General features: G+C 65.7%; 105 protein-coding genes, 3 tRNA genes and 1 pseudogene (1 of these 109 cut by a window edge). 42 read left to right on the top strand and 67 right to left on the bottom strand.

Features of this window, described 5'->3' with window-relative positions:
• On the top strand, window positions 1-738 hold the 3' portion of the coding sequence (locus WCL10_RS15065) for a GGDEF domain-containing protein (RefSeq protein ID WP_336896479.1). It extends 438 nt beyond the left edge of the window; the window shows 738 of its 1176 coding nt (coding positions 439-1176); its start codon lies beyond the left edge, outside the window; its stop codon occupies window positions 736-738.
• On the opposite strand, the gene WCL10_RS15060 is transcribed toward WCL10_RS15065, so the two are convergent.
• The 8 genes from WCL10_RS15060 to WCL10_RS15025 form a co-directional block, all read right to left on the bottom strand.
• The gene (locus WCL10_RS15060; RefSeq protein ID WP_336896492.1) at window positions 695-1438 is read right to left on the bottom strand and encodes a DUF3142 domain-containing protein; all 744 of its coding nucleotides are present in this window, start codon (window positions 1436-1438) and stop codon (window positions 695-697) included. The two genes, WCL10_RS15065 and WCL10_RS15060, sit on opposite strands and share 44 nt — an antisense overlap.
• Window positions 1435-3561, bottom strand: a complete 2127-nt coding sequence (locus WCL10_RS15055; RefSeq protein WP_336896478.1) for a hypothetical protein — start codon at window positions 3559-3561, stop codon at window positions 1435-1437. Before WCL10_RS15055 ends, WCL10_RS15060 begins: the two co-directional genes overlap by 4 nt.
• 83 nt (window positions 3562-3644) lie before the next feature.
• Entirely contained in the window at window positions 3645-4211 is a 567-nt protein-coding gene (locus WCL10_RS15050) for a hypothetical protein (protein WP_336896477.1), read from the bottom strand.
• Window positions 4212-4280: 69 nt separating this feature from the next.
• Window positions 4281-6581: a polyribonucleotide nucleotidyltransferase gene (gene pnp / locus WCL10_RS15045; protein ID WP_336896476.1), complete on the bottom strand. Its 2301-nt coding sequence runs from the start codon at window positions 6579-6581 to the stop codon at window positions 4281-4283.
• Window positions 6582-6751: 170 nt separating this feature from the next.
• Window positions 6752-7021, bottom strand: a complete 270-nt coding sequence (gene rpsO / locus WCL10_RS15040; protein WP_336896475.1) for a 30S ribosomal protein S15 — start codon at window positions 7019-7021, stop codon at window positions 6752-6754.
• A gap of 5 nt (window positions 7022-7026) precedes the next feature.
• Window positions 7027-7953 carry a tRNA pseudouridine(55) synthase TruB gene (gene truB / locus WCL10_RS15035; protein WP_336896474.1) on the bottom strand — a complete coding sequence of 309 codons (927 nt, stop codon included), beginning with the start codon at window positions 7951-7953 and terminating at the stop codon, window positions 7027-7029.
• 10 nt (window positions 7954-7963) lie between these two features.
• A complete protein-coding gene (locus tag WCL10_RS15030) occupies window positions 7964-8665 on the bottom strand; it encodes a site-2 protease family protein (RefSeq protein WP_336896473.1) in 702 nt (233 codons plus the stop codon).
• On the bottom strand, window positions 8662-9213 hold the full coding sequence (locus WCL10_RS15025; RefSeq protein ID WP_336896472.1) for a GNAT family protein: 552 nt from the start codon (window positions 9211-9213) through the stop codon (window positions 8662-8664). The genes WCL10_RS15030 and WCL10_RS15025 overlap by 4 nt, the downstream gene beginning before the upstream one ends.
• Before the next feature lie 189 nt (window positions 9214-9402).
• Here WCL10_RS15025 and WCL10_RS15020 point away from each other — a divergent pair, with 189 nt between their 5' ends.
• Window positions 9403-9987, top strand: coding sequence for a YceI family protein (locus WCL10_RS15020; protein WP_336896471.1), 585 nt, complete (start codon window positions 9403-9405; stop codon window positions 9985-9987).
• Here the strand turns inward: WCL10_RS15020 and WCL10_RS15015 are convergent.
• From WCL10_RS15015 to rimP, 7 genes are all read right to left on the bottom strand, one after another.
• Window positions 9984-10856 carry an alpha/beta hydrolase gene (locus WCL10_RS15015; RefSeq protein WP_336896491.1) on the bottom strand — a complete coding sequence of 291 codons (873 nt, stop codon included), beginning with the start codon at window positions 10854-10856 and terminating at the stop codon, window positions 9984-9986. The two genes, WCL10_RS15020 and WCL10_RS15015, sit on opposite strands and share 4 nt — an antisense overlap.
• A 13-nt stretch (window positions 10857-10869) precedes the next feature.
• Complete coding sequence (gene rbfA, locus WCL10_RS15010) at window positions 10870-11268, bottom strand: 30S ribosome-binding factor RbfA (RefSeq protein ID WP_336896470.1); 399 nt, start codon at window positions 11266-11268, stop codon at window positions 10870-10872.
• A gap of 13 nt (window positions 11269-11281) precedes the next feature.
• Entirely contained in the window at window positions 11282-11818 is a 537-nt protein-coding gene (locus WCL10_RS15005) for a DUF1697 domain-containing protein (protein ID WP_336896469.1), read from the bottom strand.
• A gap of 392 nt (window positions 11819-12210) precedes the next feature.
• The gene (gene infB / locus WCL10_RS15000; protein WP_336896490.1) at window positions 12211-14808 is read right to left on the bottom strand and encodes a translation initiation factor IF-2; all 2598 of its coding nucleotides are present in this window, start codon (window positions 14806-14808) and stop codon (window positions 12211-12213) included.
• A gap of 5 nt (window positions 14809-14813) precedes the next feature.
• Complete coding sequence (locus WCL10_RS14995) at window positions 14814-15554, bottom strand: DUF448 domain-containing protein (protein ID WP_336896468.1); 741 nt, start codon at window positions 15552-15554, stop codon at window positions 14814-14816.
• On the bottom strand, window positions 15535-17169 hold the full coding sequence (gene nusA / locus WCL10_RS14990) for a transcription termination factor NusA (RefSeq protein WP_336896467.1): 1635 nt from the start codon (window positions 17167-17169) through the stop codon (window positions 15535-15537). Before nusA ends, WCL10_RS14995 begins: the two co-directional genes overlap by 20 nt.
• A gap of 3 nt (window positions 17170-17172) precedes the next feature.
• The gene (gene rimP, locus WCL10_RS14985; RefSeq protein WP_336896466.1) at window positions 17173-17733 is read right to left on the bottom strand and encodes a ribosome maturation protein RimP; all 561 of its coding nucleotides are present in this window, start codon (window positions 17731-17733) and stop codon (window positions 17173-17175) included.
• Between the two features lie 333 nt (window positions 17734-18066).
• Between rimP and WCL10_RS14980 the strand changes: the two genes are divergently transcribed.
• Window positions 18067-18210 carry a hypothetical protein gene (locus tag WCL10_RS14980; RefSeq protein ID WP_336896465.1) on the top strand — a complete coding sequence of 48 codons (144 nt, stop codon included), beginning with the start codon at window positions 18067-18069 and terminating at the stop codon, window positions 18208-18210.
• Complete coding sequence (locus tag WCL10_RS14975; protein WP_336896464.1) at window positions 18207-18428, top strand: PspC domain-containing protein; 222 nt, start codon at window positions 18207-18209, stop codon at window positions 18426-18428. Before WCL10_RS14980 ends, WCL10_RS14975 begins: the two co-directional genes overlap by 4 nt.
• A 147-nt stretch (window positions 18429-18575) precedes the next feature.
• Here WCL10_RS14975 and WCL10_RS14970 read toward each other — a convergent pair whose 3' ends face one another.
• Together WCL10_RS14970 and WCL10_RS14965 are read right to left on the bottom strand one after the other, a co-directional pair.
• Window positions 18576-18974: a DUF1761 domain-containing protein gene (locus tag WCL10_RS14970; RefSeq protein WP_336896463.1), complete on the bottom strand. Its 399-nt coding sequence runs from the start codon at window positions 18972-18974 to the stop codon at window positions 18576-18578.
• Entirely contained in the window at window positions 18974-19762 is a 789-nt protein-coding gene (locus WCL10_RS14965; RefSeq protein ID WP_336896462.1) for a queuosine precursor transporter, read from the bottom strand. The genes WCL10_RS14970 and WCL10_RS14965 overlap by 1 nt, the downstream gene beginning before the upstream one ends.
• A gap of 60 nt (window positions 19763-19822) precedes the next feature.
• On the opposite strand from WCL10_RS14965, the gene WCL10_RS14960 reads away from it, so the two are divergent.
• Window positions 19823-19899: transfer RNA gene (locus WCL10_RS14960), tRNA-Arg, on the top strand.
• Window positions 19900-19929: 30 nt separating this feature from the next.
• On the opposite strand, the gene WCL10_RS14955 is transcribed toward WCL10_RS14960, so the two are convergent.
• The 4 genes from WCL10_RS14955 to grxC all read right to left on the bottom strand — a co-directional run bounded on the left by WCL10_RS14955 (window position 19930) and on the right by grxC (window position 21663).
• Window positions 19930-20006, bottom strand: a tRNA-Arg gene (locus WCL10_RS14955).
• A 51-nt stretch (window positions 20007-20057) separates the two neighbouring features.
• Window positions 20058-20555: a DUF1178 family protein gene (locus WCL10_RS14950; RefSeq protein WP_336896461.1), complete on the bottom strand. Its 498-nt coding sequence runs from the start codon at window positions 20553-20555 to the stop codon at window positions 20058-20060.
• Window positions 20552-21388: a carbon-nitrogen hydrolase family protein gene (locus tag WCL10_RS14945; RefSeq protein ID WP_336896460.1), complete on the bottom strand. Its 837-nt coding sequence runs from the start codon at window positions 21386-21388 to the stop codon at window positions 20552-20554. Before WCL10_RS14945 ends, WCL10_RS14950 begins: the two co-directional genes overlap by 4 nt.
• Window positions 21385-21663 carry a glutaredoxin 3 gene (grxC, locus tag WCL10_RS14940; protein WP_336896459.1) on the bottom strand — a complete coding sequence of 93 codons (279 nt, stop codon included), beginning with the start codon at window positions 21661-21663 and terminating at the stop codon, window positions 21385-21387. The genes WCL10_RS14945 and grxC overlap by 4 nt, the downstream gene beginning before the upstream one ends.
• A gap of 144 nt (window positions 21664-21807) precedes the next feature.
• On the opposite strand from grxC, the gene WCL10_RS14935 reads away from it, so the two are divergent.
• Entirely contained in the window at window positions 21808-22272 is a 465-nt protein-coding gene (locus WCL10_RS14935; RefSeq protein WP_336896458.1) for an Hsp20 family protein, read from the top strand.
• 59 nt (window positions 22273-22331) lie between these two features.
• Here the strand turns inward: WCL10_RS14935 and WCL10_RS14930 are convergent, their stop codons facing one another.
• The 5 genes from WCL10_RS14930 to tpiA all read right to left on the bottom strand — a co-directional run bounded on the left by WCL10_RS14930 (window position 22332) and on the right by tpiA (window position 27568).
• The gene (locus tag WCL10_RS14930; RefSeq protein WP_336896457.1) at window positions 22332-23654 is read right to left on the bottom strand and encodes an alpha-amylase family glycosyl hydrolase; all 1323 of its coding nucleotides are present in this window, start codon (window positions 23652-23654) and stop codon (window positions 22332-22334) included.
• Between the two features lie 52 nt (window positions 23655-23706).
• Window positions 23707-24390 (bottom strand): Crp/Fnr family transcriptional regulator, encoded by a 684-nt coding sequence (locus tag WCL10_RS14925; RefSeq protein WP_336896456.1) that lies wholly within the window; start codon window positions 24388-24390, stop codon window positions 23707-23709.
• Window positions 24391-24420: 30 nt separating this feature from the next.
• The gene (locus WCL10_RS14920) at window positions 24421-26064 is read right to left on the bottom strand and encodes a CTP synthase (protein ID WP_336896455.1); all 1644 of its coding nucleotides are present in this window, start codon (window positions 26062-26064) and stop codon (window positions 24421-24423) included.
• 157 nt (window positions 26065-26221) lie between these two features.
• Window positions 26222-26683, bottom strand: a complete 462-nt coding sequence (gene secG, locus WCL10_RS14915; RefSeq protein WP_336896454.1) for a preprotein translocase subunit SecG — start codon at window positions 26681-26683, stop codon at window positions 26222-26224.
• Between the two features lie 120 nt (window positions 26684-26803).
• Entirely contained in the window at window positions 26804-27568 is a 765-nt protein-coding gene (gene tpiA, locus WCL10_RS14910; RefSeq protein WP_336896453.1) for a triose-phosphate isomerase, read from the bottom strand.
• A gap of 223 nt (window positions 27569-27791) precedes the next feature.
• Here tpiA and WCL10_RS14905 point away from each other — a divergent pair, with 223 nt between their 5' ends.
• From WCL10_RS14905 to lexA, 11 genes are all read left to right on the top strand, one after another.
• Window positions 27792-29735 carry a SurA N-terminal domain-containing protein gene (locus WCL10_RS14905; RefSeq protein WP_336896452.1) on the top strand — a complete coding sequence of 648 codons (1944 nt, stop codon included), beginning with the start codon at window positions 27792-27794 and terminating at the stop codon, window positions 29733-29735.
• A 104-nt stretch (window positions 29736-29839) separates the two neighbouring features.
• The gene (locus WCL10_RS14900) at window positions 29840-31291 is read left to right on the top strand and encodes a chorismate-binding protein (protein WP_336896489.1); all 1452 of its coding nucleotides are present in this window, start codon (window positions 29840-29842) and stop codon (window positions 31289-31291) included.
• Window positions 31288-31821 carry a YcxB family protein gene (locus tag WCL10_RS14895; protein WP_336896451.1) on the top strand — a complete coding sequence of 178 codons (534 nt, stop codon included), beginning with the start codon at window positions 31288-31290 and terminating at the stop codon, window positions 31819-31821. The genes WCL10_RS14900 and WCL10_RS14895 overlap by 4 nt, the downstream gene beginning before the upstream one ends.
• 9 nt (window positions 31822-31830) lie before the next feature.
• Window positions 31831-32427, top strand: a complete 597-nt coding sequence (locus WCL10_RS14890; RefSeq protein ID WP_336896450.1) for an aminodeoxychorismate/anthranilate synthase component II — start codon at window positions 31831-31833, stop codon at window positions 32425-32427.
• The gene (trpD, locus tag WCL10_RS14885; RefSeq protein WP_336896449.1) at window positions 32424-33419 is read left to right on the top strand and encodes an anthranilate phosphoribosyltransferase; all 996 of its coding nucleotides are present in this window, start codon (window positions 32424-32426) and stop codon (window positions 33417-33419) included. The genes WCL10_RS14890 and trpD overlap by 4 nt, the downstream gene beginning before the upstream one ends.
• Before the next feature lie 192 nt (window positions 33420-33611).
• A complete protein-coding gene (gene trpC, locus WCL10_RS14880) occupies window positions 33612-34400 on the top strand; it encodes an indole-3-glycerol phosphate synthase TrpC (protein WP_336896448.1) in 789 nt (262 codons plus the stop codon).
• Window positions 34393-34776, top strand: a complete 384-nt coding sequence (locus tag WCL10_RS14875) for a reverse transcriptase-like protein (RefSeq protein ID WP_336896447.1) — start codon at window positions 34393-34395, stop codon at window positions 34774-34776. Before trpC ends, WCL10_RS14875 begins: the two co-directional genes overlap by 8 nt.
• The gene (locus tag WCL10_RS14870; protein ID WP_336896446.1) at window positions 34773-35465 is read left to right on the top strand and encodes an aspartate/glutamate racemase family protein; all 693 of its coding nucleotides are present in this window, start codon (window positions 34773-34775) and stop codon (window positions 35463-35465) included. Before WCL10_RS14875 ends, WCL10_RS14870 begins: the two co-directional genes overlap by 4 nt.
• 174 nt (window positions 35466-35639) lie before the next feature.
• A complete protein-coding gene (moaC, locus tag WCL10_RS14865) occupies window positions 35640-36110 on the top strand; it encodes a cyclic pyranopterin monophosphate synthase MoaC (protein WP_336896445.1) in 471 nt (156 codons plus the stop codon).
• Window positions 36107-37321, top strand: coding sequence for a molybdopterin molybdotransferase MoeA (locus WCL10_RS14860; protein WP_336896444.1), 1215 nt, complete (start codon window positions 36107-36109; stop codon window positions 37319-37321). Before moaC ends, WCL10_RS14860 begins: the two co-directional genes overlap by 4 nt.
• A 78-nt stretch (window positions 37322-37399) precedes the next feature.
• Window positions 37400-38092 (top strand): transcriptional repressor LexA, encoded by a 693-nt coding sequence (gene lexA / locus WCL10_RS14855; RefSeq protein ID WP_336896443.1) that lies wholly within the window; start codon window positions 37400-37402, stop codon window positions 38090-38092.
• On the opposite strand, the gene WCL10_RS14850 is transcribed toward lexA, so the two are convergent.
• The gene (locus tag WCL10_RS14850; protein ID WP_336896442.1) at window positions 38086-40320 is read right to left on the bottom strand and encodes a ComEC/Rec2 family competence protein; all 2235 of its coding nucleotides are present in this window, start codon (window positions 40318-40320) and stop codon (window positions 38086-38088) included. The two genes, lexA and WCL10_RS14850, sit on opposite strands and share 7 nt — an antisense overlap.
• A gap of 29 nt (window positions 40321-40349) precedes the next feature.
• On the opposite strand from WCL10_RS14850, the gene gltX reads away from it, so the two are divergent.
• The 3 genes from gltX (at window position 40350) to WCL10_RS14835 (ending at window position 43413) form a co-directional block, all read left to right on the top strand.
• Window positions 40350-41822, top strand: a complete 1473-nt coding sequence (gene gltX, locus WCL10_RS14845) for a glutamate--tRNA ligase (protein WP_336896441.1) — start codon at window positions 40350-40352, stop codon at window positions 41820-41822.
• A gap of 100 nt (window positions 41823-41922) precedes the next feature.
• Window positions 41923-43188, top strand: coding sequence for a citrate synthase (locus tag WCL10_RS14840; RefSeq protein ID WP_336896488.1), 1266 nt, complete (start codon window positions 41923-41925; stop codon window positions 43186-43188).
• A gap of 33 nt (window positions 43189-43221) precedes the next feature.
• Window positions 43222-43413: a hypothetical protein gene (locus WCL10_RS14835; protein ID WP_336896440.1), complete on the top strand. Its 192-nt coding sequence runs from the start codon at window positions 43222-43224 to the stop codon at window positions 43411-43413.
• A gap of 3 nt (window positions 43414-43416) precedes the next feature.
• Here the strand turns inward: WCL10_RS14835 and WCL10_RS14830 are convergent, their stop codons facing one another.
• The 4 genes from WCL10_RS14830 to WCL10_RS14815 all read right to left on the bottom strand — a co-directional run bounded on the left by WCL10_RS14830 (window position 43417) and on the right by WCL10_RS14815 (window position 47520).
• Window positions 43417-44838, bottom strand: coding sequence for a HAMP domain-containing sensor histidine kinase (locus WCL10_RS14830; RefSeq protein WP_336896439.1), 1422 nt, complete (start codon window positions 44836-44838; stop codon window positions 43417-43419).
• Window positions 44835-45797 (bottom strand): hypothetical protein, encoded by a 963-nt coding sequence (locus WCL10_RS14825; RefSeq protein ID WP_336896438.1) that lies wholly within the window; start codon window positions 45795-45797, stop codon window positions 44835-44837. The genes WCL10_RS14830 and WCL10_RS14825 overlap by 4 nt, the downstream gene beginning before the upstream one ends.
• Before the next feature lie 108 nt (window positions 45798-45905).
• Complete coding sequence (locus WCL10_RS14820; RefSeq protein WP_336896437.1) at window positions 45906-47126, bottom strand: hypothetical protein; 1221 nt, start codon at window positions 47124-47126, stop codon at window positions 45906-45908.
• Window positions 47127-47214: 88 nt separating this feature from the next.
• The gene (locus WCL10_RS14815) at window positions 47215-47520 is read right to left on the bottom strand and encodes an Hpt domain-containing protein (RefSeq protein ID WP_336896436.1); all 306 of its coding nucleotides are present in this window, start codon (window positions 47518-47520) and stop codon (window positions 47215-47217) included.
• 71 nt (window positions 47521-47591) lie between these two features.
• Between WCL10_RS14815 and WCL10_RS14810 the strand changes: the two genes are divergently transcribed.
• Both WCL10_RS14810 and WCL10_RS14805 read left to right on the top strand, forming a co-directional pair.
• The gene (locus WCL10_RS14810) at window positions 47592-50399 is read left to right on the top strand and encodes a hypothetical protein (RefSeq protein WP_336896435.1); all 2808 of its coding nucleotides are present in this window, start codon (window positions 47592-47594) and stop codon (window positions 50397-50399) included.
• A gap of 73 nt (window positions 50400-50472) precedes the next feature.
• Window positions 50473-51129 carry a DUF4240 domain-containing protein gene (locus tag WCL10_RS14805; RefSeq protein WP_336896434.1) on the top strand — a complete coding sequence of 219 codons (657 nt, stop codon included), beginning with the start codon at window positions 50473-50475 and terminating at the stop codon, window positions 51127-51129.
• A 19-nt stretch (window positions 51130-51148) separates the two neighbouring features.
• On the opposite strand, the gene WCL10_RS14800 is transcribed toward WCL10_RS14805, so the two are convergent.
• The 5 genes from WCL10_RS14800 to WCL10_RS14780 all read right to left on the bottom strand — a co-directional run bounded on the left by WCL10_RS14800 (window position 51149) and on the right by WCL10_RS14780 (window position 59341).
• Entirely contained in the window at window positions 51149-51640 is a 492-nt protein-coding gene (locus tag WCL10_RS14800) for a GNAT family N-acetyltransferase (protein ID WP_336896433.1), read from the bottom strand.
• Between the two features lie 50 nt (window positions 51641-51690).
• Window positions 51691-55464, bottom strand: a complete 3774-nt coding sequence (locus WCL10_RS14795; protein WP_336896432.1) for an error-prone DNA polymerase — start codon at window positions 55462-55464, stop codon at window positions 51691-51693.
• Complete coding sequence (locus WCL10_RS14790) at window positions 55465-57036, bottom strand: DUF6504 family protein (protein ID WP_336896431.1); 1572 nt, start codon at window positions 57034-57036, stop codon at window positions 55465-55467.
• Window positions 56948-57700 carry a hypothetical protein gene (locus WCL10_RS14785; RefSeq protein ID WP_336896430.1) on the bottom strand — a complete coding sequence of 251 codons (753 nt, stop codon included), beginning with the start codon at window positions 57698-57700 and terminating at the stop codon, window positions 56948-56950. Before WCL10_RS14785 ends, WCL10_RS14790 begins: the two co-directional genes overlap by 89 nt.
• A gap of 120 nt (window positions 57701-57820) precedes the next feature.
• Window positions 57821-59341 (bottom strand): amino acid permease, encoded by a 1521-nt coding sequence (locus WCL10_RS14780; protein ID WP_336896429.1) that lies wholly within the window; start codon window positions 59339-59341, stop codon window positions 57821-57823.
• A gap of 238 nt (window positions 59342-59579) precedes the next feature.
• Between WCL10_RS14780 and panB the strand changes: the two genes are divergently transcribed.
• Window positions 59580-60449, top strand: a complete 870-nt coding sequence (panB, locus tag WCL10_RS14775; RefSeq protein ID WP_336896428.1) for a 3-methyl-2-oxobutanoate hydroxymethyltransferase — start codon at window positions 59580-59582, stop codon at window positions 60447-60449.
• A 46-nt stretch (window positions 60450-60495) separates the two neighbouring features.
• Window positions 60496-61563, top strand: coding sequence for a DUF475 domain-containing protein (locus tag WCL10_RS14770; RefSeq protein ID WP_336896427.1), 1068 nt, complete (start codon window positions 60496-60498; stop codon window positions 61561-61563).
• Window positions 61564-61749: 186 nt separating this feature from the next.
• Here the strand turns inward: WCL10_RS14770 and WCL10_RS14765 are convergent, their stop codons facing one another.
• The 5 genes from WCL10_RS14765 to WCL10_RS14745 form a co-directional block, all read right to left on the bottom strand.
• Window positions 61750-62817, bottom strand: coding sequence for a CaiB/BaiF CoA-transferase family protein (locus WCL10_RS14765; RefSeq protein WP_336896426.1), 1068 nt, complete (start codon window positions 62815-62817; stop codon window positions 61750-61752).
• 71 nt (window positions 62818-62888) lie between these two features.
• Window positions 62889-64496: a tetratricopeptide repeat protein gene (locus WCL10_RS14760; RefSeq protein ID WP_336896425.1), complete on the bottom strand. Its 1608-nt coding sequence runs from the start codon at window positions 64494-64496 to the stop codon at window positions 62889-62891.
• Window positions 64462-65826 carry a PEP-CTERM-box response regulator transcription factor gene (gene prsR / locus WCL10_RS14755; protein ID WP_336896424.1) on the bottom strand — a complete coding sequence of 455 codons (1365 nt, stop codon included), beginning with the start codon at window positions 65824-65826 and terminating at the stop codon, window positions 64462-64464. The genes WCL10_RS14760 and prsR overlap by 35 nt, the downstream gene beginning before the upstream one ends.
• A 23-nt stretch (window positions 65827-65849) precedes the next feature.
• On the bottom strand, window positions 65850-68021 hold the full coding sequence (gene prsK / locus WCL10_RS14750; RefSeq protein ID WP_336896423.1) for an XrtA/PEP-CTERM system histidine kinase PrsK: 2172 nt from the start codon (window positions 68019-68021) through the stop codon (window positions 65850-65852).
• Window positions 68022-68030: 9 nt separating this feature from the next.
• A complete protein-coding gene (locus WCL10_RS14745) occupies window positions 68031-69416 on the bottom strand; it encodes a TIGR03013 family XrtA/PEP-CTERM system glycosyltransferase (RefSeq protein WP_336896422.1) in 1386 nt (461 codons plus the stop codon).
• Window positions 69417-69653: 237 nt separating this feature from the next.
• Here WCL10_RS14745 and WCL10_RS14740 point away from each other — a divergent pair, with 237 nt between their 5' ends.
• Window positions 69654-71978: a patatin-like protein gene (locus tag WCL10_RS14740; protein ID WP_336896487.1), complete on the top strand. Its 2325-nt coding sequence runs from the start codon at window positions 69654-69656 to the stop codon at window positions 71976-71978.
• A 158-nt stretch (window positions 71979-72136) separates the two neighbouring features.
• Here WCL10_RS14740 and dnaJ read toward each other — a convergent pair whose 3' ends face one another.
• Entirely contained in the window at window positions 72137-73264 is a 1128-nt protein-coding gene (gene dnaJ / locus WCL10_RS14735) for a molecular chaperone DnaJ (protein ID WP_336896486.1), read from the bottom strand.
• Between the two features lie 74 nt (window positions 73265-73338).
• The gene (gene dnaK, locus WCL10_RS14730; protein ID WP_336896421.1) at window positions 73339-75246 is read right to left on the bottom strand and encodes a molecular chaperone DnaK; all 1908 of its coding nucleotides are present in this window, start codon (window positions 75244-75246) and stop codon (window positions 73339-73341) included.
• Between the two features lie 171 nt (window positions 75247-75417).
• Between dnaK and WCL10_RS14725 the strand changes: the two genes are divergently transcribed.
• From WCL10_RS14725 to WCL10_RS14715, 3 genes are all read left to right on the top strand, one after another.
• Window positions 75418-75963, top strand: coding sequence for a copper chaperone PCu(A)C (locus WCL10_RS14725; protein WP_336896420.1), 546 nt, complete (start codon window positions 75418-75420; stop codon window positions 75961-75963).
• Window positions 75960-76466 carry a vgr related protein gene (locus WCL10_RS14720; protein ID WP_336896419.1) on the top strand — a complete coding sequence of 169 codons (507 nt, stop codon included), beginning with the start codon at window positions 75960-75962 and terminating at the stop codon, window positions 76464-76466. Before WCL10_RS14725 ends, WCL10_RS14720 begins: the two co-directional genes overlap by 4 nt.
• An 80-nt stretch (window positions 76467-76546) precedes the next feature.
• The gene (locus WCL10_RS14715) at window positions 76547-77224 is read left to right on the top strand and encodes an isochorismatase family cysteine hydrolase (RefSeq protein ID WP_336896418.1); all 678 of its coding nucleotides are present in this window, start codon (window positions 76547-76549) and stop codon (window positions 77222-77224) included.
• Window positions 77225-77378: 154 nt separating this feature from the next.
• On the opposite strand, the gene WCL10_RS14710 is transcribed toward WCL10_RS14715, so the two are convergent.
• Both WCL10_RS14710 and hrcA read right to left on the bottom strand, forming a co-directional pair.
• Window positions 77379-77942 carry a nucleotide exchange factor GrpE gene (locus tag WCL10_RS14710; protein ID WP_336896417.1) on the bottom strand — a complete coding sequence of 188 codons (564 nt, stop codon included), beginning with the start codon at window positions 77940-77942 and terminating at the stop codon, window positions 77379-77381.
• The gene (gene hrcA / locus WCL10_RS14705; RefSeq protein WP_336896416.1) at window positions 77939-79003 is read right to left on the bottom strand and encodes a heat-inducible transcriptional repressor HrcA; all 1065 of its coding nucleotides are present in this window, start codon (window positions 79001-79003) and stop codon (window positions 77939-77941) included. Before hrcA ends, WCL10_RS14710 begins: the two co-directional genes overlap by 4 nt.
• 126 nt (window positions 79004-79129) lie before the next feature.
• Between hrcA and rph the strand changes: the two genes are divergently transcribed.
• Both rph and rdgB read left to right on the top strand, forming a co-directional pair.
• On the top strand, window positions 79130-79846 hold the full coding sequence (rph, locus tag WCL10_RS14700) for a ribonuclease PH (RefSeq protein WP_336896415.1): 717 nt from the start codon (window positions 79130-79132) through the stop codon (window positions 79844-79846).
• 124 nt (window positions 79847-79970) lie between these two features.
• Entirely contained in the window at window positions 79971-80600 is a 630-nt protein-coding gene (gene rdgB / locus WCL10_RS14695) for an RdgB/HAM1 family non-canonical purine NTP pyrophosphatase (protein WP_336896414.1), read from the top strand.
• Here rdgB and WCL10_RS14690 read toward each other — a convergent pair.
• Window positions 80545-81192 (bottom strand): CAP domain-containing protein, encoded by a 648-nt coding sequence (locus WCL10_RS14690; protein ID WP_336896413.1) that lies wholly within the window; start codon window positions 81190-81192, stop codon window positions 80545-80547. The two genes, rdgB and WCL10_RS14690, sit on opposite strands and share 56 nt — an antisense overlap.
• 48 nt (window positions 81193-81240) lie before the next feature.
• On the opposite strand from WCL10_RS14690, the gene hemW reads away from it, so the two are divergent.
• Window positions 81241-82392, top strand: a complete 1152-nt coding sequence (gene hemW, locus WCL10_RS14685; protein ID WP_336896412.1) for a radical SAM family heme chaperone HemW — start codon at window positions 81241-81243, stop codon at window positions 82390-82392.
• Complete coding sequence (locus WCL10_RS14680) at window positions 82389-83282, top strand: tyrosine recombinase XerC (protein ID WP_336896411.1); 894 nt, start codon at window positions 82389-82391, stop codon at window positions 83280-83282. Before hemW ends, WCL10_RS14680 begins: the two co-directional genes overlap by 4 nt.
• 7 nt (window positions 83283-83289) lie before the next feature.
• On the opposite strand, the gene WCL10_RS14675 is transcribed toward WCL10_RS14680, so the two are convergent.
• The 3 genes from WCL10_RS14675 to WCL10_RS14665 form a co-directional block, all read right to left on the bottom strand.
• Window positions 83290-84612, bottom strand: a complete 1323-nt coding sequence (locus WCL10_RS14675; protein ID WP_336896485.1) for a HAMP domain-containing sensor histidine kinase — start codon at window positions 84610-84612, stop codon at window positions 83290-83292.
• Window positions 84613-84725: 113 nt separating this feature from the next.
• Window positions 84726-85403 carry a response regulator transcription factor gene (locus WCL10_RS14670; RefSeq protein WP_336896410.1) on the bottom strand — a complete coding sequence of 226 codons (678 nt, stop codon included), beginning with the start codon at window positions 85401-85403 and terminating at the stop codon, window positions 84726-84728.
• A gap of 282 nt (window positions 85404-85685) precedes the next feature.
• Window positions 85686-86000 carry a PepSY domain-containing protein gene (locus WCL10_RS14665; protein WP_336896409.1) on the bottom strand — a complete coding sequence of 105 codons (315 nt, stop codon included), beginning with the start codon at window positions 85998-86000 and terminating at the stop codon, window positions 85686-85688.
• Window positions 86001-86162: 162 nt separating this feature from the next.
• Here WCL10_RS14665 and WCL10_RS14660 point away from each other — a divergent pair, with 162 nt between their 5' ends.
• On the top strand, window positions 86163-87956 hold the full coding sequence (locus WCL10_RS14660) for an ABC-F family ATP-binding cassette domain-containing protein (protein WP_336896408.1): 1794 nt from the start codon (window positions 86163-86165) through the stop codon (window positions 87954-87956).
• A gap of 47 nt (window positions 87957-88003) precedes the next feature.
• Here WCL10_RS14660 and WCL10_RS14655 read toward each other — a convergent pair whose 3' ends face one another.
• The 3 genes from WCL10_RS14655 to WCL10_RS14645 all read right to left on the bottom strand — a co-directional run bounded on the left by WCL10_RS14655 (window position 88004) and on the right by WCL10_RS14645 (window position 90895).
• Window positions 88004-88321: a hypothetical protein gene (locus tag WCL10_RS14655; RefSeq protein WP_336896407.1), complete on the bottom strand. Its 318-nt coding sequence runs from the start codon at window positions 88319-88321 to the stop codon at window positions 88004-88006.
• A 166-nt stretch (window positions 88322-88487) separates the two neighbouring features.
• Window positions 88488-90314, bottom strand: a complete 1827-nt coding sequence (locus WCL10_RS14650; protein WP_336896406.1) for a DUF885 family protein — start codon at window positions 90312-90314, stop codon at window positions 88488-88490.
• Between the two features lie 92 nt (window positions 90315-90406).
• Complete coding sequence (locus WCL10_RS14645) at window positions 90407-90895, bottom strand: DUF6456 domain-containing protein (RefSeq protein ID WP_336896405.1); 489 nt, start codon at window positions 90893-90895, stop codon at window positions 90407-90409.
• 116 nt (window positions 90896-91011) lie between these two features.
• Here WCL10_RS14645 and WCL10_RS14640 point away from each other — a divergent pair, with 116 nt between their 5' ends.
• Window positions 91012-91581, top strand: coding sequence for a helix-turn-helix transcriptional regulator (locus WCL10_RS14640; RefSeq protein WP_336896404.1), 570 nt, complete (start codon window positions 91012-91014; stop codon window positions 91579-91581).
• A gap of 17 nt (window positions 91582-91598) precedes the next feature.
• Entirely contained in the window at window positions 91599-92801 is a 1203-nt protein-coding gene (locus WCL10_RS14635) for a glycosyltransferase (protein ID WP_336896403.1), read from the top strand.
• Window positions 92802-92882: 81 nt separating this feature from the next.
• Here WCL10_RS14635 and secF read toward each other — a convergent pair whose 3' ends face one another.
• From secF to yajC, 3 genes are all read right to left on the bottom strand, one after another.
• On the bottom strand, window positions 92883-93860 hold the full coding sequence (gene secF, locus WCL10_RS14630) for a protein translocase subunit SecF (protein ID WP_336896402.1): 978 nt from the start codon (window positions 93858-93860) through the stop codon (window positions 92883-92885).
• Window positions 93861-93873: 13 nt separating this feature from the next.
• A complete protein-coding gene (secD, locus tag WCL10_RS14625; RefSeq protein WP_336896401.1) occupies window positions 93874-95481 on the bottom strand; it encodes a protein translocase subunit SecD in 1608 nt (535 codons plus the stop codon).
• A gap of 81 nt (window positions 95482-95562) precedes the next feature.
• Window positions 95563-95907, bottom strand: coding sequence for a preprotein translocase subunit YajC (gene yajC / locus WCL10_RS14620; protein WP_336896400.1), 345 nt, complete (start codon window positions 95905-95907; stop codon window positions 95563-95565).
• Between the two features lie 242 nt (window positions 95908-96149).
• Here yajC and WCL10_RS14615 point away from each other — a divergent pair.
• Window positions 96150-96226 (top strand) — tRNA-Pro (locus WCL10_RS14615).
• A gap of 431 nt (window positions 96227-96657) precedes the next feature.
• Here WCL10_RS14615 and WCL10_RS14610 read toward each other — a convergent pair.
• The 3 genes from WCL10_RS14610 to WCL10_RS14600 form a co-directional block, all read right to left on the bottom strand.
• Window positions 96658-96849: an AlpA family phage regulatory protein gene (locus WCL10_RS14610; protein WP_336896399.1), complete on the bottom strand. Its 192-nt coding sequence runs from the start codon at window positions 96847-96849 to the stop codon at window positions 96658-96660.
• Window positions 96850-97012: 163 nt separating this feature from the next.
• Entirely contained in the window at window positions 97013-97186 is a 174-nt protein-coding gene (locus tag WCL10_RS14605; RefSeq protein ID WP_336896484.1) for an AlpA family transcriptional regulator, read from the bottom strand.
• A gap of 118 nt (window positions 97187-97304) precedes the next feature.
• The gene (locus tag WCL10_RS14600) at window positions 97305-97763 is read right to left on the bottom strand and encodes a helix-turn-helix transcriptional regulator (protein ID WP_336896398.1); all 459 of its coding nucleotides are present in this window, start codon (window positions 97761-97763) and stop codon (window positions 97305-97307) included.
• A 342-nt stretch (window positions 97764-98105) separates the two neighbouring features.
• Between WCL10_RS14600 and WCL10_RS14595 the strand changes: the two genes are divergently transcribed.
• Genes WCL10_RS14595 through WCL10_RS14575 form a run of 5 tightly spaced genes read left to right on the top strand, consistent with a single transcriptional unit; the run spans window position 98106 to window position 100556 of the window.
• Window positions 98106-98438 (top strand): TrbC/VirB2 family protein, encoded by a 333-nt coding sequence (locus WCL10_RS14595; protein ID WP_336896397.1) that lies wholly within the window; start codon window positions 98106-98108, stop codon window positions 98436-98438.
• A 36-nt stretch (window positions 98439-98474) separates the two neighbouring features.
• A complete protein-coding gene (gene traL, locus WCL10_RS14590) occupies window positions 98475-98762 on the top strand; it encodes a type IV conjugative transfer system protein TraL (protein WP_336896396.1) in 288 nt (95 codons plus the stop codon).
• A 12-nt stretch (window positions 98763-98774) separates the two neighbouring features.
• Window positions 98775-99368 (top strand): type IV conjugative transfer system protein TraE, encoded by a 594-nt coding sequence (locus tag WCL10_RS14585; RefSeq protein ID WP_336896395.1) that lies wholly within the window; start codon window positions 98775-98777, stop codon window positions 99366-99368.
• Window positions 99368-100123, top strand: a complete 756-nt coding sequence (locus tag WCL10_RS14580) for a type-F conjugative transfer system secretin TraK (protein WP_336896394.1) — start codon at window positions 99368-99370, stop codon at window positions 100121-100123. Before WCL10_RS14585 ends, WCL10_RS14580 begins: the two co-directional genes overlap by 1 nt.
• Window positions 100116-100556, top strand: coding sequence for a hypothetical protein (locus WCL10_RS14575; RefSeq protein WP_336896393.1), 441 nt, complete (start codon window positions 100116-100118; stop codon window positions 100554-100556). The genes WCL10_RS14580 and WCL10_RS14575 overlap by 8 nt, the downstream gene beginning before the upstream one ends.
• Window positions 100557-100586: 30 nt before the next feature.
• On the opposite strand, the gene WCL10_RS14570 is transcribed toward WCL10_RS14575, so the two are convergent.
• The 8 genes from WCL10_RS14570 to WCL10_RS14535 form a co-directional block, all read right to left on the bottom strand.
• A protein-coding gene (locus WCL10_RS14570) for an IS3 family transposase (protein ID WP_336896392.1) occupies window positions 100587-101950 on the bottom strand; the annotation gives its coding sequence in 2 pieces (ribosomal slippage) (window positions 100587-101602 and window positions 101602-101950; 1365 coding nt in all).
• A gap of 52 nt (window positions 101951-102002) precedes the next feature.
• Window positions 102003-103496 (bottom strand): class I adenylate-forming enzyme family protein, encoded by a 1494-nt coding sequence (locus WCL10_RS14565; RefSeq protein ID WP_336896391.1) that lies wholly within the window; start codon window positions 103494-103496, stop codon window positions 102003-102005.
• Window positions 103493-104473 (bottom strand): alpha/beta hydrolase, encoded by a 981-nt coding sequence (locus WCL10_RS14560; RefSeq protein ID WP_336896390.1) that lies wholly within the window; start codon window positions 104471-104473, stop codon window positions 103493-103495. The genes WCL10_RS14565 and WCL10_RS14560 overlap by 4 nt, the downstream gene beginning before the upstream one ends.
• On the bottom strand, window positions 104470-105399 hold the full coding sequence (locus WCL10_RS14555; protein ID WP_336896389.1) for an alpha/beta hydrolase: 930 nt from the start codon (window positions 105397-105399) through the stop codon (window positions 104470-104472). Before WCL10_RS14555 ends, WCL10_RS14560 begins: the two co-directional genes overlap by 4 nt.
• 4 nt (window positions 105400-105403) lie before the next feature.
• Window positions 105404-106492: a M14 family metallopeptidase gene (locus tag WCL10_RS14550; protein WP_336896388.1), complete on the bottom strand. Its 1089-nt coding sequence runs from the start codon at window positions 106490-106492 to the stop codon at window positions 105404-105406.
• On the bottom strand, window positions 106489-107385 hold the full coding sequence (locus tag WCL10_RS14545; protein WP_336896387.1) for an alpha/beta hydrolase-fold protein: 897 nt from the start codon (window positions 107383-107385) through the stop codon (window positions 106489-106491). The genes WCL10_RS14550 and WCL10_RS14545 overlap by 4 nt, the downstream gene beginning before the upstream one ends.
• The gene (locus tag WCL10_RS14540) at window positions 107382-108863 is read right to left on the bottom strand and encodes an MFS transporter (RefSeq protein ID WP_336896386.1); all 1482 of its coding nucleotides are present in this window, start codon (window positions 108861-108863) and stop codon (window positions 107382-107384) included. Before WCL10_RS14540 ends, WCL10_RS14545 begins: the two co-directional genes overlap by 4 nt.
• Window position 108864: 1 nt before the next feature.
• Window positions 108865-111033 (bottom strand): TonB-dependent receptor, encoded by a 2169-nt coding sequence (locus WCL10_RS14535; RefSeq protein WP_336896385.1) that lies wholly within the window; start codon window positions 111031-111033, stop codon window positions 108865-108867.
• Window positions 111034-111149: 116 nt separating this feature from the next.
• Here WCL10_RS14535 and WCL10_RS14530 point away from each other — a divergent pair, with 116 nt between their 5' ends.
• The gene (locus tag WCL10_RS14530) at window positions 111150-112652 is read left to right on the top strand and encodes a TetR/AcrR family transcriptional regulator (protein WP_336896384.1); all 1503 of its coding nucleotides are present in this window, start codon (window positions 111150-111152) and stop codon (window positions 112650-112652) included.
• A gap of 64 nt (window positions 112653-112716) precedes the next feature.
• Here the strand turns inward: WCL10_RS14530 and WCL10_RS14525 are convergent.
• A pseudogene (locus WCL10_RS14525) lies at window positions 112717-112958 on the bottom strand (IS3 family transposase); the annotation flags it as partial.
• Window positions 112959-113266: the final 308 nt, after the last annotated feature.

Genomic DNA, 113266 nt, shown 5'->3' with positions numbered 1-113266 from the left:
GCGCGCTCGGCGACCAACGCCTACAGCAGCGCCTTGCAGCGCCATGTCGATGACCTTGAGGGCGTTGGCCGCGCGGGCGTGGTCATCACCGAGCTTGCCGCGCTGACCCGTGCGATGATGGAACGCACCATGACCATCGAGACCGAGCTAGCCTGCAGCGAGCGCCGCGCCGAGGCGCTGCAGACCTCGCTCGATGAAACGCGGCGACTGGCCGATATGGATCACTTGACCGGGCTGCCCAACCGCCGCGCCTTCGACCATATGCTCGAGCGCGAAGTCCGCGAGGCCCAGGCCGCGAACGAATCGCTGTGCGTCGCTTTCGTCGATATCGACCACTTCAAGCGGGTGAACGATACCCACGGCCACCCGGCGGGCGACCGCGTGCTCAAGTTTGTCGGCGAGACGCTGAACCGCATCGCCGATGCGCGATGCTTTGTCGCGCGGCACGGCGGCGAGGAATTTGCGGTGATCTGGCGCAACCACACAGTCGACATGGCCTGGAAGAAGCTAGACTCGGCACGTGCGGAGATTGCCGAGCGGCGCCTCGTCAACCGGGCCAACGATACGCCGTTCGGGCGGATCACCTTCTCGGGCGGGATCGCCGATGTCTTTGCCTATCCCGACCGCAGCGCCGCGCTCAAGGCCGCGGACGAGGCGCTCTACATAGCTAAGCAATCGGGCCGAAACCGCATTCTCAGGGCCGGCGAGACGCCCGATCCCCAGGCGCAGGCGGCTTGAGCAGGAACACGACGTAGCCGGCAAAGCGCGCATCGCGCGCGAGCGCGGGTGGCGGCGTCCATTCCCCCCTTTCGACAAGCGCAATCTTGTGGGTCATTGGCAGGCGGTCGATATGGCGGAACCACTGGGTATAGCCGGGGATCGTATGACGCCCCTGATAAGTCTGGATCACCACCTCGTCGACCAGCCCGCCGAGCCGCGCCAACTCTGCCGGATCGCCGTTGGCACTCCAGTCGAGCAGGCCGGTGATCGATAGCCGCGTGCCCCGGGGCAGTTCGTGGCGTACCTGTTCGAGGAACGCACGGTAGCGGTCCAGCCCCGGCGTCGCGGCATCGAAATCGATCTGCAGCCCCTCCAGCCGGTTGCCCGCCGCGCGCCACCGGGCAAGCATCGCGCGCACGGCAGCCCACGTCGCGCCGTCCCAGTCGAGCCGCTCGGTCCGCACAGTGAGCCATAGTGCGGCGCGCGGTACATGCGGCACGCCCGCGCGCATGCCAACGAGCCGCACCGGCCCGCCATGCCGGATCTCGCCGCCGAGAATATAAAGCACCTTGGCACTTGCCACCGCAGGTGGCGGCGGCACTCCTGCCCAGAGGAAGAACTCGTCGTAATGCGCCGGATCGACAAGCGGCACCGGTGCATCGCGCCGACAGCCTGCGAGCGCCAATGCAGCAAGCAGCGCCGCCGCCGCTGCCCTCACCAATAGTACTTCAGCTTCTGCGCCCAGGGGCTCTTCGGAAAGTCGCGCTTGAGCCGGTCATGCCAGGCCTTGCGCTGCGTGAGCGGCACATCGGCTCCGCCGCAGCTGTTGTAGCCCGAGGGGCCGTAGCACATGACCGCGCGGTAAAGGGCATAGGCGCGGTCATCGGCTACGCTGCGCGGGTCGGCAATGATCGCAGCGTAGATGGTGCCGCGCGGCAGGGGCGTGCCGGGAAAGGCGTTGGCCACGCCGCCCAGTTGCGGACGCGGCGGCGCCTTGTCGAGCTCGGTATATTGGTCAAAGCCGCCCAGCCGCCAGAACTCGCCCAGGCACATGCGCGCATGGATATCGCGCGGGTTCGCCGCGAGCGCAGCAGCTGTGGCGGAAAGCGCGGGGCAGGCAAAACCCGCCTGCGCGGTGCGGCCCTTGGTGAAGAGCCCGAGCGCGATCGGCTCGCCGTTCGCAAACGTCATCAGCCCTTCCACCGGCGCATCGCCGCGTACCAGCCCGAGATTGCTCCCGAAGCCGGCATAATCGCCCCGGCTCAGCTGCTTGTAGAGCAGCGTGAACAGCGCGGCATCACGCTCGTGCTGGGGCCGCGCGGCATCGAGCGCGGCGCTGCGCAGCAGCGCGGGGCCAGCCGAATGCGCGATCAGGATCTCGCGTATCATGCGGTCGGTGATCGGCGAGCCGGGCGCGAAGACATCGGCCAGCTTGCCATGGCGCTCCCAGTTCATCGCAAGGCCCAGCTCGACCGTCGGGCGCTGCCACAAGTCCTTCGCGCCGCCGAGCAGTTCGAGCCAGAAGCCCGCTTCGTTGGGGTCGCCCTTGGCCGCCAGCGCCTGCCCGCGCAGCACCTGACGGCTGAAGGCGAGTGGGGTGAAGGAGGGTTGACGCGCATCGTCAGGAATGAGTTGGAGGACCCGCGCGTAGTCCTTGGCCACGTAGAACGCGTGGTTGGCGAGGACGAAGGCATAGAGCTGCGGTGCACGCGCGAACCGCGCCTGCTGGCCGGCGAGCGTCGCGGCGTCGATCGTGGTGTCCCCCTGTCCCAGATCGTAGGGATCGCCCGGATCGGACACGCGCATGCGCATGAGATCGGCCGCCGCCAGCATCATGAGGCCCCCGCCCAAGGGATCGGGATTGTCGCTCGTGGAGAGGAACTTGCCATCGACTTCGTTGATGATGTCGATCAGGGGAGCGCCCTCGCGCGGTGCACTTGCCAGCTCGCTTTCATAGCGTTCGCCAAGGCGCGCAAAATCAGCGCTGAGCCACATCGCCCGCCGCTCCAGGCCGCGCGCCGATGCGGCATAGCGCCCGGCGGGATAGGTCTTGAGGTAGTCGGCAAGCGCTGCGCTGGCGCGCAGGGCGGCAGATTTGTCGACCCCCTTCAGACCATTGAAAGAGCCATATTCGTCAACACTATGCGCCAGCGCCGCGCCAAGCTCGGCCCGTGCAATCATGTAGCGCGCGGTTTCGGCAACCCATGGGTCGGGCGCGCCGACGAGCGCGGTATAGCCACCCGCAGCCTCGCCGTAGCGCTCGCCGTAGAAATCATCAGACGCGGCAAGATACCCGAGGAAGGCCTTGGCCGGCGCACTCGTCACCGTCACTGACGGGAGGACCTTGGGCAGCGCGGTATCGGAGCAGCGCGCGACGAGCTTTTCCCGCGCCTGCGTGAGAGTACCGCGCTCCGCTTCGGAAAGTGCGCGGTTGGCCCCCAGCGCGGCCACAAAACCGGGCGAGGCCGACCCGTAGATGTCGCATGTCCCTACCGGCGGCACATAAGTTGCCGGATCGATCTGGGGCACCCAGTGGCGCGTGATCATTCCCCAGTCGAGAAAACTGTGCCCGAAGTTGTCCTCGTCATATTCAAGCTTGAGGTAATCGCCCCCACCCTGCACCGGCCCGATAAGCCCCAGCCCTGCCGAATCGCGCAGCAGCGCCAGCAGATTGACCCGGCTGTCGTTGCCGGGCGTGATCACCACGCGGTTGTTGCAGGCCTGCGCGCCGCCAAACAGCGACCACACCGGCTCGCAGCCCACATCGGCGCAGGCCAGCGCCGCGCCCGATGAGGCTAGCAGCCCCGCCATGATCACGCCTTTTGTACGCTTCAGCCGCATGTCCCGCTTCTCCCGCCCCGGTTCAATGCATCATGCGATGTCTTGCCACTTGGCGGCAAGAGCGATCGTCTCGGGCAATCGGATCATGTCCCCTGCTTCGGGTGCGCGGCGGCGAAATCGGCGAGCACTTTCTGTGCATCAACGATCCGCAATTCGGCGCCCTTCAGGTCGTCCGGAAGCGCATCGGACCTGACTATGCGGATGGTGAGCTGCGCTTCAAGGCCGTAAGGCACATCATGGCCAGCGAAAGGGCCGTTCAGCATACGGTTGAACCGCTCGATCTTTCGCTGCATTTCGATGATGAAGTGACCAGATCCCTTCGTACGGGTGAACGCAGCGGCGCTCGCGTTGGCCTGCTCTTCAACCGCAGCGACCGTGCCGTGATCACTGGCAAAGCGTATGGTCCAGCGATCGGGCAGATTTATCTGCCTGCTTGAATACCCGTTGTCGGAGAGGAAAAAGCCATCGCCGGCCTTGTGGATATTGGGTTGGTTATCCGGCGTTTCGGGACGAGGCAAAGCTGCCAGCAATTCGCCGAACGTGAGTTTGGCTCTATTGGCAAGGTAGACATCCACATCCTTGTGCTGCCGGTCGATAAAGGCCTGCCGCTGCGCTGCCTCGCGCCAGATGCCGCGCTGCAATTGCGCCAAGCCCGAAACAGCAAAGGGCGGCGGATCGCTCCGCCGCCCTCTCTGTGTCTGCCTTGCCGGCTGACGCGATCAGTCGTCCGACTTGAGGAAAGCCGGCATGTGATCACCGCCGCCCTCGCCGCCTTCACGGCGCGGACCGCGATCACGGCCGCCGCCGCCATCACGGCGGGGGCCACGATCACCGCGCGGGCCGCCCGGGCCGCGACGGTCACCGCCGCGATCGCCGCGATCGCCACGCGGCTCGCGCGGTTCGCGCGGCGGACGGGTGTCTTCGAGCTCGGCACCGGTTTCCTGATCGACGACGCGCATGGACAGGCGAACCTTGCCGCGCGGATCGATCTCGAGCACCTTGACCTTCACGGCCTGGCCTTCCTTGACCACATCGGTGGGCTTCTCGACCCGCTCGTTGCGCATCTCGGAGACGTGGACGAGACCGTCCTTGCCGCCCATGAAGTTCACGAACGCGCCGAAATCGACGATGTTCACGACCTTGCCATCGTAGATCTTGCCGACTTCGGCTTCTTCCACGATGCCGAGGATCCACTTCTTCGCAGCCTCGATCTGGTTGATGTCGGACGAGCTGATCTTGATCAGGCCCTCGTCGTCAATGTCGACCTTGGCGCCGGTTTCGGCGACGATCTCGCGGATCACCTTGCCGCCGGTGCCGATCACTTCGCGGATCTTCGACTTGTCGATCTGGATCGACTCGATGCGCGGAGCGTGGGCCGAAAGCTCGGTACGAGCCGAACCCAGGGCCTTGGTCATCTCGTTCAGGATGTGCGCACGGCCTTCCGAAGCCTGCGACAGCGCCTTGGCCATGATCTCGCGCGTGATGCCCGCGATCTTGATGTCCATCTGCATCGTGGTGATGCCAGCGCTCGTGCCGGCCACCTTGAAGTCCATGTCGCCGAGGTGATCCTCGTCGCCAAGGATGTCGGACAGGACGGCGAACTCGTCACCTTCCAGGATCAGGCCCATCGCGATGCCCGAAACCGGACGTTCGATCGGAACGCCGGCGTCCATCATCGAAAGGCAGCCGCCGCAGACGGTCGCCATCGAGGACGAGCCGTTGGACTCGGTGATGTCCGAAAGAACGCGGATCGTGTAGGGGAACGCATCCTTGGTCGGCAGCACGGGGTTGAGCGCGCGCCACGCGAGCTTGCCGTGACCCACTTCGCGGCGGCCGGGAGCACCGAAACGGCCAACTTCGCCAACCGAGTACGGCGGGAAGTTGTAGTGCAGCATGAAGCGCTGGTACGACAGGCCGTCGAGACCGTCGATCATCTGCTCGGCGTCCTTGGTGCCCAGCGTGGTGGTGCAGATCGCCTGCGTTTCACCGCGCGTGAAGAGCGAGGAACCGTGCGTGCGCGGCAGGAAGCCGACGATCGATTCGATCGGGCGGACCTGCGTCGTGGTACGCCCGTCGATACGCGTGCCGTCCTTGAGGATGGCGCCGCGCACGATATCGGCCTCGACCTTCTTCATGGTCTTCATCGCGACCATCTGGGTCTGCGGACCTTCGGCGGCAAAGGCTTCCTTGGCCTTGGCCCGCGCTTCGTTCAGCGCGTTCGAACGGGCCGACTTGTCGGTGAGCTTGTAGGCGGCAGCAACGTCCGCGCCGACGATGTCCTTGAGCTTCTTCTTGATATCAGCCGTGTTGTCGGTGAGATCGATTTCCCAAGGCTCCTTGGCGGCCTTCTCGGCGAGATCGATGATCGCGTTCACGACCTTGCGGATCTCGTCATGCGCGAAGACCACGGCGCCGAGCATTTCGTCCTCGGTCAGTTCCTTGGCTTCCGATTCCACCATCATCACCGCGCCGCCGGTGGCAGCGACGACGAGATCGAGGCGGCCTTCGGCAACCTGCGCCATCGACGGGTTGAGCTGGTATTCGCCGTCCTTGAAGCCGACGCGCGCCGCGCCGATCGGGCCCATGAAGGGCACGCCCGAGATGGTGAGCGCAGCCGAGGCCGCGATCATCGCGACGATATCGGGCTCGGTCTCGCCGTCATAGCTCAGCACCTGGGCAATGACGTTGATCTCGTTGTAGAAGCCTTCGGGGAACAGCGGGCGCACCGGGCGATCGATCAGGCGGGAAACCAGCGTTTCCTTTTCCGTCGCGCCGCGCTCGCGCTTGAAGAAGCCGCCCGGGATACGCCCGGCGGACGAGAACTTTTCCTGATAGTGCACGGTCAGCGGGAAGAAGTCCTGGCCTTCCTTGACCTTCTTGGCGGCAGTCACCGCGCAGAGCACAACGGTTTCGCCATAGGTGGCGAGGACCGCGCCGTCAGCCTGACGGGCAATGCGGCCGGTTTCCAGAGTGAGGGTCTTGCCGCCCCACTCCAGCGATACTGTCTTGACGTCGAACATGTGTCTTCCTTCAGCCCGCCGCCCTATTGCGCGCGGGGTTTGCTGCCGGGTGTGCCGTCCCGGTCCGGTGCGGGGCGCTTCTCTGGCCCCAGGGGATGCGCCCGCCAGCCGGATTGCCGGACGGACGCCACATGCAAAAAGCGGCCCGTGTGGGGCCGCTTTCCGCTTGGTTACTTGCGCAGACCGAGCTTCTGGATGAGGGCATTGTAGCGCTCAACATCCTTCTTCTTCAGATAGTCGAGCAGCGAGCGCCGCTTGTTGACCATCATCAGCAGCCCGCGGCGCGAATGGTTGTCCTTGTGGTGAGCCTTGAAGTGCTCGGTCAGGGTCTGGATGCGGCTGGTGAGGATCGCGACCTGAACTTCGGGCGAGCCCGTGTCATTCGTGCCGCGCGCATTGCCTGCAATGACTTCCTGCTTCTTTTCAGCGCTAATCGACATTGTACTTACTCCGCGACATCGGGAAGGTTGAACCCCCGCGCGACGGTCAGGACGGAGCCTGAAAGCTCTACCAACGCGACCGGCGTTCCGCCGCTGCGCACCCAGTAAAGCCCGTCGGTATGGGGCAGCCCGTCAAGAACGCGGCCCTGACGGACCGCTCTTGTCTGCTCGGGCGAAAGGTCAAGAGCCGGGATGTCGACCAGCCCTGCCTCCAGCGGCAAGAGTACATGTTCAAGGGGTGCGCCCTTACCCACATCGTTCAGTTTGTCCAGCGAAATCGCTTGAGGCAAGCCGAACGGACCCGCGCGCAGGCGGCGCAGTATGGTCACGTGGCCAACGGTGCCGAGGGCATGTGCGATATCGCGCGCAAGGCTGCGGATATAGGTGCCCTTGGAAACCCTGACACGCAAAGTGGCGTACTGTTCGCTCGCGTCCCATTCCCCCGCGAAACCCTCTGCCACGTATTCCCAGCCATGGATGGTGACCGTGCGGGTCGGCATATCGACCTGCTCGCCCGCGCGCGCACGATCATAAGCCCGCTGCCCGTCGATCATCAGCGCCGAATAGGCAGGCGGCACCTGCTCGATCACACCGGTGAAGTGGTCCTCGATCACTTTTTCCAGCGCGCCGAAACCGGGCTGGCAGTTGCTTGTGGCGATGACCCTGCCTTCAAGATCAAGCGTGTCGGTCTCCCGACCGAACTGCAAGGTGAACTCGTACTCCTTTGAAGCATCGAGCATCCGCCCGGCAAGCTTGGTTGCCTCGCCCACCGCAATCGGGAGCACGCCCGTCGCCAGCGGATCAAGCGTGCCGCCATGACCTACGCGCGGCTTGCCAAGGCCCGCTTCGCGCAAGTTGCGCTTCACCGCCGCCACCGCCTGGGTCGAGCCCAGCCCCAGCGGTTTGTCGAGAATGATCCAGCCGCTGGTCATGCCTTGGGCGTCAATCGAGTTCGGGCCCCGCAGCAAACGCCACGATATGCTCGAACAGCCCCAGCATCCATTCCATCGGCGGACCGACAAGCCGGTCCACGATATGCAGACCCGGCACCAGCCAAGGCAGCACGATGAACACCGCCATGAACAGCGGAATGCCGATGGGCTCAATCCGGTCAAGCAGCCGCACCCCCGCCGCCGGGGCCAGCCCCCGCACGATGCGCGAGCCATCGAACGGCGGCAGCGGCAGGAGGTTGAACGTGCCGAGAAACACGTTGATCGCGATGAAGTTCTGGAGATTGTCCGCCACGAATAGGGTCGTCGGCCCCGGCGTCCCCTGCGGATCGACCACCCGCAGCAGCAGCCCGAACGCCACCGCCGCCAGCGCCGCCAGCAAAAAGTTGGTCGCCGGACCTGCCGCCGCGACAAACGCCATGTCGCGCTTGGGATGGCGCAGCCGCGCATAGCTTACCGGCACCGGCTTGGCCCAGCCGAACACCGGCAGGCCCATCAGCTTGAGCGCGGCGGGCAGGATCAGCGTGCCCATCGGATCAACATGCTTCAACGGATTGAGGCTCAGGCGCCCACGCTCATAAGCAGTCGGATCGCCCAGCAGGCGCGCCGCCCAGCCGTGGGCAATCTCGTGCAGAACGATGGCAAAAACCATCGGCACGACCAAGGTGGCCGCCAGATAAAGTGTGCTGTTCATGGCTGCGCGGCCTGCCAGTCTTCCTTCAGCAAGCCGTAGATCACCGTATCGCGGACGCGCCCCGTCCAGGTCTTGCGCTCGCGGCGCATGATGCCCTCCTCCTGCGCGCCCAGCTTGCGCACGGCGGCACGGCTGCGGGTGTTGATCACATCGACCTTGAATACCACCCGCTCGATTCCACAGGCGAAGGCGTGATCGATCATCAACCGCTTCAAGCGCCGGTTGAAGCCGGTGCTGCGCAAGCTGGGCAGGATGAAGCTGTTGCCGATCTCGACAGACCAGCCCGGATCGCCGAATGCGATCCACGCGGTCATTCCTACTATCCGGCCTTCAAGCAGCACGGCATAGACCCGCCGCCCCGGCCCGCCGGCCAGCAGGCTGTCAAACTGCGGATCGAAGTGGTCGCCGATGTAGCAGAATGGGTAGACCTCCCATATCTCGCTATCCTGGGCACAAGCGGCCCGCAGCCCCTCGCGGTGCGCCTCGGCCAGTGGCTCCAGGCTGAGATCGTCCGCTGCAAGCGGAACATAGAGCGCCGCATCGCTCATTGCGCGGCGGCCCTGGAGGGGTGGCGGAAAGGGAGGCTTGCCATACCCCTCGTCACATAGGCATTGCTCGGCGAAAGCCAAGCACCGGCAGGCAGCGCCGCCCGCAAAAATGCGGCGAATGCATTGGGCCCCCCATCCGTTGTATCATCGTCACGGTCTGTTCACACCGACAGCGCAACAAGGATTCCCATGGCCCGCCTGCTTTCCCGCCTGCTGATCACGCTCGCCGCAGTGCTGACCATGCTCCAACCAGCGCAAGGCGCGGCGGGCGATCTGCGCTATGTGATCGACCGCAGCGCCAGCCACGTCGATGCCAAGGTCGCCTTCTTGGGCATTGCCTCCAAGACCGCGAAGTTCCCGGACATGTCGGGCACGTTCAATCTTTCCTTCGCCAATCTCGAAGCGCTCGACATGGTGGTCGATATCGACGCGCGGACCCTCACCACCGGGGATTCGCAGACCAAGACGCTGAAAGGCAGGCAGTTCTTCGATGTGGCCCGCCACCCCACGGTGCGCTTTGTAGGGCGGCATCTGAAGATGATCGGCGATCGCACCGCGACCGTGGAGGGCGACATCACCGCCCGCGGCGTGACGCGGCCGATCAAGCTTGCCGTGACGTTTTCAGTCCCGCCCTTCTCCACCGGCGGCACGCAGCCGATTTCCATTGTCGGCACCGGCGTGATCGACCGGCGCCAATTCGGCATGACGGCGTTCCCGTGGATCATCGGCGCGATGGTCAACGTGACGATCCGCGCGCGGATGGTGCCGGGTTAAGGCAGCCTCGCCAGCCAGTCGACCAGATTTGACGCGAGGGCGATGCGGCGGTCTGAGAAGCTATGGTCAGTATCCCACAGACCGCCTGAGGCATGGATGTTACCCGCCTGCACAGCAGCATTCAGGATATCGAGGTTATCGGACCCGAGAGCCGATGCAGCCCCGTAAATCGCCAGAGGCCTCGGCCCGTAGGCGAGCACCCGCGCCTTGAGATCGAACCGGGCAGCATTTTCCCGCACTTCTTTAGCCAGACCATCCACGGTCGCTCCCGCCAGCGGCGGAATGTCATCCACGTGGGCCTTGCTCCATTCGGCTAGCCCCGCCGCCGTTGCAGTCTTCGCACCGTATTTTCCGATGTACCAGGCATCGATCAGAAACAGGCCGATCACCGCCGGATCGTCAGCGGCGGCATCACTGGCCATGAAACCGCCCATCGAATGGCCGGCAACTGCGATTCGATGGGAATCGATGCCGAACTTCGCTGCGTTGGCGGGGTTGCGCAGCCACGCCAGCGCAGTGTGCGCATCCTGCGCGGCATGGGTGAAGCTGAAATCGCCTGTGCTGCCCCAGCTGCCCCGGTAATGCAGCGTAAGGACGTGCCATCCGGCGCGCCGCGCCGCCTGTGCGAGGTCGAGGTTCTGTTCGTTGCCCGGAAAGCCGTGGAACAACAGTAGTGCAGGGTGCGGCCCTGGACCGCCCGCAAGCCAAAGCAGGGCGTTCATCGCACCATTGCCGTCTGGCGAAGGAAAGACGAAGGCCACCGGTCGCGGCGGGTGGGCGGCATCGCGCGGCGGGTCCATTATCGCGGCGTTCTGCGCCATTGCCGGAGCCGACAGCAACATCAGTAGCCAGAGCATGGCCTGCTTCATCCACGTCAAGGCTTCAATCCTCCGTATTCAGATCACGCTGAACCTTGGGGTCAGCCAGCAGCGCGTCGATATGGCTCGCCACATCGAAGCTTTCGTCCGCCAGGAACTTGATCTTCGCCGCGTACTTGAGGCGCAGGCGCTGGGCCACTTCCTTCTGGAAGAACGCGGTATTGGTGCGAAGTGCCTTCAGCACCGCCTCCTCGTTCGCGCCAAGCAGCGGCTTGATATAGGCTGTGGCGTGGCGCAGATCGGGCGACATGCGCACCTCCGTCACCGAGACCGAATGCGCCGTGAGCACCTCGTCGTGCACTTCCTGCCGCATCAGCAACTCGGAAAGGATGTGGCGGACCTGCTCGCCCACCCTTAGCAGGCGGACCGATCGGGTCTCAGGGGATGCGGGCTGCTTTGCCATGGGTCTTCGTCCTTTACCGCATCTTCGTCAGAATGCGCGCGAGCGAACGCACATTGCGCGCCGTGCCGCGCCTCCCGAGCCGGCGCTCAAGGAAGGCCCCCGTCAGCCGACTGCCCGCGACACCCCCGACAAAGTCAATATAGAGCGCGCGGGGGCCGGACGCGAGCCTTTCGGGGCCGCGCCCGGCCTGGTCCTCGACCAGGACCCTGAACTGCGCCGGATCGACTTCGCCATCAAGGAACACGGTATGCACCTCGCCGTCCGCGCCGTGCCCGGTGAAGGGATTGTCCTCGATCGCGCTGCGGATCTCCTCGGCGCTCCTCACGGCGACAATGCTGCGCATATCGAACTTGGCGCGCACGAGGTGTTCGAGCTTTTCCTCAAGGCCCCGCGTCGGCCGTTCGTCATGATCGAACAGCACATTGCCGCTAGCCACCACGGTCTCGACGTTCGTGAAACCCTCGCTCTCGAAAGCCGCACGCAGCTCCGCCATCGTCAGGCGATTGCCGCCTACATTGATCGAGCCAAGCAATGCTACGTAGCGGGGCATCTTGATTTTTTCACAATCCCGTGCCATTGACCCGGCATCACGACGGTAGAAGTTCCACTTCACCATCCCGGAGCCCGGACGTTGCAGCGTCCGGGTTCTTTTCGTTTTGGGGGCCGGCGTTGCAGCGCCAACCCCCTCACCGGTTTACTTCCGGCCGAGCTCTATAAGCTTGACCATCAGACCGACGATGCCGACCACGAGGGTGGCAACGCCGATCACCAGAATCACGACAGTATTCAATTCCACACAAATCACCGTCCCTTCTGTCACCGGTAGCGACCTCGGAAGAGATATGATCAATGGAATCGAATACCGTCAGTCCTTTGCGCCGGGCCAAATGAAAAGCGGAACTGCCACCACAATGGCAGTCGGCCCCCGGCAGCACCTGCAGATCACAGCGTCCGTACGCGCTCCTCGACCTCAAAGACTTCAAGCTGGTCGCCCGGCTTCACATCGTTCGTATCGGCCAGAACCACACCGCACTCGAGGCCCGCACGCACTTCGGGCACGTCGTCCTTGAAGCGGCGCAGCGAGTGGATGACGGTCTGCGAAATGATGACGTCCTGACGCGTAAGGCGCGCGTTGATGCCCTTGCGGATGAAGCCCTCGACCACGAGCAGACCCGCGGCCTTGTCGCGCTTGCCGGCGGGGAACACTTCCTTGACCTCGGCGCGGCCGACCACGGTCTCGATCCGCTCCGGCCCGAGCTGGCCGGCCATTTCTAGGCGGATGTCGTCGGTCAGCTGATAGATCACGTCGAAGTACTTCATCCGCACCTTGAAGCGTTCGACCAGTTCGCGCGCCTTGGCATTCGGGCGCACGTTGAAGCCGATGATCGGCGCGCCGCTCGCTTGCGCGAGGTTGACGTCGCTCTCGGTGATCGCGCCAACGCCCGAAGCGAGGATGCGCACCTTGATCTCGTCGGTCGAAATGCGGTTGAGCGCGTTGACGATCGCTTCGGTCGACCCTTGCACGTCGGCCTTGATCACAACCGGATACTCGATGACGGTCTGCTTGGCCGCCAGCGCGGAGAACATGTTCTCGAGGCTGGTCGGCGCCTGCGCGGTGCGCTTGGCAGTGGCGCGTTCCTGGCGGTAGGCGGCTACCTCGCGGGCGCGGGCCTCGTTCTCCACCACGGTCAACGTGTCACCGGCCATCGGCACGCCGCCGAGGCCGAGCACTTCGACCGGCAGCGAAGGCGGCGCTTCCTTGATCTGGCGGCCCTTGTCATCGAGCATCGCGCGCACGCGGCCCGACTGGGTGCCAACGACCAGAATGTCGCCGACCTTGAGTGTGCCGCGGTTGACCAGCACGGTCGCCAGCGGACCCTTGCCCTTGTCGAGCTTGGCCTCGATCACGGTCGCTTCGGCCGCGCGGTCCGGATTTGCGCGCAATTCGAGCAGTTCGGCCTGGAGCAGGATCTTCTCGATGAGATCGTCCATGCCCATCCCGGTCTTGGCCGAAACCTCGACATCCTGCACATCACCCGACATTTCCTCGACCACGATTTCGTGCTCGAGCAGACGTTCGCGGATCTTCTGCGGGTTCGCCTCGTGCTTGTCGGCCTTGGTGATCGCCACGATCATCGGCACGCCGGCGGCCTTGGTGTGATTGATCGCCTCGATCGTCTGCGGCATGATCCCGTCGTCCGCCGCCACGACCAGAATGACGATGTCGGTAACATTGGCACCGCGCATGCGCATTTCGGTGAAGGCCTCGTGGCCGGGCGTATCAAGGAAGGTGATGTGATCACCGGCCTTGGTCTTGATCTGATAGGCGCCGATATGCTGCGTGATGCCGCCTGCTTCGCCGCGCACCACGTCGGTGCCGCGCAGCGCGTCGAGCAGGCTGGTCTTGCCGTGGTCGACATGGCCCATGATCGTGACCACCGGCGGGCGCGGCTGCAGCGTCTCGTCGATATCGACGTCGGCAGCGGAGTCAATGTCGACATCCGAATCCGACACACGCTTGATATTGTGGCCGAATTCGGTGACGAGCAGCTCGGCGGTATCCTGATCGATGGTCTGGTTGATGGTGACCATCATGCCCATCTTGAACAGCGCCTTCACCAGGTCCGCAGCCTTTTCAGCCATGCGGTTGGCAAGGTCCTGAACCGTGATGCCTTCGGGCACCACAACATCGCGGACCTGCTTCTCGCGCGGCTGCGACTGGCCGGCAAAGTGCGCGCGGCGCTCTTTCTCGCGCGCCCGCTTGAGCGCGGCGAGGCTGCGCGCGCGGGCGCCCTCGTCCTCGTTAAGGGCGCGGCTGACGGTGAGCTTGCCCGCCTGTCGGCGGTCGCCCGCACCCTTGTCGCGCGGGGCGTGCGCGGGCTTCTTGGCCTGCGGCTCGGGGCGCTTGGGCGCCACAACGGGCGTGAAACGGCGCGGCGCGGTCGACTGCGCGGGTTCGGCCGCAGCCTCGCTCTCAGGCTCGACGGCGGTCGGCGCAGCGGGCACTTCGGGCGTCTCGAGCGTTTCAGGCACAGCGGGAGCAGCAGGAATTTCGGCAACAGGGGCCGCAGCCTCGACCGGAGCAGCAACAGGCTCGGCAGACGCTTCCACCTCGCCTGCCCGGCGCGCTTCGAGAGCGCGGCGCGCTTCCTCGGCGGCGCGCTGGCGCTCTTCCTGCTCGCGGCGGTTCGCGGCTTCAAGCGCCAACTGGCGGGCTTCTTCGGCTTCGCGAAGCAGACGGGTCTGCATCTCCTGCCGCGTCTCGCGCGAGGCGGCGGGCGGCGGCGGGGGCGGAGCGGGCGCGCGGACCGGCTGAGGTGCAGGCGCGGGAGCGGGAGCGGCAACCGGGGCTTCAGCAGCCGCAGCCGCGGCCGCAGCCGCCTCGCCCGGGGTGCGCGGCATCAGTTTGCGCCGCTTGACCTCGACGACAACCTTGTTGGTGCGCCCGTGGCTGAAGGTCTGCTTGACCTCGCCTGCCTCGACCGAAGTCTTCAGGCCAAGCGGCCTGCGGCCCAGCGTCGGCTTCTTGTCATCGCTCATCGAACTCATGTACCCTTCGTATCAATAACTTGGGGCGCAGCTGAAGCAGCGCCCACCTCGTCCCGCTCAGGCCCGAGAAAATGCAGGAGGCGCCGCAGCGGCACCGCGACCCGTTCAGTCGCGGCGGCATCGGTCAGCGCCAGATGAACCACATTGTCGCGGCCCAATGCCACAGACAGCGCCGCCCGGTCCAGCGGCAAGATCATGCCCTTGCGGCCGGAACCTTCGGCCTCTTCGCCCACGCGCCAGGCCTGTGCCAGCTTGTTCGGGCCGTCGCTGCCTGCATCGCTGGCATGGCCGAGCCACGTGACCGCTCCGGCGCGTGCACCCTGTGCGATCTTCTCGGTGCCAAGCAGCATGTTCCCGGCCTTGAGCTCCATGCCGAGGCGATCAGTCAGCGCCCGGGTCAGCGCGGCGCGGGTGCGCGCGGCAAGGTCCGCCGGAATGGCCAGCGTCGCGCCCTTGAACGCCCGCGCCAGAGCGCCGCGCAGCTTGCCATTGGCGACCGCGGTTTCCAGCGCTGCCTCGGTCACGCCGATCCAGGCCCCACGCCCAGGCGCGCGCGCCAGAGCATCGGGCAGCACGTCGCCGGTGGGCGAAACGGCCAGGCGCACCAACTCACCGCGCGCGTCAAGCCGCCCGGTCAGCACGCATTTGCGCTCCGGCTGGGCGCCCTTTTCAGGCTTTCCCGCCGGCTCGCCGCCAGTTCTGTCGAAGCTCAGCGCCTCATTGTGAGGATTCCGCATGGGCGGCCTCCTCGGTGTCGGGTTCGTCTTCGAACCAGTGCGCGCGGGCGGCCATGATGATCTCGTTGCCCTGCTCTTCCGAGAGGCCATATTCGCCAAGCACGCCGCCCTTGTCCTCGGTGCGCTCGGAGCGCTCGCGGCGGGTGTCGTTATTGTTGCTCCGGCGGCGCTGTTCGCCCCCGCGCTTCTTGGCGATGAGTTCGTCGGTGGCAAGATCGGCCAGATCGTCGAGCGTCTTGATGCCCGCCTTGCCGAGCGTGACGAGCATCGCTTCGGTCAGGTGCGGAAGCTCTGCCAGTGCGTCCTCGACGCCGAGACCGCGGCGCTCCTCGCGCTGTGCTTCCTCGCGGCGCTCCAGCGCCTCGAGAGCGCGGCTTTGCAGTTCCTGGCCCAGTTCCTCGTCGAAACCTTCGATCGCGGCGAGTTCGGCGATATCGATATAGGCGACTTCCTCCAACTCGCTGAAGCCTTCGGCCACCAGCAACTGCGAGAGCGTCTCGTCCACATCGAGCTCTTCCTCGAACATCTTCGAGCGCTCGGCGAATTCCTTCTGGCGCTTCTCCGAAGCTTCCGCCTCGGTCATGATGTCGATCGCCGAACCCGTCAGCGACGAAGCCAGACGCACGTTCTGACCACGGCGGCCAATGGCGAGCGAAAGCTGGTCATCGGGCACGACGACCTCGATGCGGCTCTCTTCCTCGTCAATCACCACACGGCTCACAGTCGCGGGCTGCAGCGCGTTCACCACGAAGGTCGCGGTGTCCTCGCTCCAGGGGATGATGTCGATCTTCTCGCCCTGCAGTTCCTGCACGACGGCCTGCACGCGGCTGCCCTTCATGCCGACGCATGCGCCGACCGGATCGATGCTGGAATCGCGGCTGATCACGCCGATCTTCGCGCGCGAACCCGGATCGCGGGCAGCGGCCTTGATCTCGATGATGCCGTCGTAGATTTCGGGCACTTCCTGCGCGAACAGCTTCTTCATGAATTCAGGGTGCGCGCGGCTCAGGAAAATCTGCGGGCCACGGTTCTGGCGCTCGACCTTCATGATCCACGCCCGCACGCGCTCGCCCACTCGCGGCACTTCGCGCGGGATCTGCTGGTCGCGGCGGATCACGCCCTCGGCGCGGCCAAGGTTGACGATCACATGGCCGAACTCGACCGACTTGATCACGCCGGTGATCACTTCGCCGGCGCGGTCCTTGAATTCTTCATACTGGCGGTCACGCTCGGCATCGCGGACCTTCTGGAAGATCACCTGCTTGGCCGACTGCGCATCGATACGGCCCAGATCGACCGGCGGCAGCGGATCGACGAGGAAGTCACCGACCTTCGCGCCCGGCTGGAGCTTTTCAGCCGCCTTGAGGTCCACCTGCTTGAAGTAGTCCTCGACCTCTTCCACCACCTCGACCACGCGCCACAGGCGCAGATCACCGGTGCGCGGATCGAGCTTGGCGCGGATGTCGTTCTCGGCGCCATAGCGGTTGCGCGCCGATTTCTGGATCGCCTCTTCCATCGCCTCGATGACGATGGACTTGTCGATCATCTTCTCGGTCGCCACCGCATTCGCAATCGCGAGCAGTTCGGCACGGTTGGCGGAAATCGCACTGGCCATGGCTTAGTCTTCCTGTTCCTCAACAATGTCATCCACGTCGCTGACATCCAGCGGCCGGGAAGCGGCAATCAGCTTATCGGTCAGGATAAGCTTGGCATTGGCGATGAGGCCGAACGGCACGGTATATACCACGCCGTCGTCCTCGATCGAAACAACTTCGCCCGCAGGCTCGAAACCGGTGAGATCGCCCCGGAAGCGCTTGCGGCCTTCCAGCAGCTCGGCCAACTCGATCCGCGCCTCGTGCCCTATCCAGGCGGCAAAATCCTTGGCCCGGGTGAGCGGGCGGTCGATGCCGGGCGAACTGACCTCGAGCCGGTAGGCCTCCGCGATCAGCACTTGGCCTGCATCTTCCAGCGCATCGATCCGGTCGGAAATGCGGTGCGAAAGCGCGGCGCAATCGGCAATCACCAGCTGGCCGGTCTCGGGCCGCTCGGCCATGATCTGGAGCGTGTGCTCCTCGTCGCCGATCTCGCCACCCTTGAAATAACGCACGCGCACGAGATCGAAGCCGAGGCTTGCTGCCTCTTCTCCGGCGATCTCGGTAATGCGCGCGATATCGTTCATGCCTGCTCCATCAGCCCGGAACGGCAAAGGCAGGAGAGCGGTGCCGGCCCCTTTCGGCGCCAGCCCAAACTTTGCCTTCACAATGTCGGGATGAAATGCCCCTATGCCGGGTACCGAAAAAAGGCAAGCGCCAAGATTGTGCGCCAGCCCCTCCTGATAGTCAGTGAAATTTCCCATTTCTTGGCATTAGCAGGATCGTCGATCCTTGCCCATTCGAGATGAAATGGCAGTTTTCAGCCATTCCCGCAATTTGGCACGGCCCGTGCAAAGCTTGTGACATCCGCCGGACAGACTGGACGGCGCCACATTCGAACACAGGAAAGGACCCAGACAATGACCACCATCCGCACCTTCAGCGCCCCGATCTTCAGCGCCGCCATCGCCATCGCACTCTCCTTCGCGATGATCGGCGGAACCGTCGCCGCGCCCGCGCAGAGCCCGCTGCACACCACCTCGAACTCGGTGTACACGGCATGAGCGACCTGCGCTTCGAGGACCATGGGGTCCAATCGCCCGCCCCCCGGGGCTTCCGTCTCAACAAGCAGCGCGGCAAGATCATGGGCGTTTCCGCCGGGATCGCCGACTACTTCGGCCTTGATGTCACACTGGTGCGCGTCGCCTGGGTGATCGGCACGCTGGTCGGCTTCGGCTCGCTGATCCTGATCTACCTCGCCATCGGCCTCATCGCCGACTGAACGCAAATCCTCCCCATTTTCACGAAGTACAAATGGGGAGGTGGCCCGCCAAAGGCGGGTCGGAGGGGTAAAGGCGAAAAACCACTCCGCCATCGCTTCGCTCGGGCTCCTCCCTGTTTGGGCTTCGCCAAAATAGGGAGGACCATTCTACACCGGCGGCGGCACCAGCCCGATCACGCGCAGCATCACGGCCTGCGCCAACATCACCACCAGCCAGTACCCGCAATCGACCAGCGCCGCCCGCACCGGCTGCGCCCGCATGCGGTAGGACGCCGCAAGGCTCGGCACCACAAACCCCAGCCAGATCACCACCGCACTGCCAACCGTCATTGTCCACACGCTGCCCTTGGGCGGCGCGAGGATCAGCGCGCCCGCCAGGATCGCGCAGAGCCACGCTTCGGCCAGGAACGCGAAGGCAAGGCTACCCGCCCAGCTGCGGGCGCTGATCTGCCGGCGGTCCGCGATGATCTGATACACGATACCCAGCAGCAGCCCCGCCAAAGTCGCGGCCGGAATCGCCCCGCCATTGAGGACGATATAAATCATCAGGCGTCCTCGGAGACCGCGAAGGGCGAGAAGTCGATGTCGGTATCGAACACGTCGACGCCTTCCTGCCGCTTGAGGAAGCCGACGATGGCATAGGTCGCGGGCGTAAGGATGATCTCCCAGAGCACTTTCATCGCCCAGTTGGTGATCATCACGTGGATCACGTCTGCCGTCTCCCAGGTGCCAAGAAACGCGATGGGGTAGAACAGCACGCTGTCCACCGCCTGCCCGAAAATCGTCGAGCCCCAGGTGCGGGTGAAGAGATACTTGCCCCCGGTCCACACCTTCATCCGCGCGAGCACGAAGGAATTGACGAATTCGCCCGCCCAGAACGCGGTGACCGAAGCAAGCACGATGCGCCAGGTGCTGCCGAACACCGAATCATAGGTCGTCTGGCAAACCGCTCCGGCCGATGTCTTCGCCACGATCTCGGCAAAGCGCGGGTCCCCGCTCGAAGCGCAGCCCCAACCCGGCGCGGGCGGCATCGCGACAACCACGAAGCTCATGAACGCCATGAACAGCAGGGCAAAGAAGCCCACCCACACGCAGCGCCGCGCATGGGCATAGCCGTAGACTTCGGTCAACACGTCGCCCAGCACATAGGATACCGGGAAAAACAGGATGCCTGCGCCGAAAGTGTAGCCCCAGACGCTTGTCAGCTTGGCCGCGCCGATCAGGTTCGACAGCAGCAGGATCGCGACAAAGGCCGCCATCATGAAGTCGAAATAGCGGAAATGGCGGCGCGCGCCGGCGCTGCCTTCGATGCGGGGAATGTGGTGGCTGCTCATGAAACCGGTGCTAACGCGATTTGCGCAGCGCGCAAAGCGGCCTTATGAGGCACGAGGCACGCGCCCTTAGCTCAGCTGGATAGAGCACCGGCCTTCTAAGCCGGTGGCCGCAGGTTCGAATCCTGCAGGGCGCGCCACTTTCCTGCCCTTTGCGATGATCATGGGATTGGTGCGCCCGACGGGATTCGAACCCATGGCCCCCAGATTAGGAATCTGGTGCTCTATCCTGCTGAGCTACGGGCGCAACCGACGAGCCCTTTACGGGGACTGCGCGCCTCTTGCAATCGGGGCTGGCTCAGTTGACCTCGCTTGGCGGCACCACTGGTACGAGCACGGGCGCGACAGGGACGCCTTCCTCGATCAGGCCCTGCACTTCGGCTTGGCTGGCGCGGCCATGGATCAGTGCCGGGTCCTTCTCGCCATAGTGCATGGCCCGCGCGTCGTCGGCGAAGCTTTCGCCTACCCATGTCGAGGCCTTGAGCATTTCGGCCTGCACAGTGGCGATGGCCTTGAGCATGGCGGCAGCCTCGGGCGGCAGCGGGCCTGATGTTACGGGCTGGGTGAGCGCCGCCATATCGGCCGGCACGGCGCGCGCCTTGGGCGTTTCGGCAGGAAGCTGGTTGCCCTTGCGCGCAAGGCGCGGAGCGGAGAGCGCCTTGTCCACCTCGGGCGCGCCGCAGGTCGGGCAAGTCACAAGCCCGCGCACCTGCTGGTTGGCAAAATCATCAGACGATGCGAACCAGCCCTCGAACCGGTGCCCGCCCGCGCGGCATTCAAGATCGAACACAATCATGGTCTTGCCGATGTAGGTATAGCCCGGCGGTTGGCAAGACTGGGTACTTGCGCGCGCACTTCGGCAATCCGGGCAAGGTCGATCTCGGCAAAGCCGAGGCCCCCACCCTCCCCCATGTCGAGCAGCACCTCACCCCAGGGATCGATCACGAGGCTGTGGCCATACGTCTCGCGCCCGTCTTCATGGCGGCCGACTTGCGCCGCGGCGATGACAAAGGCGCTTGCCTCAACCGCCCGCGCCCGCTGCATCAAGTGCCAGTGCGCGCGGCCCGTGGGCACGGTGAAGGCGGCGGGAATGGCGATCACATCGCATTTCAGCCGCCCCAGTTCCTCGAACAGCGCGGGGAAGCGCACGTCGTAGCAGATTGCAAGGCCCAGCCGTCCGAGCGGACATTCCACTGTCACCACCGCCTCGCCCGGCTGATAGGCTGCGGATTCGCGCCAAGTCTCGCCGCTTGCCAGATCAACGTCGAACATGTGGATCTTGTCGTAGCGCGCGGCGATTTCGCCCGCCGGGTCGATCACGAAGGCCCGGTTCGCCCAGCGCGTCCCATCCGCTTGCACGGCCAGACTGCCGAGATGAACCCATATCCCCGCACGCCCCGCCGCCTCGCGCGCAGCGGCCAGCACCGGATTGGCGGCCTCGGGCACGATATGGCGCGCCCCCCGCGCCCGGTCGCGGTCGAGCAGGCCCGACATCTCGGGCGTGAACAGCATGGCCGCGCCTGCCTCTGCCGCTTCCTCCACCGCGCGCACGATGGTCGCGGCGTTGGCGGCGGGATCGATGCCCGTGGTCATCTGCAACAGCGCCACGCGGCGCGTTGCAGCGCTCATGCGGCAAGCAGCGGATCGAGCCTGCCTGCAGCCTCGAGCGCGGCAAGATCGTCCGAACCGCCGACATGGGTACCGTTGATGAAGATTTGCGGCACTGTGCGCGCTTGGGGCGCCCGCGCCAGCATTTCGGTCCGCTTCTCGCCGCCGAAGGTGATGTCGTATTCGGTGACGCTCACCCCTTTGGTCCCGAGCAGGGCCAGCGCGCGACTGCAATAGGGGCAGCCCCACTTGGTGTAGATTTCAACGTTCGGACTTGGCGCTGCGGCTTCGCTCATCGGGACCTCTTGAAAACCCAAAATCGCTAACACACATGGTGGTCCGTGTCATGCGCCGCAAGGCGGGCATGGCCGAAAACCCAGCCGGGGCGCCGCACGCGGGCCCCATTTTTTGCAGATTGCTCAAACACGAGGATTGCTCAGATGGATCGTTTCGATTTCACCCCCTACCGCCGCTCGACTGTCGGTTTCGACCGCTTGTTCGACTTGCTAGAGCGCCAGGCCCGCGCCAATGCCGGTGACAACTACCCCCCGTTCAACATCGAACGGCGCGGTGATGACAGCTACCGGATCACGCTCGCCGTTGCCGGGTTCAAGTCGCACGACCTCGATATCACCGCGCAGCAGAACCTGCTGGTGATCAAGGGCCAGCGCGCCGAAGCCGAAGACAAGCAGTTCCTGCACGTCGGCATCGCCAACCGCGCCTTCGAGCGCCGCTTCGAACTCGCCGACTTCGTCCGCGTCGAAGGCGCCGATCTTGCCGACGGCCTCCTCGTCATCGACCTCGTGCGCGAGGTGCCCGAGGCGATGAAGCCCAAGAAGGTGCTGATCGGCGGCAGCGCAAAGCCGCTCACCGTAGTCGAAGGCGAAGCAAGCGCGGCGGCCTGAGGCCACCTTCCCCGTTCACTCCAGCCGGGGCGGCCTGCCAAGGGCCGCCCTTTTTCGCATCAGCGCCTGGCGGATATCGCCCAACGCCACGGCGCGAGGGACCGCGGCTGGCCACCCACCGTGTAGTTCTGCGCTTGGCCCGAGACGTTGACCTCGACGCGGACCCGGTCCCTGCCCTTGATCCGGCGGAACGCGAAGACCTTGGGATTACCGGTCTCGATGATCTCGAGATTGCCCGGCTCATGCTCGCTGGAAAGCGCCGGATGCGCATGTTTCAAGGCCAGCAGCGAGCGGTAGAACGCCGCGCGGGGATACTTGCCCCAGATGATGGGGTCCTTGTCGAAGAACTTGAGCCGCCGGTCCAGCGCGTCCTCCTGCCCGCCGTAGACCAGCGGCATCCCGGGCAAGGTGGCCGCCAACACCGCCATGGCGTCGGCGCCGTCGCCATAAAGCTCGCGGTCGGTGCCGTTCCACGAATTCTCGTCGTGGTTGCTGGTAAACGTCATGCGCATCGCACCGGCCGGATAGCGCCGCGCGGGCGCGGTGTAGTGCCGCGCCAGTTCGCGCGCGTCCGCCTTGCCCTTCGCCACATCGATCAGCAGGTGATAGAGCTTCCACTCATAGGTCATGTCGAAAGCGCGGGTCTGCATTTCGGGCGTATCGGCCTCGGCCAGCATGAACACCGGCTTCACCTTGTCGAGCTCGGCGCGCGCCTGATCCCAGAACGCCACCGGCAGCGTCCACGCCACATCGCAGCGGAAGCCGTCGATGCCTGTTTCCCTGAGCCAGAACGTCATCGCCGCGATCATGCCGTCGCGAACGGCCTTCTTGCTGAAGTCGAGCCCGATCACATCGGCCCAGACTTCCTCGTGGTGATCGCTGAGGTCGGTGTAATGATACCCCTCGAGCTCGCCCTTGGAGTTCCGCTTGTACCAGTCGGGATGCTCGCGGGTCCAGACGTGATCCCAGCCGGTGTGGTTCGCCACCCAGTCGAGGATCACCTTGAAACCCTGCCGGTGCGCCGCGTCCACAAGGTGCTTGAAGTCCGCCATCGTGCCGAACTCAGGGTTCACCGCCAGATAGTCGCTCACCGCATAGTAGCTGCCGAGCGAACCCTTGCGCTCCTTCTTCGCGATCGGATTGACCGGCATGATCCACAGCACGTCGACGCCCATCCGGCGCAGGCGCGGCAAGTGTTTCTCGAAGGCGCGGAACGTTCCTTCGGGCGTGTATTGCCGGATATTGACCTCGTAGATCGACGCGGACCGCGACCATGCGGGATGCCGCACCGCGCTGACGCCATCGGTGATCGGCAGGGCATCGGCAGCCCGGGCGAGGTTGGGCAGCGCAAGAAGCGCAGCGAGCAAGAAGAGGCGGATCATGCCGCCTCGGTTACAGCGCCCCGCGCACGACGCCATACGGCATTCGTATACCTTACCAGGCCTCGGCGATATCGACGAGCGCCTCGCGGTCGAGCACCGTCACGCGCCCGCCCTTCAGCGCCACGATGCCGCCATCGACCCAGGCCGAAAGCTGGCGGTTGATCTGTTCGCGCGACATGCCGGCGAAGTTGCCCAGTTCGCCCTGGCTGAGCGCGATTTTCAGCCGGGTCTCTTCCTCGCCGCCCATCATCAGCCGCAGCAGGAACCGCGCTAGGCGGGGGCCGGAGGTGTAGGCGCGGTCCGCCTCGATCACCGTATTGTTCTGCCGCAGCCGCCGCGCCATCGCCTGCAGCAGCCGCATGGCAAGCCCCTGATGCTTGCCCACGATCTCGGCAAAAGCGCCGCGCGTCAGGCCCAGCGCCTCGACCGGCTCGATCGCCTCGACGCTCGCTGTCCGCTCGCCGCCATCAAGAAAGGCGATCTCGCCCAGCACCGCGCCGGGTTCGGCGTAATCGAGCACGATCTCGCGCCCGTTTGCCGCCACCATGCTGACACGTGCGAGGCCCCCGAGCATGATCCAAAGCGTATCGCCGGGGTCGCCTTGCAGAATGATCGCCGACCCCGGCTTGAAGCTGCGCACGCTGCCGCGCGCGGCGATATCGGCCAGTTCCTCGCTGGAACACCCCGCCAGCAAACTTGCTGCTGTCAGCGTTTGTGCAAGGGTGGCGGCGTCCATGTGAAGTTCCCCTTCCCTGCGCCCGGCCGATCAGACCAGCCGCGCCTGCTTGACGGCGGCGGTGATGAAGCTGCGGAACAACGGATGCGGTTCGAACGGGCGGCTCTTGAGTTCGGGGTGGAACTGCACCCCGATGAACCAAGGATGGTCCGGCCGCTCGACAATCTCGGGCAGCAACCCGTCGGGCGACATGCCGGAGAACACGAGGCCCCCATGCTCCAGCCGCTCGCGATAGGCGACGTTGACTTCGTAGCGGTGCCGGTGCCGTTCGCTGATCGCATTGGCGTCGTAGATCTGCGCGACATGGCTGTTGCCCGAAAGCTGCGCCTCGTAGGCGCCCAGTCGCATTGTCCCGCCAAGGTCGCCGCCGGCCGCGCGTGTCTCGAGCCCCTCGGGCGTCATCCATTCGGTGATGATGCCCACCACCGGCTCGTCCGACGGGCCGAACTCGGTCGAGCTTGCACCCTTGATCCCGGACAGATTGCGTGCGCCCTCGATGCAGGCCATCTGCATGCCAAGGCAAATGCCGAAGAACGGCACGCCGCGCTCTCGGGCGAAGCGCACGCTGGCGATCTTCCCTTCCGTCCCGCGCTCGCCGAACCCGCCGGGAACAAGAATGCCGTGCATGGGCTCGAGATAGGCGGCGATCTCGGCATCGTCCTTCTCGAAGATCTCGGCATCGATCCAGCGGATGTTGACCTTCACGCGGTTGGCCATGCCGCCGTGGACAAGCGCCTCATTGAGCGACTTGTAGGCGTCCTGCAGACCGACATACTTACCCACGACGCCGATCGTCACTTCGCCTTCGGGATTCTGGTGGCGATCGACTATATCGGTCCAGCGCGAGAGGTCGGGCGCAATGCCACCCCCATGGCTGGTGAGCCCGAAGTGGCGCAGCACTTCCGAGTCGAGCCCCTCACCGTGGTACTGCAGCGGCACCGAATAGATGCTCTGCGCATCGAGCGCGGGGATCACCGCTTCCTTGCGCACGTTGCAGAACAGGGCGATCTTGGCGCGCTCGTTCTCGGGCAGCGGCTTTTCGCAGCGGCACAGCAGGATGTCGGGCTGGATGCCGAGCCCCGTCAACTCGCGCACTGAATGCTGCGTCGGCTTGGTCTTCAGCTCTCCGGCGGCAGCGATATAGGGGACGAGCGTGACGTGGACGAAGCAGGTTGCCTCGCGCCCCATCTCGTTGCGCAGCTGGCGGATTGCCTCGATGAACGGCAGGCTTTCGATATCGCCGACGGTACCGCCGATCTCGCAGAGGACGAAGTCGAGGTCGTCGGTATCGTCGCGCGCGAAGGTCTTGATCGCATCAGTCACGTGCGGGATCACCTGCACGGTCGCGCCAAGATAATCACCGCGCCGCTCCTTGGCGATGATATCGCGGTAGATGCGGCCCGAGGTGATATTGTCCGATTGCCGGGCCGAAACGCCGGTGAAGCGTTCGTAGTGGCCAAGGTCGAGGTCGGTCTCGGCGCCGTCGTCGGTCACGAAGACCTCGCCGTGCTGATAGGGGCTCATCGTGCCCGGATCGACGTTCAGATAGGGGTCGAACTTGCGGATTCGCACGCGAAAGCCGCGCGCCTGCAGCAGCGCCGCGAGGCTCGCCGCCATGAGGCCCTTGCCAAGCGAGGAAACCACGCCGCCGGTGATGAAAATGAACCGCGCCATGGGGTCTGGGCCTTACCGTCAGAAGCTCTCGGAGCGCAAGCGGGCGCCGCCGGATTCCGGCGGGCAATCCACAAGCGAAAACAACTAAGCCTCGACCCACCGCGCAGCGGCGGATCGAAACGTGAAGGAATGCGGCGGCGGCTATGCGCCCGCTGCGTTACTGCTTGGCTGCACCCGCGAGCGGATCGGCAGGAGCGCCCTTGCCTGCGGCGGTCCTCGCCGGAGCGGACTTGGGCTGCGCTGCGGCGACCGGAGCCGCGGCAGGCGCCGGAATGACGGGCTGGACCTGGGCGGGACCGGACGCGGGCACGCCCTGTACCGGCGCCAGCGGATCGCCCGGAATGGCCGGCAAGGTGCGCTCGAGCGAGCCGTCGATCTCGCGGTTTGCCGTGGTGCGCACCGCCAGCGCGGCCAGCAGGATCGACAGACCGACAAAGGCGGTCGCCAGCACCGTCGTCGCGCGGGTGAGAAAATCGGCCGCACCGCGTGCCGACATGAAGCCCGCCGGGCTGCCGCCGACGCCGAGCCCGCCACCTTCCGACTTCTGGATAAGGATGACGCCGACGAGCGCGGCGGCGACCAGCGCCTGGACAACGGTGAGGAAGATGAAAAAGGTCATGCGGATCCGCCTGAAAGGAATGAAGCGCATCTAGGGGCGCGCGGCCCCCTGCGCAAGGCCGGTTGCGCAAGGCCGGTTGCGCGAGGCCGGTTGCGCGCGGGGGGCCGATGTTCCCGAGAATCAGTCGGCCGGCTGCGACGCTGCCGCGACGATCGGCAGGAAGGCGTCCGTCGTAAGGCTCGCCCCGCCGACCAGCGCACCGCCCACGCCTTCGGCGCCGAGGAGGCCGGCCGCGTTCTCGCCGTTGACTGAACCACCATAAAGAATGCGCACCTTGTCCGCTTCCTCGCCAAAGATCGCGACCAGTCGCGCGCGCACTGCCGCATGCATGGCGATCACGTCCTCGACCGCGGCGACCCGGCCGGTGCCGATTGCCCAGACCGGCTCATAGGCAACCGCGAGCCGCCCGGCCGCAACTGCCGCACTCTCGCCCGGCGGGACCGAACCCTTGACCTGGCGGTCAACCACCGCCTCGGCCTTGCCGGCATCGCGCTCGTCCAGTGTCTCACCCACGCAGATGATCACGCCGAGCCCGGCGGCCAGCGCCGCTTCGGCCTTAGCACGCACCAGCGCGTCCTTCTCGCCGTGGTCGCGGCGGCGCTCGCTGTGGCCCAGAATCACGAAGTCCGCTCCGATATCGGCAAGCATCGGCGCCGAAACGTCACCGGTATGCGCGCCCTTGGTCGCGGTGTGGCAATCCTGACCGCCCACACCGATCGCGGTCACCGCCTCGCGCAGCGGCCCGACGAAGGGAAAGGGCGGTGCCAGCGCGATCTCGACATCAGGATAGCGCTGTGCGGCGCGGTCGATTGCCCGCGCCTCGGCCAGCATGGCGCGGCTGCCGTTCATCTTCCAGTTACCGACGATGTAAGGGCGCTGGGTCATGAGCATACACAGTTTTGCACGGGACGATTCCTCCTGTTGAGGGGGCCGCTAACAAACCGGAGCCGGGAATGCAAAGCACCGGGACGGCAAAGTGCGTGACAAATACTGTGCGGGGCCTCTCCCCACGCTCTTCCCGAGCGCTGCCCATTGCGGGATCGCGCTTTGCCCCCTAATGCGCCGGAGGAACCTTTCCTAACGATCCCACAGCTAACGATTGGCCCCGATGCTCGGCTTCATCCGTTCCCTCACCAAGTCCCGTTTCGGCGTTGCATTTGCGCTGATCTTCCTCGCGGTTATCGCGCTTTCGTTTGTCGGGCCGGATATCAACGGCGCAAAGCTGGGCGGCGCCGGCAATCCAGACCGCGCAGTTACCGTGGGCTCGACGGCGATCAGCACCATCGAACTCCAGAAGGCGATGTCGAACGCGCTGGAAAACGCGCGCGAGCAGAGCCCGACCGTGACGATGAAGGAATTCATCGCCCAAGGCGCCATGGAGGAGGTGGTGAACAGCCTCGTCGACCGGGCCGCGCTCATGGAATGGGCACGACAGAGCGCGGTGGGGCTGGGCGTCAGCGACCGGCTGGTCGACAGCGAGATCGTCAAGATGCCTGCCTTCCAGGGCGCAGACGGCAAGTTCAGCCAGTCAGCCTACAAGGCCATGCTTGGCCAGAAAGGCATTTCCGACAAGCTGCTGCGTGACGACATCGCCAAGGGCCTGATGGCGCGGCAGGTACTGATCCCGGCCGGTGTCGGCGGGACCATGCCGCTGGGCGCCGCAATGCGCTACACTGCGGTGCTCAAGGAAACGCGCGAGGCCGCGTTCCAGGTCATCCCCTCCTCCGCCTTCGCGCCGAAAACGCCGCCATCGGATGCCGATCTGGCCGCCTATTACAAGGCAAACGCCGCCCGCTATCAGCGCCCCGAGCGCCGCACCATCCGCTATGCGATCTTCGACGGGAGCGCTGTAAAGGGTGCCGCCGCGCCGAGCGAGGCGGAAGTGGCGACGCGCTACAAGCTCAATGCGGCGACCTATGCCCCCAGCGAGACGCGCGCTTTCACTCAGGTCATCGTGCCGACCGAGGCTGCGGCCAAGGCACTGGCCGCTGAAATCGCGGGCGGCAAGTCGATCGAGGCAGCTGCCGCAACCAAGGGCCTTTCCGCCAGCAAGCAATCAGGGCTGACCCGCGCAAAGCTGGAAACCGATGCTTCCGCCGCAGTGGCCGCTGCGGTTTACGCCGCCGAACGCGGCAAGCTGGCGCAGCCGGCCAAGGGCTCGCTGGGCTGGTATGTCATCCGGCTTGACGCGGTGACGCAGATCGCAGGCAAGTCGCTCGACCAGGCACGCGCCGATATCGTCGCCGCGCTTTCGGCTGAAAAGCGAAAGTCAGCGCTCGCCGATCTGTCGGCCAAGCTCGACGATGCGTTCGCCAGCGGCACCGGCCTTGCCGACGTCGCCAAGGCCAATGGGCTCACCGTGATCGCCACCGATCCCCTGCAGGCCGATGGCACCGTGCCGGGCCGTCCGGACATCAAGCCCAATGGCGATGTCGCCCCCCTGATCCAGGCCGCCTTTGCCATGGAGCGCGAGGGTGAGCCGCAGGTTACCGAACTTGCGGCGGGCGAGCGTTATGCGATCTTCGACGTCGGGCAGATCACGCCCGCATCGCCCCCGCCGCTTGCCGAAGTGCGCGAGAAAGTCTCCGCCGATCTTTCCAGTTCGCGCGGTTACGGCGCGGCAAAGGCGGCCTCCGACAAGTTGCTTGCAGCGCTCGCACGCAAGGTTCCGCTGGCCGACGCGGTCAAGGCGCTGGGCGTCGCCCTGCCGCCTGCCAAGCCCGTCGTGATGCCGCGCCAGCAGCTCAACACGATGCAGCCGAACACCATCCCCGAAACGCTGACGCTCATGTTCGCGATGGCCCAGGGCACGGCCAAGCGGATCGAGGCGCCGAACAAGGACGGGTTCGTGGTCGTGGTCCTGAACAAGGTCACACCGGGTCAGGTCACGCCGGATGATCCGCTGGTCGGTCGTGCACGCGTCGAACTCGGTCAGCTGGTCGGGCGCGAATATGTCGATCAGATGCGCGCCGCCGTGCGCGAGGCCGTCGGCGTGATGCGCAACGACGCGGCGATCGCGGCGCTGCGCACGCAGCTTCTCGGCGGCCAGTAAGGCCGGTGGCGGCGGCGGCAGATACGGTCGAGGCGGGGCTCGCCGGGCTTCTTCCCGATGGCGGAGCGGCAGCCGCTGCGGCGCTTGGCGCCGGCCGTCCCGCGCTGGTCTGGCGCAAACTGATCGCCGACACCGAGACGCCGGTAGGCGCGGCACTCAAGCTGATGGTGCCCGGCAGGGGCGATTTCCTTCTCGAATCCGTCGAAGGCGGCGAAGTGCGCGGGCGCTACAGCCTGCTCGGGCTCGATCCCGACCTCGTGTTCCGCGCCGAAGGCGCTGCGGCCGAGATCAACCGCCACTGGCAGACCGACCGCGAGGCCTTCGCGCCGCATCCGGAAACCGCCCTGCCCGCCCTGCGCGCGCTCGTCGGCGAATGCCGCATCGATGTGCCCGAGGGCCTGCCCAAGTCGCTCGCCTGCCTCGTCGGCTACTTCGGCTATGAGACCATCGGCCTCGTCGAAAAGCTCCCCCGCGCGCCCGCCAGCGTGCTGGAGCTGCCCGACATGCTGTTCGTGCGGCCCAGCGTCGTCCTCGTGTTCGACCGCCTGTCCGACGAACTGATCGCCGTCGCGCCCGTCTGGCCGAATGGCGGGGCCCCCGAACGCCTCGTTGCCGCTGCCGCCGACCGCATCGACGCCGCCCTCGCCCGCCTTGCCGATCCCGTCCCCGCCGACCCGCGCCTTGAAGCCGCCGAACCTGCCGAACGCACCGCCGTCATGGCGCCCGAGGACTACGCCCGCATGGTCCTGCGCGCCAAGGACTACATCGAGGCCGGCGACATCTTCCAGGTCGTGCTAGCCCAGCGCTTCACCGTGCCCTTCCCGCTGCCACCCGCCGCGCTCTACCGCTCGCTCCGCCGCATCAACCCCTCGCCGTTCCTCTATTTCCTCGATCTCCCCGGCTTCGCCCTGATCGGCTCGAGCCCCGAGATCCTCGTGCGCATCCGCGACGGCGAAGTGACCATCCGCCCCATCGCGGGCACCCGCCCGCGCGGCAAGACCGAAGCCGAGGACCGCGACAACGCGCAAAGCCTCCTCGCCGATCCCAAGGAGCGCGCCGAGCACCTCATGCTGCTCGATCTCGGCCGCAACGATGTCGGCCGCGTCGCCGCCGCCGGGACCGTGAAGGTCACCGAGAGCTACACCATCGAGCGTTACAGCCACGTCATGCACATCGTCTCGAACGTGGTCGGCAAGCTCGACACGAGCCGCGCCGATTCGGTCGATGCGCTGTTCGCCGGCTTCCCCGCCGGCACCGTCAGCGGCGCGCCAAAGGTCCGCGCTTGCGAGGTGATCGCCGAACTCGAACCCGAAACCCGCGGCGCTTACGCCGGCGGCGTCGGCTATTTCGCGCCCGACGGCTCGGTCGACAGCTGCATCGTCCTGCGCACCGGCGTCCTCAAGGACGGCGTGCTCCACGTTCAGGCGGGCGCCGGCATCGTGGCGGACAGCAACCCCGAATACGAACAGCGCGAATGCGAAGCCAAGTCCGGCGCGCTCTTCGCCGCGGCGCGCGAGGCGCTCAGGGTCGCGAGTGAACCGAGGTTCGGGCAGTGAGCCGCACCTTCAAAGTCACGATGCCATACGAGGATTACCTCGCCGCGAACTGGCTCATGGTCAGGCGAAATTGGCTATGGCGCGGCGCTTTTCGATATGTCGTGTTCGTAGGCGGGCTTATTTCCGCCATCAACCTTGCTACCAGCGCTGTCGCAGGCAAGCTTGATGTCACACAAGTTGTGGCTGATGTTGTGACAGGAGTGGTGTTTGCCGTTGGGGCACTGGTGGTGACATTTCTTTGGCTGCTGTGGTGCATCCCGCGCGCAGCAAAAAAAGCTTATGCCCAACTGTTTGTTGATGGCGTAGAGACAACCTACAACTTCGGCGAGACCGGCATTCACATTGCCAACAGTCTTGGCACCAGCGATTTTGAATGGCGGCATATCACCAAGTGGGTCGAGGACGACAGGTTGATCTTGCTCTTCCGCACCCGCCTCATGTTCTTTTGCATTCCGAAAAATCAGATTGATGCAGAAACCAAGGATGCCTTGATCAAGGCAATGTCAGATGCATCAGTGCCAACTCGTTAGGCTCACCCCATGATCCTCGTCATCGACAACTACGACAGCTTCACCTGGAACCTCGTCCACTACCTCATGGAAATGGGCGCGAAGGTGGAAGTGGTGCGCAACGATGCGATGTCCGCCGGGCAAGCCATCTCCAGCGGTGCGCAAGGCTTTCTGATCTCGCCCGGTCCCTGCACGCCAAACGAAGCGGGGATCAGCCTCGATCTCGTTGGCGCGGCGGCGGATGCGGGCGTGCCGCTGCTCGGCGTCTGCCTCGGCCACCAGTCGATCGGCCAGTATTTCGGCGGCCAGGTCGTGCGCGGTGGGCTGATGCACGGCAAGACCTCACCCGTCACGCATGATGGCACCGGCCTGTTCGAAGGCCTCCCCTCGCCCTTCACTGCCACGCGGTATCACAGCCTCGTGGTTGAGAACGTGCCCGACACTCTCGTCGTAAACGCCACGTCCGACGATGCGCACGCCATGGGTTTCCGTCACAAGACGCTTCCCATCCACGGCGTGCAGTTCCACCCCGAATCGATCGCGACCGAGCACGGCCACGCGCTCCTCGCCAATTTCCTGAAGATGTGCGGCATCACCGCGAAGATGCCCTCTCACCTCGCGGCATGATCGCGCTACCCGAAGTCACGACCAGCCCGCTGGAGGAAGCTGAAGCCGAAGCGGCTTTCAGCGCAATCCTCGATGGCACAGTGGCCGACGAGACCATCGCGCCCTTCCTCGTCGCGCTTGCCGAACGCGGCGAGACCGCCAGCGAGATCGCCGGCGCCGCCCGCGCCATGCGCGAGCGCATGAACCCCATCAGCGCCCCGGCCAATGCTATCGACGTCTGCGGCACCGGAGGCGACGGCTTCCAAACGCTCAATGTCTCGACCGCGGTCAGCCTCGTCGTTGCGGCCTGCGGCGTCCCTGTCGCCAAGCACGGCAACCGCGCCGCGAGCAGCAAGGCGGGCGCGGCGGACACGCTGGAAGCCCTCGGCCTCAATCTGGATCGCGCCGCCGAAACGGCCGAGGCCACCCTCGGCGATCTCGGCATCTGCTTCCTCTTCGCCCAGCGACATCATCCGGCGCTGGCGCGGATCGCGCCGATCCGCAAGGTACTGGGACGGCGCACGATCTTCAATCTGATGGGCCCGCTCGCGAACCCGGCGCGGGTTCGCCGGCAGCTCGTCGGCATCGCACGGCCCGCCTACGTGCCGATCTATGCCGAAGCGATCCGCCGTCTCGGCACCGACCACAGCCTCGTCGTCTCGGGCGACGAAGGCCTCGACGAGCTCAGCCTCGCGGGCGGCAATGAAATCGCCGAGGTGAAGGACGGGAACGTCCTGATGCGCCGCGTCTCCGCAGCGGACGCGGGCCTCGCCAGCGCCCCCGTCGAAGCCCTGCGCGGCGGCGACCCCGCCTACAACGCCAAGGCCCTGCGCGCGCTCCTGCAAGGTGAACCCGGCCCCTACCGCGACGCCGTCCTCTTCAGCGCCGCCGCCGCGCTGATGGTCGCGGGTGAAGCGGCCGACTGGCACGAAGGCGTCGAGGAAGCGGCTGAGGCGATCGACAAGGGTCTGGCGAATGCGCTGCTCAACTGCTGGATTTCGGCGCTGACGTAAGGGGTTCTCGCAGAGACGCAGAGGATAAGAAGATCGCAAAGCGGGTCTGTGCAATCCCCGGCCTTTTCGATTGAAGGGACGATCCTGCGGCTTCGCCGCTTTCAAAATCTCTGCGCTCTTCCCATCCTTCTCTGCGTCTCTGCGAGAAACCCCTCTTCCTTCTCCGCGCTCTGCCCCCTAAAGCGCGAAGAAATGACCGACACCCTCACCACAATCATGGCCACCAAGCGCGAGGAAGTCGCCGTCCGCAAGGCCGTGTCCACACTGGCCGATCTTGCCGCGCGCTCAAGCGAGCAAACCGCCCCGCGCGGCTTCGAGGCTGCCTTGCGTGCCCGCGCCGAAACCGGTTTCGCCCTCATCGCCGAAATAAAGAAAGCCAGCCCCTCCAAGGGCCTGATCCGCGCCGATTTCGATCCCCCCGCCCATGCCCGCGCCTATGAGGCGGGCGGCGCCACATGTCTCTCGATCCTCACCGACGCGCCTTATTTTCAGGGCCATGAAGACTACCTCGTCGCCGCCCGCGCCGCTTGCGCGCTGCCGGTGCTGCGCAAGGATTTCATGGTCGATCCCTGGCAGTGCGCCGAAGCCCGCGCCATCGGGGCCGATGCCATCCTCATCATCGTCGCCGCGCTGGATGACAGCGAAATGGCCGAGATCGAGGCCGCCGCACGCGAACACGGCATGGACGTTCTCGTCGAAGTCCACAACGAGGCCGAAATGGAACGCGCCGCGCGGCTCCAGTCGCGCCTGATCGGGGTGAACAACCGCGATCTCAAGCGCTTCGTCACCGATCTCGGCACCACCGCCCGCCTCGCCCCGCTCGCGCCCGAGGGCACGCTGCTGGTCGCCGAAAGCGGCATCGGCGGGCACGCAGATGTGCTCACGCTTGCCCAGGCTGGAGCCAAGGCTTTCCTCGTCGGCGAAAGCCTGATGCGCCACGCCGATGTCGCCGCCGCCACCCGCGCACTGCTGAATGGCTGAACGACCACTCAAGCTGTTCTTCGACGGCGGCTGCCGCCCCAATCCCGGCCTTATGGAAACCGCCGTCGCGACGCGCGGGAAAGTCTGGCATCGCCCCGCCATAGGCCACGGCACCAATGACGAAGCCGAATGGCATGCCCTGCTCGATGCGCTCGACGTCGCTACCGACCTCGGCGCGGCCGACATCGTCCTCCTCGGCGATTCCGCGCTGGTCGTCGCGCAGGCCGGCGGCTCGCTGAAGCCCGGCGCCGCCTTCGCCCCTTTCCTCGCGCGCTACCGCGACCTCAGCGCCCGGTTTACCCGCGTGCGAATCCGCCGCATACCGCGCACGCAAAATCTCGCCGGAATCGCCCTCTCAAGGACTTGGCCCCGATGAAGACCCTCGGCCTGATCGGCGGGATGAGCTGGGAAAGCTCTGCCGAATACTACCGCCTTATCAATCAGGGCGTGCGGGAAAGGCTCGGCCCCAAGGCCTCCGCGCGGCTTGTGCTGTGGTCGTTCGATTTTGCCGAGATTGCGGAATTGCAGACCGCCGGTGATTGGCCCGCGCTCGATGCCCTGATGGTGGACGCCGCCCGCCGCCTCGAATCCGCGGGCGCCGAAGCCCTCCTGATCTGCACCAATTCCGTGCACAAGTCCGCACCCGCTATCGAGGCCGCAACCTCGCTGCCGCTGCTCCATATTGTCGATCCCTCCGCCAAGGCGCTCAAGGCGGATGGCCATGCAAAGGTCGGCCTCCTCGGAACTGCCTTCACCATGGAACAGGCCTTTTACCGTGACCGACTGGAGCAGCAGCACGGCCTTGAAGTCCTGATCCCTGATGCGGATGACCGCGCCGATGTCCACCGCGTGATCTACGAGGAGCTCGTCGCAGGCCGGATCGAACCCGCCTCGCGCGAAGTCTATCGCGGCGTCATTGCCCGCCTTGCCGCGCGCGGCGCTACGGCGATCATCCTCGGCTGCACTGAAATCATGCTGCTGGTGAGGCCGGAGGACAGCCCCGTCCCGCTCTACGATACGACCCGCCTGCACGCCGAAGCCGCCGTAGCGCTCGCCCTAGGCTGAGCCCGGACGCTATCACCATTGCCATCTGTCCTACAGCGTTCCCTTGTGGCATCACCGCCGCATGAAACCGCGCTTTTCCCTTGTCCTGAAGCCCCTTGGCCGGCCTACCGGGCCCGCCCCCGAGTTTTTGCCCAGGACTGTGTCAACCGTGTCAACCTGTTGGACTTGCCGCACATGAGCGGGCTCACCCACCTCGATGCACAAGGCCGCGCGCGCATGGTCGATGTCGGCGGCAAGGCGGAGACGCAGCGCGTGGCCGTCGCACTGGGCCGGATCCGCATGAACGCGGCGACGCTCGCCGCCTTGCGCGATGGCAAGACGCCCAAGGGCGATGTCCTCGCCGTCGCCCGGATCGCCGGGATCATGGCGGCCAAGCGCACCGCGGAACTCATCCCGCTCTGCCACCCTCTCGCGCTTGATGCGGTCAGCGTCGAGTTCGCCTTCGTGGACGACGGCGTCGAGGCCCGCGCCACCGCCTCGCTCACCGGGCGCACCGGGGTCGAGATGGAAGCACTTACCGCCGTCTCGGTCGCGCTGCTCACCGTCTACGACATGGCCAAGGCAATCGACAAAGGCATGGTGATCGAAGGCGTCCGCCTCATCGAAAAGCGCGGCGGAAAATCGGGCGACTGGCGCGCCCCGTGACCGAAGTGACCCCGACGCCGCAGCGCCCCAACCCGCCTCTCCCGCTGGAGGAGGCACAGCGCCGCCTCATGGCGCTTGCGCCCGAACTGCCGATCGAGGACCGCGCCACCGCCGAATGCCTCGGGCTGTATCTGGCTGCGCCGCTGAGTGCCCTGCGCACCCAGCCTGCCGCCGATGTCTCGGCAATGGACGGCTACGCCCTGCGCATCGCCGATCTTCCGGGTCCATGGCAGGTGATTGGCGAGAGCGCGGCCGGGAGGCCCTTTGCCGGAACCGTCGGGCCCGGGGAGGCCGCGCGCATCAGCACCGGCGCGCTGGTGCCGGCGGGCGCGGACATGGTCCTGATCCAGGAAGACGCCGCGCGCGAGGGCCAAGCGCTCACGCTCACCGGCACCCCGCCGGTTCCGCCCGCGCGCCACATCCGCCCCGCCGGCATGGATTTCCGCAACGGTGATACGCTGATGGCCCCCGGGACGAAGATCGGCGCCGCACAGATCGCCCTAGCGCTGACCGCAGGCCATGCTCGCCTCCCGGTGCGCCGCCCGGTCGAACTCGCCGTGATCGACGGCGGCGACGAGCTTGCGGCCCCCGGCGCCGAACTCGCCGCGCATCAGTTGCCCGCCAGCAACAGCGCGATGCTTGCAGCGCTCGCCGCGCAGCATCCTGTGCGCATTACCCGCATCGGCCCGGTGCCTGATCGGCTCGAGGCGCTTATGGCCGCGTTCGAGGCTGCGCGCGGGGCCGATCTCATCGTCACCAGCGGCGGTGCATCGGTCGGCGACCATGATCTCGTGCGCCCCGCACTCGCTGAACTTGGCGCAGACCTTGCCTTCTGGCGCGTTGCGATCAAGCCGGGCAAGCCGCTGCTTGTCGCCCGGCGCGGATCGCAAGTCATCCTTGGCCTGCCGGGCAATCCCGCTGCCGCTTTTGTCACGGGCTTCCTGTTCCTGCTGCCCCTGATCCGCGCCGCGCTCGGCGCCGAGGCTCCGATGCCGCGCCCCATACCCGCCGTGCTGGGCGAAGACATGCCGGCGGGCGGCAGCCGCATGGAATTCCTGCGCGCGGTCTGGGATGGCGGCACGGTCACGCTCGATGGCCTTCAGGATTCGGGCGCGCTCTCATCGCTCGCCCGCGCCAATGCGCTGGTGGTGCGCCCTGCCCATGCCCCCGCAGCCTCGGCCGGACAGTCTGTTCCGGTATACCTGCTGTAAATGCACGGAATTGCTTGACGGGTATAATTTCGTTGCTTATTCGTTCCGCATTCGTTCACCAAACGGGAGTGCGCTCGGATGCTCACGCGCAAGCAGCATGAATTGCTGACCTTCATCCAGACCCGCCTTGAAGATTCAGGCATTTCCCCCTCGTTCGAGGAAATGAAGGAAGCGCTGGACCTCAAGTCCAAGTCCGGCGTGCACCGGCTGATCTCGGCGCTGGAAGAGCGCGGCTTTATCCGCCGACTGCCCAACCGCGCGCGCGCGCTCGAAGTGATCCGCGAAAGCGATGCGGGCGGAGCCAAGCCCACGCAGCGCGCGGCTGCCAGCGCGCCAAGCACGCTTGCCCCGCTGCGCAGCCAGGCCCCTGCGCGCTCGGCGGCAAACGACGTGATCGAGATCCCCTTGCACGGCCGGATCGCTGCGGGCGTGCCGATCGAGGCACTGGAAGGCACCTCCACCCTGCCCGTCCCCGCCGCGCTGCTCGGCTCGGGTGAGCACTATGCGCTGGAGGTCTCGGGCGACTCGATGGTCGAGGCCGGCATTCTCGACGGCGACTACGCCCTCGTGCGCCGCACTGATACCGCGCGCGACGGCGAGATTGTCGTAGCGCTGGTGCGCGGCGAGGAAGCGACGCTCAAGTATCTGCGGCGCGAGAAGGGCATGGTGCGGCTCGATCCGGCCAACGCGGCCTATGATCCGCAGTACTACCAGCCGCACGAAGTCCAGGTTCAGGGCAAGCTTGCGGGGCTGCTGCGCCGCTATCACTGAGTGAATGCGGGGTCCGGCACTCGGGTTGAGGCCGGGGTCGGACCTGCCTGCCGGGTACGGGGCGCATAGGGCGGCGGGCGGCGGAACCAGCCGTGCTCGCCCTGCGTTTCGGCCACCGTGCGCACCCGGCCAGACACGAGATCGATGGCGAGCCCGCCTGTCTGACCCAGCAGTGCGCGATCGGCCTTGAGCAGGCGCGGTTTGCAGGCGGCAGGCAGGCGGCGATCAGCAATCACGATGTCAGCCCGCGCGCAGGCGCTGGCCAGTACCGGGATTGCCACAAGATCACGCCCGCGCGCCATCAGCAGTTCGAACCGCCGCCCGCCCCGCACAAGCGATATCGCACAGAAGTCCTGATTGCACCGCGCGCCCGGCCAGTCCTCAAGCGCCACCGCATCGCCGGTCATCCCGGCGTTCTCCAGCAGCGCCGTGCGGGTAAAGCTTTCCTCCCGTACCGCCCGCAGCACGAGCAGATCGGGCCGTTCCCCGGTGATCCCGACATGGTGCCCATCACCGGAAACCAGCACATCGGGCGTGCGTGTCAGCAGCAGCGCGAGCATGCCCAGCGCAATCGGCGCGAAGGCCCACAGCCGCACCCGGCCGCTCCACAGGGCCAGCCAGAGCAGCCCACCTACAAACAGCGCGAACGTGCCCGCGCCCATGCCCGGCATCATTGTCACCGCGCCCGGTTGCGCGGCTACTGCATGGGCGAGCCACAGCAGCAATTCGAGCGACTTGCCCACCGCCCACCACGCCGGCGCGCCGAGCCCGAACAGGTCGAGCGCAAGCCCCAGCGCGATCAGCGGCATCGTCAGCACGGTCGTCAGCGGGATCGCGATCACGTTGGCCGCCGCGCCGTATATGCCCGCGCGGTGGAAGTGGAACAGGCTGATCGGCATGAGCGAGAGTTCGATGACGATGCCGGTCAGCAGCAGCATTGCCAGATGCCGCCCCAGCCGCGTGAGCCGCCCCTCATGGCTTTGCGAGAGAAACGCCTTGGCCGGTGCCGAGGTACTGAACGCGACGATGGCGATCACCGAGGCAAAGCTCATCTGGAAGCTGGGCCCCAGCACACCCTCAGGCCAGAGCAGCATCACGAAAAGCGCTGCGGTGGCTAGCAGGCGCAGCGACAATGGATCGCGCCCCAGCGCCAGCGCCGTCAGCACCAGAAGCGAGCCCGCGACCGAGCGCACTGTCGGCACTTCGGCCCCCGTCAACACGGTGTAGAACACGCCTACCCCTGCCCCGACGCCGGCCGCAAGCAGCGGCAGGCGCACCCGCAGCGCGATGAACGGGATCAGCGCAAGCAGCCGGATCGTCAGGAAATAGGCGCCGGCAATCACCGCACTCACATGGAGGCCGCTGATCGAGAGCAGGTGCGTGAGGCCCGCGTCGCGCATGGCTTCCTCGTCGTCCTGCGCAATCGCGCCGCGGTCGCCGCTCGCGAAGGCCGCCGCGATCGTTCCTGGCGATCCCGAAAGCCGGGCTCGGACATGGTCGGCAAGGCGTTGCTGCCACTGCCGCAGCGACCAGCCCTCCTGCGCCGGCGTGACCAGCCTGACGGGGCCGACGGTATTGCCCGTTGCGGCCAGCCCCTGGAACCAGGCAGCGCGGGCAAAATCATAGGAGCCCGGGAGCATCGGCGGTGCGGGCGGCATGAGCCGCGCGCGCAGGCGAACCTCGGCGCCTTCGACAAGGCCGGGTTGATCGGCGGCGTCGGGCAGGTTGAGGCGGACCAGCAGCGGCTTTGCATGACCTTCGACTTGCGCGCGGATCAACAAGCGCACCCGGTCGCGCGCGCCTTCGACCTGCCGGTCGAGCAGTCGGCCCTGCAAGGTGACCACTTCGGGCCGCGCAATGCCGGGTTCGCCGACCAGTGCGGACTTGATCCAGATCGCCAGGCAGCCTGCCGCCAGCATCAGAGACATGCCGATCAGCGCGGCGCGCAAGTGGCCCAGTTCACCCTCGACATCGATGAGCAGGCCGCCCGCCCCCGCCGCACCGCACAATGCCAGAAAGCCTGCCCATTGCCACGGCCCCGGCAGCACTGCCCAACAAGCGATTCCAATGCCGAAGCCCACCGCCAGCCAGGGTCCGCGCTCGAACGGACGCCCTGCCAGGAACGCTTCCATGGTGCGGTGCATGCTGGACAAGGAGACGAGTTTGTCCCAGAGGCGTGTCCGCCAGGTTGCGGGTTCGCCAAGGGGTTGGGCCACAGTCGGCAGCATGGCAGGAATTAGGAAGGATAGCGCCGAGGATGGCAAGCGCGAGTGACACCGTTTCCGCTGGATCAGGCGCGGGCACCGCTGCCGTGACGGGCCGCGTTGTCACCAGGTTCGCACCCTCGCCCACCGGCTACCTGCATATCGGCGGCGCGCGCACCGCGCTCTTCAACTGGCTTTTCGCGCGCCATCATGGCGGAACCTACTTGCTGCGCATCGAGGATACCGACCGCGCGCGCTCGACCGAGCCTGCCATCGAAGCGATCTTCGACGGGCTGAACTGGCTCGGCCTTGGCGGCGACGAGGAACCGGTGTTCCAGTTTGCCCGCTCGGCCCGCCATGCCGAGGTGGCGCACAAGCTGCTTGACGCCGGAAACGCCTATCGCTGCTACCTCACGCAGGAAGAACTCGCTGCCCGCCGCGCCGCCGCGCAGGCCGAGCGGCGGCCCTTCCGCATCGAAAGCGAATGGCGCGATGCCGAACCGGGGAGCTGGCCCGAGGGCGAGCCTTATGTGGTGCGGATAAAGGCCCCGCGTGAGGGTGCAACGACGATCGACGATCTCGTGCAGGGCCCGATCACCGTCCAGAACGTCGAGATCGACGACTACGTGGTCCTGCGGAGCGACGGCACGCCGACCTATATGCTAGCCGTTGTCGTCGATGACCACGACATGGGCGTCACCCACGTGATCCGCGGCGATGACCACATCAACAATGCCTTTCGCCAACTGGTCGTGATCCGCGCGATGCAGGCCGTCGAAGGTTCAGGCTGGGACGATCCCGCCTATGCCCATATCCCGCTGATCCACGGGGCGGACGGAGCGAAGCTTTCCAAGCGCCACGGGGCGCTGGGTGTGGATGCCTATCGTGACGAGCTGGGGCTGTTGCCCGAGGCGGTGTTCAACTATCTCCTGCGCCTCGGATGGGGCCACGGCGATGCCGAGATCATCAGCCGCGAACAGGCGGTAGAGTGGTTCGAGATCGGCGATGTCGGCAAGGGCGCGGCGCGCTTCGACATCAAGAAACTGCAGAATTTCAACGGACACTATATCCGCGAGTCGGACGATGGGCGGCTTGCCACGCTTGTGGCGAAGCGCATCGACGGACTCGATGCCGCAGGCCTTGCGCTCCTCACCGAAGCGATGCCGGTGCTCAAGGTGCGGGCCGCCGATCTCAACGAACTTGCCGCCGGAGCGGCCTTCCTTTTTGCGGCGCGCCCGCTGGCGCTCGACGAGAAAGCCGCCGGATTGCTGACCGAAGATGCGCGCGCCTTGCTGGGGGCGATCTCGGCGCGGCTGGCGGGTGAGGAATGGGCCGCCGCCCAGCTTGAAGCCGCGCTCAAGGCCATGGCAGAGCAGCGGGGCCTGGGCCTCGGCAAGCTGGCGCAGCCCTTGCGCGCGGCGCTGACCGGCACGACTACCTCACCGGGCATTTTCGACGTACTTGTGCTTCTTGGCCGAGACGAGTCGCTTGCCCGGATCAACGACCAGGCGGGACCGGCCGCGTGATGCAACTTTCCGGGCCTCGGCCCGAACCCAAGTCAGCCGGCCACGAGCCGCAATTCGATGCGCAAACAGGAGGTAGAGCGTGAGCGACAACCAGGCGACCTTGAGTGATGGCACCAAGACCACCACGATGCCAATCAAGAGCGGCACGATCGGTCCCGATGTCATCGACATCCGCAAGCTCTATGCCGAGACCGGCAAGTTCACCTACGATCCGGGCTTCACCAGCACGGCAAGCTGCGACAGCGCGCTGACCTATATCGATGGCGATGAGGGCGTGCTGCTCCACCGCGGCTACCCGATCGGCCAGCTCGCGGAGCATTCGAGCTTCATGGAAGTGAGCTACCTGATGCTCAACGGCGAGTTGCCTTCAGCCGAAGAGCTGGCGCAGTTCACCTACACGATCACTCGGCATACCATGGTCCACGAACAGCTCTCGGTGTTCTACCGCGGGTTCCGCCGCGACGCGCACCCGATGGCGATCATGTGCGGCGTGGTCGGCGCGCTCTCGGCGTTCTACCATGACTCGACCGACATTTCCGATCCCGAGCAGCGCAAGATCAGCGCCCACCGCCTGATCGCCAAGATGCCCACGATCGCGGCGATGGCCTACAAGTATTCGGTCGGCCAGCCTTTCGTCTATCCGCGCAATGACCTCTCCTACACCGGCAACTTCCTGCGCATGACCTTCGCGGTGCCGGCCGAGGAATACGAGGTGAACCCGATCGTCGAGCGCGCACTCGACCGCATCTTCATCCTTCATGCCGATCACGAGCAGAACGCCTCGACCTCGACCGTGCGTCTGGCCGGCTCCTCCGGCGCCAATCCCTTCGCGTGCATCGCGGCGGGCATCGCCTGCCTGTGGGGCCCGGCGCATGGCGGCGCCAACGAAGCCGCGCTCAACATGCTCAAGGAAATCGGCACGCCCGACCGGATCCCGCACTACATCGAGCGCGCCAAGGACAAGAACGATCCGTTCCGCCTGATGGGCTTCGGCCACCGCGTCTACAAGAACTACGACCCGCGCGCGACCGTGATGCAGCAGACGGTGCGCGAGGTGTTCTCCTCGCTCAAGGTCACCGATCCGCTGTTCGAGACCGCGCTGCGGCTCGAGGAACTGGCGCTCAGCGACCCGTACTTCATCGAGAAGAAGCTGTTCCCGAACGTCGACTTCTATTCGGGCATCATTCTCTCGGCGATCGGTTTCCCGACCGCGATGTTCACCGCGCTCTTTGCCCTTGCCCGCACGGTCGGCTGGGTGGCGCAGTGGAACGAAATGATCAGCGATCCCGGCCAGAAGATCGGCCGTCCGCGGCAGCTCTACACCGGGCCGGTGCAGCGCGATTACGTTCCCGTCAGCGAACGCTGAGGCTTCGGGGCGGCGAAACGAAGGGACTAAAGCATGACCTTGATCCTGCGTGTGCTCGGTATCGCCGCTCTTGCCATGGGCCTCCTGTGGATGGGCCAGGGGGCCGGCCTCATCATGTGGCCGGCTTCCAGCTTCATGCTCGAACAGCGGGTGTGGATCCTCTGGGGCGGTGTGCTCGCGAGTGCGGGCGCGGGTCTGCTGGTGCTGGCGCAGCGCCGCAGGTAAGCCTCAGTCGGCCCGCGGTGCCGCGCTGCTCTGCGGAAGGCTTAGCTCGAAGCGCGCGCCCTCGCCCGGCGCGCTCGTGACCACAAGATCGCCGCCCATCGCCCGCGCTAGATGGCGCGAAATATAGAGCCCGAGCCCGGTGCCGCCATCGCCGCTGCGGCCGAGGCGCTCGAACTTGTCGAACACCCGCGCGGCCTGCTCCTCGGTCAACCCCTGCCCCTCATCGCGCACCGCGATCCATGCGCCGTGTTCGCGTTCGCCGGCTTCCAGCGTGACCGCCGAGCCTTCCGGGCTGTAGCGGATGGCATTGGTGAGCAGGTTGAGCAGCACTTGCAGGACCCGACGGAACTCGCCGATTGCAGGAACGCGAACAGTCGAATCCGGGGTCTTGAGCACGATGCCGCGTTCCTGCGCACGCACCGAAAGGATGCCCGCCGCGCGGCGCGCGCAGTCGGCAAGATCGATCTGGTCGGGCGCAGGCGCAAAGCCGGGAGCCTCGACCGCCTCGAGATCGGCCAAGTCCTCGATCAGGCTCATGAGGTGGCGCCCAGCCTCGGCAATGTCCTTGGCATAGCCGGCGTACTCATCCGCCAGCGGCCCGGCCAGCCGGGTGCGGATGGTTTCGGCATTGGCGATGATGCGGGTGATCGGCTGGCGCAAGGCGGGCGCGAGATCGCGGCCGAGCAGGCGGTTCCAGCCCTGTTCGGGGCTGGCGGGCTCCGCGCCTGCGCCTTGCGTATCGTCCGGCGCCTCGGGCAGCGCCTCGATGGTCTCGGGGATGGCGAGCAGCTCGAAGCCGCCTTGCATGCGCGGCAGGATCCGGGCGCGCCAGGTCCTCGCCGACCCGGCAACGGTGAACGGCGCATCGTCGAGCAGCTGCCAATGGAGCGGGCCCTGCCGGGCGGTCATATGATCGCTGACCCGCTCGACCGTGACGAAATCGGTCCAGAAGCGGCCGCGCCCCGCATCAAGCGCGGCGGCAAGGCCGGCAAGATCGGCGGCGCGCACCTCGGCGGCGATCACCCGCTGCGCCTCGTCCAGCAGGATCTCGGCTTCAGCAAGTTGGCGCAGCAACCCCTCGGGTGGCGGGCTCTCCGCCAGGGGTTCCTCGGCCTGGCGCCAGCGGCTAAGCTCGATCGCGGTGCCCTCGCCTGCGGGGGCGACGACTGCCCATGCCGAGACCGGGCGCCCCTCATCCACTGAATGGATCGTGCGTGATGCGGCCTGGCGCGTCCGGCGCACGCGGCGCACCAGCGCCAACAGGGCGGGCACAGCGATGGGGCCCGGCACCGCGCCCCCGCAACGCCGCTGGAGCCCGGCCAGCGGTTCGTCTGCCGCCAGCAGCCTGTCCGCGCCGTCGCTATGTGCGCGGATCACCCCGATCCGCCCGGCTGCGGACGGCCCCTGCCCTTGCATCGCGCTCATGGCGCTGCGGCCGTATCTGCGAGCAGCGCGGCGGCCTCGCCGGGGCCGATATCCCCGATTGCCTCGGGGACACGGGCATCGGGGTGAAACGCCAGAACGCGCGCAGTGATGGCGTCCCCCGCAAGGCCGCAGGCGCGCAAGGAAAGCGCCAGGCGCGGCATCTGGGTATCGACTGTCGCCATGATCGCCGCTTCGCGGGTCTGGCCCGATCCGCGCGCCAACGCAGTAACGAACAGCGCAATGCCGGAAGAATCGAGATCGAGCGCCGCGTCCGGTTGATCGCCCATTGCATCGAGCACGCGCCGCAGCTGGCCGAGCCGACCGCGCGCCTCGTCGATGCGGCCGCGCACGCTGCGCTCGGCGATCAGAGCGTAGGCATCGGCATTCCCGTCAGCGCCGACATGAGCACGCATGGTGACAAGCGCGATATGGACAAGGTCCCCCGGCAGTTCGGCCAGCGGCAGCTGCATACGCCGCTGGTTCTGGCAGAAGCGCGCCTGCGCCGCGAGCAGGGTCATCGCGCCTGCCGAGACCTGCGGATCGGGCTCTCCCATCCGCGCCTGCAGCAGCGGTGGCAGCACCGGATCAAGCGCGCGGCTCTGGGCCAGTCGTTCGGTCCATTGCCATTCAAGCGCAAGGGTATGAAAATGCTCGAGGAATGCCGGACTGTCGGCAAGGACATGGGCCAGCTCGTCCGCCGCCCGGTGCGCCCAGGCCTCGGGCTCGGCATGGCCGGCCGCCTCGGCCAGCGCGATAACCAGCTGACGCGCCACATCGAGGAACATGCCGCGCACCCGCGCCACGATTTCGTCGCTGAAGATGGAATTGACGTCGCTGCGCAGCAGATGCCGCAGAATCGGGACGACATTGGCCACCGAGCCGCGCGCGGCGGCAAGCTCTTCGGCCAGCAGCGCGGCGTTTGCGCGTGCCGCGGCGCCGGAAGGTGCGAGGTTGGCCATGGGAAGAAGCTTAGCCCGGAACTGGTTAATTCGCGGTTAGACGGCAGGCTCGCCGCAAGGTGCAACCCGGGCCTTGCGATGCAGGCCAGCGCATGGCGCGCCGCGCATTCATGCCGGCTTGCCCGGACCCGGCAGGCCTGCGGCCCCGGCATCCCCGCGCCGCCCCAGCACAAGGCCGACGACGATCAGCGATACCACCAGTACGCGCAGCACAAAATCGAACGGCAGCAGCACGCTTGTCACCGCGAGCAGCGCGCCCACCACGAACCGGTCGTTGAGCCAGAACGTCCAAGGTTCCTCCGGCTGCAGGCGCCGCAACAGCCGCACAAGCAGGAGCAGCACCACCGGCGGGAACCAGGCAATGCCCCAGGGCACGCCGGTCACGGCCGGAATCTCGCTGCGCCAGGCGCACAAGGTGATTAACATGCAATCGAGGGCCGCCTCGGCCAGCACATCGAACGAGGCACCGCCGGACCAGGCCAGCAGCGAATCGCGCTCCACCCGCGCCAGCAGCCCCGCTACCTGCAGCACGAGCCAGGCAAGCGCGAGCATGGCAAAGCCCGCCGCGCTCCATCCGAACCAGCCCGCACCCGCGCCGAGCAGCGCAGTGATCGCCGCAGCCAGCGCGATCACATAGGGCCGCGTTCCGGCATGAAGGAGCGCCGGACCGAGCAGGCGTACGACGCCGGCGGCGATCCACAGCCCCGGCGAACGGACAAGCGCGCTCGCGGTGTGCAGCCGCACCCAGCCAGGCTCGGCCCGATGCGCCTCGGCCTCGTCACGGATAAGGCGCCAGCGTCCTTGATCGAGCAACACCGCAGGCAGTTCGCGCTGCACCACCCGCGCCTGCGACGCGATCCGCAGCAGCGCCGAGCCCGGGTTCCAGTCACCCGGCAGATCGCCCAGCGCGGCGATCATCTTGCCCGGCAGCAGCATGGCCCCGGCTCCAGCGCTGTTGATATCGATCCGCTCGAAACCGAGCGGCAAGCCCGCCTCTACCGGAAGCGTGAGGATCACCGGCCAGTCGCCCAGCAGGCGCAGCGCATCCTCCGGCATGGCCAGCAGCCCCTCGGTCAGCACGAGCAGTTCGTCCTCGGCCGCTACCAGCGGTGCGAGCGCACGCGCCGAGGCGATCACGTGGAAGCGCGCGCCGCCCGCTTCGGCCGCGTGCTGGAGTGCAACGAGATCGCCGGTCAGCGTTTCGGCCAGCACTACGATGCGCGAACACCCCAGCGCCATGGCAAGACCCAGCTGGTGGCGCAGGATCGAGCGGCCGCCAATCGGCAGCAGGCCGCGAAGACCCTGCGGCTCGCCAACAACGGCGTCCATCAACGACAACAATGCGACCCGCAAGGCGGCAATCTCCTTTTGCCCCATGCTAGGCGCAGGCGCGCGCGCTGCCAAGCTTGGCCGCGTCTCAGTCGGTGGGTTCGATCGAATCCAACGCACTGGCAATGCGGCGCAGGATCGCAGGTTCGCCCGGCACGCCTGCCAGAGCCTCGTCGGCCAGAGCAATGAGGTCGTCGGCGTGGAACGTCGCGGCGAGGCTTTTGAGCCGCAGCGCCGCCATTTCCCAGTTCCCGTCGCAGCGCGCCCGGCCCAGCAGATCGAGCTGGCGCCGCGCACTCTCCACGAAAGCGGCGCGCAGTTCGCGGAAAAGCGCGGGGTCATCGCCGGTAGCCGCGGCCAGATGGGCATCGATCGCATCGCCAAGGTAAGCCATATGCGGACAAATAACCATTATGGGTTAAGCTGCCTTTAAGCGGCGGGCCGACCTGTGGTAAGCACCGGATTATGTCAGGGGGCAGAAAGATCATCGCCATAGAAGGCGGCATTGAAGACGGCGTGTCCGGCGCGGCCAAAGTGCTGGTGGGCAAGCGCCTCGCCGACGAGCCCGCACCCGTGGAAGCCGAACCCGGCTTGGCTATTCCTTTGCCCGCCACAGGCAGCAACGGTACCGCCGAAAGCGGTTGGCCAATCCCCCCGGATCCCGAAGATATCGCCTCAGCCTGGGTTGATAGCGACGACCAAGCCTCTGAATTTGCCCGAGATTGGCTGGGCATTGCGCTTTCCGGCCTGATCATTGCCGGGTGGACGGCGGCGTTCGTCATCGCCAATCGCGCTGTTTTTGCGGGCGCGCAGCCGCTTGCCGTATGGACCGGACTGATCTCCAGCTGGTCGGGTCCGGTGCTGGTCGTGCTCGTCGCGCTTCTCGTCGGGCGCCGCAACAGCCGGCGCGAGGCGGCGCGGTTTGGCGATGCCGCACGGCTGCTCAGCCTCGAATCGGAGCGGCTCGAACGCCGCCTCGTCGCAGTCAACACCGAACTGTCGCTCGCGCGCGAATTCATCGCGGCGCAGGGCCGCGATCTGGAATCGCTCGGGCGCATCGCGGTCGAGCGGATCGGCGGGAGCGCGGGCCATCTCAAGGCACTGATCGCGGACAATGGCGCCGAAGTGGAACGCATCGGCACCGTTTCCGACCATGCGCTTGAAAACATGGAGAAGCTGCGCGGCCAGCTGCCGGTCATCGCCAATGCCGCAAAGGACGTGACCAACACGATCGCCATGGCCGGCCGCACCGCGCACACACAGCTGGAGGATCTCGTCGTCGGCTTCCAGCGGCTCAACGAGTTCGGCCTCGCCAGTGAACGGCAGGTCGGCACGGTGCGCGAGCGGGTCGAAGATGCGATGGCCCAGTTCAGCAATGCCGCTGCGCACATTGCCACGATCAGCGAGGCCCGCTTTGCCGCGCTGGCCGAGGGCACCGAAGCGCATCGCCAGCAGCTCGACCAGGAGGAGATCGCCGCGCTCGCCGCGATCCGCGCACGCTCCGAAACGCTTGGCGAGGAACTGGCTCGTCAACGTGAGGCGATTATCGCGATCGAGGAAGATACCGTGGCCGCACTGGGCGCACGATTTGCCGCGATGCGCGCGGAAACCGGCGCCTTCAGCCGTGCGCTGGGCAGTGCCGAAGAGGCCTCGCTGCAGCAGTTCACGCAGCGTTCGCAAGACCAGTTGGCAGCGGTGCGCGAAGCAATCGAAGCGCTGGGCAGCGATCACGAAGCGCTGATTTCTGCCTCGCGCGAGCGGCTCGCCGCATTCGAGGCAAGCGCGGCCGATCTCGCCCGCCGCCTCGCCGAAGATGCCGCCGCGCTGGACGAGCAGCTTTCCGGGCGCAGGGCCAACCTCGAAGTGGCGGCCGCCGAACAACGTGCGGCTCTGGGCCAGAGCCTGGGCGAACTCGACACTGCAATCAGCGAGCGCCGCGCCGCCATGGCCAGTGCCGGAGCTGAAGCAGCGGAAGCCCTCGCGCGCAAGCTGGCCGATCTCGATCAAGCGATCGAGGCGCAGCGCCAGCGCCAGCTCGAGGAAGCACAGACGCTCGGTCGGCAATGCGATGCCGTGGCCGAACGGGTCGCGGCCTTCACCGCCACGCTGCACGCATCGAGCGGGCAGAGCGACGCGACGGCCACTGCTGTCGACCGCGCGCTGACTGCGCTCAACCAGCGCCTTGTCGACATGCGTGAGGCATTGTTCGGAACCGACGGCCAGATTGAAACGCTGACCGAATCGGCATTCCGCCTGCTCGAGTTGATCCAGGCCGGCGGCGAACATGCCGGCACGGCGCTCCCCGCTGCGCTGAGCAGCGCCGAGGCCGGGCTTGGCAGATTCGAAAACCGGGTCGAGGGCCTGCGCGGCGCATTGGGCGAAGCAGGCGATACCGGCCGCGCGCTCTCACAAAGCGTGGAAAGCGCGCGCGACGATCTCAAGGCAGCCATGTCGGAAATGTCGCGCCTGCAAAAGAGCTTCCTCGGCCAGGCGACGGAGCAGGAAGCCCGGCTTGGCGAGCTGCGCACGCTGCTCACGGCCGCGCGCCAGGAAAGCGAGGCACTGTCACAGGATATCGACGGACGCCTTTCGGGCGCGATCACAGAACTGGCCGATGCCGCCGGCCGCATGGGAGAAAACCTGCGCGAGGGCGCAACGCGCGAGATCGAGGCGCTGGCGGGCAAGCTGGGCGACGAAGGCAATGCCGCGATCATGCGCGTGCTGCAGGGCCGCGGGGCCGAGCTCATCGCCCGGCTTGAGGACGCGATCGACAGCGCCGCCTCGGCCAGCCGCGAGACCGCGATTCAGATGCGCGACCAGCTTGCCAAGGTGGATGAACTGGCCGGCAATCTCGAAAGCCGCGTCGCCCGTGCCCGCGAGCGCGCCGAAGAACAAGTCGACAATGATTTCGCGCGCCGGACCGCCTTGATCACCGAATCGCTGAATTCAACCTCGATCGATATTGCCAAAGTGCTTTCGGCCGACGTTTCGGAAACCGCTTGGGCCTCATATCTGCGCGGCGACCGCGGCATTTTCACCCGCCGCGCGGTCAGCCTGCTCGACAACGCCGAAGTGCGGGTGGTGCAGCAGCATTACGAGACCGACAGCGAGTTCCGCAGCCATGTGAACCGCTACATCCACGATTTCGAGGCGATGCTGCGCCAGCTGCTTTCAACGCGCGACGGCCATGCGCTGGGCGTCACGCTGCTCTCGTCCGACATGGGCAAGCTCTACGTCGCCCTCGCGCAGGGAATCGAGCGGCTGCGGACCTGAGCGAAGCCTTGGCGCTGCAAATGCCAGACGAGCGCCGCCTTGCGCATGGGCGGATTGATCCGGGGAGCGCCGCATGAACGGCTTGTCGTTTGTCCGGCTCGTGATCGTGGCGGCGGCGATGCCTGGGCTCCAGGTGCTTGCGGGCGGAATGGCCCAAGCACAGACAAGCAGCCCGCAATCCATCCCATCCACTGACAATGCGGACCGTCTCAAGGAGCGCGATTTCTGGGCCCTGATCGACCATTCGGCGACGCTTGGGGCTGACCCGGACGCGCAACTGGCCGATCTTCGTGCAGGCCTTGACCGGCTTCCGGCCAACAGGATTGCCGATTTCGAGCGGATCTTCGACGCGACAATGCGCCGTTCCTATTCGTGGGACCTGTGGGGCGCGGCGTTCGTGGCCAGTGGCGGGGTGTCGGATGACGGCTTCGAGTATTTTCGCTGCTGGCTGATTTCCCGGGGCCGCAAGACCTTCGAGGCGGTGCTGGCCGATCCGGACAAGCTGGCAGATATCATCCCCCCCGGTTTGTCAGGCGACGTTTCGTTCGAGGAATTCGCCTATGCCGCGCGCGAGGCATGGGCCGCCAAGACCGGCCAGGACTGGAACAACATGCCGGTCATCGCTGCCATGGCCTATGACACCAAGCCCAGCGGCGTGCAGTTCAGCGAAGAGCCGGCCGATCTGGCCAGGCGCTACCCGAAGCTGTGGGCCAGGTTCGGTAGCGAATAGAATGGCTTGAAGCTTGGCCCTAAAGCCGCTTCCACATCAGCGCTTCGTCCAGGTGGTTCGCATCGTCCCGCCGCACTGCGTCAGGCTCGATCGCATAGAGCACATAACCGTGGCGTTCGTAGACGCGGCGGGCTCGTGCGTTGTCGGCCATGAGGGTGAGTTGCAACTGGCGCAGGCCTAGATCTCGGGCTGCGGTTTCCAGTTGATCCAGAATGCGCACCGCTGCCCCGGTGCCGCGCGCGGCAGGCAAGGCATACATGCCCCAGACGAGGCCCTTGTGATCGAGCTTGCGTCCAGCAAGGCGGGTCAGACCGCCCACTGCGATCCAGTCGTCGCCTTGGACTACGGCATAGACATGATCGCGGGCCAGTCGCTCGCGCCAGGCGGCAAGGCCAATGGCAGCGTCATCCTCGGCAGCGCCGCGAAAGTTCAGCGCCTCGGCGTCAAACATCGCCTTCCGCAGCGCCAAAAAGCGCTCGGCGTCTTCGGGTCCCAATCTCACGATATCCATGCGCGAAGCCGCTAGCCCCGCTGCACGGCGCAATTGTGGCGGGCGTGCCTTCAGTGGAAATCGCGCGACTTGGGGATCACCCGCACGTTGCGGGGATGGCCGCGCGCAGGGGGCGGCATGCGGCCGGGGATGGGGCGGTTCACTTCATCCGCGCGCGCCATCGCGGGCTGCAGCGGATCGTCCGAAAGCCGCGCCAGCCCATCGCTCGCATCGGTGAGGTGCGCTGCGATCACGTGGATCACCTCGTCGTCGTATTCCACGCGCCCGCGCACTTCCATCAGCCGCGCGCCCATCACCACACTGCGCTGCTTCTCCTTGAGATCGGGCCAGATCACGAGGTTGATCACGCCCGTCTCGTCTTCCAGCGTGATGAAGCACACGCCCTTCGCGCTGCCCGGCTGCTGGCGCACCAGCACCACGCCCGCGACGCGGACCATCGAGCGCACCTTCCGCTCCCTCAGGTCCGCCGCGCGCACAAAGCCGCGCTCGGCCAGATCGGCGCGCAGGAAGACCATCGGATGCGCCTTCAGCGAAAGGCGCTGGGTCTGGTAATCGGCGACGACTTCCTCGGAAAGCGGCATGATCGGCAGGCGGGTGCGCGCCCGCTCCTCCCCCTCCTCACGTGCGTCCGCGGCGGCGAAGAGCGGCAGCGCATTCGCGGCAATGAGGCTGCGCGCATCCCACAGCGCCTGCCGCCGGGGCAGCCCCATCGAACCGAAGGCATCGGCCGCCGCGAGCCGCTCGATCATCGCCGGCGAAAGCCCGGCGCGCGTTTTCAGCGCGGCGACATCGGCGAATTGCCAGCCAGCCTCGCGCGCGGAAACGAGCGCGGCGGCGACGTGTTCGGGCAGGCCATCGATCTGGCGCAGGCCGAGGCGGAGCGCGAATTGGGGTTCACGCGGAGACGCGGAGGCGCGGAGAGGAGAAGAAGGGTTTCTCGCAGAGAGCGCAGAGGAAGCAGAGATCGCAAAGATGTCCTGTGCGCCGCAGGCGGATATCCTGTCCGAAACCGCGTACGATAAGGAAGCGGCTTCGCCGCCATGCGCGACATCTCTGCGGCCTCCGCTTCCTCTGCGCTCTCTGCGCGAACCAACTTCTTCTTCCCTCCGCGCCTCCGCGTCTCCGCGTGAAATCTCCTCCAAAGTGCAGTCCCACATCGAATGGTTCACATCCGCCGGCAGCACGACCACGCCGTGCTCCGCCGCATCGCGCACGATCTGCGCAGGCGCATAGAAGCCCATCGGCTGCGAATTGAGCAGGCCGCAGGCAAACGCCGCCGGATAGTGGCACTTGAGCCAACTGGAGACATAGACGAGGTGCGCGAAGCTGGCCGCGTGGCTTTCGGGAAAGCCGTATTCGCCAAAACCCCGGATCTGATTGAAGCAACGCTGCGCGAAATCGCGGTCATAGCCGCGCGCGGTCATGCGCTCGACCATCATGTCCTGCAGTTCGTCGACCATGCCGCGACTACGGAAGGTGGCCATGGCCTTGCGCAGCCGGTTCGCTTCCGCGCCGGTGAACTTGGCCGCATCAAGCGCGATCTTCATCGCCTGTTCCTGAAAGATCGGCACGCCGAGCGTGCGCCCGAGGATCGAGGTCAGCTCGTCCGGCGGGCCGAAGGCTGGGCCCGGTGCGGGAATGATCACCGCCTCCTCGCCCCGCCGCCGCCTCAGGTACGGATGGACCATATCGCCCTGGATCGGCCCCGGTCGCACGATCGCCACCTGGATGACGAGATCGTAGAATTCGCGCGGGCGCAGGCGCGGCAGCATGTTCATCTGCGCTCGGCTCTCGACCTGGAACACGCCCAGCGAATCGCCCTTGCGCAGCATGGCGTAGGTTTCCGGGTCCTCACGCGGCACCGTCGCGAGCGTCAGGTCGCGGCCATGGTGCGCATCGAGGAGATCGAGGCACTTGCGGATGCAGGTGAGCATGCCGAGCGCCAGCACATCGACCTTGAGAATGCCCAGTGCGTCGATATCGTCCTTGTCCCATTCGATGAAACTGCGATCCGCCATGGCGCCATTGCCGATCGGCACGGTCTCGGTCAGCGGGCCCTGGGTGAGGATAAAACCGCCGACATGCTGCGAGAGATGGCGCGGCATGCCAATCATTTGTTCTGTAAGTTTCAGAACTCGCCTGAGATGTGGATCAGTCAGATCGAGCCCGGCTTGCGCCACATTCCTCTCGGCAATCTCGCTCCCCCAGCCGCCCCAGACGGTGCGTGCGAGGACGGCGGTCACGTCTTCCGACAGCCCCATGGCCTTGCCCACCTCGCGGATCGCCATGCGTGGGCGGTAGTGGATCACCGTCGCGCAAAGTCCGGCGCGCTGGCGGCCATAGCGGCGATAGATGTACTGGATCACTTCCTCGCGCCGCTCGTGCTCGAAATCGACGTCGATATCGGGCGGTTCCTTGCGCTCCTCGGAAATGAACCGATCAAACAGCAGCGCGTGACGCGCCGGATCGACTGCGGTGATCTCGAGGCAATAGCACACCGCCGAATTGGCCGCCGAGCCGCGCCCCTGGCACAAGATCGGCGGATCCTGATTGCGCGCAAAATCAACGATATCCTTGATGGTCAGGAAGTAGGTTGCGAGGTTTAGCCGGCCGATCAGCGCCAGCTCGCGCGTCAGCGTATCGCGCACGCTGCCGGGCACGCCGGAAGGATAGCGCCCCGCCGCGCCGGCCCAGGTCAGCTCCTCCAGCCAGTCTTGCGGAGTGCGGCCCTCGGGGCAGATTTCCTCGGGGTATTCATAGCGCAGTTCATCGAGGCCGAACTGGCAGGCATCGGCAAGATCGCGCGCGGCGGTGACGGCATGAGGCCAGCGCTCGAACAGACGGACCATCTCGGCGGGGGACTTGAGGTGCCGCTCGGCATTGGGGTGAAGCAAGTGCCCGGCGCGCGCCACGGTGGTCTTGTGGCGGATCGCGGTCATCACGTCCTGCAAGGGTCGCCGCGCCGCCTCGTGATAGAGCACGTCGTTGGTGGCGAGGAGGCCGAGGCCATGCGCCCTGGCGAGTGCATCAAGCGCGCTGATCCGGGCGATGTCGTCGCCGCTGTAGAGATAGCTGGCGGCGAGGTGGCGCAGGGTGGGCAGCCTGTAGGCAAGATGGGGGATAAGCGCGGGAAAAGGGAGGGATATTCTGTGGCGACTTCCCCCCTCCCGCTCATCCTGAGCTTGTCGAAGGACGGAGGGGTTGTCCCTTCTTCCCCCCTCCCGCTCGCGGGAGGGGTCGGGGGTGGGCTGTTCGGGCGCCGCGCTTGCTGCCTGCCCACCCCTAACCCCTCCCGCGAGCGGGAGGGGGACTACATTGCTCTCCATTTCGACGGTAAAGCGCGCGTCCAGATCGCGCGGAGGGAGCAGCACGAGGTGGACGCCCTCGGCATGCGCCGCCAGCAGCGCGAGGTCGATCTCGCACACCCCCTTGGCCTGCCATTCCCCATCGAGCCGCGCCATCCGGCCGGCGGAAATCAGGCGGCACAGGCGGCCATAGGCGGCGCGGTTTGCCGGATAGGCCAGGAAAGCGAGGCCCTCGACGGTCTCGATCCGGCAGCCGATCACAGGCCTCAGTCCAAGCGCCTTGGCCTCGCCATGGATGCGCACCACGCCGGCCATCGAATTGGCATCCGCCACGCCCATGGCATCATAGCCGAGCCGGTGCGCGGCGAGGACGAGATCGACCGGGTCCGACGCGCCGCGCAGAAACGAGAAGCAGGTCGCGAGGCCGAGTTCGACGAACGGCGCGCGGGGGGGCGGTGCTGCGCCCTCCTCTTCGGGCGCGACATGCCGCCGCGCGGGGGTGAGCGGCGCGTCAGGCACTTACGCGCAAAGCCCCTGCAGGAACCATTCGGGCGCGCCGCCGCGGCCGTCACCGGCAAGGCCGTGGCGGTAGATCCAGTAGCGGCGGCCGGTGCTGTCCTCGATGCGGTAGTAGTCGCGCAGCCGTACGGTGCCGCGTTCGCGCCACCATTCGGGCGCGATGCGCTCGGGCCCCTCGGCGCGCGCGATCTCGTGCACGGCGCCCCGCCAGCGAAACAGGCGGGGGAGTCCGTCGGGCGCTTCGTAGATCACCGCGATGGGTTCAGGCCGGTCGAGCAGCTTCAAGGGCCGCTCGTGGAAGGCGAAATCTTCCTGGAGGCCTGGCAGCGGATCGAGCGCGGGGGCCCAGCGCTGCGCGCGTTCGGGCAAGTGGCTGGCGCGCGGCACGGGGCGGCGCACGGCCTCTGCGCCGAGCCGCACCGTCAACCGGTCGATGCAGGCGGCGAGGCTGGTGCCGCGCGCTTCGGCGGCGGCTTCGAGTTCGGCCTGCCCCATGACCAAGGGCTCGGTCCATGGCGCGCCGAGACGCACCAGTTCGATGCCGAAGCCGGCGTCGAGATCATCGAGCCGCGCGGCAAACAAGCGGCAGACATGCAAGGGATCGCGCGCCGCCGCCGCCATTTCCAGCCGCCGCACGAGCACTTCGCCATCGACCTTCCACAAGGCGAGCTCAAGCCGCCGCGCGCCCTGTCTCAGCCCCTCGAGCAGCCGCGCCATGTCTGCCGCCAGATCGGCGACCACGCGGTCGAGCAAGGGGCGGTGGCGGATCGGCTCGGCAAGGCGGCGCTGGACCATGGGCTGCTCGGTGCCGATGACCGGCAGCAAGGGTTCGGGCACGCGGCCGAGCAGTTGGTCGAGCCGCACCAGCGGATTGGCGCCGGGCGAGCGGCGGTTGCGGAAGCGCCGGGCCAGCGCCTCGCGTCCGATACCGGCAAGATCCTCCAGTCGCTTGAGACCCAAGCGGCGCAGGAGGAGCAGGACATCGTCATCGAGCCGCAGCGCCGCAACCGGCAGCGCGGCGAGACGGTCCATCAGGTCGTCGCCTTCCAGGATCGCGCCCTGGGGTCCGAAATGGGCGAGCGCCCAGGCTGCGCCCGCCGTCGGCGCGATCGCCGCGCGCGCGGCAAGGCCCCGGCGCCGCAACTGCGCGCGCGCGTCCGCCAGCAGCATGGCCTCACCCCCGAACAGGTGCGCGGTGCCGGTGGTATCGACAATGAGGCCATCGGGCGCATCGAGCGCAGACCAAGGCCCCCAGCGCTGCGCCCAGAGCGCGAGGCGCTCGAGGAACGCGAGGTCACCCGCCGGATCGGCAGGGCGCACGGCAAGCGCCGGGCAGAGCGTGCGCGCATCCGCCAGCATCACCCCCGTGCGCACGCCTTGCGCCGCGCCCGCAGCGTTGACTGCGGCGATGCGCGGGCCGTGCGCGGTTTCGGCGATCAGCGCGAGCGGAGCGGCATCGGCGCCTGCGCCCCTCGCGCAGCCTTCAGCCAGCCGCCAGCGATCGAGCGCCAGGTCCGCGCACCAGATCGCCATGATCCGGCGCTGTGGTAGCGGCGAGAGCATTGCCGTCATCGCGCAAGGTCCAGTATCCGGGTTGAAAGGTGTGGGCGCGGAACAGTTCGGCCGACCAGCTGGCCCGGCCCGGCGCCTGCGGGTTCCAGCGCGGCGGCGGCGATGGCGCGGCGGCGGCGCGCCAGCGCATGCGGGCCGAGCCCAGATTGGTGCGTGCATCGAGCCGTACCAGCCACAGCGCGGTGCCGTGCTTTTCCGCCGCAAGACTGAGCCGGCGCGAGGCGGTGAAATCCAGCGCACGCGGATTGCCCGCGATTTCTCCGATGACGAAAGCGAGGTCGCGGCAGCGCAGCCCTTCCTCCAGCGCGAAAAGCGCGTCCTCCGGCGTCATGGCGGCGACGTGGATCAGGCGGTGGCGCAAATGCGGCGGGAGCCCCGGGCGATAGGGCCGGCCCGAAAGCCTGAGCGCTGCCTTGTCTTGCACCCAGAGCCAGGGGCGCTGGTCATCCTCATCGGCCTGCAGGGCATCGCGCGCGAGGGCCAGCGCGAGCCCTGCCCCGCTCGCTTCCCCGGCAGGCGCGAAGACTTCGGCATGGCGGCAGCCGGTGGCAAGCCCCGGCCGCCAGCGCGCGGCGCGGGCCGTGGTGACAAGGCCCCGCCGCAATCCGGCAGGTAGCGGCGGGGATAGGACATGGACGGGGGAAAGAGCTTCGATTCGGTTCATGTTCCTATTATGTTCTTATTCTCCCACCATGCAAGCGCCTCCCCGCACCCCCTGCCCTTCCATGCAAAAGGGCCGCCTCCCCGGGGGGAAGCGGCCCTTCTGGTTGAGCAGCCTTGCCGATCAGGAGATCGGCGGCACCGACTGCGGCGGAATGTCCGCGTCCGTTTCATGCACTTCGACCGTGCCCCGGCCCAGATGGCTGCGGCTGCGGCTGTAGGTGTAGTAGATCACCAGTCCGACCAGCGCCCAGCCGAAGAACAGCAGGATCGTCTCACGCGAGAGGCTGAAGAACAGGTAGACGCAGCCCGCGATCGAGATCGGCGCGACCAACGCCACAGCGGGTGTGCGGAACGGGCGATGCCGCTTGGCATCGGTCCGGCGCAGCACCAGCACCGCAATCGAGACAGCGGCAAAGGCAAAGAGCGTCCCCGAGTTGGACACGTCGGCCAGCAGCCCCACGGGGAAGAACGCCGCGAACAGCGCCACGAAAATGCCGGTGAGGATCGTGATCACGTGCGGGGTGCGGAACTTGGGGTGAATCTTCGAGAAGAACTCGGGCAGCAGCCCGTCACGGCTCATCACGAAGAAGATGCGGGTCTGGCCGAACATCATCATCAGGATGACCGAAGGCAGCGCCAGAATGGCGGCCGCGCCGACCAGCCAGCCGACGAAGGGATAGCCGACCGAACGCAGCGTCCAGGCCAGCGCCTCCTTCGAGCAGACCACCGCATTGTCCTGGATCGCGGCGCAAGCGGCCGAGAGCGCGGGCGTGCCGGGTGAGAGCACTTCGCCAGCCGGACCGAACATGGGCTGCGCGCCGACGGTTCCGATCACGCCGGCAGCGACCAGCATGTAGAACACGGTGCAGATCGCAAGGCTGCCAATGAGGCCAATCGGCATGTTGCGCTGCGGGTTCTTGGTCTCCTCCGCCGCAGTCGAGACCGCATCGAAGCCCACATAAGCAAAGAAGATCGAAGCCGCCGCGCCCGAAATGCCAGTAAAGCCAAGCGGGGCGAAGGGAACGAACTTGCCCGTCTGGATCACCGGCAGGGTCAGCACCACGAACATGGAGAGCGCCGCGATCTTGATCGCCACCAGCACCGCGTTGACCGTGGCGCTTTCCTTGGTGCCGAGCACGAGCAGCCACGTGATCACCGCAGCGATTCCCATGGCCGGCAGATTGATCAACCCGCCGTCAAACGGTCCGCGCACGAATTCGAGCGGCACGGTTATATGGAAACTGTGCTGGATGAACCCGATCATGTAGCCCGACCAGCCGACCGAGACCGCACCTGCCGCGATCGCGTATTCGAGGATCAGCGCCCAGCCGACCATCCACGCGACCAGTTCGCCCATCACGGCGTAGCTGTAGGTATAGGCCGAGCCCGAGACCGGCACCATCGCGGCCATTTCGGCGTAGCACAGTGCCGCCACAGCGCAGACGAAACCGGCGATGATGAAGCTGACCATCATACCGGGGCCAGCCTTCTGCGCGGCTTCGGCCGTCAGCACGAAGATACCGGTGCCGATCACGGCGCCCACGCCGAGCATGGTGAGCTGAAAGGCGCCGAGCGAGCGATGCAGCGATTTCTTCTCGGCAGTTGCAAGAATGGCGTCGAGTGGTTTGACGCGACCGAACATTGATTTCTCCCGCCTTGGCCCGCCGCCCTGCACGCCGCGCCCTGATGGCGCTGGCAATGGCATGGCTGGCCGGTCACCAGGTTGCTACCCTGTTAGCTAGCGCCGCAAAGCCCCCGCGCAAAGCGCTTTTTCCCCAACCGCGTGCACCGCGCCGACACAGCGATGCACCGAAACGGACCCGGCCTTGCGGCTTTGCGGCTTTGCTCTAGAACCGCAGGCCAAAACGCAGGAACACGCCATGTCCACGACCTACGTCCTCGACACCGCCACCAGCCGCGCCCACCCCACCCCGGCGCCGATGAAGCGGCTCAACATTCCCGGCATCCGCCAGCGCAAGATCGACGGGGTGACCCAGCATCCGGTGGTCATGCTCACCGCCTACACCGCGCGCCAGGCGCAGTTGCTCGATGCGCACTGCGATCTCCTGCTCGTCGGGGATTCGCTCGGGCAGGTGATCTATGGCCTCCCCTCCAGCGTCCCCGTCACGCTCGACATGATGTGTGCGCACGGCGCCGCCGTGGTGCGCGGGTCCTATCACGCGGCGGTGGTGGTCGACATGCCCTTCGGCGCCTACGAAAGCTCGCCGCAGCAGGCCTTCGAGAGCGCCTCGCGCCTGCTCAAGGAAACCGGCTGCGATGCGGTGAAGCTCGAAGGCGGGACGGCGATGGCCGAGACGGTGGCCTTCCTTGTCGCGCGCGGCATTCCTGTCATGGGCCATGTCGGGCTCACCCCGCAGGCGGTGAACGTGCTCGGCGGCTACAACGCGCGCGGGCGCAGCGCGGCGGAAGCGGAGAAGATCGTGGGCGACGCGCGCGCGATTGCCGAAGCCGGCGCCTTTGCCATCGTGGTCGAAGGCGTGGTCGAACCGCTTGCTGTGGCGATCACCCAGGCGGTCCCCTGCCCCACCATCGGCATCGGCGCTTCGGCGCAGTGCGACGGTCAGGTTCTGGTCACCGACGACATGCTCGGCATGTTCGAGCGCACGCCGCGCTTCGTGAAGATCTACGAACACCTCGCCGAAACGATTTCCGCCGCCGCGGCAGCCTACGCCGCCGAAGTGCGCGCACGCACCTTTCCGGGGGTGGAACAGACGTATCAACCGAAGTAAGGCCGCAACGACCCGGCCCAGCTCCTCCTCTCAGCGCGAGACCCCCTTGCTCAAGAATTTCGGCGGATCGATCGCCTTCACGCTTGTCTGCCTTGCGCTTGCCGCCGCCTATGGCTGGTTCCAGACAGCATCGTTGCCGGCCACGCTGGCGATGCTGTGGATCGTCATAATGCTCTCGGTGCTCGAGGTTTCGCTCTCGTTCGACAACGCGGTGGTCAATGCCATGGTGCTGGGCGAGATGGACGAGGTGTGGCAGCGCCGTTTCCTCACCTGGGGCATGGTGATCGCGGTGTTCGGCATGCGCATCGTCTTTCCGGTGGCGATCGTCGCGATTGCAGCGGGCATCGGCCCGATCGAGGCCATGCGGATCTCGCTGACAGAGCCCGCGCGCTATGAGGAAATCGTCTCCGCCGCGCATGTCGGCATTGCCGGCTTTGGCGGGGCGTTCCTCGCGATGGTCGGCCTCTCGTTCTTTTTCGACGGCGAGAAGGACGTCCACTGGATCAGTTGGATCGAAACCCGGCTTGCCCGCTTTGCCGATATCAAGGCGGCGGAAATCGCGATCCTGCTGGTGGCCATCTACGGCATTTCGCTGCTGCTGCCGCCCGCCGAGGCGCTGACCTTCCTTGGCGCCAGCGCGCTCGGCATTGTCACGTTCATTGCGGTCGAAGCGGTCGGCACCCTGCTCGAAATGCGCGAAGAGGCGCAGAAGGCGGCGGGACTGGTGGTGCGGTCGGGCCTCGCGGGCTTCCTTTATCTCAATGTGCTCGATGCCTCGTTCAGCTTCGACGGGGTGATCGGGGCCTTTGCGCTGTCCAACAACATGGTGGTCATCGCGCTCGGCCTCTCCATCGGCGCAATGTTCGTGCGCTCGCTGACGGTGCTGCTGGTCAAGCAGGGGACGCTGGCGGAATACCGCTTCCTCGAGCACGGCGCATTCTGGGCGATCATCGCGCTCGCCGCGATTATGCTCGTCTCGGCGCACGTCGAGATTCCCGAGACCGTGACCGGCCTGATCGGCGCGGCGCTGATCGGGCTCTCGCTGTGGTGGTCGGTGCGCCACAAGCGCCGCTTACCCGACGCCGAGATCGAGGACGCGCTGCGGGCGGAGTAAGCGCGCGCTGCAGAAAATAGGGACTGTCCCTATTTATTCGCGCTGAGGCGCAGAGGAAGCAGAGAGCGCAAAGGAGTCGCGTGCGCCGTAGGCGGAAATCCTGTCTGGCGAGCGGCTTGATGATGCAGCGGCTTCGCCGCCGTGAGAGGCATTTCTGCGCTCCCTGCTTCCTCTGCGAGAACCCTCTTACCCCAGCGGTTCAGAGGCCAGCTTCGGCGCAGGTGCCGGCGTTCCCAGAAAGCGCGGTGCCGGCGCGGGCATCGTCATGCCGCCGTCCTCAACGAACATGCCGCGCGCCGCGTTATGCGGGTGGTGCGGCGCTTCCTTGAGGCTGAGCACGGGCGCGAAGCAGATGTCGGTGCCCTCCATGATCGCTTCCCATTCGGCGCGCGTCCTGGTCAGGATCAGCGCGGCGACCTTGGCCTTGAGCGCGGGCCAGGCGGACTGGTCCTGCTGCGCAGCAAAGGCAGGATCGGCGCCGAGGCCGCTCTTTTCCATCAGCAGCGCGTAGAACTGCGGCTCGATCGAACCGAGCGCGATCCACTTGCCGTCGCTCGTCTCGTAGGTGTCGTAGAAATGCGCGCCGCCGTCGAGCAGATTGACCCCGCGCTCGTCCTTCCACTGGCCGTTGCCAAAGAACGTCCAGGTCATGGCCGAAAGGATCGCCGCGCCATCGACCATCGCGCAATCGATCACCTGCCCCTTGCCGGTGCGCTGCGCCGAAAGCACGGCTGCCAGCACACCGAAGGCCATCATCATGCCGCCGCCGCCGAAATCGCCCACGGCGTTGACCGGGAACTGCGGCTTGCCGCCCGCCTGACCGTAGGTGTGCAGTGCCCCCGCCAGCGCGATGTAGTTAATGTCGTGCCCGGCCAGCGGCGCCATCGGCCCTTCCTGCCCCCACCCGGTCATGCGCCCGTAGACGAGCTTCGGATTGTCGGCGAGCAGCACCTCGGGCCCGAGGCCAAGCCGCTCCATCACGCCGGGGCGATAGCCTTCGATGATCGCATCGGCTTCCTTCACCAGCGAGCGGATGCGGGCAATCGCGGCGGGGTCCTTGAGATCGAGCTCGATCCGCACGCGGTTGCGGTTGAGGATATCGCGGTTGCCGGCATCACCTGTGCGCCCCGGCTTGCCCGGCCGGTCGATGCGGATCACCCGCGCCCCGTGATCGGCCAGCATCATGCAGGCAAAGGGCCCCGGTCCGATCCCGGCGAATTCGAGAACCGTCAGTCCGTCCAGCGCACCTGCCATCGCTCACCCCGTGTATCATTAATCGATCGATTGAACCGGGGTTTGCCGCGCGATCGTGCCGCTGTCGAGCCCTATTGCGCCTTGGCCACCTGTCCGCGCGCGGCCAGCGCCCGGCTGACAGCGGCGAACGCATCGCCGCGTGCCCCGCCCTGCCATACCGCGGCGAGCAGTTTCATCGCCGCAAGGCTCTGCGGGTTCTGCGCCAGATAGCGCGACGTCATGGCATCGGCATCGCGTGCACGGCCCAGTGCGCGCAGTGCCGCATCCATGCGCTGCAGCACCGGCTCATTGAAGCGGATCGCCGCACCGGTCTCGTAATCATCCAGCGCACCTGCCGAATCGCCGCGCAGCGCGCGCACGTCGCCGGCGAGGAGATGCGCCTCTGCGGCCCCTGGGTTGGCATCACGCAGCCGGTCGGCAGCGACTTGCGCCTCGTCCTTGCGGCCCTCCTTCAGCAGCGCGCGGATGTACGGCACTGCCATCTGCGCCTGGTTTGGCGCATCGGCATAGCGCACGGCAAGCACCGACGCGCCGTCGTCGACCGGAAGCGGTGCGGGGCCGTGCGGCGTGGGCGCGGCAGCGCGTGCGAGATAGGCCGCCGCGCGAACCTTTGCGCCCAGCCGCTGCCAGCTCTGCCCAACCAGCCGCAGGGTATAGGGCGCGGCCCAGGGCTGCGCCGCGTCGGCATCGAAGCGCGTCGTGATCGGCCGGTCACTGCCTTGCCGCGCCAGCGCGCGCAGCAGCATCTTGCGTGCCTCCAGATTGTCGGGCTGCATCCGCGTCAACCGGTCGAACTGCTCGACCGCGACATTGATATTGCCCGCGCGATACTCGAGCACACCCGAAAGGAGGATTGCGGCTGGCATGTCGCGAAAGTTGTTGCCGGTGCGCTGGAGGATGCTGCGGGCAAGGTCCGTCTCGCCTGCGCGCGCAGCCATCACGGCCTGGAGGAACAAGGGCCGCGGGTTCTTGGGGTCAACTTGTGCCAGTTTGCGGCACACGATCAGCATGGCGCGATACTGGCCCATGTCACCCAGAGTTGCCGCATATTCGCCAAGCAGCGCGGGATCGTCCGGCCGCGCCTTGAGCCCCTCCTCGAACCACGGCAACGCCGCCGCGAGGCCGTATTGCTCGCGGATCAACAGGCCCCGGAAGGCCAGTGCGCGGGCATTTCGGGGGTCAAGCGCCACTGCGCGGGTTGCGGCCTCGATCGACTGCGCCTGCTCACCGCCCGAAAAGCGCAGGGCAGCGATCGCCACCCAGAGATCGGCATCGCGCGGATTGGTCTTCAGCGCCTCGTCGAAGGCCGTCGCGGCGCCGCGAAGGTTCCCCTCCGCCAGCGCGATCTGGCCCCGCACCCGCCAGCCCAGCGCTCCGGTTTCTGGCGTGAATCCGCCGCCGTCCAGCACCTTGCGCGCTTCGATCCGGTCACCCTCGGCCAGCAGTGCCTCGCCCAGATGCGCCCGCAAGCCGTCCTCGCTGGCGCCGCCGCGAATGGCCGCGCGCAGCATGACCTCGGCCGATACCGGATCACGCCGCTCGATCGCCGCCTGCGCCTTGGCCCTCAGCGCTTCAAGCGCGGTCTCGCCACCCGCCGCCGGCCCCGCCAGCGCAAGCAGGCCGAGCGACAGTGCAAGACCGCGCTTAATGCTGAAGGTCGTATTGCTTGAGCAGGTCATAGAGCGTGGGCCGGCTGATCCCCAGCAGGCGCGCGGTGTTGGAGATGTTGCCCTCGCTGCGCGCCAATGCGTGGCGGATCATCTTGCGGTCGGTCGCCTCGCGCGCGGTCTTGAGGTTGAGTGGGTTTGCCGCATCGTCACTCGGTTCGGCCAGATCGAGATCGGCGGCAGCGACCAGCTTGCCATCTGCCATGATCACCGCCCGCTTCACCCGGTTTTCAAGCTCGCGCACGTTGCCCGGCCAGGTCCAGGCGTCGATCGCGGAAAGCGCGTCGGGAGCAAAGCCCTTGACCGAAGGGTTCATCTCGGCCGCAAAGCGCGTGAGGAAGGCCTTTGCCAGCAGCGCCGCATCGCCCGGACGCTCGGCAAGGCTCGGGATGCGCACGACGATCTCGGCGAGGCGATAGAACAAGTCCTCGCGGAAGCGTCCGTCGGTGATCATCGCCTCAAGGTTCTGGTGCGTCGCACAGACGATGCGCGTATCGACCTCGATCGAGCGCCGCCCGCCGATGCGCTCGATCGTGCGCTCCTGCAGGAAGCGCAGCAGCTTGACCTGTAGCGGGAAGGGAATGTCGCCCACTTCGTCGAGGAACAGCGTGCCGCCGCTGGCCTGTTCGATCTTGCCCTCGGTGGTCTTGACCGCGCCGGTAAACGCGCCCTTCTCGTGGCCGAACAGCTCGCTTTCGAGCAGGTTTTCCGGGATCGCCGCGCAGTTGATCGCCACGAAGGCGCCCCGCGCACGCGGGCTTGCATCATGAAGGCCGCGCGCCAGCAGTTCCTTGCCGGTGCCGCTCGCGCCCAGCAGCATGACCGAGACATTGGTCCCCGCAACCCGCTCGATCGTGCGCGCCACCTTGACCATCTCGGGCGCGCCGGTGATCAGCCGGCCCAGTACCTTGTTGTCCTCCGGCGCCCGCTCGGCGAGCATGCGGTTTTCAGCCTCGATGCGGTGGAGATGGAGCGCGCGCCGCACGATCAGGCCGAGCGCGTCGATGTCTACGGGCTTGGGATAGAAATCATAGGCGCCCTGCTGGATGGCCCGGAGCGCACTTTCACGCGCGCCGTGGCCGCTGGCGACAATCACCTTGGTATCAGGCTTCAGCGTCATGATCGCCTCGAGCACGGCAAAGCCCTCGCTCGTTCCGTCGGGATCGGGCGGAAGGCCGAGATCGAGCGTGACCACCGGCGGCTCCTCCGCGCGCAGCAGCGACAGCGCCGTGGCGCGGTCGCCGGCGATGAGCACCTCGAAGTCCTCATAGGCCCACTTGAGCTGAGCCTGCAGGCCCGGGTCGTCCTCGACAATGAGGAGCTTGGGCAAAAGCCTCGTCATGCTCGGGGGCCTTTCCTGGATCATCATGCCACCTTCTTGCCTTCAGTCGTATTTTCAGGGACTTGCGGATCCACGGGATCCGCATCGGTTTCATTCACATGGGTTTTCTCGTGTTCCGCCGTTACCGAGAGCGGCAGGCGCACGGCAAAGCGGCTGCCCAGCCCCTCGCGGCTTTCGACTTCAAGGCGCCCGTTCATCGCACGCACCAGTTCGCGCGCCTCGAACGCGCCGATTCCGAAGCCGCCCGCCTTGGTCGAAACAAACGGCTTGAACAGGCGGTTGCGCACAAAGTCGGCGCTCATGCCGCAGCCGGTATCGGACACCTCGATCACGCCGGTCAGCCCGTCGAGCCGGGTCTGGAGGAACACCGCCATGCCCGGCTGGCTCGCGTCGATCGCGTTCTGGACAAGATGCGCCAGCACCTGCTCCAGCGTTTCACGGCTGGCGAGCACCGGACAGGGGTGGCTGTCGGTCACATAGACCGGGCATTCCCCCCCCGCCTCGCGATAGCGCGCGGCCAGTGCCTCGACCACTTCGGCGGCATCGACCGGCTCGATCCGCTGGACCCCGCCTGCACCATAGCGCGATAGCCGCGCCAGGAGTGCGTTGAGCTTGTCGGCGGCATTGGTCAGCGTCACCAGCATGTCCTTGCGGAAGGCCGGGTTGTCGGCGTGGCGCTCGGCATTGCGGGCCAGCAGTGCAAGCTGGCTCGCCAGGTTCTTGATGTCGTGCATCACGAAGGCGATGCGGCGGTTGAACTCGTCAAAGCGGCTCGCTTCAAGCAGCGCGCTTTGCCCGTTGTGCTCGGCAATATAGCTTGCAAGCTGCTGGCCGACGACACGCAGGAGATCGAAATCCTCCCAGTCCAGCTTGCGCGCCAGCGGCGGACGACCCAGCACGACAAGGCCGACCAGCCGGTCGTAATGCAGCAGCGGAACCATCGCCCAGGCGGCATGTTCCTCGATCAGCCAATGCGGCATCAGCCCCTTCTCGCCTTCATGGTCGATCCCGGCACGTGCCTCGTCGAGATCGACGATGAAACCGCGCCGCTCGAAGAACTGCGCCGTCGCGGCCGGCATCGCTTCGGCGGGAACCTCTATCGTCGCCCACTGCCAGCGCGCGGCAAGCACGAGATCGCCGCCCTCGCCCGGGATCAGCATGACCCCGCTGGCGCTGTCGGTAATGTCGGCCAGTGCTTGAACCACACGCGCGTGGAGCGGCGCGGCATTGGGCCCGGCACGGCCGATCGTGCGCGTGAAGCGCTGCCATTCGGAGCGGTAGTCGTAGCGGTGCTGGAAGAAGTGCTTGGCCAGCATCACGTTGAGCCAGCCGCGCAGCCGCCGCGATGGGACGAGCGCAAGAATCACCACGGTCGTCGCAAAGGCAAAGCCCAGCTGCGCCAGCTGGCTGACATCGCCCCCCAGCCACGCGACCGACTGCGCCGCCGCGACCATGAGAATGAGATAGCCGCCGATCACCAGCAGCGAGAGCGACTGGAAAGCGACCGCGCGGCTCGGCGAGAAGCGCAAGGGCGAGCCGCCCCGCATTGCCCCGATTGCGATCAGCAACATCGCGGCGACCTGGATCGGCCCGCGCAGCGCCGCAAGTTCAAGCGGGACCATGTGGCCGAGATAGGCGATCGTATAGAGGTTGAGATCGTAACCCCACATCAGCGCGAGCGCGAGCGCAGTCCAGCGAACCGCGTCGCGCTGGCCGCTGATCGCACCGGCATAGAGATTGTGGACCAGCACCAGCGCGCCGGTTGTCAGGAGCAGTCGGAACATGACCGACAGCTGGAAGATCATCGCCCCCGCCTGCTCGATCCCGGCGAAGCGGATCGCCAGCACCAGCAGCACGATCTGGAACACCTCGACCATCGCAAGCACGACCAGAACCGGGCGAACCTGCACCACGGTGGTATGCCGGTTGTCACGCGCGAACAGTGAATAGACCACGACCAGCCAGCCGAGGTTGCGTGCCATTTCAAAGAGCTGGGTAATCGCCGCATTCGGCCCCAGCGAGGAAGTGACAAGCGCCCAGGCCGTGCTCAGTGCCAGCGCCGCGATCAGCGCGCGGCTACTCTCCCGGCCGCGCCGCCGGCGCTCGGTCATCCACACCGTAAGCAGCATCGCCGCGAACGCCGCGGCAAGGTAGCTCCACTGGCTGAGTCCGGTCCATCCGAGGGGGTTGTGCATGGCCCCCCTTCAGCGCGCACCCTCGTTCCAGAGCACCACGCGCAGCGTCTGGAGGAGGATCAGCAGATCGAGGAACGGCGAGTAGTTCTTGGCGTAGTAGAGATCGAATTCGAGCTTGTGCCGCGAGTCCTCGATCGAGGCGCCATAGGGATAGTTGATCTGCGCCCAGCCGGTGATCCCCGGCTTCACCATGTGCCGCTCGGCATAGTAGGGCAGCTTGTCCTCGAGGTCGGAGACGAATTCGGGGCGCTCGGGGCGCGGCCCGACAAAGCTCATCTCGCCTTTCAGCACGGTCCAGGCCTGGGGCAGTTCGTCGATGCGCAGCTTGCGGATGAGCTTGCCCACCCGCGTCACGCGCGGATCATCCTTGGCCGCCCACTGCGCTCCGGCCTTCTCGGCATCGGTGCGCATCGAGCGCAGCTTTACGAGGCTGAAGTTCTGGCCATAGAGCCCGACCCGGGTCTGGCGGAAGAACGCGGGGCCCCGGCTGTCGAGCTTCACGATGATCGCGAACAGCGCGATCACCGGTGCGGTGAGCATGAGCAGCACGAGGCTGGCACAGATGTCGAAGATGCGCTTCACCGCGCTCGAGATCATCCGGCCCGAGGAGAACCCGTCGGAAAAGATCAGCCAGCTGGGGTTGACGGTATCGAGATCGACGCGGCCGGTCTCGCGCTCCATGAAGGTCGAGAAATCGTTGACATGCACCCCGGTGGTCTTGATCCGCAGGAGGTCCTTCAAGGGCAAGGCGTTGCGCCGTTCTTCCAGCGCCAGCACCACTTCGCTCACGCCGAGGTTCTCGACATAGCGCGTGAGGTTGTGGATGGCGTTGCGGTTGATCGCTTCCTTGATCACCGGCGCGCTGTCGCTCATGCCGATGTAGCCGACGATGACGAAGCCAGCTTCAGGCCGCTCGCCCAGGTGGCGCAGCCGCTCCGCCCGCTCGCCTGCACCCAGAACCAGCACACGCCGCCGGAACACCGCGGTGCCGAGGAGCCCGCCCACAAAAATGCGGACGAACACCAGCAGCCCCATCGCGATGAACATCGCGTAGAACAGGTTGGAGCGCCACAATGTGCGGCCCGGCATCAGGAAATAGACGAACGAGAGCGCGATGATGCCGAGGCTGATCGCGACCATCAGCCGCGCCGTGGCATAGCGCATCGAACGCAGCGCATCCGAGCCGTAGACGCCGACCGAGATCATGGCGGTCTGCACGAGACCGGCAAAGATAAGCAGCGGGATCCAGCGGTCCACCACCACGCCGCCATCGATCCCGATCTGGTGCGCGCGGACCATCCAGCCCAGCTCGCCCGCAGCAATCAGCAGCACGAAATCGAGCAGTGCCAGCAGGAACACCGCGTTGGGGATATAGAGCTTGAACAGCCGGATCATGGTAGTGAGGTCACCTGGCTTCTCGGCCCGGCAGGGGCCTTGTCACCGCGTTCTAGGCCCAGAGGGGTAAAGCGTCGGTAAATCTGACAGTGACTTTTGCGGTGTTAACGCTGCAAGCCTGCGGTTTCTCGCGCGCTACCTGCGCCGCTGCACGCCGATTGTCGGCGCTGTTTACAGCTGAGACATATGCAATCCACGCACTGGCGGAGCGGCGCAATCGCTGCCATGCTGCCGGGCATGCGGGAGAAGGAACTGCGGCTCGCACTGGTTTGCTACGGCGGGATCAGCCTTGCGGTCTACATGCACGGCGTCACCAAGGAGATCTGGTACGCCACGCGCGCCAGCCGCGCGTTTCACGATGAAGCCCCCCCCGCCACCGGGGCCGAGGCGGTCTATTGCCGCTTGCTTGAAACGCTGGCGAGCACGCGCGAACTGCGCCTGCGTATCCTGCCCGACATCATCTCCGGCGCCAGCGCGGGCGGTATCAACGGGGTGTTCCTGGCCCAGGCTCTGACGAGCGGTCAGAGCCTCGAGCCGCTGACCAGGCTCTGGCTCGAACGCGCCGACGTCGAGGTTCTGCTCGATCCCGATGCACGGCCGTGGAGCCGCTTCGCCAAGTTCTGGGCGCAGCCGCTGGTGTGGTTCCTGCTCAAGCGTCCCGGCAACGTCGTCAGCCGCACCGTGGTCGCCAAGGGCACCCGCGCGGAAGTGCGCTACAAGCTCTCGCACCTCATCCGCGCACGCTGGTTCGCGCCGCCCTTCAGCGGGATCGGTTTCTCGCACCTTCTTGCCGAAGCGCTCGACGCCATGGCCGCCTCGGTGGCGCAGCCGTCCACCGGCACGCCGCTGCTTCCCGCAGGCCATCCACTCGATCTCCTTGTCACCGCGACCGATTTCAACGGCCACCTCGAGGACCTCAGGCTCAACAGCCCGCCGGTTGTCGAGGAAAGCGAGCACCGGCTTTCCATCGGCTTCCGCCGCGCTGCAACTCCTGCGGGAACCGACCTTGCCGAGCGCGCCGAACTGGTCTTTGCCGCGCGTTCCACCGCCAGCTTTCCCGGCGCCTTTCCCCCGCTGATGCTTGCCGAGATGGACCGCCTCACCGCCGAGCGCAGCCTGCCCTGGCAGGGGCGCGAGGCCTTCCTCAAGCGCATCATGCCCAGCCGGTGGAAGCGCGGACAACTTGCCGAAGTCGCGCTGGTGGACGGCGCGGTGCTGGTCAACCGCCCCTTCGCCCCCGCCATGGCCGTCCTGCGGGACCGCCCGGCACAGCGCGAGGTGGACCGCCGGTTCGTCTATATCGATCCCAGCCCCGCGCGCATCCCGCCGACCGCTCACATGGAGCGCTCGGTCGGCTTCTTCTCGGCAATCTTCGGCTCGCTTTCCTCGATCCCGCGCGAACAGCCGATCCGCGACAACCTCGATGCTCTCGAAGCCCAGTCGCGCGAGCGCGCGCGGCTGCGCATGATCGTCGATAGCCTGCGCGGCGAGATCGACGCCGCCGTCGAGCGCCTCTTCGGCTACACGTTCTTCTTCGACCAGCCCAACCTCAAGCGCCTCACCGCCTGGCGCGCCAAGGCGCAGCAGGCCGCGGCCGAACAGGCGGGCTTTGCCTTCCACGGCTATGCGCAGGTCAAGCTTGCGGGCGTCGTCTCGGCGCTCGCCGAAGTGGTGGTAGAGGCCATGCCCGATATGCCCCAGCACGGTGCGGTCGAGGCGGAGCTCTGGGCGCATCTTGCGACACTGGGGTTCGACCGGCTGGCCTTGGCCAAAGGCGGTGCGACGGCCGAAGCCATCGCCTTTTTCCGCGCGCATGACCTCGCCTTCCGCATCCGGCGCTTGAAGCTCCTCGCCCGGCGCCTGACGCAGGACTGGGACGATGCGGAAGGGATCAGCCCCGCCGAGCGCGAGGCCGCCCGCGCCATGGTCTACCGCGCACAGGCGCTTTACCAGGCGAAGCAGACCGCCGCCGGGCTTGGCGAGGATTTTGACACCGTCGCCGCCAAGGTGCTCTCCCGTCCGGCCGAAGTGCTGGATACCATCGCCGCTCGGCGCGATCTCACCGGCATCGATCTGGCGGTCGATGCCATGATTGTCGAAGGCCTCCAGGCCATGAGCAAGCCGCTGCGCCGCCGCTTCCTCTATGCCTATCTCGGCTTCCCGTTCTATGATGTCGCGACGCTGCCGCTGCTCCAGGGCGAAGGCATGGGCGAGTTCGACCCGGTCAAGGTCGACCGCATCTCGCCCGAGGATGCCATGTCGATCCGCCAAGGCGGCACGCTTGCCTGCCTCAAGGGCATAGAGTTCTTCCACTTCGGGGCGTTCTTCGCCCGCGCCTACCGCGAAAACGACTACCTCTGGGGCCGCCTCCACGGCGCCGAGCGCACGGTGGACCTTATCGCATCCACCGCCGAACCACCGCTGCCGGAAAGTGTGATCCGCGCGTTCAAGCGTGATGTTTTCCTCGCGATCCTCGACGAAGAAAAGCCGCGCCTCGTTGCCGAACCGGACATGGTCGAGAAGGTGATCGCAGAAGTGCATGCTGCGTTTGCGGAGGAGTAAGCAGCGAGAGGTTCGCGCAGAGGCGCGGAGAGGCTGGGTCTTGCGGCGAAGCTGCGCATCCCGGTTGGGTCCCCGGAAAGAGACCGGCCTTCGGCCGGACGCGGCACCTTCGTGCCTCTGCGCCTCTGCGCGAAACAATCCGGCACAAAGCCGACAGATCACTCCGTCAGATCGCTCCACGCATCCTTGATCCGGTCAAAGAACCCCTTGGACTGGGGCGTCTCCTCGCCGGTCTCGGTCGCCTGAAACTCGCGCAGCAACTCGCGCTGGCGGGCGGAGAGCTTGGTCGGGGTCTCGACCTGGATCTCGATCACGAGATCGCCCGAGCCCCGCCCTTGCAGCACCGGCATGCCGGCCCCGCGCTTGCGCAGCTGTTTACCCGACTGGATTCCGGCAGGAATCTCGATCGTGTGCCGCGCCCCGTCGAGCCCCGGAATGTCGATCTCGCCGCCCAGCGCGGCCTTGGTAAAGCTGATCGGGCAGCGCGTGAGCAGCGTCGTGCCCTCGCGCTCGAACACGCGGTGGCGCTTCACGTGGAGGAAAATGTAGAGGTCGCCCGGCGGCGCGCCAAAAGGCCCCGCCTCGCCTTTGCCGGCAAGGCGGATGCGCGTGCCGTTGTCGACACCGGCCGGAATCTGCACCTCGAGCTTCTGCTCGGCATCGACCCGGCCCTCGCCGCGGCAGCTGCGGCAGGGGTTTTCGATCACCTCACCGCGCCCGTGGCAGGTCGGGCAGGTGCGCTCGACCATGAAGAAGCCCTGCTGCGCGCGCACTTTGCCGTGCCCGCCGCAGAGATTGCAGCGCCTCGCCGAGGTGCCCGGCGTGGCGCCGGTGCCGCCGCAAGGCTGGCAGCCCTGCGCCACTTCGACCGCAATCTCCGCAGACTTGCCGTGGAAGGCGTCTTCGAGCGTGATCTCCATGTCATAGCGCAAGTCCGCACCGCGCCGGGGCTGCTGACGCCCGCCGCCGCCAAAGGCGCCGCCGAAAATCGTCTCGAAGATATCGCCCAGATCGCCGAAATCGGCGCCGCCGCCGAAGCCGCCGCCCCCGCCGCCCTGCTGAAAGGCGGCATGGCCATAGCGGTCATATGCCGCGCGCTTCTGCGGATCGGAGAGGCAGGCATAGGCCTCGTTGATCTGCTTGAACTTGGCTTCGCTGTCCTGGCACCCGGGGTTCTTGTCCGGGTGGTACTTCATGGCGAGCTTGCGGTAGGCGGACTTGAGCACCTTGTCGTCCGCGGTGCGCTCCACCTCGAGCAGTTCGTAAAAATCGATCTCGGCCGACATTGCGGGTCCCATCCCAGAACGACGACCCGCCGCCCAAGCCCAAAGGCCAGGCGGCGGGCCGGCTTAACGCAACATCACTTGGTGTCGTCGACTTCCGAGAACTCGGCGTCGACCACATCGTCCCCGTCCTTGGGCGCTTCCGCACCCGGAGACGCTGCCGCGGCCTGCTCCTTCTCGTAGATCGCCTGACCCATCTTCATCGCCTTTTCGGTGAGTGCCTGGGTCTTCGCGTTCATGTCAGCCGGATCACCACCCTCGATCGCCGTCTTGGTTTCGGCAATCGCGGCCTCGATCTCGGCCTTCAAGGAAGCGTCGATCTTGTCTCCGTTTTCTTCCAGCTGCCGCTCGGTCGCGTGGACAAGGCTGTCGGCGTTGTTGCGCGCCTCGGCAGCCTCACGACGCTTCTTGTCCTCTTCGGCGAACTTTTCGGCATCGCGCACCATCTGGTCGATGTCGCTGTCCGAAAGACCGCCCGAGGCCTGGATGCGGATCTGCTGTTCCTTGCCTGTGCCCTTGTCCTTGGCGGAGACGTTCACGATGCCGTTGGCGTCGATGTCGAACGTCACCTCGACCTGCGGCACGCCGCGCCGCGCCGGCGGAATGCCGACGAGGTCGAACTGGCCGAGCAGCTTGTTGTCCTGCGCCATCTCCCGCTCGCCCTGGAACACGCGGATCGTCACCGCCTGCTGGTTGTCCTCGGCGGTCGAGTAGACCTGGCTCTTCTTGGTCGGGATCGTGGTGTTGCGATCAATCATCTTGGTCATGATGCCGCCCAGCGTCTCGATACCCAGCGAAAGCGGGGTCACGTCGAGCAGCAGCACGTCCTTGACATCGCCCTGCAGCACGCCGGCCTGGATCGCCGCGCCCATGGCGACAACTTCGTCCGGGTTCACGCCGGTGTGCGGGTCCTTGCCGAAGAACTCCTTCACGATTTCGCGCACGCGCGGCATGCGGGTCATGCCGCCGACGAGCACCACGTCGTCGATGTCCTTGGCGGTGAGGCCCGCATCCGCAATCGCCTTGCGGCAAGGCTCCAGCGTGCGCTGGATCAGGCCCGAAACGAGCTTCTCAAGGTCCGAACGCGTGACGTTCTCGACCAGATGCAGCGGGGTGGTGCTGCCACCTTCCATGCGCGCGGTGATGAACGGCAGGTTGATCTCGGTGGACTGCGCGCTCGAAAGCTCGATCTTGGCCTTTTCGGCAGCTTCCTTCAGCCGCTGGAGCGCCAGCTTGTCGGTGCGGAGATCCATGTTCTCCTTCGACTTGAACTTGTCCGCAAGGTACTCGACCAGCACGTTGTCGAAGTCTTCACCGCCGAGGAAGGTGTCGCCATTGGTCGACTTCACCTCGAACACGCCGTCGCCGATCTCGAGCACCGAGATATCGAACGTGCCGCCGCCAAGGTCATAGACCGCGATGGTCTTGCCGTCCTGCTTGTCGAGGCCATAGGCGAGCGCGGCCGCGGTCGGCTCGTTGATGATGCGCAGCACTTCAAGGCCCGCGATCTGGCCGGCGTCCTTGGTCGCCTGGCGCTGCGCGTCGTTGAAGTAGGCCGGCACGGTGATCACCGCCTGCGTGACGGTCTCGCCGAGATAGCTTTCCGCGGTTTCCTTCATCTTCTGCAGGATGAAGGCCGAAATCTGCGAGGGGCTGTAGTCTTCGCCGCCCGCCTTGACCCACGCGTCGCCGTTCTTGCCCTTGACGATGCCATAGGGAACCAGCGCCATGTCCTTCTGGGTCATGGGATCTTCGAAGCGGCGGCCGATCAGGCGCTTCACCGCAAAGATCGTGTTGTCCGGATTGGTGACAGCCTGGCGCTTGGCCGGCTGGCCGATCAGGCGCTCGCCATCCTTGGTGAAAGCAACGATCGACGGCGTCGTGCGCGCGCCTTCGGAATTCTCGATGACCTTCGAAGTCCCACCGTCCATCACCGCAACGCAGCTGTTGGTCGTGCCGAGGTCGATACCGATAACTTTAGCCATGTCGTCCTGTTTCCTTGCCCTTTAGACGCTGCGCGTGAAGCGCCCCCCGAACCGGGCGAGCCTTCGTCTATGCAGCTCTGACAGAGGGCGATATAGGGCGCGTTCGCCCCGGGACAAGGCCCCCGGACACCTGTGCGTTACCGTCCCGTTTCAAGACCGGAGTCTCTCCCGATGCGCCACATCCGTTCCGCTGCGCTCACCCTCGTCCTTGGCGCGGGCATCCTTGCTCTTGCTGCCTGCAGCGGCGCCGCCCCCGCTCCCGACGCAACCGCATCCACCACAGCCCCGGGCTCCGCCCCCGATCCGATGGCGCCCGACAACGCCCCGCACGTCAGTGTGGTCGATCCGGTGATCAAGTTGCCCACGGTCCCCGGCAATCCCGGTGTGCTCTATTTCACAATCGAGCAGGATGCCGGCAAGGCCAACACCCTCGTCGCGGTCCACGTCGATGGCGCGGGCCGTGCCGAAATGCACGAAAGCAAGACCGTGAACGGCGTCACTTCGATGGACCAGGTCACCTCGGTCACCTTCAGCCAGGACCAGCCGGCCGAGTTCAAGGCCGGCGGCTACCACGTCATGCTGTTCAACCTTGCTAGCACGATGAAGGCGGGCAAGGATGTCGAAGTCACCTTCACACTGGCCAACGGCGACAAGGTGAGCACGTTCGTGCCCGTCCAGGAAACCGGCGCGATGGAAGGCATGATGGAACATATGTGAGCGCGCCCCACGCCCTTGCCCCCGGCGGCGAGCGGCCGCTCACGCCGGGCGAGTGCACGCTCGCCCGCAGCGTGTTCGGCGCTGCACTCGATCTGGCTCCGGTGCGTGTGCGGCGCCGCCGCTTCTTCCCATTCCAGCCGTGCGGCACCGTCATGGCGCCGATGGGGCATATCCATTTCCATCCGGGAAACCCGGACTACCGTGACGATTTCAGCACGGCTTCGCTGGGCTTGCAGGGCCTCTTCATCCACGAACTGGTCCATGTCTGGCAGACGCAGCAACGCGGCCGCTTCTACCTGCCGCTCGCGCGCCATCCCTTCTGCCGCTATGATTATCGCTTGGTGCCGGGCAAGACCTTCACCGCCTATGGTATCGAGCAGCAGGCCGAACTCGTGCGCCACGCGTTCCTAGCGGCGCGGGGCCGTCCCGATCCCGCCGCCCCGCCGCTGGCCGCCCTCGGCGCGCTGCTCCCATTCGGCGCAGGGCCCGGCGCGCAGGCCTGACCATTCCGCCAGCCGAAACAGCCCGCCAAGCACGCTGGTCCTTGGCGCGCCGGCACGGCAGCATCGCCGCAAACAAGAGGATGCCCGCCTTGCCCCACGCTGTAGACCACCACGCCATTCTCGATGCCGTAGCCGCAGCGCGCGGCGGCGTCTGCAACGTGTTCGATGATATCGACCCCGCCCGCCTCGCCCATATCTGCGTCGACATGCAGAACGGCTTCATGGAAGCGGGCTCGCCGGTCGAGGTCCCCGCCGCGCGCGGGATCGTCGAGAACATCAATCGCATCAGCGCCGCTGTGCGCGCAGCGGGTGGCCTCAACGTCTTCCTGCGCTTCACCACGCCCGACGCGGCCAACTGGTCGGTCTTCGTCCGCCGCCTCGGCGCAGGCTCCGCCGCCCACCGCGCCGCCTTCACGCCCGGCGCGCACTTCCACGATTTCTGGCCGACGCTCGACGTTCAGGGCGGCGATGCCGTGGTCGACAAGCACCGCTTCAGCGGCTTCACCCCCGGCACCAGCGATCTGGACGCTGTCCTGAAGACGCGCGGCATCGACACCGTCCTCATCACCGGCACGCTCACCAACTGCTGCTGCGAAAGCACCGCGCGCGACGCCATGCAGCTCAATTACCGAGTCCTCGTCGCCGCCGACGCCAACGCCGCGCTGACGGACACGGAACACGCCGCCACGCTGCACACCATGGCGTTCGTGTTCGCCGATCTCTACGATACGGATGAGGTGCTGGCGCTGCTAGGCTAGGCAACACCTTCACTCGCACGTGCCAAAGTGCCGCAATGCTTTCGTCGTTGCGAGGAGCGCAGCGACGAAGCAACCCAGAGCGGTCGTGCGTGACGCTCTGGATTGCTTCGCTACGCTCGCAATGACGAAAATGGGGTGTGAGGGACCTGAAACGTCAATCAGGCTTCTTTGCCACCGCCACCATCGCCGCGCGCAGCAGGCGGTCCTTGATCATGTACCCGGCCTGCAATTCCTGCAGTACGGTTCCGGGCTCCACATCGGCCGAGGGGATCTCCAGCATCGCCTGGTGCTGGTGCGGATCGAGCGGCAGGCCCTTCGAGGCAATCCGGCTGATGCCGTGGCTCGAAAACACCTTCTCGATCTCGCGACCGGTGGCTTCGAGGCCTGCGACAAGGTTCTTCATCTTGTCGTCGTCACGCAGCTCGGCGGGAATCGATTCGAGCGCGCGCGAAAGGTTGTCCGCCACCGAAAGAATATCGCGCGCAAAGGATGTGGCGGCATAGCTGCGCGCGTCGGCCATTTCCTTTTCCATGCGGCGGCGCACGTTCTGCGTCTCCGCCTTGGCGTAGAGCACGTCCTGCTTTGCCGCCTCGAGATCACCCTTCAGCGCCTCGACGAGTTCGCCAAGAGCATCGCCGCCTTCGGTAAGTTCGGAAGGAACGCCCTCCAGTTCAGCCGCCACTTCCGGGTCCTGCGGGCGCGTGTCGTTGTCAGTCATTTTCGGGTAAATCCGTCCTGTGCGATGATCCTGCCCAGCGATTGGGCTGTGAAATCAACCATGGGGACAACCCGCGCATAATTCAACCGCGTCGGCCCGATAACACCGACAACACCAACCACGCGCCCCTCGCCGTCCCGCCAGGGCGCCGCTATGACCGACGAGCCCGAGAGCGAGAACAGCCGATTCTCGCTGCCGATGAAAATGCGCGCGGCGGTCGCCTCGCGCGCGGCATCGAGCACACCCGCGATGGCCTCTGCGCTCTCAAGTTCATCGAGCAGCAGCCGCACCCGTTCGATATCGGTCAGCGCCGCCTCGTCGAGCAGATTGGCCTGCCCCCGCACCACCAGCACCGGCCGCTGCGCCGCATCGCGGCTCCAGACGGCAAGCCCGCGCTCGACCAGCGCCGCGCTCGCCGCATCAAGCGCCGAGCGCCCGCCCGCAATCTCGGCGCGAATGGCGCTCAGCGCTTCGGCCAGCGTGCGCCCGGCCATGCGCGCGGTGAGGTAATTGCCTGCCTGCTCCAGCGTCGAGGCGGTGACCACCCCCGGCAAGTCGATCACCCGGTTCTCGACGCTGCCATCATCCCCCACCAGCACCACCAGCGCCCGCGCCTGCCCCAGCGGCACGAACGAAACCTGCGTCAGCCGCAACTCGCGGCGCGGTACCATGACAACGCCCGCCGCCGCCGAAAGATCGGAGAGTGCCGAACTCGCCGCCGCCAGCGCCGCCTCGATCGTGCCGCCCTCGGCCAGCCCCCGCTCGATCTGGGCGCGCTCCGCCGCCGAAGGCTCCGCCGCCTGCATGATCCCGTCGACAAAGAGCCTCAGGCCCACCTCGGTCGGCATCCGCCCCGCGCTGGTGTGGGGCGCGGCCAGCAGCCCCGCGTCCTGCAATTCCTGCAGCACCGAGCGGATCGATGCGGGCGAAAGGTTCAGCGCCCCGCTCCCCGCAATGGTGCGCGAACCGACGGGAAGCCCGCTGGCGATATAGCCCTCGACCACCAGCCGGAAAATTTCGCGGGCGCGGAGCGAGAGTTCGGAAAGTCCGGGTCCTGCCATGCAAGCACTCTAGGGTGTTTTGTCAGAGCGTCAAAGTGGCGGTCCCTGTGTCTTTCGTGCGGTCGGCCCTTTCTTTCTCCCCGGTCCCGTCTAAAGGCGGCGCAAACCCCGGATAAAGGAATCCTCATGCGCCCTTCAGGCCGCGCCGCAGATGAAATGCGGGCCATCACGATCGAGACCGGTTTCACCAAGCACGCCGAGGGCTCGGTCCTGATCGGATTCGGTGATACCAAGGTGCTGGTCACTGCTTCAGTCGAAGAGCGCGTGCCGCCCTTCATGCGCGGAAAGGGCGAAGGCTGGGTCACGGCCGAATACTCGATGCTCCCCCGCGCCACCCACACGCGCGGCAGCCGTGAGGCGGCCAAGGGCAAGCAATCGGGCCGCACGCAGGAAATCCAGCGCCTGATCGGCCGTTCCTTGCGCGCCGTCACCGATCTCAAGAAGCTCGGCGAACGCCAGATCACCTTGGACTGCGACGTCATCCAGGCCGATGGCGGCACCCGCACCGCCTCGATCTCGGGCGCATGGATCGCGCTGCGCCTCGCCGTGCAGAAGCTCATGGACGCCGGCGCGCTCACCGAGGACCCGCTCACCCGCAAGGTCGCCGCGATTTCCTGCGGCATTCACCAGGGCACGCCGGTGCTCGATCTCGACTACATCGAAGACAGCTCGGCCGATGCCGACGCCAACTTCGTGCTGATCGAGGGCGGCCACATCGCCGAAGTCCAGGCCACCGCCGAAGGCGCGACCTATGACGAGGAAGGCCTCCTTCGCCTCCTTCGCCTCGCCCGCATCGGCTGCGCCGATATCTTCGCAGCGCAGGCTCGCGCCGTCGGCCAGTGATCTCCCCGCTCCACCCTTCGTCATTCCCGCGCAGGCGGGGATCCAGAGCGGGAGGCGCTGCGTGTGCCGCTCTGGATCCCCGCCTGCGCGGGAATGACGAGGTGTTGGTGCGGAGGCTAACGCCATGACACGCCTCCTCCAGCCCGGAAAACTTGTCATCGCCACGCATAACGCGGGCAAACTGCGCGAGATCAGGGCCCTGCTGGCTCCGTATGGAATGGACTGCCTTTCGGCAGGCGAACTCGGCCTGCCCGAGCCTGCCGAGACCGGCACGACCTTTGCCGAAAACGCGCTGATAAAGGCCCATGCCGCCGCCAGCGCCTCGGGCCTTCCCGCGCTCGCCGATGATTCGGGCCTCTGCGTCGGCGCTCTCGGCGGCGCCCCCGGCGTCTACACCGCCGATTGGGCCGAAGCCGCACCGTTCGAAGGCGGTCCGGGCCGCGACTGGTACATGGCCATGGGCAAGGTCGAGGGCAAACTGGCAGAGCTCGGTCCTGATACGCCCCGCGATTGCTGGTTCGCCTGTGTCCTCGCGCTCGCCTGGCCCGATGGCCGCGAGGCGGTCTTCGAAGGCCGCGCCATGGGCACGCTCACCTGGCCGCCGCGCGGGACCATGGGCTTCGGCTACGATCCGGTCTTCGTACCCTCAGGCGATACGCGCACTTTCGCCGAACTCGACCCAGCCGAAAAGCACCGTATCAGCCACCGCGCCGACGCTTTTTCCCGCCTCGTTTCTTCGGCTTTGACGGACTGACGTTCGCTGGACCGGCGGCGGCAGGTTCGGCCACCGCTACCGGCTTCGGCAGCGGCGCGGCATAGTTGTAGACCGTCCGCCCCTCGATGTTGCCCACAGGCGTATAGCGGCAGACCAGCACATCGCGCCGCGCATTGCTCGCCAGCGCGCAGCCCACCTCGCGTGTGTCGCTCCAGATCAGCTGGGTATAGTGCCCCACGTCCTCCCAGCGCCCGCTGGTCGAGACGTTTGGAAACACGCCGCGCTTGAACAGCTTGGCCTCGTCCACGAAGTAGCCGACCATTTCTTCGGGTGCGTAGTCACCCTTCGTGCCGAACCACAGGTTCTCGCCCTCGCCGCCATCGGCAGCGGCAGTCGAATGCTCCATCATGTCGGAGACCGCGAGCGCCTGGGCCCATTTCTTGGCGTGCTCGGCCAGTTTCGCGCTCCAGGCGAGCGGCTTCAACCCCAAACGAACCCGCTCGGCATTGTGCGCGGCGAGCAGGCGCCCCGCCACGCTTTCGCTAGGCGCCACGGTGACTTGCGCCATGGCCGGATGGGCCGCCGCCAGCGCGGCGATGGCGAATGCGAAGATCGTCCGTCTGCCCGTCATATGCGCTTTCCCTTGACTTTGGAGGCCCGACTCAGGCTGGAAAGGTGAATGGCCTTTGCCCTCTATATCCACTGGCCCTTCTGCCTCGCCAAGTGCCCCTATTGCGATTTCAATAGCCATGTCCGCGAGAGAACCAATGTGACCGAATGGTCTGCCGCGCTGCTGACAGACATGGCGCATGAAGCGGCGCTGACAGGCGGGCAGACGCTCACCTCGATCTTCTTCGGCGGCGGGACCCCCTCGCTGATGCCCCCGGCTCTGGTCGCAGCTTTGATCGAAGCCGCCGGCAGGCACTGGCGCTTCGCCGATGACATCGAGATCACGCTCGAAGCCAATCCCTCCTCGGTAGAGGCTGCCAAATTTGCCGCGCTCGCGGGAGCGGGCATCAACCGCGTCTCGCTCGGCCTCCAGGCGCTCGACGACAGAGCCCTCGCCTTCCTCGGCCGCCTTCACAATGCCGCCGAAGGCCTTGCCGCGCTGGACGTGGCGCAGCGCCATTTCGCCCGCGTCAGCTTCGATCTGATCTACGCGCGCCCCGATCACACGCCCGATCTCTGGCAAGCCGAACTCGCCCGCGCCCTTGCGCTCGGCACCGGACACCTCTCGCTATACCAGCTAACCATCGAGCCCGGCACGCGCTTTGCCACGCTCGTGCGGGAGGGGAAGTTCACGCCGCTGGACGACGACGCGGCCGGCGATCTCTTCGCCCTCACCCGCGAACTGACAACGGCTGCCGGCCTCCCCGCCTACGAGATCAGCAACCATGCCCGCCCCGGCGAGGAAAGCCGCCACAACCTCGTCTACTGGCGCTATCAGGACTATGCCGGGATCGGCCCAGGCGCGCATGGACGGCGCGGCGGCTTTGCCACGGTCCGCCATCGCAAACCCGAAAACTTCCTCAAGGCCGTCGGCGCGCAGCGCCACGGGATTGCCGAAATTCGCGAACTCGGCACGCGCGAACAGGCCGCCGAGGCGCTGCTCATGGGTCTGAGGCTCGATGAAGGTATTGCGCCTGCCGCGCTTGCCCAACGCTTCGGCCTTGCAGAGACCGACTTGATCAATCCGGCCAAGCGCGCGTTCTACCTGGCGCAAGGCCTGCTGGCGGAGCGCGGCGACCGCCTGATCGTAACGCAGCAGGGCATGCCGCTGCTCGATGGCCTGCTCGCCGAGATCGTGCCCGCCGCGCTGGTCTCCGCATGAGCACGCCCGATCTGCTCGAGGCGTGGCACAATCACCTTGCACTCGCCCGCCGCCGCTCACCCCACACCGTGCGTGCCTATGGCGCCACCGCCGCGCGCCTGCTTGCCGCGCTGCCCGAACCGCAGAGTTGGACCTCGCTCGCCGCGCTCGATGTAGCTGACGTGCGCACGCAGCTTGCCGCCCGCCGCGCCGAGGGCATCGGCAATGTATCCGCCGCGCGTGAACTCTCGGCGCTCAAGGCCTTCCTCGCCTTCGCTCGCACCCAGGCCGGCAATGCCGCCTCTCCGCCGCCGCGCCTACGTGGGCCCCGGATCAAGAAGGGCCTGCCTCGCCCGATCACGCCCGACGATGCCGTCAATCTCGCCGCCATGGTCGCGGACGAAGGTGCCGAGCCCTGGATCGGCGCCCGCGACCGGGCCGTCCTCCTCCTGCTCTACGGCGCGGGTCTGCGCATTGCCGAGGCGCTTGCGCTTCCGGCCTCGGTCCTCCCGCTGGGTGATGCGCTCACCGTCACCGGCAAGGGCAGCCGCCAGCGCGTCGTCCCGATCCTGCCCATCGTGAAAGCGGCGGTTGAGGACTATGCCGCCCATGTACCCTGGCCGCTGAAGCGCGGCGAGCCGCTGTTCCGCGGCGCAAAGGGCGGGCCGCTCGCCCAAGGCATGATCCAGCGCGCCGTCGCCCGCGCGCGCACGGTACTCGGCCTGCCGCCTACCGCCACGCCCCACGCGCTGCGCCACAGCTTCGCAACCCACCTCCTCGGTGCGGGCGCAGACCTCCGCAGCCTGCAGGAACTGCTCGGCCACGCGAGCCTGTCCTCGACGCAGATCTACACCAAGGTCGATGCCGCCACTCTGCTCGACGTCTACCGGAACGCGCATCCGCGCGCCTAGACAGGCGCTACTTCCCCGCCACCCTCGGCAGCCGAAGGATCGCCATCAGCCCGCCAAGATCCTCGCTTTCGCCAAGCGTGATCGCGCCGCCATAAAGTTCGGCAACATCGCGCACGATTGCCAGCCCCAGCCCGGTCCCAGGCTTGCCGGTATCGAGCCGCGCGCCGCGCGCAAACAGCTTGTCCCGCGCCTCGGCCGGAATGCCCATGCCATCATCCTCGATCCAGATCTCGCAGGTCTTGGGATCGTCAGGCACCGCATCGATCGTGACGAAGACCGAGCCGCCACCATACTTCGCGGCATTCTCGATCAGGTTGCCGAGGATTTCGTCAAGGTCCTGCCGCTCGATTGCGACCGTCACGTCGCGGTTGCCATCCATGTCGAAGCGCACTTGCGGATAGAGCCGCACAACCGCCCGCTCCACCGCCTCGGCGCTTTCGCCCACGCTGGCGCGCGAAAGGCCCGTGGCGCGGCGTCCCACGGCGCGGGCACGGGCAAGGTGATGGTCGACCTGACGGCGCATCACCGCCGCCTCGCGGATCACGGTATCGGCCAGGTCGTCGGCCTTGGCAGTCGCGGCGTTCATCACCACGGTCAGCGGCGTTTTCAGCGCATGGGCCAGATTGCCCGCATGGGTGCGCGCTTCCTCCGCCTGCCGCTCGGAATGCTCGAGCAGCCCATTGATCTCTTCGACCAGCGGCTGAACTTCCAGCGGCAGCGGCTCGTCCACCCGGCGCGCCTGGCCCTCCCTCATGTCGGCAATTGCGCGGCGCACGCGGCGCAAGGGGCCCAAACCGTAATAGGTCTGGAGCGCGGCCATGGTGATGAGGCCCAGCCCCAGAACCACGAACGACCAGATCAGGATCGCCCGGATGCGCTGGATTTGCGCATCGAGCTCGCTGCGGCTGGCCGCCACCGCGAACTGCCAGTTGATCGGGCTGCCGGGCAGGATCACCGAGCGCTCGATCACCCGCAGCCGCTCGCCCCCGAACTGGTTGCTGTCATAGACGTGCGGGCTGCCGTCGAAATGATCGCCCTTCAGCTTGAGCGTGCGGTCCCAAAGCGAGCGCGAGGGGAAATCCTCGTGCCCTTTGCCCGAGATCTGCCAGTAAAGCCCGCTATTCGGCTCGAGAAACCGCTGATCGCCCAATGCGCGGTTGAAAAACACTTCGCCGTCCGGCCCGATCTCGGCCGACCCGACCATGGCGGTGAGCATATAGCCCAGCTGGTCATCGAAATTGCGCGTGGCAAGGCCGGTCATGGTCCGGTCGAGCGCCAGACCCCCGCCCAGCAGCAGCACTGAAATCCACGCCACCGCGATCAGCAGCATGCGCCGCGAGAGCGAGCCGGTATGCGGCGCTATCGCCTTCACCGCACCGGGTGCATCCTCAGCGCCCTCGGGGGCGATCACGGTGTGCTCCACGCTGGGCGCGCCTCGTGCGGTCAGCCGCGTCCGGGCTGGGCCGGATCGTCGAGGCTGTAGCCGAGCCCCCGGATCGTGGTGATCACATCAGGCCCGAGCTTCTTGCGGATGCGCGTGACAAACACCTCGATAGTATTGGAATCGCGGTCGAAATCCTGATCGTAGATATGTTCGATCAGCTCGGTGCGGCTCACCACCTTGCCCTTGTGGTGGAGGAGATAGGAGAGCAGCTTGTACTCCTGCGCGGTCAGCTTCACCGGCTCGCCGTCCAATGTCACCCGGCCCGAGCGCGTGTCGAGCCGCACGCCGCCCGCGATGAGCTCGGACGAGGAATTGCCCGAGGCGCGCCGGATCAGGGCGCGCAGGCGGGCAATCAGCTCCTCGCTCTGGAAGGGCTTCGCAAGATAGTCGTCGGCGCCCGCATCGAGGCCCGCCACCTTGTCCGACCAGCTGTCGCGCGCGGTCAGCACCAGCACCGGGAACGTCCGCCCTTCCTTGCGCCACATGCCGAGCACGGTCAGCCCATCGATTTCGGGGAGGCCGAGGTCGAGGACCACCGCATCGTAATCCTCGGTCGAGCCCATGAAGTGCCCGTCCTCGCCATCGGTCGAAAGATCGACGGCATAGCCGTTGGCCTCGAGCGTGTTCTTGAGCTGCTTGCCGAGGGTCGGTTCGTCCTCGACGATCAGGATGCGCATCGCTTGCCCCTTGCTGCGCCGCGCGGGCGGCGTTCATCATGAACGGACTTGATGGAACGCCAAACCTGAACGGTCAAGGAACGCGCCCGGTTTGTCGTCAACGTCATGACCGGAAGAGAATTCTCGCAGAGACGCAAAGGACAAGGAGAGCGCAAAGAGAAGACCATGCGCCAAAGGCGCTATGAACCCAGGGAGAAACGGGATGGCTTAGCCCCGAGACCTCTTTGCGCTCTCTTCTTTCTCTCTGCGTCTCTGCGAGAAACAATGAAGATCAACAAGATCTCAGCGCGATTCGCCGAGAATCTGCCCCGTGCGCGCATCGACATCGACGAACACCACCCGCCCATCGCGGATGAACTTGAGACGATAGGCCATGGCCGTCGGATCGTACTCGGGTCCGAGGTACTGCATGCCGCGCTTGGTCGGCAGCACCCGCGCCTCGATCTCGCGCAGCGAGCGCACGTTGCCGTTGCGCAGATCGCGCCGCGCTTCGTTCTGCTCGTCGGGGCGCTGCTGCGCGTCCGCCGCGGGGGCGAGCGTGGCGATGAGGCCGAGGGCGAGAATGGCGGTTGACCAGCGCATGATGCTGAGCGGCATAGCCTGAGCCCTTTGAATAGCTTGTGAACGCAAACGCCCGAACGGCACCCGCTAAAGGACCGCTCCCCTATCCGTGCAATATGACAGATCGTGCAGGCCTGTACACAGCCCCCTCGCGCCGACTGGACCTTGCCGCCCACCGCCGCTAAGCGCGCAGGCATCATGGCAGCAGCACCTATCCTCAGCTGGGAGGGCCTCGGCCTCAACCAGGGCACAAGCTGGCTGTTCCGGGACCTCGACATCCAGATCGGCCCGCGCGACCGCCTTGCGCTGATCGGCCGAAACGGCGCGGGGAAAACCACGCTGCTGAAGCTGCTTTCGGGCGAAGTCGAAGGCGACAAGGGCACCCGCTCGGTCCAGCCGGGCACGCGTGTCGTCACTTTGGAGCAGGACCCGTTCTTCACCGGCTACGAAACCCTCATGGACTTCGCGCTTTCGGGCAAGGACGCCCCGCCGCGCCACGAAGTCGAATCCATCGCCGGCCAGCTGGGTATCGACCTTTCCCGCAAGGCAGACAGCGCCTCGGGCGGTGAACGCCGCCGCGCCGCCTTGGCCCGCGCGCTCGCCAGCGAGCCCGATCTGCTGCTGCTGGACGAGCCGACCAACCACCTCGATCTCGCCGCCATCGAATGGCTGGAATCGTGGCTCCAGCGTTACAACGGCGCCTTCGTCGTCATCAGCCACGACCGCACCTTCCTCGAACGCCTCACCCGCGCCACCCTCTGGCTTGACCGAGGCGCGCTCCGCCGCCGCGAGATCGGCTTCGGCGGCTACGAGGCTTGGATGGAAGCAGTCTATGCCGAAGAGGCCCGCGCGGCGGACAAGCTCGATGCCAAGCTCAAGATCGAGGCCCACTGGCTCGAACGCGGCGTCACCGCCCGGCGCAAGCGCAATATGGGCCGCCTCGAAAAGCTCTGGGAAATGCGCGCCACCCGCGCCGCGATGCTGAGCCCGCAGGGCGCTGCCAAGCTCACCCTCGCCAGCGATGATGCCAAGAGCAAGGCGGTGATCGTGGCGGACAAGATCACCAAGCGCTTCGGCGAACGCGTGATCGTCAAGGATTTCAGCCTTCGCATCACCCGCAAGGACCGCATCGGCCTCGTCGGCGCAAACGGCGCAGGCAAAACGACGCTGCTCAAGCTCCTCACCGGCGAACTGGAGCCCGACAGCGGCACCGTCACCCTCGCAAAAACGCTCACCCCCGTGGTGATCGACCAGCAGCGCAGCCTGATGTCGCCCGAAAAGCGCATCCGCGATGTGGTGGCGGAGGGCAGCGACTGGATCGACGTGCAGGGGGTGCGCAAGCACATCCACGGCTACCTCAAGGACTTCCTGTTCGATCCCGGCATGGTCGAAGCGCGCGTCGGCACGCTTTCGGGCGGCGAACGGTCGCGGCTCCTGCTCGCGCGCGAATTCGCCCGCCCCTCGAACCTCCTCGTGCTCGACGAGCCGACCAACGACCTCGATCTCGAGACGCTCGACCTCTTGCAGGAAGTGATTTCGGACTACGACGGCACCGTCCTCATCGTCAGCCACGACCGTGACTTCCTTGACCGGACCGTCACGATCACGCTCGGCATGGACGGCTCAGGCAAGGTCGATATTGTCGCGGGCGGCTATGCAGACTGGGAAAAGCAGCGCAAACAGCGCCTCGCCGGCAAGCCTGTGGCGCGCGAAACGGCCGATAAACCGGCCGCCGCGCCGCCACCACCACCGCCGCCCAAGAAGGCCAAGCTCACCTACAAGGACCAGCGCGACTACGAGATCCTCCCGGACCGCATCGCCGAGCTGGAAAAAGCCATCGCCCGCGACGAGGCCGCGCTGGCCGACCCCGACCTCTACACCAAGAACCCCACCCGCTTCGCCGCCCTCACCGCCGCGCTCGACAAGGCCCGCGCCGAGAAGGACGCAGCGGAAGAGCGGTGGCTGGAACTGGCGGAGATGGTGGAGGGTTAACCCAGAGCGCGGATCACTGCGGCTACGATAAGCAACGCAGAAGCAATTCAAATCCAAGCAGATACATTCGTGACGTGAACCCAGAGTCGATCTTCCGCTAGCAACCCGGTCTCCAAGCTCACTCTCGACGGATCGATCCCCGTCTCACGCGAAATCGCCTGGGCAAATCGATCCCAGAGATCGGGCCGCGCCGCTTCATAGGCAGACAGTTTGCGCAGCAGGGAGGCATAGACGTCACCAACAGTCGACCAGTTGCCTGCGTCCGAATAGTCGAGCCGCACCCCGAAGGTAGCCTCGACTTCCTCGATCGCAGCAATCTCGTCTCCGTCGCCGCCAAGACCAAGATTGGAAAGCTGCTCTGCCATCTCACAGATGATTGGGCGTGCAGATCGCGAAGTCAATCTTTACGGTCTTTACCTACACTTGAGTTTACGTCACCCCGGGCTTGACCCGGGGTCCCGCTTCTTTCCACGCAGCGCTTCAGAAACAGCCAGACCCCGGATCAAGTCCGGGGTGACGAGGGCGGAGGAGCTACCCCGCCGCCAGCCGCTCCGCCGTCCGCTCCTCGATCCGCTTTTCCAGCATGAACAGCGGCATCGTGCCTTCCTCCAGTATCCCATGGAACCACGGAAGGCTGAACTTGTCCCCCAGCGCCGCCTGCGCCTTCGTCCGCGCCGCGACCCAGGCAGTGTGGCCGATCTTGTAACTGCACGCCTGCCCGATCGACACGCAATAGCGCTCAATCTCGCGCTGGCTGCGCGCTGCAGTAAAGCCCGTCGTCGCGACCATGTACGCCGTCGCCTTCTCGCGGCTCCAGCGGTAGTGGTGGATGCCGGTATCGACCACCAGCCGCGCTGCGCGGAACAGGAACGATTGCAGATACCCGGCGCGCTCCAGCGCGGTGTAGCCACCCAGCTCGTCTGCCATCTGCTCGGCATATAGAGCCCAGCCCTCGCCGTGCGCTGAAAGGAAATAATCCTTGAGATACATCGGCAGCGCACCGCCCTTCTGGGTGTAGCCGCCCTGCAGGTGGTGCCCCGGAATACCCTCGTGATAAGTGAGCGAAGGCAGCGAATAACGCGGCCAGTCGCCTACGGACTTGAGGTTGATCCAGTAGATCGCCGGGCGCGAGCCATCGAGGCTGGCGCTGTAGTAATAGCCGTTCGAAGCGCCGTCCTGGATCTCCACCGGCACGCGGCGGATTTCCAGCGGTTCGCTGGGATAGTTCGCGAAGGCCTGCGGCAGCTTCTTCGCCATCGCCGCAATCCCGGCATTGAGCGAGGCGATAAGGTCGCTGCGCCCCGCATCGCTATCGGGATAGAGCTGATCGGGCGCCCTGTTCAGCGCCGTCAGCCGTTCTCCCACGGTGCCCTTGGTATAGCCTGCGCCCTTCAGGATCGCATCGAGCTTGCCCGTGATATCGGCCACCTGTTCCAGCCCGATCTTGTGGACTTGCTCCGGCGTCAGCTTCGTCGTCGTCGCCTGTGCCAGCGCGGCGGCATAGATCGCATCGCCCCCGCGCATCCGCCAGGCGCCGTCGCCCGCCGGGGTCTTGGCCCGCAACGCCTTCAGCAGCGCAAACTGCCGATCAAGCGCGGGGTAGACCTCGTCCTTTACCAGCTTCGCCGCCCGCGCGCCCCAATCGCCCGCCCAGTTGTTCGCAAACTTGGGATTGCCGGTGCGCCGCGTGAGCGAACGCGCCAGCGGATTGTCCTCCGGCGCGGGCGCGCGCAGCTTCGCCATCTGCCCCAGCGCCAGATCAAGCGACCAGCCCGGCGCGATAACCCCGCGCGCGGCCTGTCGGCGCTGCTCGCCTGTGTTCTCGTCAAGCGCAAAGCTGAAGGCATGAAGCCGCGCAAGATAGGCCTCGGCGTCGGTCAGCGTTTCCACCGGGTGCTGGCTGTCGAGGAAATCGGGGACGGCAAAATAGTCACCGCGCTGCTGCGTGATGGGATAGGGTTGCTGCACCCCGTCGATATCGAAGGCCGCGCCCGCCAGCCGCTGATCGAACATATAGGCGATCACGTCGCGGTTGCGCCTTGCCGCCGCGCCAAGGCCAGCAGGATCGACCGCGCGCACTTGGGCCAGCGCCGCCCGGTTGAATGCGCGCCGCGCCTCCTTGCCCGCCGGACTGTTGTCGTCGAGCCGATAACGCAGCCCTTCGCGCACCCCGTTGTCAAGCCCGAGCCCCGTTGCGTTGGTCGGGGTCAACAGCAAGTTTTCATAGAACAGCCGGTCGGCCAGCGCGGCAAAGGCGGCGTCGCCCGGCCCCGCAGGTGCGGCGGCCGCGCTTGCACTCGGCATCCATGCCGCAAAAGCAGCAGCGCCTGCACCTGCCAGAAATTCACGTCGTTCCATGAGAGAGGCTCCCGGCTCGTTCCAATGACGAACCGCTGCCACAGCCTCTTGTAGTGAGGCAAGCTGCCCCCCGGGCCCGCCCGTGGATATTCTCACCTCAGCCCATAGAAACCCGCCACCCGGTCAAGCGCCAGTTCCAGCACCAGCTTGCCGCTTCGCGCGGGCCAGGCCAGTGCCTTTTCCGCGCTGGGCAGGCTCTCGCCTGCGCAGACCACGCGCCACAAGATGTCGGACAACCCCGGCCCGGCGGCGGCGATTGCCCCGTCAAAGCGGGCGCGCGCTGCCAGTTGCCGCTCGCCCGGGGTCAGTCCCGGTTCGCCGCCCGCCGCGCGCACCGGGTCCCAGCGCATCGTGACCGAAGGCGCGAGCTCGGCGCGCTCCCAATCGGCGCGCAGCCGCTCGCCCGCAGCCAGATGCCGGTCGCCGAGATGGCCGCGCGCGTGGAGCCAGGTCAGCGGCGACTCGGCCAGATTGACCCGCACCGTGCGCGGCGCCTCGCCCCGCGCTTCGCCAGGGCGCAGTCCGTCAAGACGCCGGGGCCCTTCCTCGGTTAGTTCGCGATCTACCAGAAACTGAGCCAAGGCATCCTCCTATATTGAACAAATCAGGAACACGTCCCGTCTTGCCGCAGAGATGCGCTTGTAGGAAAGCACAAAAACTGTATGAAAGCCCCGAGGCCTCCAAGGGTGCGCCGTACATGATCAACCGCATTCGCGATATCCGCCGTCAAAAAGGCCTCACCTTGGCCGATGTCGCCGCCCGCTGCGTGCCGCCCACCACGGCGCAGACGATCGGGCGTCTTGAAACCGGCATGCGCTCGCTCTCGCTCGGCTGGATGAACCGCATCGCCGCCGCGCTTGAGGTCGATCCCCAGCTTCTCGTCAAGGCGGAGGCCGAGGCTGAACCGCAGATCATCGCCCGCCTCGCCGCCGGCGGGGCCGAGGCGCTGACCAAGCCGATGTCGGCGGTCTTTCCGGTTGGCCCAGGTGCGGCCGGGCTCGTGGTCATGACAGTAGAGGCCAGCGCCGGCGAATATCGCGCAGGCGATCAGGTGTGGCTGCGGCAGATGGTGCCCGGCGATTTCGGCCGTGCGCTCAATCGCGATGTGCTGGCCCCGCGCCCCGGCGGCCGCTTCGCGTTCGGCCGGATGATCGACCGCGACGGCGACCGCGTTGCCCTGCTCCCTCCCGGCATCGGGCAGCGCCAAGTGGTGATCGACCATCCCGCCTGGATCGCGGTTGCCGAACTGCTCGTCCGCTCGCTCTGACCGGAAGCGCCTCTCCATTGAAGCGCCGCCTGCTGTCGATTTCGACGCTCTATCCCGCACCGACCCGCCCGGGCTTCGGACGCTTCGTCGCGCGCCAGATGGAAGCGCTCGCCGCGCGGGGCGATTGGGACGTGACGGTGATCAACCCCATCGGCCTGCCCCCGCCCCCCATGCGCGCCATGGGCCGCTACAAGCAGCTCGCCGCGACCCCGCCGCTGGACCGGAGCGGGACGATCCCGGTGCACCACCCCAGCTTCCTCCTCGTCCCCGGCCTGTCCGGCCGCTTCAACCCCTGGGCCATCGCCCGCGCCGTCATGCCGCTGGCGCGCCGCCTTCATGCCGAAACGCCGTTCGACCTCGTCGATGCGCAGTTCTTCTATCCCGATGGCCCCGCCGCAGCACGCGTCGCCGCCGCGCTGGGCCTGCCGCACGCAATCAAGGCGCGCGGTTCGGACATCCACCTCTGGGGTGAAAAACCGGCCGCCCTTGCCCAGATACGCCGCGCCGCCAATTCGGCCGCCGTGGTGCTTGCAGTCTCGGGCGCGCTGGCGTGGGACATGGAGGCACTCGGCATTGCGCCGCCCGGCGGGGTCACGGTGCACTACACCGGGCTTGATCACGCGCGCTTCCAGCCCCTGCCCCGCGCCGAGGCCAGGCAGCGGCTCGGCGATCTCCCGGGCCTCTCGCTGCGCCCCGGGGACCTGCTCGCCGTCAGCGTCGGCGCGCTGCTACCAATCAAGGGACAGGCGCTCGCAATCCGCGCGATGACAAGCCTGCCCGATGCGGTCCAACTCGCGCTCGCCGGCACCGGGCCGGACGAGCCTGGACTGCGCAGTCTTGCATCCAGCCTCGGCATTTCCAGCCGGATTCACTTCCTCGGCGCGGTCAGCCACGAGGTGCTACCGGCGCTGCTCAGCGCCGCGGATGTCATGGTGCTCCCGTCAGAGCGCGAAGGGCTTGCCAATGCCTGGATCGAGGCGCTCGCCTGCGGCACGCCGCTGGTTATTCCCCAGATCGGCGGAGCGTCTGAAGTTCTCGACCGCCCCGCCGCCGGGCGGCTGGCAGACCGCACGCCCGAAGCGATTGCCGCCGCGATTGCCGAAGTGCTGGCCGCCCCGCCGCCGCAGTCCGAAGTCGCTGCCTGCGCCGCCCGCTTCAGTTGGGCTGCAAACGCCGCCGCCCTTGCGGAGATCTACGAAAAGGCAGCCTCAGGCGGATAAGCAAATCTTCCCTACCGTTCGCGGCATGGGTCGCCATTTTGACCCCTCCCGCTTGCGAAAAGGGTGGGGGTTAGACCCCGCTCAAGCCCCCTCGCGCGCCATCCGTTCCTGCTTGTCGAGTGCAGTCTCGGTCGGCACGAAGCTCTTCGACGTCACCTTGAGCCAGATCAGGATCGGCGCCGCCATGTAAATCGAGCTGTAGGTCCCGACAAAAATGCCCAGCGTGATCGCCGCGGTAAAGCCGAAGATCACCCCCGGCCCGAGCAGCAGCAGCGCCGTCAGCGTGATCAGCATCGAAAGCGAAGTCGCGATCGTGCGCGCCAGCGTTTCGTTGACCGAGAGGTCAAGCAACTCGGGCATCGGCATCTTGCGGTATTTCTTCAGGTTTTCGCGGATGCGGTCATAGACCACGATCGTATCATTGAGCGAATAGCCGATGAGTGTCAGCAGTGCCGCCACGATCGTCAGATCGAATTCCAGCTGCGTCACCGCGAACATGCCTAGCGTCAACGTCACGTCGTGCACCAGACTGAACAGCGCGCCGATGCCGAACTGCCATTCGAACCGCAGCCAGATATAGGCCGCCACCGCCAGGGCCGCGAGGCCAAGCGAGAGCACCGCGCTGTGCCACAGCTCGCCAGAAACCTTGCCCGAAACCGAATCCACGCCGTCCACCCGCGCATCGGCGTGCTTGGCCTTGATATCGGCGGTGATGGTGCGCGCCATCTTGTCCGAAAGCCCGCTGTCGTGGTCCGCGCCCGCCGGCAGCTTCATGCGGATCGAGATCTCGTTGGGCTTGCCATAGCGCTGGATGATCGGCTCGCCGTAACCCAGCTTGTCGATTTCGCCGCGCAGCGCCGCCACTGGCGCCTCGGCGCTCTGAGTGAAGGTGACGCGGATCATCTGGCCGCCGATGAAGTCGACACCCAGGTTGAGGCCCTTGGTGAACACGAGGCTGAGGCTCGCCGCCATAAGCAGCAGGCTCACCACGTAGAACGGCACGCGCAGGCGCAGGAACTTGATGTTGGTGTTGTCGGGAACGAGCTTGAGGAGTTTCATGATGCCGGTTCCTTCAAAGCGCGATTTCGGCGGGACGCGCGCGCCGCAGCCACTGCGCCACCCAAAGCCGGGTCATGGTCACCGCGGTAAACACCGAGGTCGCGATGCCGATCAGCAGCACGATGGCAAAGCCGCGCACCGGCCCGGTGCCGAACGAGGCCATCGAGACCGCCGCAATGACATTGGTGATATTGGCGTCGAAGATCGCTCGGCTGGCTTCCTTGTAGCCCGTCTCGACCGCCTGAAATACGCGCCGCCCGCGGTGGCGCTCCTCGCGGATGCGCTCGTTGATCAGCACGTTCGCATCGACCGCCGCGCCGATTGTCAGCACGAAGCCGGCAATGCCTGGCAGGGTCAGCGTCGTGCCGATCATTGCCATCACACCAAGGATCATCATCACGTTGAACACAAGCGCGATGCAGGCATAGACCCCGAAGCGGCCGTAGGTGACGAGAATGAAGGTCATCAGCGCCAGTGTGCCGACCGCCATCGCGATCATGCCCTTGCGGATCGAGTCCGCGCCGAGGTCAGGGCCGACTGTACGCTCCTCGACCACCTTCAAATCCACCGGCAGCGCACCCGAACGCAGCGAGATTGCGAGGTTGCTCGCCGCCTGCGTCGTGAAGCTGCCTGAAATCACTGCGCTGCCGCCCAGGATCGGCTCGTTGATATTGGGCGCGGAAAGCACCTTGCCATCAAGGATGATCGCGAAAGGCTTGTTGACGTTCTGCGTCGTCAGCTTGGCAAAGCGCGCGCCGCCTTCGGTGTTGAAGGTGATCGCCACCTGCGGTTCGTTGGTCTGCTGGTTGTTGGTGACCTGCGCGTTGGTCAGCTGGTCGCCGCGAATGCCGCCGAGCCGCTTGACCGCGATCGAGCCGACAGGGCCGCCGTCCTTGCCGGCCGCATACGGCACGATCTCGCTTCCGGCGGGCGCCACGCCGCGCTGGATATCGCTCTGCAGCGCGTTCGTATCGACCAACTTGAACTCGAGCTTGGCCGTCTGGCCCAGGAGGTTCTTGAGCGCCTGCGGGTCCTGCAGACCGGGCACCTGCACCACGATGCGGTTGGCGCCGGAACGGATGATCGTCGGCTCGCGCGTGCCGAGCGCGTCGATACGCTTGCGTACCACCTCGACGGCCGTTTCCATCGCCTGCGCTACAGCCTGTTCGATGCCTTCGGGCGTGGGTGTCAGCACGAAACGGTTGCCGTCGACGACATTGATCGTCCAGTCGCGCGCACCGGTCAGCCCCGCGCCATTGGTCAGCGGCAGGATCGCCTCGCGCACCGCATCGACCTTGGCCGGGTCCTCGACGAGGAACGTCAGCGCGCCGTCGCGGTTCGAGATGTCGCTGATGCGGATGTCACCGCCCACCTGCTTGAGCTTGTTGCGGACCGATTCGTCCATGCCCTCGATGCGCTGCTGGCGAACCTGGCCGGGATCGGCCTCGAGCAGGATGTGACTGCCGCCGGCAAGGTCGAGCCCGAGGTTGACCTTGGGCGCATAGATCCCGGCCGGCACCGTCAGGCCCATGACCGTGACGATCGAAGGGATCGCGGCAATCGCGGCCGCCAGCGTTATCGTCCAGAGCCAGATCACCTTCCAGCGCGGAAATTCCAGCATTGCAAAACTTCTTCCTGATGGGGCCGCCGCGCCTTGCCGGATCGGTCCGGCGGCGCGGGCAAACCCGGTCAACGGGTCATGTCAGTCGTTGGCAGGCGCAGAGCCGGCCGGAGGCAGCACATCGCCGAGCGTGGCACGCACCGCCTTGACCCGGACGTTGACGCCGAGTTCGAGATCGACAGTCTGCTCGTCGACCTTGATCACCTTGCCGATGAGGCCGCCCGCGGTCACCACCTGATCTCCCTTCTTCAGCCCTGCGATCTTTACCTGCTGCTCCTTCTGCCGGCGCATCTGCGGGCGCAGGATCAGGAAATAGAAGATCGCCGCCATGGCCACCAGCGGCAGGAACTGGAGATAGGCAGGCGGTTCGGCAGCGGCGGCGGGTGCGGCGGCGGCAAGGACTTGGAGCAGGTCAGGGCCGTTCATGGCAGGGCTGGAACTTTCACAAGGCGGGTCTGGCGCGGAGGGTTCGGGACAGAGGGTACATGCCCGCGCTGCCCGAGGCCCAATCCGGCCACCATTGGCTGGCGCGCCTAGCAGTTTGGCAATGCCAAGGCAATCAAGAGCGGGCCAAGGCCATCAAGAGCGGCCCCGCCCCAGTCAGCATGTCATCCGCGCAAGAAGCCTTGCCATCCACAGCGCGCCTCCCTATAGGCCCGCCTTCCGGTCGGGACGTAGCGCAGCCTGGTAGCGCATCACACTGGGGGTGTGGGGGTCGGAGGTTCGAATCCTCTCGTCCCGACCAACTATTTCAAGTACTTAACACCTCATCCTCAGTTTTTAGGCGAGGAAAAATTCGCCTCTGGTGGTGCGCTGGTGGTGCAAACCTCCGAAACGAGGTGAAACGCATCGCGTCGATATGCAACATGGGGGCCGCAAGAGAGTCACCATGGCGGTGTCCGATGGGCACCTTTTTGACCCGCTGAAGGGTCAGTGACATGACCTCCAAGCAGCTCAAATTCTCGTTCCAGGGAGTATCGGTTCAAGCGCTCTGGGTTTGGTCGCAATGACCGCTGCGGGCGGTTGGAAGAGCCGGCTCGCAAGAGCCAGGCGATCCCACATTATCCAGCACGCAAGATCAATTTCTGCGGCTTGACGGCAGCAGCGGATTTGCTGCTGCCGACAGTCTTTGAAACGACGGTCCTGCAAAGAGAACCTGCTCGCACGAGTGCGACGTCAGTATCTCCGCTTGGGACGAGCGTTCACCCACTCGGTGATCTCAAGGGCGCGCCACCGTATGCGGCCCGCACCGAAATCGATGGGCGATGGGAAATCGCCGGCCTGGACACGCCTCCAGATGGTTGTCCGGCTCCGTATGCCGGTGATCTTCATGACATCCTGGCAGGTAAGCAGTTCAGGGACAGACATGTTCGCCTCATGCAATATGGTTGTTCATGGCTCTGGTTCCCTCCAAGCGAATGAAAAATATGTCGAATCAAGCAAGCCTTCGACCGCCTTGGCTTCCGAGCGTCAGCCGATAAGCGCAAGCCACCAAGCGCACTGACCGGCTGCGTTTCTAGCTCGGCGGTTGCTATTGCATCGCAACTCCCGCGATCCACGCATCGATCTCTGCTTCGACCCAGACTACGCAGCAAGGACCGAGCGAGCGTCCTTTCGGAAAGCGGCCTTCGGACATTCGATGATAAATCGATGATCGTCTGAGCCCGACACGAGCCATGACTTCCGGCAAACGGATCAGGCGCATCGGCGCGGTGTGCAGTTGAGCCGTCACTGCTGCCTCGAAAACAGGCTCAGCAACGTGCTGCGGGCTAATCTGTGTCATCGTCGGTCACTCCTTGTCTGGTCACTCCACCCCGATCCCCTCACCGGCCGAGCACGAGAGAAATGTCGCGCTCGGTAAACTCGTCGATATGTTTGGCCAGCAGCCGGGCCACGAGCCGCGAGGTGCCGATGGCCCAGCGCGGGCGCAGATCGGCGATCCGGGGGCCCAGCGTTTCGTTCATGGTCACCGGGAGCGCGGCAAGGAACTGATCAAGAAACGCGCCCGCATCCTCGCCCAGCCATTCGGCAGCCAGGTCCTCGTGCCCGAGAATGGCAAGCAGCAGGGCGCCATTGGAGGCAAGACCGCAGGCATCGAGCACGCGGGCAGCCTCCTCGAACGTCACGGCTTTCTCGCCGCGGAGCACGCGCAGGAAGGTGTCCTTGTTCATCGCGGCCGCCCGGGCGACCTCGCGCCGCGACTTGCCCGATCGGTCCACGGCAGCAGTCAGGAGCCGTGCCAGTCTGGCGTTGATCCCTAAGGTCATATCGCTGCAGGTCATGTCCACAATCAGTCCCAGATGGTTCGACTCGGACATGTAGCGCGAGTCCGCACTGCTAGGAACCGAAAAGAACATAATTAGAACATATCGGTTATCCTAGAATGAACCGATTCGGGGCGCTGTCTCGCAAAACAGCCTGCTTTGGCGCAGATTTCCGGCATGTATCGCCCATTTTTCCGCCTCGCTCGGCCAACTGAGCCGCATGGCGGTTACGGCGATCGTCCAGATTTGTCCGAGAACGCTTCCTCGATCAGCCCTCCCTTTTCCTAGACCAGATTCTCCGGCCAAGACGGTGGGGCAGCGGCGATGACTGCTGCGCCAACCCCGCTCGGAGAACGCTCCATGACCTTGCTTGCCCTCCCCTCGCCGCGCCTTTCCAAGGCGCATATCGCCAAGTCCGCTGCCCTGATCGTTCCGGTCCTCGCGCTCACGCTCGTTGCCGGCACGGCCTACGCGGGCACCGACGCTACTTTCACCACTGCGCTGACGAAGTTCACCAACTTCCTGCAGGGCTCGGGCGGCAAGATCATCACCGTCCTCAGCCTCGCGGCCGGGCTCATCAGCCTTGCCTCGGGCCGCTTCACGCTCGGCCAGATCGCCGTGCCGGTCGGCGTCGGCGTGGGTGTCGGCACCGGCGTTCCGATCGTCACGTCGGTGATCACCGCCGTCATCTGATCACCGCCTCGTGACGCCTTGGGAGGGCACGTTACCATGACTGACCGCCATGCGATCCCCCGCCATCTCGACGATCCCGAGCTGATCGGCTTCTGGACCATCGACGAGTTTGCCGGGATCATCGTCCCCTTCACCTGGGGGATCCTCACGCAGCATATCCTCATCGGCATCGGGCTTGCAGCCGGAGCCTGGTTCGCTCTGCGAAAAGCCAAGGCCGGGCGCTCCGCCTCTTGGGTTCGCCATGCCGCTTACTGGTATCTGCCGCCGGGATTGACCGGTCTCAAGGCAACGCCGCCCTCCCATTGCCGCGTGCTGGCAGGCTGAGGAGCGCGTCCCATGCTCACCGATGTCGCCCACGAGCGCACGCAGAAGCTTCTGCGCCAACGCAACATGTTCGCGATGACCAGCGCCGCGCTCGCGGTCCTCTTCGCTGGGGCTGCCAGCCTCATCGCCACCCGCGAGCGCGAAGTCATGCTGGTCCCGACCACCCGCACACCGCTCGTAATTTCGAGCGCGGGAGTCTCGGCCGAGTACCTCGAGTTCGTGACCCGCGATGTGGCGCTTGTCCTGCTCAACCGTAGTCCTGAAGGCCTCGACTACTGGATGGGGCAGATCCTCGCGTTGGCCGATCCGGCGCAGCGCGGCCGGCTCAAGGCCGAGCTCCTGCGGATTGTCGAGGAGCAGCGCGGGTCCGAGGTCACCCAGGCCTTCGTGATCAGCAAGCTCGAGGTCGATCCCCGCGCACTGACCTCCGAAGTCAGCGGCACGCTCAAGACGTTCGTGGGTGAGCAGGTCATTTCGAGCGAGGAGCGCCGCTTCCGGTTCGACTGGACCTACCGCGGTCTGCGCCTCGCGCTCTCCGGCTTCGCGGTGGTTCCCCCGGCCCATCCGGCTGACGCCCCCACCCCATCTTCAACGGAGTCCCACTGATGCGCGGATATCATCCCGCGAGGCCAAGGCGCCTCGCCATTCTCGCGGCGCTCGCGGCAACTGGCCTCGCCGGCCCGGCCCTTGCCGACCAGTTCAAGCAGACCGCCGATGGCGGCACGATCGGATGCGAGGTTTCGGCGCACGAGCTCACCCGCTTTGCCCTTGTTGGCGACGCCTTTGCCAGCGTCTCGAAGATCGGAACCGGCACGCCCTACAACGACTTTGCCGTCACCAATGAACCCGTGCGCGGCGACATCTATGTCTCAGTGCCTGAGGTCTACGCCGCCGCGCGGATCAGCTTCTTTGCCACCACAAAGAAGGGCTACGTCTACAAGTTCGCCTGCCCAATCCGCCCCCTTGAAGCGCAGCAGGTCTTCGTGACCAACCCCGCGATCGCCAGGGACGATGCGACCAATTGGGAGAAGGCGACGCCGATCGAGACGAGCGCCGTGCGCCTCGTCCAGGCCATGGCCGCCGAGACGCAAGTGCCGGGTTTCGCGGTGCGGCAGTCGAGCAGCCTTCCCGCCCGTGCAGGGGACATCGAGGTCCAGCTGATCGCCGAATATCGCGGCGCGAGCCTTGCCGGCAAAGTCGTGCGCCTCGGCAACCGGGGCAAGACGCCCGCCACGCTCGCGACCCGCGATCTCGCCCCCGTCGGCACGATTGCGGTCGCGATTGCCAGCCCGGTGCTCGCGCCGGGCGCTTCCACCACCGCCTGGATCGTCGGGCCTAACGGGGACAATGGCCATGACTGAGAACAAGCGCGATGAGCAGCCGCCTCAGCGCCAGAAGGCGAAGGACGAGGCCGGTAGCGCCGAGCTTCTGTCAACACTCAACGCCAGCACCCGGCGGCGTCAGAACCTGCTGCTGGGCGGTGTCGCTGCAGTACTCCTCGCCGGTGCGGCGTGGTTTCTTCTCGGAACCGATAGCAGCAACAAGGCGGGCACCGACAAGACCAGCGTCGATACATCCGGGCTCGTCAACCGCGACCTATCGGAGCGCGAGTTCGTCACCATGTTCGGCAACCGGCTCGATGCCGTGGCCCGCGCGCAAAAGGAGCTGAAGGACGCCGCCGTCCCGCGCAGCGAAGTCGACGAGCAGATGGCCGCGCTCAAGGCCGAGAACGAGGCCATGCGCACCAACGTGTCCGTCGTCAGAACATTCGGCACAGATCGCGGCGTAGATTAGCGGAGGGCGGGCCTCGTCTGGGGTTGGGTTTTAAGCGGCGAGCTTGCGGTGTTGCAAGCGCCGATGCTCGATGGTCTGCCGCTTGATCCTTTCGCGCTGCTTGATGATGGCTTGGGCCCTGCCGAAGTAGGCGTCGGCGGGCGTCACGTTGCTCAAGCTCTCGTGGTAACGCTGGTGATTGTAGTGCTCGACGAAGGCCTCGATCTGGGCCTCAAGGTCGCCAGGCAGGAAGTAGTTTTCGAGCAGGATGCGGTTTTTCAGGGTTTGGTGCCAGCGTTCGATCTTGCCCTGGGTCTGGGGATGCATCGGAGCGCCGCGTACATGGCTCATCTTCTGCGCATCGATATATTCGGCGAGGTCTCCAGCGATGTAGCTGGGGCCGTTATCGCTGAGCAGCCTGGGCTTTTGCAGCACCGTGGCGCTGTCGCAGCCCGAGGCCTTGAGGGCGAGGTCGAGCGTGTCGGTCACATCCTCGGCGCGCATGTTGGTGCACAGCTTCCAGGCGATGATGTAGCGCGAGAAGTCGTCGAGCACCGTCGAGAGGTACATCCAGCCCCACCCGATGATCTTGAAGTAGGTGAAGTCGGTCTGCCACATCTCGTTCACCCGCGTGGTCTTGGTGTGGAACTGGTCGGCGGCGTTGATCACGACATAGGCCGGGCTGGTGATCAGATCGTGGGCCTTGAGCAGGCGGTAAACCGTGGCTTCGGACACAAAGTATTGACGTTCATCGGTAAATCGTACCGCCAGTTCGCGCGGTGACAGCTCCGTCTGCTCCAGCGCCATCTCGACGATCTGATCTTGCACTTCAGGCGCGATGCGGTTCCACACCCGGCTCGGCACCGAGGGTCGATCCTCCAGCGCCTCCGGGCCGCCCTCGAGGTAGCGGTCATACCAGCGGTAGAATGTCCGACGGGCGATGCCGAGCTGGTCCAGCGTCCGCTTGGCGGGCAGGTGCGCTTGTTCGACGATCCGGATGATCTCGAGCTTTTCGGAGGCGGGATACCTCATTCGTCGTCGCCCCCATCCGTGATCATGCTTTTTTTCAGCAAACGGTTTTCGAGTGTCAGGTCGGCCACGCATTCCTTCAGAGCGCGGGCCTCGCGGCGCAGATCCTGCACTTCGCCGGTGGTGGCGGCACGGGCGGTGTCACCGGCCAACCGGCGCTTGCCCGCTTCCATGAACTCTTTCGACCAGGTGTAATACAGGCTCTGCGCAATGCCTTCCTTGCGGCACAGCTCGGCGATACTGTACTCACCGCGCAGGCCATCCAGAACGATACGGATCTTGTCCTCGGCCGAGAAGTGGCGGCGAGTCTGCCGCCGGATGTCCTTCACTACCCGCTCGGCAGGGGCCTTTGCCTGCGATTTTTTCAAGGAGGGTTGGGGCTTCATCTGCGTTCCTTCGTCACTACGACGAAGCCCCAACCCTCCTTAAATCACAACCTCAAATCTGTGCCATGGGTGCTGACGGGGGACAGATGATCCTGACCTCGGTGATCCGTTGCATCTTGCCCAGACCTGCATTGGCAAGGCTTCTGATCTCTGCGGCATTGGCAGATGCCTGGTGCTTGATCGTTACAAATGCGACAGGCGTTTCGCCCCATTCAGGTGACGGTGCCCCGACGACAGCCGCCTCTTCAACCGCCGGGTTGGATAGCAAGGCGCGCTCCAGATCGATCGGGTAGATATTAAAGCCGCCAGAAATGATCATGTCCTTTTTGCGCCCGACGAGGGTGAAGAACCCATCAGCATCAACCATCCCCAGATCGCCCGTCCGAACGTAGGACAACCCTTCGGGGCTGACCCACAGCGCCTCCTGCGTTTTTTCAGGCAGATTGTGATACCCGCTCATCATAGTAACCGACCGGCCAACGATCTCCCCGTGCGAACCTGGCGGCAGGATGCGGCCTGCTTCATCGATCACTTTCATGTCATTGCCGAAAATGGGTTGGCCGACGGTGTGCAACTTGTCGGGATGTTCGTGCGCCGCCAGCATGCAGCTGCCACCACCTTCGGTCATGCCATAATATTCGATCAACCCGCCGGGCCATCTCCGCAAAACCTCTGCCTTCAACTCGGCTGAGAACGGCGCGGATGTTGCAAACTTCGTATGAAACGCGGTCAGATCGAAAGCGTCGAAATCTGGCACATCGAGGATCCGGCGGTATTGCACCGGAACGAGCATCGCGACATTGACCCGGTGCTCCTCACACAATTGCAGAAAGCGGCGCGCATCGAATTTGGGCATGAGCACAATTGTTCCGCCGCCCGCCAGCGTCGGGATCAGGCTGGTCAGAGTGGTGTTCGAATAGAGCGGTGTCGAAAGGATCGTTATTGCTTCTGGCGTATAACCGGGCGGATCGGTGCGCAGCGCAATGAACCAACGCATGCGTTGGGATTGGACAATGCCTTTGGGCGTTCCGGTCGTACCCGATGAATAGATGATGTTAAACGGCTGATCAGGATCTATCCCGACCTTCGCGGGTCGTGCACCTTCAGGTGCAAGCCATGCCGCGAACGGATCGCCCCTCCCTGTGTTGTCGAAGGCGATGTTTCGCACCGACACATCAACCCTAAATGATACGTCGCTATCCTGAAATAGGTGCGAGGCGCCGCAATCAGCGACCATCGCCGAAAGTTGTGCAGCCGTAGCTGCTGCAGGGAGGGGGGCCACCACGGCACCAGCGCGCAAGATGCCAAGGATTGTGGCTATATACGCAATCGAACTGCCCGCGCAGATGGCTACGACCCCTTTGGGTTGAACGCCGTCGCGCTGCAGCGCCGTGGCCACCCGGTCTGCCACGCGGTCAAGCTCGGCATAGCTGACCTGTTCGCCTTCGCAAATGATCGCCGTCTTTTCGGCATGGGCTGCAGCCTGAAGGGTGAAAAGACCCTCAACCGTCCCGCTTTCAAGCGCGACATAGTCCTTTATGGTCATAGCGGTTCAGACCCGCCGGAGCCATTTTCCTGACCAAGCGCGCGGCTCAGTGCTAACAGGCTGTCGCGCTGTGCCTGTAAAGAAATTTGCGCATCGGGAGAAATGTTGAAAGCGTGAAATGCGCCGGGATAGACATGCAGTTCGACGCAAACCCCGTGCCTTGTCAGCCGCCGAGCATATTCAAAGTTCTCTTCCAAAAACAGATCGAGCGCGCCAACCGCCAAGTACGTGGGCGGCAATCGCGATAGATCGGCAGCCCGCGCGGCGGCGGCGTAGGGCGAAACGTCCGGCGAGCCGGGAGCAACACCTAATAGTGCGCCCCAGCCAAACGCGTTGCTGTGCGGGGTCCATATAAACTCGCCCGCAAACGGATGGGGGTCTGGATCGAGGCAGGTCCGATCATCAATCATCGGGTAGATCAAGTGCTGAAATGCCAATGCATATTCACCGCGATCACGGGCCATCAGCGCAAGGGACGCAGCTAGTCCGCCGCCCGCGCTTTCCCCCATGACCCCGATCCGCGCGGGATCGATCGCGAATTCGGCGCAGGACCGGGTGAGCCACGCCAAGGCTGCATAGCAATCTTCAATCGCGCCGGGAAACCGAGTTTCCGGCGCAAGGCGATACTGGACCGAGACCACAACCGCCCCGAGCGAATTGGCAAGCAAGCGATGCGCCGGCACGCCCATTTCAGCAGACCCCGCAATATAACCGCCGCCGTGGATGTGCAGAAGCGCGCCGCGCAGTGCGCCTGTTTCGGCTGGCACATGGAGCAAGACTTCAACGTTTGGTGCGCCATCGGGGCCAGGGATCACGCGCTGGCTTGATACCACCGCGAAGCCGTCCTGATCGGCATCGAGCGTGAACGGCGGGGCAGCCCGCATAAGTGGCAGGATCGCATCGGACAGCTCGAATTCCGGGAAGCTATCCAGAAGGGCGTGCAGTTCGGGATCAACAAGGTGGCGGCTGCTGGTCATGTATGCGATGCCTCTGGTGGATGGGCCTGAAGGACGCCTGCCATGAATTCGGCAATAGCGTGGTTGAGCCGCGCGTGTTCGGTTACAAATAGGTTATGATCGGCCCCTGCGATGGCAACGAGCCGTGAACCCGCGATTGCCGCATGGGCATGGAGCGCATGGGCCGCGGGAACATCGGTGTCGGCGGTGCCATAAACAATGAGCGCCGGGCACGTGATCTGCTCCAACGGCCAGCCATCCAGCTGCGAAAACGCAGCACGGTCGTTATGAAACCCCGCCATGCGCGGCCCGACAGGGACTACGGTTTCCAAAACGCCACGCGCGATTTGCGCCAGGACTGGATCATCAGGCGCGCTTGCCCTTGCTTTGGCGATGGCAAAGTTGCGGAACAGATACACCAGTAGGTCGGCAAGGATCGCCGGGATGGGGATTTTTCGAACCGCGATCGATTGCGTCACCGCAGCTTCAAGTACGAGCCCGTTGCAGCGGCCCGGAAACCGCAGGGCGAATTGCACAGCCGCCGGTCCGCCGCCCGATGCCCCGATAACAAAGGCGCGGTCTATGTCGAGCACATCGAGCAGCGCAGCGCACAGATCGGCCTGCGCTGCCGGGCTCCGGCCCGAAGCAAGCGGCGTGCGCAGATAGCCGGGGCGCGACGGACACAGGAAGCGGGCCTTGCCGTCCATCGCCCCGCTGGCCTCGATCATGCGCAAGGTTTGATCATAGCCGCCGGGCGTGCCGTGCAGCAAGAGCACGACGGGGCCGCTGCCAAGCTCGGCATATTCGGCCGCGCCGCGTGCAGTTTGGATGACAGTGCTACCGCGCAGGAGGCGGCGATGAATGTCCGCCCGCCAGGCCGCAAACCGGATGCCGGTTACCAGAACGGTTGCGCCGCCTAGAAGCGCGAAGAGATGCGCGAGGATCATCCCTTCAGGCCTTGCGGTGTAGTGCGGCGATGGCTTGCCGACAGGCTAGCAAGGCTTGGCAGACAACCATGCCCTGCCAATCGGTACTATCATCGTAAAAGGCGCGGCGCACATTTGCGCTGATCGCGCGGCCCTGCGGCGAAAGCGGATCGCCGTGCGCGTGGAGCCAGGCATCGGCAGCCAGCGCGGCGACAACCTGATCCTCCGGCACGGTGCCGAATTCGAGCGCCATTGCCGTGACTTTGGCATGGGGCAGCAGGGCCGGGGCCGCGCTCAGCCCATCGCCGACAAGGACTGCAGAGCTGGAACTGCCATCATGCGTGGAGGTGATCGCTGCGCCGAAGAATGCGGATGCCCGCGCGAACTGCGGACTGGACCGCGGCACTGTGACGATCTGTTCGCCGATGCCGCGCGGCCCGAGACCGGTGTGGAAATCGATGATCACGACCTGCTCGGCGTGACCCAGCATTCCTGTCAGCAGCGCGGTTTGGGTGCGCCGCGACCAGCCCGGCTTTGCGCCGCCATAAAAAATGCCTCGAGGGTGGCAATACTGGCCGCCGCTGATTGCTGCCTGCATCGCCGCTGCGCCGTGCTGCGCAGCATAATCGGTGATCGCGGCCAGTAGCGAGGCCTGCGCCGCATCGTTCCATTCGGTGGGGTAGAGCGCGGGCGCGAGCGCATCATGCCCCTTGTTTAGAGGCAGCGGCGCGGTGAAATCGATCCAGTTGCGATTAAGATCGATATTGTCCTCGGTCACGCGCCTTGCCCATGCAAAGCCATGCGGATTGATGGCATGGACCATCAGCACCGCGACATCGGCGGGCAAGCTGCTGCCGGCGATCCGGCGAAGTGCATCGACTTGCGCGCCCGAACCGGCGAATCCCTCAACCCCGTGCGTGCCCGAGATCGTTACCAGCACATGCGGCGCGGTTTTCGGGCCGAGCCAGGCGGTGTCGCATGACAAAACGCCGCCACTGGGCCCGCGATCAGGATGGGGAATGGATTCGATTGCGGCATCGGCAGCGCGGGCAGCGGCGCAAAACATATCGCGCGCCTGCGCATAATCTGCGGCGAAACAGCTCTGGCCGGTCATGCGCAAGTGTCCACCGCCAGCGCAAGAGTGAGCGCGCGGCCAAGCACGGCCGGGGTTACCGAGCCATGGCCTTCATCCGCAAACACCGTAGTGTGCACATCGGCCAGGCCGAGCGCCTGCAAACGATCACCCAGTTCCGTAGCATTGGCGACCATCCGTGAACGCGCCGTAGAGGCTTCGGCTTCGGCGCGGGTTTTGAAAAAGCGCAGCGCGGACGGTTCTGGCGCGGCTTCGTTAGCCCCTGCGGTTATCAGCACACGCGGCCGCGCGTTGCTGCCTAAGAGCGCCGCGGCCAACCCGGCTTCCCCGGCAAGAATTGCGCGGTCTGCCCACCAGATCGAGGGGCTTGAGGCGATGAAGGTGCGATAGGCGGCAGGCGCGGTGAACAGCGCGCGCAGTACCGCCAGCCCGCCGAGTGAATGGCCGAACAGGCTTTGGTTGGCTGCATCGATGCTGCCCAACGTGGCAATCGCGGGCTTGAGCTCGGTTTCGATCATCGCCAGAAAGCCATCGATGCCGCCGGTATTCTCGGCGACGAGGCCGGGGATCGTGAACGCCAGTCCTGCGATCCAGGCCGCGGATGCGGGTAGCGAAAGCTCGGTAAACCGTGCCAGCATTGCCTCGGCAGGTTCGCCCGTATAGCCGATGCCGACGATCACGGCGGCGCGCAATTCCCCGCCCAGCGCACCGAACCGCGCATAGTGCGCGGCCGGAGGGAAATGCAGATCGCCATCGAGCAGATACAGTACCGGAAACCCGCCTTCCGGCGCGGGCGCATCGGGCACGGCGACAAAGATGCGATAGGCGCGTCCCGTCACCGCCGATTGGAAAGTATAAGTCTGCGCGCCGGGCACGGCGACAGTCTGGGCATCCTGCAAGGCTGGGTGGATCATGGGGCCGTTCCTTTGGCGCGCGCAGCAACGGCGGCGAGATTGCGCAAGTGATCGGTGCGGCTGATCGCGTAAAAGGAAATTGCCGCAATCGCGGCAAAGCTCGTGAGCGCATTGATCGGCAGGTAGATCAACGCCAGGTGGTTGAGCACGCTTGTTGGCACCTGCCCGGGCACGGCTTGCTGCGGAAACCGCACCGCCTGCAGAATGAAGCCTGTGCCCATCGATCCGACCCCAGTGACGATCTGCTTGAGCATTGTATCGGCCGCGAAGATCAACCCTTCCGAGCGCCGTCCGGTTTCTACCTGCACGTGTTCGACGATATCGGCCATCATCGAGGTGGCGATGATGATGCCGATGACTGCGAACACCACCGCGAAGAAAGAATCGATGGCCAGCATCGGCAAGATCAGCGGATGGCCGTTCGCTGGCAGCCAGCCTAGCAGGCGCAAGCTCATCGGCAGAATGCCGAAAAACACCGATAGGAAAAACGTCAGCAGGATTGCGGTCTTCTTGCCGGAGCGGCGCGCCAGCCACGGGCCAACGGCAACAGCGGCAAACGGGGCAAGACCAGCGGCACCCGCTACGAACGAAATCTGATTGGCGCTGAGTTCCCAGAAGTAGGTGTTGAAATAATCGCCCAGCCCGCCGACGAGCCCGGTGCCGATCCCAGAAATGACGCCCGACAGCATGACAACCACCAAGTTGCGATTAAGCAGCGTGGTACGCATCGTCGCCAGCAGATCGGCCAACGAAGCATGGCGCTCAGGCTCGGCCATATAGCGGATCTCACGGTGGGTACCTGCCGCCGAAATCACGATTGCAGCAAAGATCAACGCCGCAAGCAACGCGCCCAGATTGGCGTAGCCGGCCGGGTTGAGCTGCCCCGGCAACTGTTGCCCTTCGGCATTGACGAACGGCTTTAACAGCATGGTGTAGGCCAAGATCACAACCGCGACCGGGACGACAATGCCGAACAGATAGCGATAGCTCGCGAGCACGGTGCGTTGGTCATAATCAGGCACCAATTCGGGCAGCAGCGAAGAGTTGGGAATTTCAAACATCGCAATCGCGACCCGGGCGGCGATAATGCATGCTGTCATATAGGCAAACAGTGCGTCTGGTCCCCAGTCGTGCGGCGGATTGAGAAGCGCCCAGACTGAAACTGCCGCCGGGATCGCAGCGGCATACATGAACGGGTGGCGCCGCCCCCAAGGCGACCGCCACGCATCCGACATCTGCCCGATAACCGGGCTGGCGAACGCATCGATGATCAGGGCAATGCCGATCGCGATCGAGACTTGCCCCGCGCCAAGCCCCATAACCTGATTGTAGAACAGCATGACCATGCCGATCGCGACCGCTTTCAGCCCGAAGGCAACCGAGCCGACCGAATAGGCAAGTTTGCTCGACAGGGACAATCGCGGCCGCAGGGTTGCCGAGCTTGCCGTCATGTCGGTGTTATCGGCAGCGTCTGTCACATCAGTATCTCACGCCGATCGCAATTCCGAATGTGCGGGGCTGATAAATATTTGCCGCCAGCGGGCCGAAGTTGTCTGCCAAGGTGGTGGCGCTGATGTTGCTAATCGCGAACGTGTTGGTGAGATTGCGCACATAGGCGGTGGCGGTCCAGCGGGCTGATTTCAGGCCGAGGCGGAGGTTGACCATGTTGTAGCTGGGGAAGGTTTGCCGGGCCCCGATGGCGCTGAAATCCGATAGGCGGTTGCTGCTATGCTGCCAATCTGCCGCCACGAACCCATCGAAATGGGCAGCCAGCGGATAGTCGTATTGCACACTTGCCGAGGTGCTCCATTCGGGTGAACCGGGCAGGCGTTCGCCTGCTGCGCCGCCGACGGTGGCAGGCGCGGCTTCTTTCAGCCGGGCCTTGGTGTGGGAGCCGTTGAACCCTAGCGTTAGCCCCTTGACCGGCACGAACCCGAAGCTCCATTCAAAGCCGGTGCTTTTGGCACCGCCCGCGTTGAGCGTTGTCAACACACCGCCATACGAGGCCGCAAGCTGGATATTGGCCCAATCGATCTGGTAGGCCGCAACTTCGAAGGTGAGCTTGTTATCAAACAGCGATCCCTTCGCGCCAAGCTCGTAGTTTGTCGTTTTCGAAGACTTGTAGCTACGCGGCAAGGTAGCGGGCGCGGTGATGGGGACGTTGTTGCCGCCGCCGGGGACATAGCCGGTCGCAAAGCGGCCATAAAGCATGACTTGCGGGGTTACGCGCCACCGCGCATCGGCCGAATAGGTGAACACATCCTCGGATGACGGCGCGGAGAGCAGGATGCCGCCGCCGAGCAGGCCGAAGCCGTTTTCGGTGAAAGTCTGGTTGTTGTGGCTATAGCGCCCCCCGACACTGACATCAAAGGCTGGTGTAAAGTTATAGCCGAGCGTGCCGAAACCCGAGATCTCATTATAGGTCTGGTCGTTGTAGAAACCTCCGAGCTGGAAGGGGAAATCGCGCACGATCGTCTTGCTCGCGATATCGACGGGATAGGTGTCCTGGTTCACGAATCCGCTTTGTTTCATGTAATAGGCGCCTGCCTGCCATTGCAGCTTCGGGCCTGTGGGCGAAGTCAGGCGAAATTCCTGCGTATAGGCATGCATCCCCGATTTTTGATCGATGATCGCGCCATATGGCGAACCCAGAATCGGGGACAGAAATGCGCCGTACGTGCCGCTGACATCGAATTGCGCCTGGCTGGCATATTCGATGTAACTGCTGCTTGAGAGCAGAGTGGCAAAGCCGATATCCCAATCAACCGTGGCATTGTAAACTTGGTTGGTCGCCGCGCCCGGGTTGCCAACGAGTGTTTCCGAGATCATCCCTCCGTAGATCGGCTGGAAGGTTACTGGCAGGACATCGATGCTTGAATAGTCGCTCCATTTCCTGTGCTGATAGGTGGCGTTGAGGCGGATAGACAGGGTATCGGCCAGCTTGAACAGCAGCGAAGCGCGACCGCCGACCATGGTCGATGTGTTGATATCCTTGAGGCCGCGCGACGGATCATCGACGTAGCCGGGGCTCTCATCGTAAAAGCCGACCACGCGCAACGCGGCTTTGCCTGACAGCGGAGCATTGACCATGCCGTGCAGGTTGATGCCGGCAGCGCCGTGGTCGACCGCGTTGACATCGACATCCGCCGAAGCTGCAATCCGCGCTGGATCTGGCGCGTTGGTCACGTATTTGAACAGGCCGCCAAGCGAGTTTGCCCCATACAGTGTGCCCTGCGGCCCGCGCAGCACTTCGATTCGCTGCATGTCATAAGGATCGAAATTCGGTGCGATAAACGCAGACAAACCTGAGCTGCCGTTCGACGAGAAGGGCGTTTCATCGACATACGTCGCGACCGAACTGTTGATCGCATACGTCCCTGTCGTCACGCCCCGCACCACCAACTGCGAACCAAACCCGCCGACACCGATCAGCGACAGGCCCGGCACTTTGGCCAGATAATCCTCGTATCGATAGGCCTGAACCGCTGCCAGATCCTTGTCGTTGAGCACGGTCAGCGAAATCGGCACCTCAAGGCTGCGCTCGCTGCGCTTTTGCGCGGTGACGATGATGTCTTTGGCGTCCGGCGCGCCAGCCTCAGTTGCGGGAATTTCAGGTGCGCGAGTTTCAAATGCGGGAGCAGCCGCCAACGCGGGCGCTGCCGCTGCGAGCAGCGCGGCTGCCAGAGCCGGGCGTGCTGCAGCAGATAGCAATCCGGTTGTGCCAGCAGGCTGCTTAAATGTCGGCATAATTCCCCCCGTTCCCCATGCCCATTGCGGGCTTCGAGCTGGATCGATCCAGCCAGCGGAGGGATACCAGCCACCCACCGTCAAAGCAAACCGTATTTTCAAATTTGTGGATAATCAATCATTTTGTCTTTGAAAATGCGCGTAAGATAGGGTACCAATATTTCAATAAAGCAGCGGCGCTTATGCCGCTTGCCTTCCGCCAAAGAAATTTTGCTGTTGCCCACCATTTACGAGATATATCCGCAGGCTATGACACCGCGCAGCACGCTTCCAATGGCGGTGGACCCTTTGTGACGTATTCAAAGCCTGAAAAAACCCGGACCAAATCCGCGCAGGCCAAACAGGATGCGATCCTCGATGCTGCGGCGCGGCAGTTCAACGCGCTCGGTGTCAAGGGCGCTCAGTTGGGCGAAATCGCGGCCAATGTCGGCATGGTGACGAGCGGCATTGCCTATTATTACCGAAAGAAAGACGATCTTGCGGCGGCATGCTTCCTGCGCGCGATCGCCGTGACCAAGGTGCACGCACTGACTGCCAGTGCCGAGCCCGATGTCGCCGCACGGGTTGCGCGGCTGTTTGCGCTGCACCTTGGCGAACTGGCAGCAATGGCCAACGGCGAGGCCCGGCCACTGATCGGGTTCAGTGACATTCTCGCGCTGGGCGAACCCCAGCTGGCACCGGTGCTTGCCGCGTACATCGATATGTTTCGCAGCATCCGTGCCTTGCTTGCAGACCCGGCTGCCAAAGCGCAGGAACATTCGGTGAAGGTTTTGCGCGCGCACCTGGTGCTGTCGCTGCTCAATGCCCATCGCGATTGGACCCACCGGTTCGAAGCCAGCGATTATCCCCGCGTAGCGCATCTTGTCGCGGATGTGGTTCTAAATGGCGTGACCCGTGGGGCTGACATTGTTCTCGGTGCCGACCCCGTCCTTCCTGCGCCGCCGCCGGCATCTGATCCAACTGCAGAGGCATTTCTGCGGGCCGCCACGCAACTCGTCAACGATCAAGGATACCGGGGGGCATCAGTCGAGAAAATTGCTGCCGTGCTCGATGCCACCAAGGGCAAGTTCTATCATTACAACGATGCGAAGAACGAGCTGATCACCGCGTGTTTCGAACGCAGTTTCGATTTGCAGCGGCACTTTCTCGACCAGGCAGAGGCCTTGGACGTGCGCGGGGCGCAGCGCTTTGCCGCGCTCATCAGGGCGCTGGTGTGCTTCCAGCTTTCAGACCGTGGCCCGCTGCTGCAAGGCTCGGCGTTCAGCGTACTTCCCGACCAGCAGAACCGCGCGCACATCAGCCGCACCCGCCAGCAACTCGATACGCGGATCGGCAGCATCCTTGTCGGGGGGTTGATTGACGGATCGGTGCGCGCGCTCGATCCCGCACTGACCGCCGAAGTGGTCCACGCAGCGATCAGCGCGGCCGCCGAGTTAAGGCGCTGGCTGCCACGAGCGGACCCTGCGTCGGTTGCCCGCAACTACGCGCAACTTATAATCTGCGGTCAACTCCACGCGTGACCCTAGTGACGGAGCAGCTTGCGGGGGTGCTTGTCCGTGAGTAGCCCCTAGTTTTCTAGATGCCTTACGCTTTCAAAATCTGCTGCTGTTCGAACGCGACGGACGACAGCATCCCGTTCCAGACCTGCTTGCGCACCGGGTTTTAAACATCTCGCCGTAATCGAACACGTCCAGCCGGGCTTCCTCGCGGTTTTTGTAAGTCCGGCGCCGGATGCTCTCGCCCTTGCGCGAGGAGAAGAATCACTGCACCACGGGGCTGTCGTGGCAATTGCCGCATCGGATCATCGAGTGCTCAAGGTTGGTCGCCTCCTGTCCTCAAAATTAGGATCGAAGGCGTCCAGAATTCAAGGGGCTACTCAGCTATGTGCCCGATCGATGCAATATCTCTAAGTGGAATGGCGGCTAACAGGAGAATCAGTCGGTCATTGGGGCAGTTGTGACTGACCGACATTGGTCGACTGCCGCCATTTTTCCTAAAGGACGCGAAGTGGGATTTTGCGGCCGTTCTTTGACGACATGTCAAACGGCAGGTTTCTTCGGTATCCGAGACTCACTGTACATGACCTGCCCCCCGGCAGTCCCTCAGTCATAACGAGAGTCCAGCGGTTAAATAC

This window comes from Novosphingobium sp., from assembly GCF_037133355.1.
In the GTDB taxonomy this organism is placed as follows: Bacteria; Pseudomonadota; Alphaproteobacteria; order Sphingomonadales; family Sphingomonadaceae; genus Novosphingobium.
The sequence above is the reverse complement of the archived record's forward strand: the minus strand, read 5'-3'. Positions and strand labels throughout refer to the sequence as shown.

Bases quoted from the DNA above. Each gene is read 5' to 3' on its own strand.
- WCL10_RS15055 (WP_336896478.1), bottom strand. From the start codon at position 3,561: ATGCGGCTGAAGCGTACAAAAGGCGTGATCATGGCGGGGCTGCTAGCC.
- pnp (WP_336896476.1), bottom strand. From the start codon at position 6,581: ATGTTCGACGTCAAGACAGTATCGCTGGAGTGGGGCGGCAAGACCCTC.
- rpsO (WP_336896475.1), bottom strand. From the start codon at position 7,021: ATGTCGATTAGCGCTGAAAAGAAGCAGGAAGTCATTGCAGGCAATGCG.
- truB (WP_336896474.1), bottom strand. From the start codon at position 7,953: ATGACCAGCGGCTGGATCATTCTCGACAAACCGCTGGGGCTGGGCTCG.
- WCL10_RS15030 (WP_336896473.1), bottom strand. From the start codon at position 8,665: ATGAACAGCACACTTTATCTGGCGGCCACCTTGGTCGTGCCGATGGTT.
- WCL10_RS15025 (WP_336896472.1), bottom strand. From the start codon at position 9,213: ATGAGCGATGCGGCGCTCTATGTTCCGCTTGCAGCGGACGATCTCAGC.
- WCL10_RS15020 (WP_336896471.1), top strand. From the start codon at position 9,403: ATGGCCCGCCTGCTTTCCCGCCTGCTGATCACGCTCGCCGCAGTGCTG.
- WCL10_RS15015 (WP_336896491.1), bottom strand. From the start codon at position 10,856: ATGAAGCAGGCCATGCTCTGGCTACTGATGTTGCTGTCGGCTCCGGCA.
- rbfA (WP_336896470.1), bottom strand. From the start codon at position 11,268: ATGGCAAAGCAGCCCGCATCCCCTGAGACCCGATCGGTCCGCCTGCTA.
- WCL10_RS15005 (WP_336896469.1), bottom strand. From the start codon at position 11,818: ATGCCCCGCTACGTAGCATTGCTTGGCTCGATCAATGTAGGCGGCAAT.
- infB (WP_336896490.1), bottom strand. From the start codon at position 14,808: ATGAGCGATGACAAGAAGCCGACGCTGGGCCGCAGGCCGCTTGGCCTG.
- WCL10_RS14995 (WP_336896468.1), bottom strand. From the start codon at position 15,554: ATGCGGAATCCTCACAATGAGGCGCTGAGCTTCGACAGAACTGGCGGC.
- nusA (WP_336896467.1), bottom strand. From the start codon at position 17,169: ATGGCCAGTGCGATTTCCGCCAACCGTGCCGAACTGCTCGCGATTGCG.
- rimP (WP_336896466.1), bottom strand. From the start codon at position 17,733: ATGAACGATATCGCGCGCATTACCGAGATCGCCGGAGAAGAGGCAGCA.
- WCL10_RS14980 (WP_336896465.1), top strand. From the start codon at position 18,067: ATGACCACCATCCGCACCTTCAGCGCCCCGATCTTCAGCGCCGCCATC.
- WCL10_RS14975 (WP_336896464.1), top strand. From the start codon at position 18,207: ATGAGCGACCTGCGCTTCGAGGACCATGGGGTCCAATCGCCCGCCCCC.
- WCL10_RS14970 (WP_336896463.1), bottom strand. From the start codon at position 18,974: ATGATTTATATCGTCCTCAATGGCGGGGCGATTCCGGCCGCGACTTTG.
- WCL10_RS14965 (WP_336896462.1), bottom strand. From the start codon at position 19,762: ATGAGCAGCCACCACATTCCCCGCATCGAAGGCAGCGCCGGCGCGCGC.
- WCL10_RS14950 (WP_336896461.1), bottom strand. From the start codon at position 20,555: ATGATTGTGTTCGATCTTGAATGCCGCGCGGGCGGGCACCGGTTCGAG.
- WCL10_RS14945 (WP_336896460.1), bottom strand. From the start codon at position 21,388: ATGAGCGCTGCAACGCGCCGCGTGGCGCTGTTGCAGATGACCACGGGC.
- grxC (WP_336896459.1), bottom strand. From the start codon at position 21,663: ATGAGCGAAGCCGCAGCGCCAAGTCCGAACGTTGAAATCTACACCAAG.
- WCL10_RS14935 (WP_336896458.1), top strand. From the start codon at position 21,808: ATGGATCGTTTCGATTTCACCCCCTACCGCCGCTCGACTGTCGGTTTC.
- WCL10_RS14930 (WP_336896457.1), bottom strand. From the start codon at position 23,654: ATGATCCGCCTCTTCTTGCTCGCTGCGCTTCTTGCGCTGCCCAACCTC.
- WCL10_RS14925 (WP_336896456.1), bottom strand. From the start codon at position 24,390: ATGGACGCCGCCACCCTTGCACAAACGCTGACAGCAGCAAGTTTGCTG.
- WCL10_RS14920 (WP_336896455.1), bottom strand. From the start codon at position 26,064: ATGGCGCGGTTCATTTTCATCACCGGCGGCGTGGTTTCCTCGCTTGGC.
- secG (WP_336896454.1), bottom strand. From the start codon at position 26,683: ATGACCTTTTTCATCTTCCTCACCGTTGTCCAGGCGCTGGTCGCCGCC.
- tpiA (WP_336896453.1), bottom strand. From the start codon at position 27,568: ATGACCCAGCGCCCTTACATCGTCGGTAACTGGAAGATGAACGGCAGC.
- WCL10_RS14905 (WP_336896452.1), top strand. From the start codon at position 27,792: ATGCTCGGCTTCATCCGTTCCCTCACCAAGTCCCGTTTCGGCGTTGCA.
- WCL10_RS14890 (WP_336896450.1), top strand. From the start codon at position 31,831: ATGATCCTCGTCATCGACAACTACGACAGCTTCACCTGGAACCTCGTC.
- trpD (WP_336896449.1), top strand. From the start codon at position 32,424: ATGATCGCGCTACCCGAAGTCACGACCAGCCCGCTGGAGGAAGCTGAA.
- trpC (WP_336896448.1), top strand. From the start codon at position 33,612: ATGACCGACACCCTCACCACAATCATGGCCACCAAGCGCGAGGAAGTC.
- WCL10_RS14875 (WP_336896447.1), top strand. From the start codon at position 34,393: ATGGCTGAACGACCACTCAAGCTGTTCTTCGACGGCGGCTGCCGCCCC.
- WCL10_RS14870 (WP_336896446.1), top strand. From the start codon at position 34,773: ATGAAGACCCTCGGCCTGATCGGCGGGATGAGCTGGGAAAGCTCTGCC.
- moaC (WP_336896445.1), top strand. From the start codon at position 35,640: ATGAGCGGGCTCACCCACCTCGATGCACAAGGCCGCGCGCGCATGGTC.
- lexA (WP_336896443.1), top strand. From the start codon at position 37,400: ATGCTCACGCGCAAGCAGCATGAATTGCTGACCTTCATCCAGACCCGC.
- WCL10_RS14850 (WP_336896442.1), bottom strand. From the start codon at position 40,320: ATGCTGCCGACTGTGGCCCAACCCCTTGGCGAACCCGCAACCTGGCGG.
- gltX (WP_336896441.1), top strand. From the start codon at position 40,350: ATGGCAAGCGCGAGTGACACCGTTTCCGCTGGATCAGGCGCGGGCACC.
- WCL10_RS14835 (WP_336896440.1), top strand. From the start codon at position 43,222: ATGACCTTGATCCTGCGTGTGCTCGGTATCGCCGCTCTTGCCATGGGC.
- WCL10_RS14830 (WP_336896439.1), bottom strand. From the start codon at position 44,838: ATGAGCGCGATGCAAGGGCAGGGGCCGTCCGCAGCCGGGCGGATCGGG.
- WCL10_RS14825 (WP_336896438.1), bottom strand. From the start codon at position 45,797: ATGGCCAACCTCGCACCTTCCGGCGCCGCGGCACGCGCAAACGCCGCG.
- WCL10_RS14820 (WP_336896437.1), bottom strand. From the start codon at position 47,126: ATGGACGCCGTTGTTGGCGAGCCGCAGGGTCTTCGCGGCCTGCTGCCG.
- WCL10_RS14815 (WP_336896436.1), bottom strand. From the start codon at position 47,520: ATGGCTTACCTTGGCGATGCGATCGATGCCCATCTGGCCGCGGCTACC.
- WCL10_RS14810 (WP_336896435.1), top strand. From the start codon at position 47,592: ATGTCAGGGGGCAGAAAGATCATCGCCATAGAAGGCGGCATTGAAGAC.
- WCL10_RS14805 (WP_336896434.1), top strand. From the start codon at position 50,473: ATGAACGGCTTGTCGTTTGTCCGGCTCGTGATCGTGGCGGCGGCGATG.
- WCL10_RS14800 (WP_336896433.1), bottom strand. From the start codon at position 51,640: ATGGATATCGTGAGATTGGGACCCGAAGACGCCGAGCGCTTTTTGGCG.
- WCL10_RS14790 (WP_336896431.1), bottom strand. From the start codon at position 57,036: ATGACGGCAATGCTCTCGCCGCTACCACAGCGCCGGATCATGGCGATC.
- WCL10_RS14785 (WP_336896430.1), bottom strand. From the start codon at position 57,700: ATGAACCGAATCGAAGCTCTTTCCCCCGTCCATGTCCTATCCCCGCCG.
- WCL10_RS14780 (WP_336896429.1), bottom strand. From the start codon at position 59,341: ATGTTCGGTCGCGTCAAACCACTCGACGCCATTCTTGCAACTGCCGAG.
- panB (WP_336896428.1), top strand. From the start codon at position 59,580: ATGTCCACGACCTACGTCCTCGACACCGCCACCAGCCGCGCCCACCCC.
- WCL10_RS14765 (WP_336896426.1), bottom strand. From the start codon at position 62,817: ATGGCAGGTGCGCTGGACGGACTGACGGTTCTCGAATTCGCCGGGATC.
- WCL10_RS14760 (WP_336896425.1), bottom strand. From the start codon at position 64,496: ATGACCTGCTCAAGCAATACGACCTTCAGCATTAAGCGCGGTCTTGCA.
- prsR (WP_336896424.1), bottom strand. From the start codon at position 65,826: ATGACGAGGCTTTTGCCCAAGCTCCTCATTGTCGAGGACGACCCGGGC.
- prsK (WP_336896423.1), bottom strand. From the start codon at position 68,021: ATGCACAACCCCCTCGGATGGACCGGACTCAGCCAGTGGAGCTACCTT.
- WCL10_RS14745 (WP_336896422.1), bottom strand. From the start codon at position 69,416: ATGATCCGGCTGTTCAAGCTCTATATCCCCAACGCGGTGTTCCTGCTG.
- WCL10_RS14740 (WP_336896487.1), top strand. From the start codon at position 69,654: ATGCGGGAGAAGGAACTGCGGCTCGCACTGGTTTGCTACGGCGGGATC.
- dnaJ (WP_336896486.1), bottom strand. From the start codon at position 73,264: ATGTCGGCCGAGATCGATTTTTACGAACTGCTCGAGGTGGAGCGCACC.
- dnaK (WP_336896421.1), bottom strand. From the start codon at position 75,246: ATGGCTAAAGTTATCGGTATCGACCTCGGCACGACCAACAGCTGCGTT.
- WCL10_RS14725 (WP_336896420.1), top strand. From the start codon at position 75,418: ATGCGCCACATCCGTTCCGCTGCGCTCACCCTCGTCCTTGGCGCGGGC.
- WCL10_RS14715 (WP_336896418.1), top strand. From the start codon at position 76,547: ATGCCCGCCTTGCCCCACGCTGTAGACCACCACGCCATTCTCGATGCC.
- WCL10_RS14710 (WP_336896417.1), bottom strand. From the start codon at position 77,942: ATGACTGACAACGACACGCGCCCGCAGGACCCGGAAGTGGCGGCTGAA.
- hrcA (WP_336896416.1), bottom strand. From the start codon at position 79,003: ATGGCAGGACCCGGACTTTCCGAACTCTCGCTCCGCGCCCGCGAAATT.
- rph (WP_336896415.1), top strand. From the start codon at position 79,130: ATGCGCCCTTCAGGCCGCGCCGCAGATGAAATGCGGGCCATCACGATC.
- rdgB (WP_336896414.1), top strand. From the start codon at position 79,971: ATGACACGCCTCCTCCAGCCCGGAAAACTTGTCATCGCCACGCATAAC.
- WCL10_RS14690 (WP_336896413.1), bottom strand. From the start codon at position 81,192: ATGACGGGCAGACGGACGATCTTCGCATTCGCCATCGCCGCGCTGGCG.
- hemW (WP_336896412.1), top strand. From the start codon at position 81,241: ATGGCCTTTGCCCTCTATATCCACTGGCCCTTCTGCCTCGCCAAGTGC.
- WCL10_RS14680 (WP_336896411.1), top strand. From the start codon at position 82,389: ATGAGCACGCCCGATCTGCTCGAGGCGTGGCACAATCACCTTGCACTC.
- WCL10_RS14675 (WP_336896485.1), bottom strand. From the start codon at position 84,612: ATGCTGCTGATCGCGGTGGCGTGGATTTCAGTGCTGCTGCTGGGCGGG.
- WCL10_RS14670 (WP_336896410.1), bottom strand. From the start codon at position 85,403: ATGCGCATCCTGATCGTCGAGGACGAACCGACCCTCGGCAAGCAGCTC.
- WCL10_RS14665 (WP_336896409.1), bottom strand. From the start codon at position 86,000: ATGCCGCTCAGCATCATGCGCTGGTCAACCGCCATTCTCGCCCTCGGC.
- WCL10_RS14660 (WP_336896408.1), top strand. From the start codon at position 86,163: ATGGCAGCAGCACCTATCCTCAGCTGGGAGGGCCTCGGCCTCAACCAG.
- WCL10_RS14655 (WP_336896407.1), bottom strand. From the start codon at position 88,321: ATGGCAGAGCAGCTTTCCAATCTTGGTCTTGGCGGCGACGGAGACGAG.
- WCL10_RS14650 (WP_336896406.1), bottom strand. From the start codon at position 90,314: ATGGAACGACGTGAATTTCTGGCAGGTGCAGGCGCTGCTGCTTTTGCG.
- WCL10_RS14640 (WP_336896404.1), top strand. From the start codon at position 91,012: ATGATCAACCGCATTCGCGATATCCGCCGTCAAAAAGGCCTCACCTTG.
- secF (WP_336896402.1), bottom strand. From the start codon at position 93,860: ATGAAACTCCTCAAGCTCGTTCCCGACAACACCAACATCAAGTTCCTG.
- secD (WP_336896401.1), bottom strand. From the start codon at position 95,481: ATGCTGGAATTTCCGCGCTGGAAGGTGATCTGGCTCTGGACGATAACG.
- yajC (WP_336896400.1), bottom strand. From the start codon at position 95,907: ATGAACGGCCCTGACCTGCTCCAAGTCCTTGCCGCCGCCGCACCCGCC.
- WCL10_RS14610 (WP_336896399.1), bottom strand. From the start codon at position 96,849: ATGTCTGTCCCTGAACTGCTTACCTGCCAGGATGTCATGAAGATCACC.
- WCL10_RS14605 (WP_336896484.1), bottom strand. From the start codon at position 97,186: ATGCGCCTGATCCGTTTGCCGGAAGTCATGGCTCGTGTCGGGCTCAGA.
- WCL10_RS14600 (WP_336896398.1), bottom strand. From the start codon at position 97,763: ATGACCTGCAGCGATATGACCTTAGGGATCAACGCCAGACTGGCACGG.
- WCL10_RS14595 (WP_336896397.1), top strand. From the start codon at position 98,106: ATGACCTTGCTTGCCCTCCCCTCGCCGCGCCTTTCCAAGGCGCATATC.
- traL (WP_336896396.1), top strand. From the start codon at position 98,475: ATGACTGACCGCCATGCGATCCCCCGCCATCTCGACGATCCCGAGCTG.
- WCL10_RS14585 (WP_336896395.1), top strand. From the start codon at position 98,775: ATGCTCACCGATGTCGCCCACGAGCGCACGCAGAAGCTTCTGCGCCAA.
- WCL10_RS14580 (WP_336896394.1), top strand. From the start codon at position 99,368: ATGCGCGGATATCATCCCGCGAGGCCAAGGCGCCTCGCCATTCTCGCG.
- WCL10_RS14575 (WP_336896393.1), top strand. From the start codon at position 100,116: ATGACTGAGAACAAGCGCGATGAGCAGCCGCCTCAGCGCCAGAAGGCG.
- WCL10_RS14565 (WP_336896391.1), bottom strand. From the start codon at position 103,496: ATGACCATAAAGGACTATGTCGCGCTTGAAAGCGGGACGGTTGAGGGT.
- WCL10_RS14560 (WP_336896390.1), bottom strand. From the start codon at position 104,473: ATGACCAGCAGCCGCCACCTTGTTGATCCCGAACTGCACGCCCTTCTG.
- WCL10_RS14555 (WP_336896389.1), bottom strand. From the start codon at position 105,399: ATGATCCTCGCGCATCTCTTCGCGCTTCTAGGCGGCGCAACCGTTCTG.
- WCL10_RS14550 (WP_336896388.1), bottom strand. From the start codon at position 106,492: ATGACCGGCCAGAGCTGTTTCGCCGCAGATTATGCGCAGGCGCGCGAT.
- WCL10_RS14545 (WP_336896387.1), bottom strand. From the start codon at position 107,385: ATGATCCACCCAGCCTTGCAGGATGCCCAGACTGTCGCCGTGCCCGGC.
- WCL10_RS14530 (WP_336896384.1), top strand. From the start codon at position 111,150: ATGCCCATTGCGGGCTTCGAGCTGGATCGATCCAGCCAGCGGAGGGAT.